The organism is Pseudoalteromonas sp. NH0006-46 (assembly GCF_057547735.1).
On the sequence record NZ_BAAJML010000010.1, the window covers coordinates 1 to 115343 of the forward strand.

Below are 115343 nucleotides of genomic sequence, written 5' to 3' on the forward strand. Positions count from 1 at the left end.
ATTAAACCGCCTAAATTCATATGGGTGACTGGTGCATATTCACACCAATCGACGTCATTACTGGATGCATAGTCATATTTAAAGTGAGTTTAAATGATAAGAACACTTGGTTTTTGAATAAAAAGATCAAGAAAACACAGCTGCCTGCTTGACCGGAACTTTCTAATGGGTGACCCTAATCACTTACTTGCGTATAGCCCTGGTCAACGACAAGCTGGGCCGTTTCTAATTTGATTGCCGCAGAATACGTTGCGCGTTTTAATTTCGTCATTTTTTTCACCCAAATTTGTATGCTTATTAGCATAACATTTCTTTCTTAATGGGTGGCCAAAATCACTGTACCACTACAGGGCTAGCTAAACCGCACGATAATGATTAGTACATCCTGCGGCTAGCTTTTTCATCAGTTTACTCACTGAGTAATACACTTCTTGTTATGGTCTTTATAATAAGAAATCACCTTACTCTTAATCTCGTCTTTCTTTCCATTAGGGATGGGGGCGGCCGCACCTTCTGGTGAAGAGGTCCACTCAGACAGTGATTCAAGTTTTAGTATCCTGCCTGAGGAGAATAAGCCGGGCATAAAATCAACCCAGACAAGTAAAGTGTAATCTCCTTCAGTATATTCCAAGGTCTCCCTATCCTTCCAAGACAGAGTGCTTCCATCATCAAATTTTTTGGTTGATTTCATGTTCACCCTACCTTATTTGATTTGCTTTACGGGAATATTTCTAAATTCCAGAATAGGTTTTTCAATTTTACTCCAGATGTTCCCTTGTTTGGCGCCAACCTTTATTGCTGTACCTTTGGCGTTAGCGGCAAATGTTGCTGAAGCTGCCTTCCACATAAAGTAAGGTACGGGTTCGCCAATCTTATTCATAAGTGCTCCTATGGGAGTTTTCTCTAGGCTAGTACCCAGCTTTCCAGCCCTTTCTAGGTTACCAGCCCCCGACCAGAATACGGTCTTAGCTCCTCCATTTAATCCGGCAGCCCAGCCATAACCTAGGCCATTCACCGCACCGAAACCCATACCTCCGTAATATGATGCGGAGTCTTGGTCGACGGCTCCGTTTGTCCCCATCTGGGTTCGTATCAAGCTGGTCAAGCCGAAACTTAATGTATCACCCCATCCGGCGGCAAAATCTACAACCCCTTGAGGTAGCGGGTCTCCAAAGCTCCAAGAATCATCGGTGCTTCCGCTTTGTGGCAAGCTAAATCCAGCGGTTAGGTAATTGGATAAATCGAGATTCTGAGTGGCTTCATCAAACCCTGCATCACCAGTTCCAACTACATTGGTACTATTAGCCCCTTTATTGTTACTAGCTGGTGCCCCTATTTCTTTTGCAGGAGTTTGAGAAGCAACCTCAGTTTTTTGAATTGTATCACCACCATTGTTACTACCAATTTCACTTCCAGCTTGAACACATACGGAACATTCATCACCATACCCAAATGGGCCACAAAGAGCTTCCCCACTAACATCACATTGTGGTGAATACCCAGTAGGATCGGTTCCCGCTAATGGATTGTTTAATATATAAGAATATGGATTAATACCTTGACTATTTCCTGCTCCATGAATAAACGGATCAACCGACATAAAACGCCCAAGGTTATAATCGTACACCCGCCCGTTCATATGGATTAGCTCCACACTATCTAAATGCTCATGGTCAGTAAAGCCTCGATTCGTTTTTGCATCCGCCAAATCACTAAGTTTTGAATTGCCAAATGATTTTAAGCCACCACTGGCTAAACGTGGTTTGCCAAATGGGTCGTAGTTTCGCTCTACTTCTACTTGCCCGTTGTGGTCGGTAAATACCCGCGCACTGCCTAAGCGATCGCGGTGGGTATAGCGGATTGTAGCACCTTCATTTGTTGTTTGGCTTATAACGGCGATGTCGTCTATATAAGCCCGCCAGGTGGTTTTTGTGCCAGTAACTTCTTCTTCATATAATTTATCACTGTAAAAAGTAGTCACGCTGCCATTTACTTGTTTAAAGCGCATATGCTGCGGTCCATAGGTAAAATTGAGAGTTTTACCGTCTTTTACTATTTGTGTGGGTTTATCCATCGCGTTATAGCTGGCGCTTGTGAGCCCGTCACCTTGTGCCATGTTGCCTCGGGCGTCATAAGCAAAGGTTTTCCAGCTGCCGCTGCGATGAATTCGTTTAACTGCATTGGGCCCGCCTGTTGCGCCGTTTTCATAATCATACTGCGTTGCATAGTCTGATTTTGATAACAAATTACCCACCGCATCATAGCTATAGTTAATGGTGGTGATACCATTAACGGCATTACTCTCTAAACGGTGTAGTGCGTCATAATCATATGTTTCACTAAAGCTATGCTGATTGCCAATATTACCTGTCGTGATATCAACTGCTTTTAAATTACCAAAACCATCGTACGCGGAGTAATCGATGTTCATAATGTTGCTATTATTTTTAGCTATTGTTTTTAGGAGCATTTGCCCACTTTTGTTACTGTAAGCAGTATTTTCAGTGAGTCCATTACCTAGCGTATTTTGAGAGCCATTACCAAATATGTCGAATTCAGTTATATTTTTATACACATAACCACTAGCCGCATTTTTTACCTGCGTTTGATAGCCTACGTCATTGTAACTGTATTCAAGTGTGAGGTTGTTGGGGTAACGCAGCCCTTTTACACGGCCATAATTACTGTCGTAGAAGGTGGTTGTGGTATAGCTTTTACCACTGCCTGCAATGGTTTGACCGCTTGGGCGACCGCGACTGTCGTAAGTGTAGGTTTTGGTTACGCCATTGCCTACGGCTTGGTTTAATTGCCCAAAGCCATACGTTGCACCGTCATAGGTATACGTTAACGTATTTTCACCTGTGGCGGTGCGCCGCGTTACACGGCCTAATACGTCGGTGACATAAGTCAATGTTTTACTACCTACGCGTATTTCTCGCTGTAACTCTCCAAAGCCGTTGTACTCAAAATTAGTAACGCCTTGGTTAGGGTCATTCACCTGCGTCTTTTGGCCCAAGGCATTATAGGTTGCCACTATGTTGTTGCTGTTTGCATCTTGAATAACAATAGGTAAGCCTTGATTATTATAGCTGTAACGAGTAACACCATTATCAGCATCCACCGTTTGCATAAGCTGTTTAAGGCTATTGTAGGTACGCGACATATCCAAGGTGATGCCATAACAACTATCATAGACCTCAATATCTGTCTTAAGTCCACTGTAGCTGTAATTAGTAGTCATGTTACCGCAATGTTGATTGGTTACTTTTTCGATTACGCGGCCAAGTGCATCGTGTTCGGTGTATGACGTACCATAAACCGCACCTCCTTCTTTATAAGGCATAGATTCAAACGTTTTATAGCCAAGGCTGTTATAATTAACGTCACTAAACACCCAGTCACCATCGAAATTCTGCACAGCTGTACGTAATGTTCGTCCCTGCGCATCTTGATAGATTTTTTGCATAGGCTGCCCTGCTGAGACATTTACCACTTGCATTATTGCATTCGCTGGTGCTTGTTCGTCAGGTGTTTGCATTGCACTGTAACGGGCCGGACTGCCATCAGTCTGAATACTGTAAGGGCGGTTATAATCATCGTAACCAAAGTTTGTCACTTGATAGCTATTGCTACTAAGCTGCTGACGAGTTTGGGTTATCTGCCCTGTTGCAGGGTTTACTTCGGTGTAGCTAATATGCCCTTTAGCATTAGTTTGTTTATATGGAAAATAACCGTCAGTAGCTTCAACAGTTCCGTCTTTACTGTAGGTGGTTGAAGTTGTACGTGTTTGGTCAATCCAACTACCACTACTATTACGCACTTTTGTGGTTTGACTAACAGATAATGGAAGGCCGTAGGCATTATAGATAGTATCTATTTCACTCCCATAACCAGATGATGAGCCACCAAGTGTTGCTGTAGTTGTTATTGTTTGTGGCTGTCTACTACCATGGTAATTACTGTATTCACTTCTAATGCGCGTTTCTTGATCTAAGTCTGCATCCGTTATTGGGTCGTTTGTACTGCGCCCAGCTACACGAGCTTTAGTTTGTATTTTAGTATTAAGTTTATTTAACCACCAGTTACTTTCGTTACCCTCATACTCGCGTGTTTCACTTGTGGTATACGTACCCCAAGCGTCTTCAACTTGCGTAGATGATGCAGTTACATTGCCATATTGATCTAACCTAGTAATATTTTTCTCGATGCGTGTTAGATCTTGTTTAGTAACTAAATCTCGAGTAATTTGTGTAGTTTCAATTGGGTATAAATTATAAACGTCAGTTACACTGTGAGTTGAGTTCTCTTGCCACTCAGTATTTGAATAACTTACCGCATAGGTTTCATTATCACTAATACCTAGGTGCCCGCTTCCCCTTGTTGTATAATCATCTTCGGTAAATGTAGCTTGTCGCTTTAGCTTGCCTTGATACGGAAAAATTTGCTCAAAATCAGTTTGAGTGACTAAAGCACGATCTACATCTTTTTCTATAATTGATTTAAAACCCATAAAACCACGGCCTTGCCTGCTATAGACCGCTTCCCTATAAAAGTACTCTTTATGCTGCGCAATATCGGTGCCATCAAGATCTATAAAAGATGAAACAATAGGCATACTCGAAGTAAAATATATATACCCTTGAGCAATATCGCCGCTCAAATAACGCTCTGCTCTATTATCCGGAGTATCATAAAGCGATAAGTTATCTTCATGCATCGGCGTAGATAAATTTGCATACTCCCATGTTGACTCTCGCTTTAATCCGTCAGTAACCTTATGCAAAATTTCTGGTAGCTCATTGTTATCAGTTAGCTTATTTGTCTTAATAAAAAAACCATTAACGCCAGTTGAGCGAAGGTTACCTGACATACCTCCTTGCTCAAAGGAATAACCATTTATAGTGAAGTTGCCATTGGCAAAAGTAATATTTTTAAATGTTGAAAAAGAAAAATCTAAATAACCATCATTGTTATAGTCTGTAATTTCTAAAGGTCGGAACACCTCATTGCCATAAATAGAAGCACGCCCTATTGGGGCTTTAACTATATTTGCAAAGCTACGCCTAATTTCTGTACTGTTACTATTATTTTCAAAATCGATCATCGTCCAGTTAAAACGACGTAAATCAAGGTTGCTTAAGTCTATTTCTAATTTTTCGGCTGAGCTTTCTGTATTGCGATGCTCGTGCATTTGTATGTCATCGTTACAACTTTCTATATAATAATCACGCTGTACAATCCTTCCTAAAATATTGACGCAGTAATCATCTTCACTATTAGTTGCAACAAGTAATTCATCCTTTCCATCTGAGTCTAAATCTCCTACCTGAAGCCCGCCAAATTTCGCTTGAACACGATATTGCAACGAGTTATTTGTATATAAGAGGCTATTGATTTGCCATTCATGTATACCTATACCAGTTCCCAAGCTGCTAAGAGGCAAAAAACTATAATTACCATTATTGAGTTGCACTTGCCATTCATAGGTATTTCCAGCTTTTGCAGCTCTCACAAAATCTTTAAGCCCATCACCATTTAGGTCAGCAAATACAAACTGGTTGTAAAAGTTGTTAATAGGTAGACCTAACTCTTCAGAGAAGTATTCATTTAATTGAGCTTGCCCATTGATTATTTCTGTAAATGCAATTGAAATTTCTTTAATGCTATCATCGGCTTGATATGTAAGCATTAAATCAAGTAATCCATCACCATTCATATCATCCCAACTAGCTTGTTGAAATAAACTTTGACCTGTATTAAAACTTCTTTTGTTTAATTTATATAATTCACTAAAGCTATAAAAGTTAATTTGCCCTTCACCACGGCTCTTGTAATACCCAACATAGCTTTCATCATTATTAAAATAATTTGTTAAAACAATATCCTGCCAACCATCCCCATCGATATCGAAAATCCGTGCATTTGTTGATTGTATATTTTCATAACCGTGATTTAGTTGAAAGTTTGTAGTTACCTTTGTGGCGTTAAAATGATCATCATACTGTATATAAACTAAATAACTATTTTCAGAAGTTGTAAAATCAGCTATGCCATCATTATTAATGTCACCCTCTACAGCAGTGAAAATTAAGTGGCTTATATTATCCTCTAAGGTTTTTAAATAGGTGTAACTGTCATTTAGTAACGTATATACATCAACATCAATAGATGTACTTCCATTTCTAACAATCTTTAGCAACTCAGCTATACCATCACCATTTAAGTCTTTATAAATAACACGATTTTTTTGACTTAATTCACCTTTTGATGAAGAGTTCAGACCTCCAACATTAGAAAATACACTATCTGCAAGTGAGTCGATATTTACGCCCGCCCAATTCAGGGTCGGGTCAGACATGCTAAAGTGAGTTTTAGGAGTACAATGATATGAACCACTATAATCACATAACTCAATTGTTTTTAAATGGGAACGAGCTGTACTTTGGCTCTCGCCGTAACTTAACCCATACCTTTTCACTAAAGTATTTCCCATATATGTTTTAATACTATTGAGCAAAACTGTTGTGTAGCTTACCCCGCCATTTAAGTAGTTTAACGAAGTATCAGTTCTATCAGTAGAATAATTAAATTCAACTATCCTGTCGCCTTTATCCGTTCTGCTTTTACCAGAATAAAGAATTTTTTTCAGCATTAACTGACCTAGACCAAATTCGTCATACTCATAATGTATATAGTTTTTTTCCATAACATCATGTTGATACTCGAGTAACCAGGAATAAGCCGCCACTTTACTTCCATGTATTAGCCTCGAATTAGTCGTTTTACCAAAATAAGCAACTCGACCGTTTTTATATTCAACTCTGAACCACGTAGATGAGCCATTTAGTGAACCACTTTGTGTTACACGCACAAAGCTATCTATTTCAGTACGATATTCAGTCCCTGAGCTTCCATAGCTACCTGATGTATTAATTAAACGCTGACCATCCAAGCACAGCCTGTCATTACTATTATATTGTGGGTTTTGTATGAAGCCATCTTGTGCATATGTGGCTGCACACCTTGTAATGCTTGAGCTCGCAGATAGCGACCACCCCATTCCGGCAATACCATTACCACTGCGGGATGAATAATTAAGTGATACTTCAGGCTGCATGCCAGCTCTGCCCGGCGGTAATTGGATTGGAATATGATACGTTGAGGCGCCACCACTTACACCAGCTTGTCCCTCCAAGGTACCTATTAATTGGCTACTAGGAGCAACGGTGTCAATAAAGTTACTTGCATCATTTGGGGTCTGTGTAGTAAGTGTCGAGTGTGGGGTTAACAAAACAGTAAAGTCTTTGAATGTTATGTCACTGTCACTCCAATTTGATTTAACTGCTTTTGCACACACTCTTTTGCTCTGAGTTAAAGAAAAAACAGGAGCAGAAGACTGCCAGCCTGAATTAGTACAACTAGCATTAAGTGATATTAATTTATATTTTATAGTTGCGTTTTGATTGGAGGTTATCGTTATATTGTCGCCAGCTGTCACTTTATTTAAGTCAGGTTTAATAGATGGTTTATTTAATTTAAGTAAATAGTCTTTACTTACAGTGTCGCTACTTTTCCAACCAGCCTTTACTGTATATGCACACACTTTTTGGCTTGCTCTAAGAGTAATTGGTGACGAATAAGAATTTACAGAACCATTTGTACAACTACTCCCTCTAGAAACTAATTTATATTTAATAGATGCATTTTGTTGAGAATAAATTGAGACTTTGGCGCCATCAACTAATGGGGTTGTTACATTAATGATTGGAGGCTCTAATTGCAAAGTGTAACTTTTAGATTGTGCGTCACTATCTTTCCACCCGCTTTTATGAGCTTTAGCACATACATTAGCTGACGAAGAAAGCTTAAATGCATTTTTGTAAACCGTCCAACCATCACCATTTGAGCATGATGAACCTAAACCAATAGTTTTATAAAATATTGTTGCAGAAGGCTCAGAAGTAATTGAAACATAAGTGTTGTACCGAATAGTACTTGTCGACGGAGCAATAATTGGCTTAGGTAGTTTTTTTACTTCAGGAACTATTATGGGAGGGCTAACTAAATAATCACTGTACTTATTTTCGCCATTAATTTTTTTTACAGCTCGAACCCTAAATACGTGTTTGCTATATCCCGCTAATGAAAAGTAATAACTCTTGTAGCTTAACCCTTCTGCTACTACCCTAAAAGAACTATCATCCTCAGATACTTCGACCGAAAAAGTGGTTTCTGAATCGCAAAAACCGCTGCACGGAAGTGCTACTGCTGATGAACTACCACTACCATATAACAACCCTCCACCATCATCATAGCCTCCCCAACTCCAAGAAATTCTGATTGAACTCTCATCTTTTGTAAATGCGAAAGCTGTTGGAGCTTTTGGATTAATTGTTATTGGTTCTACTGGATAAAACATCCCCATAGAGCTTGCAGGAAAGCAAAAAACGCTTAGCAATATAGTAAAAAAAACAAGGGGTACAAGATTATTGTTGGGATAAAACGAGATTTTCACACTTTGTTCCTTAAAGTTTAACAGCCGACGCATATTAACAAAAAACAAACAAACATCAACATTTTAAACCTTAAAAGTTAACAGTTTACTGTAGTAGGCTATTTAAAAATAATTAGGAGTTAGGTGTATGGGATATAGACTTGTGTTTACAAGCTTAGTCAATGACTTACTTTTACTTAACACTTGCCACCAGCGGTGGCACTGCCATCCGCTTTAAAGTACTTTAGGCTTCACGGTTATATCAGCGTTACAGATATTTAAGTGTTACAAATAGCAAACTCTGCACAGGTTACTGTGCAGAGTTTTGTATTTTTATAGGCAGATAAATTTGTGCACTTAAGCCCCCTTCAGGTCGGTTTTCAAGTTTTACTTTGCCGTCGTGCATATCAACAATGCGCTTAATAATAGCAAGGCCTAGGCCACTGCCCTCACTGCCTCGCGCAGCATCACCTTGTTTAAACGGTTCAAATACCGACTCTAATTCACTTTCAGGGATACCTGGGCCATTATCGTTTACAGCAATGACCACGTATTTCTTATTGGAGTTATAATAACTAAGTACCTCTATATCGCCGTCAGAATAGCGAATAGCATTTTCAATCATGTTAGTTACAACACGCTTTATAGCCACGCTGCTGAGCGGAATACTCTCTATACTTGGGTTACTTTTAAAGGTAATAGAACGCTGATGCTTTAACTCACAATTAACGACTTCACCCACTAACGCGTTTATATCTTCACAACTGAGTTCTTCGCGTTTGTGGTGACGTAAATATTCAATAAATTGATCGATAATACCGTTCATATCTTCAATATCGTAAATAATCCCTTCGCGAAGATACTCGTCTTGGTCGCTCATCATCTCGGTTGCTAAACGAATGCGGGTAAGTGGTGTGCGTAAATCGTGAGATACACCCGCCATAAGTAAGCGGCGGTCGTTTTCAAGGGCAGCGATACCGCGCGACATTTGGTTAAACGCACGCGTTACTTCGATTACTTCGGTAGAGCCTTCTTCTTCTAGCTTGGTGCTAAAATCGCCTTTACCTACTTTTACTGCCGCTTGTTGCAGTGCTTTAAGCGGGCGGTTTAGGTGGCGTGCAAATAACCAACCACCTAGTACACTCAAAAAGCCAATACTTGATAAGTAAAACGTTAAAAATTCGAGGTTGTTTTCTTGATACCCTGAAAGCGGAATTTTAACCCAATAGCCAGGCGCTTGCGGGGCCTCTATCCAATAAACGAGTGGCCCAGTTTGCGTAATACGCACCCGCGCCGAGCCATTTAACTGCGCAGACATACTACGTGAAAGCATCGGGTACTCACGGGTTTGACCAAGCCCTTGGCGCATGGCTTCGCGCTGTGTCATAACATCAATACCGGTTATTTCAAAAAACTTTTCTGATAAGTCGTCGTTTATTTCTATACCGTCTTCCCAGTCAATAAAAACGGTTTTAACTTGCTTAGCAAGCATTAAGTTAACTTGCTCTATGGTGGGTTTTACAACATATAAACTAACTGTTACGTAAGATACAACTTGGTTTATAAGTAATAACGCCGCCACCAAAAATACAGTTTGCCCAAACGCACTACGTGGAAAAAATCCCATAAAAACTACTTTTCACCGTCAGGAACAAACACGTACCCTAATCCCCACACGGTTTGAATATAACGCGGATTAGCCGCATCTATTTCAATCATGCGGCGAAGGCGCGACACTTGCACATCAATACTGCGCTCTAGGGCACTGTAATCTCGGCCACGCGCTAAGTTCATGAGTTTATCGCGGCTAAGCGGCTCTCTTGGGTGTGATACAAGCGCTTTAAGTACGGCAAACTCGCCACTGGTTAGCGATATTGTTTTATCGCCTTCGCTCATTTCACGAGTGGCTAAATTAAGCGTAAATTTACCAAAGGCAATTAGGTTTTCTTCTGCGGCGGGCGCACCTGGCACTTCTTTAGCGCGGCGGCGTAATATGGCTTTAATGCGCGCAAGTAACTCACGAGGATTAAATGGCTTTGGAATGTAATCATCTGCGCCAAGCTCTAAACCAATGATACGGTCGACTTCGTCGCCCTTTGCGGTGAGCATAACAATAGGGATTTCGTTTTCTTTTTGGCGTAACCTACGGCAAATAGATAAGCCATCCTCTCCGGGAAGCATTAAGTCGAGCACCATTAAGTGAAAGTTTTCTCGCTCTAAAAGCCTATCCATTTGCTCTGAGTTTGCAGCGGTTCTTACAATAAAACCTTGCTCTACTAAATAACGCTCCAATAAGCTACGTAAGCGCATATCGTCGTCTACAACCAATACTTTTGTCGTTTCGTGTCCCATTACCTGTTTCTTATTTTTATATCCAATTAAGTATTAATATAAATGAAAAACCAAATAATCAAAAACTAATTACGGCCTTAGATTGTTACTGAACATTTCAAACAACAATAATGGCTGCTTTAAACACTTTAAGCTCGACAAATTTTTCTAAGTTTATTACCGTGCCCATCATTGAAGCTAATAATTAAAAGTCGATGAAAACAAATTTAATTACCCGTGAAGGCTATTTGCAACTACAACAAGAACACGACCACCTGTGGAATGTAAAACGCCCTGAAGTAACAAAAATAGTCAGCTGGGCAGCAAGCTTAGGCGATCGCTCTGAAAACGCCGACTATCAATATAATAAGCGACTGCTGCGCCAAATAGACCGACGCGTTCGTTATTTACGAAAGCGTATTCCCGATTTAAATATTATTGATTACTCACCCGTGCAAGACGGAAAAGTATTTTTTGGTGCGTGGGTCGAAATAGAAAATGAGCAAGGCGACATAAAAAAGTTCAGAATTGTCGGCCCAGACGAAATTTACGACCGAAAAGACTATATTTCTATCGACTCACCCATGGCCCGGGCACTGATTAAAAAACAAGTTGATGACGATTTTGTAGTAATGACCCCGCAGGGAAAAAAAGAATGGTACATAAACTCAATTGAGTATCAAAAAAAGGCTAAGTAGCATTTGATTCAGATCATATTAACTTTTGATTGTTTAAATTATGGCATTAGGCTATATATAAATAGCTCGCACATAATTTCAATGTGAGATTAGCAAAGGTTGTAATGGTTATGTCAAACGTAGTACAGCGCATATTTAGTAATGCCGTATTGTTTGCACTTTTTATGAGTGTGAGTTTGACTTTGCATGCCAGCAACCAACACACCACCCTAGAACACCCAACCGTTTTAAATAGTTTAATTGCCCTAGATATTCCCGATCAGGCAACCCCTGACTTTGACGAAGATTCATTTGTTGATGTCACTTCCCTTAAGGCAGCTCAACCACTCCCTAAAGGCGCTCACTCTTTTTACAAGAGTTCATCTTTTAGTAGACCGTTTAGCACTGCGTACCAACGTGGGCCCCCTGTTATTTAATTTAATTTATTACTTTCAATTTAATTAAATTTTTAACTAATAGGTGGATATTATGTCTAACTTTAAAGAATTACGTACCCAAAATGTTTCTCATGGGGTTATTGCAAAACCATTTGCTGACAATCAACCGTTAATCGATTTAGCCTCACCCGCTTTAAAAATGGTGAATAACTTTACGCAAAAAACACCTGTTCGAGCACATCACGAAACAACAATCGCTGATGCGCTTAAACAAACGAGCAGCCAGCAGTCTGACTTTGTATTGGTGATAGATGATGGCCACAAGCTAATAGGTATTGTTTCAAGTGCTGATTTACAAAGCGCTAAAATTACGATTATTGCTCAACGTTTAAATACACCACGAAATGAAGTAAGCCTTCGCCATATAATGACACCAATAAACCAGCTAATGGGTGTCAGCATGCAAAGCTTAAGTTATGCCTGTGTGGGCGATGCTTTGCAAACAATGGAGCATCAAGGGTCGATGTTTTTATTAGTCACAACAGCTAATAACGAAATATGTGGATTAATTTCAGCTCGCCAAATAGCTAAAACATTGCATATTCCGCTGCATATTAGCCCAATTGCCAACTCGTTTAGCGACGTACTAGAAAGCGTAGACCACCCTCATTAGAGGCTGTTTTATCGCTTAACTGTCTCAACCAAAGCAACCGTCTTAAAGCAAGTTAAATAGCTTGCTTTAAGAGCTTTTTATTACAACTTCATGTGATATTATTCAAGCAATTAGCCGACCCAGATATTTATTTCTGGTCTTATTTTTTGTTTAAAAAGGTTTTTGCATGAGCGATATCTCTGCACGTTTAGCCAGTGAGCTAAATGCACAACAACAACAAGTTGTTGCTGCAACAAAATTACTTGATGAAGGCGCAACAGTTCCCTTTATTGCACGCTACAGAAAAGAAGTCACCGGCGGTTTAGATGACACTCAATTACGCTTGCTAGAGCAGCGCTTATCTTACCTTCGAGAACTTGAAGAACGTCGTAGCTTTATTTTATCGACCATTGAATCTCAAAAAAAGCTCACCGCAGAGCTTAAAGCCGACATCACTAGCGCGCAAAGTAAAACAGAACTCGAAGATTTATATCTTCCCTATAAAGCAAAGCGCCGCACCAAAGGCCAAATAGCCATAGAAGCAGGCATAGAGCCCCTAGCCGATGCGTTATTTACCGACGCGAGTTTAAACCCTGAGCAACACGCTGAGCAGTACATTAATGCCGAAAATGGTTTTAATGACATAAAAGCCGTGCTTGATGGTGCTAAGTTTATTTTAATGGAGCGTTTTGCTGAAGATGCAAAATTACTCGCTAAATTAAGAAATCACATAAGCCAAAACGGTGCAATCCAAAGCACGGTAATTAAAGGTCAAGAACAAGCGGGCACTAAATATCGCGATTACTTTGATCATCAAGAGTTACTTACCAAAGTTCCTTCTCATCGTGCATTAGCCATGCTGCGAGCTCGCAACGAAGGCATACTTCAATTAAATGTGAACCCAGAGCCAAGCTCAGAAAACCCCGCTCAACTTTGTGCAAACATGATTGCACAGCACTACCGCTTAAATATTACCGACCAAACAGCAAGTGCTTGGCTTTTAAGCGTGGTGCAATGGGCGTGGAAAATTAAGCTAGGTTTACACTTAGAAAACGAGTTTTTTGCAGCCATGCGCGAAAAAGCAGAAGCAGGCGCTATTGATGTATTTGCTAAAAACTTAAAAGACTTACTAATGGCCGCACCTGCAGGTCCACGCACAACACTTGGACTTGATCCCGGTTTACGTACCGGTTGCAAAATTGCTGTTGTAGACAGCACAGGTAAACTGCTAACTACGCAAACTATTTTTCCTCATGCCCCGCAAAACCATTGGGATAAATCGCTGCGTACATTAGAGCAACTTTGCCGCCAACACAAAGTAGAACTGATTGCCATTGGTAACGGTACAGCGTCGCGCGAGTCAGATAAATTGGTTGCTGAGCTAATGAAAGCAAATACCGAGTTAAAACTAAATAAAATTATGGTGAGCGAAGCGGGTGCGTCGGTTTACTCGGCATCTGAATTTGCAGCTAACGAATTTCCTGACTTAGATGTGTCTTTACGTGGCGCGGTATCGATTGCACGTCGCTTACAAGACCCGCTTGCTGAGCTTGTTAAAATAGAGCCTAAATCAATTGGTGTAGGACAATATCAACACGATGTGTCACAAAGCCAACTGGGGCAAACACTCACCGCGGTTGTGGAAGACTGTGTAAACTCGGTAGGTGTTGATTTAAATATGGCGTCGGTTCCTTTACTTACACGCGTATCAGGATTAAACAAAACCTTAGCGCAAAACATTGTAAATTACCGCGATTCTAATGGGTCATTTTCAAAACGCAGCGAGCTGAAAAAGGTTGAACGTTTAGGGCCGAAAGCATTTGAACAAGCTGCTGGTTTTTTACGAATAAACAATGGCAACGACCCGCTTGATAACTCATCAGTTCACCCTGAAGCCTACCCTGTTGTTAAGCAAATTTGCGAAAAGAACAACGCAGAAGTAACCACGTTAATAGGTAACAGCGAATTTTTAAACAAGCTTGTTGCTAACGACTACACCAACGAAAAATTTGGTTTACCTACGGTTACCGATATTATTGCTGAACTTGATAAGCCGGGCCGCGATCCACGTCCAGAGTTTAAAACTGCTGAGTTTAAAGCGGGTGTAGAGAAAATAAGTGACCTAAAACCAGGCATGATTTTAGAAGGTGTTGTATCGAACGTTGCTAACTTTGGTGCATTTGTTGATGTGGGTGTTCACCAAGATGGTTTAGTACATATTTCGGCGATTACTAATAAGTTTATATCTGATCCTCGCGAAGTAGTTAAAGCGGGCGACATTGTAAAAGTTAAAGTAGTAGAGGTTGATGCCTCGCGTAAACGTATTAGCTTTACCATGCGTTTAAATGACGAAATAGACACCAGCAACAAACCAGCCCCGGCTGCACAAAAACAACAGCCGCGCACTAGCAACGCGCAACCAAAAGCAGCTAAGCCTAAACGCGATAGCGGTAATGCGGTTATGGGTAACGCGTTTGCCGATGCATTTGCGAATGCCAAAGTAAAAAAATAGCAGGCCATATAGCTTGTTTAGCTTTTAAGTAAAAACTGGAAAGCGCTACACGTTATAAAATAAAAAAACCGCGAAAGCGGTTTTTTTATTCAATTCAAATCAGTAAGCATTAAAAGTAATTTATTGAGGAGAGTATAATAGTCGGTGTTAAGGCTATTCGCTAAGAGATTGCTGAAAAACCACTTTGTGTGGATGGCGAAGTTGCCATTTGATAAAAATTAGCAATTCGTCCTGCGCGTGCTTCTACGTCTGCATCTCGTGTTTGCTGTTCACTTTCTGCCGTTTTAGTTTCTTGCGTTTCACTGCTTGTGAATGACGCTTTGCTGTTGTTTTCAGCGCTGTCGTCTTCATCATTTTGAGGCGCTGCAAGTTCAGCCTGAGCTGCTACCAGCTTTTGAGTTGCGTCTGCCGCTATTGATCGATCAGCACCCGAAGGCTCGGCAGGAGCTAGGGCTGCAGCTCTAACCGTTTGCATTTTTTCTATGGTTGCTTGGGGATCTCCTGGAATTTCAGCAACGTCAATTTGTACCTCGCCGCCCACTGCATAGTTAGTGCCGTCGGGGCCACGCTGGTATTCGTAACTTGGCGAACCTGCGTATTTACCACCTACAGAAGCATGCGCTTGTTCATGAATACGCACTTCAGTATCGCGCGCTTTTAGCTCTTTTATTTGCTGCTGCTCTTGCTCTAAAACTTGCTGTTCTTGTTCAGACTCTTGTTGCTGCGCTTTTTGCTCTTCAGAGCTCTCTGGGTTTTCGGCGTTTTCATCATCGCGTGCTTGAACGACTTTTTCGTCAGCTAACTTACCCGACGCGCTATATGTTGCACCTTCATTATTGCCCGGTAATTTAGCTTTTTCAGCATCGCTTTGCGCTTTGGTTTCGGTATTACTTGCGCTATTTGCAGACGGAGCAGGGATCACTTCCCGTAGTTGGTTGTCACGCCGAGCGGTTTCCGTATAAACATTGGCTGTGTTTATATTAATTGATGGAAATGGCGTGACAATATTCATTACATTACACTTTAATGTCGACTAACGTACCCAGTACGTCATCAGCTGTTTGAATTGTTTGCGCATTGGCTTTAGCGTTAAATTCTTCAACTTTTAGGTTAACAAGTGATTCGTCAATACGCGCAGGCTGAGCAACCGGTGCTGTTACAGCTTCATCCGGCGTTGCTGCGACTAACTGTCGCTGTTGTGCAAGTTGCGCATCGTCTTGCTGTTCTATACTGGCACGGTTAATTTCTGCGCTGGCCTTTTCAATACCTTGGCTTGCACGGTTAAACCCTTCAACACCATTATTAAATACAGATCCGATTGACATGGTAAACCTCCACCACTTAAATATTGTTTAATTATCGCTCAGTTTATGCGCAAAATAAAGCTTTACTAGGCACAATGACCGTTGCATTTTTAAAGCATTGATTTAACGATAGATAAAAACTCACCTTTGTGAGAAATAAACGGAGCATGAGATGCTTTATCTATTACTTGGTATTCAAACTCAGCATTTAGTACTGACATTGTAGCTATTGCTTTATACGGCACTAATGCATCTAAGCGACCAAATATACCCATAATTTTTACCGGACACGTTGCAAATAAATCGCGTAAATCGTCATTTTGTAAAATATCTAAACCGGCGGCTAACGCCTCATTATTGGGTGCTGAATATTGGTTTAGCAATTGTTTAAGCTGTTTTATGTCGTCTCTGGCCGACTCACTTCCCATAGCCTGGATAGCCAAAAAGCGTTCAATGGTTTTTTCTCTATGATTAACCAATTGGTCTTTAAACTGAGTTAGTACTTTTTCACTAATTCCTGGCCATTCGTCCTGCTCTGCAAAATAAGGCGTAGATGCCACTAAAATAACCTTAGACACTTTTTCAGGCCAATGCTTTGCAATGTATAAAGCAAACAAACCACCTAAAGACCACCCCATTAAAATAGAATCAGGTTTTAAATGTTGGCTTAATTGCATAGCGGCATCATGCAAATTATACGGGGTTGGTAATGTGGTTGCGCTATTGCCAAACCCTGGTAAATCAAGGCTACGCACTACGCCTGTATATACGTTTTCAAGCTCTGGCAGTATAAGCTGCCAAACGCCTTTATTCATTCCCCAACCATGTAAAAGTACTAACTCTTTTTGCATATTTGCATAATCTTAACCAAACTTAGGCTCATAATAACGTTTAAAAAGATGATTGCAATGCAGGGCACTATCTCATGAAAGGTCTGTTTAATTGGCTATTTCCATCCTACTGCGTACAATGCAAAAGCCCTGTATGCGCTGATCTGGGTTTATGTGGTTATTGCTTAGAAGATTTAGCATTAATAGATGTAACCAAACACCCAAATTTACTTCATCGCCCTGATATTGTTGATATGTTTCCTAACTGCGAATTTGAAAGGTTATTTGCTTGCGCTTTTTACCGCCCTCCATTTGAACAGTGGTTAACTCAACTTAAATTTAGTAACCAAATACATTACAAAAAAACACTTCAACAAATTGTACAAAAGCAGCTCGATGCGTTTTTTACATGTAGTACGCAATCCCCTGATTTATTTATAATTTTACCTTTGCACAAAAGCCGCTTTTTAAAGCGAGGTTTTAATCAAGTAAGCCAAGTATGGCACCCTTGTTTACGCTCTCGCGTTGTTTTAAGTAATGCGCTTATTCGCAATAAAAAAACCCATGCACAATCGCAACTCACTAAAGCAAAGCGTATTAAAAATCTGACTAATGCATTTATATGTACTGAAGACATGAGTGGCAAAACAGTTGCTATTGTTGATGATATTATGACAACCGGCGCAACATTAAATGCCGCAACTCAGGCTTTAAAAAAGGCAGGCGCCAAACAGGTGTGGGCATTTACAACCTGTTTAACGCCAATTTAGTTAATTTATTTTACTGCCCACTCGCGCGGAATGTATGGCCAAAAAACAGTGCATTACTGAGTAATCGGCTTGTACCATACCAGTAACCTCTAAATACAGGGTTGTCGGTCATAGCAATAACACTGCCGCGTCCGTACGAATGTGCTATTAAACCAGCGCCTTCAGCTACTTGCTCTACATTTACAGAGTCTGTAAAGCCTGCTAATAACGGGCGTTTTGTATAAGTAAGTACATTAACAAATGGGGCTTCTGACGCTTCCAGTAACCATGTACTGTTTTTAAATACCGGTAAGGTGTCGCGCGTCAGTGAGAAGGTCATTGGGTGCGTTAAATCCACGCTAGTATTAAAAATAGCCCCAGCAATACGCTGACGCCCCGCTAGATGATCTTTATCGCCATAGCTGAGGCCTTCAGTTTTGAAAGCGCCGGCTAAATCCTGTCGCGATAAATAATTTGCTTTAAGTAATTGCTGGTCGACTAAAAATTTAGCACCGCCTTTATGACCCCAAATAACCCCGCCTTTTCTTACCCAGCTTTTAATCGCTACTTTTTCTGCATCGGTTAAGCTAGTGTAATTACCGTGGGCCAACACAATGTGACTATAATCACTGAGCTCAAGCGAGCTTAAACGCGTCATTTCAACAATCGTAGGGGCAATACCTACAAACCTATCTAGGTAATACCACACTTCACCTACTTCGTACTGGCTAGTGCCTTGGCCGCCAACCAGTAAAACCTTAGGTGCTTTAACAACTGCCATAGAGCGTGAACCCAAATCAGCACCTTTACTCGTTAAACCTGTTGTAATAGGTTTTATGGCAATGCCAAATTCACTTTGTGCAGTGTTTAACAAAGCAATCCAGTTTTGCTGTGTTTGCAAACCAGCCGGAATAATAATACTACCTGGTTCAAAATTTATGTCGCCCGCGCTCGATTTAGCCGTTAAGGCACTCAGTGCTACTCGTGCTTTTATACCTTGCTTTAATAATGTATTTAACATTTTAGGCGCTAAGTAGTCGTCCCATGCAAAACCAAACGCGTACGCAGACTCTAAACTTGCTAAGGGTGCTTTAGGTTCGCTACTCCAAGGCGTGTCTGCAACGCCTAGCCCCCAGTTACTTTTTACTTTTGCAAAAGGTAGATTAAATGCGTGCGCTAATGTCCAGCCAGATACATCGTAAAATGTATTATCTGCAAAGTTTTTCTGCTCGCTAAATATCGCTTTAACTAAACGATATTGAGACTGCGCTAAAGGCACATAATAGCTGTTGGTAGTAAAGTTTATGCCACCTGCTTTTAACGGTTTAGTAAGCTCAAATGCCTCTATTTTATGTTGTTTTAATAGCGCTAAAAAGTCGGTAATGCGGGTGCTGTCTTTTGCACCTTCAACCACGTAACCTGCAAAGTTTTCGTCACCTGCAAGCTCTGTTGCTTGATTATAAAATTTAGCTTGATAGTCAAGCAACGCTTGGCGATTTTCAACCGCCGCTTTAAAGGTAGATAAGCTCGTTAATAGCTGGTTTTTTATCGTAAATGGAAACGTTAAAGGGCCATTAATGGTCTCTTGTATATGGCCACGAGAGCTTGCTTGCTCAAACAAAATACCAATCCCCCCGTTTACATCTGGGTAAGTTGAACCTTTTCCATAGTAAAAATCGTCAAAGCTTTCTTCTGTAAAATACAGTGCATTATTTTCATCCAATGTTTTGGCATGATAATTAGCAATTGCTTTGGTTAATGTTACGTTTTCAACTGGCGTAATTGGGTGCTTTCTGCTTGGAATGCCCGGCTGAAAAAAGTAGCTGCTATTTGGGCCCATTTCATGAAAATCGGTAAGTACGTTTGGTTTCCACTGATGAAATTTAGCAATACGCGCACGCGATTCAGGGTGCTGTAGTAATAGCCAATCTCGGTTTAAGTCAAACCAATAATGATTAGTGCGGCTGCTTGGCCAGTTTTCGGTATGCTCGCGAGTTTTTGGATCTGACGACAAATTCATGCCGCGGTTGCTGTTTGCCCAATTTGCAAAACGTGCAAGTCCGTCGGGGTTTAGTGATGGGTCGAGTAAAATAACCGTGTTATTTAATAAATTGTTTATTTCATCACCTTGTGCTGCAGCTAGGTAATAAGCCGTTAAGAGCGATGCATTACTACCCGATGACTCGTTACCATGCACGCTGTAACCCATCCACACAACTGCAGGTTCATCTTTTGCTTTTTTGCTGTTATTACCTAAGCGAGCCAAGTGCGCTTGGCGTATTTGCTCTATTTGAGTTAACTTATTTGGCGCTGTAACCGTTAGCATTACCAGTGGTCGTTGCTCATGTGTGCGGCCAATTATCTCAAAGTTTATTCTATCGCTCTTTTGAGCAAGTACTTCCATGTAGCGTACGAGCTGGTCGTGCCTTACATGCCACTCACCAACTTGATAACCTAATACCTCTTCTGGTGTAGGGATAGTTGGATCGAATACAACATCGTCTTCAAAATAGTACGAAAGCGGTTTTGCTACACTTGAAAAGCTCAGCATTACCACCATTATTGTTATTAATAAACGCATATAGATCACTCTAAAAATGTTTGTTAATTGCACGCTAGCATTGCTTAAAATAGATGCCAACTTTTTACGCTCAACACTAGCCGCAACACGATGAGCGGAGTATGATATGCAGTATCCGAGTAATTTAGTCAGGTATAAAGCCGTTTTTTATGATTTCTATTTCCGAAACAGCACAAGCACATTTTGCTAAACTATTAGCAGATCAATCACAACAGACCAATATTCGCGTTTTTGTTGTAAACCCTGGTACATCACAAGCCGAGTGTGGTGTTTCTTATTGCCCAGAAGACGCCGTTGAAGACAGCGATATTCGCTTAAACTTTAATGGGTTTGATGCCGTTGTTGATGCTGAAAGTGCTCCTTTTTTAGAAGAAGCTGAAATTGATTTTGTTACCGACAAAATGGGAACTCAGCTAACACTTAAAGCACCTAATGCAAAAGCACGTAAAATTGGTGATGATGCATCATTAAACGAACGTGTTCAGCACATGCTTGAAACAGAAGTTAACCCGCAACTAGCTAATCACGGCGGCCAAGTAAGCCTAGTAGAAATTACAGCTGCTGGCGTTGCAGTGCTTCAGTTTGGTGGCGGTTGTAATGGGTGTTCTATGATTGATGTAACGTTAAAAGAAGGCATCGAGAAAGAAATGATTGCTAAGTTTGACGAGATCACAGGTGTTGCAGATATTACTGATCACGAAGCTGGCGACCATTCTTACTATTAAGCCTAGTAAATGCTAAAGCCTCTCATATACCGCTTAGGGAGCAACCCTAAGCTAAGTTTAAAGCGGTTTTTTCGCGGCATAGCACTGTTTGTGCTAGCCGTGATTTTTATTTTTGCGGGTTACTATAGCCATTATAGTTTGCAAATTATTGGTGTTTTAATTTTAATACCTGCGCTATTTTTTGCTTTTTGGGGCTACAGTGGCATTTTTGCCAATCGCTTTTCGCAAGTAATTAAAGACATAGGGCCAAAATATCACGATCCAGATCTATGGAAATAAACCTTAATCTAGCAGTTGATTATTAGCCTTAAGTTTTTGATATTTAATTATTAATGTAACTCCACGCATTAGCATAAAACAGCTCATCGCAAGCCATAGCCCATTATTTTGCCAATCAATAAATACCCAAAACACACCAAAAAAACCAACAGCTGCCGAAAGCAACATACTATTTCGCATATCCTTAGCACGGGTTAAACCAACAAATACACCATCAAATAAAAAACAGCTCATAGCTAATAATGGCAAAGCAATTACCCACGGTAAATATTGCGTGGCCTCATTAATAACCTCAGGTACATTGGTCAGTAGCGTAATTATATGTGCACCAAACACAGCAAAAAACAAGCTATAAACCACGCCAAACAACATTCCCCAAAATACACTTATTTTTACCCACAGTTGTATTTTACTTACACTCTGCTGACCTTTAGCTTGGCCTACTTTAGCCTCACTTGCGTAAGCTATGCCATCTAACGCAAAACTAACTAACATCAAAAAATTTAGTAACACGGCATTCGCTGCAAGGGTTGTTTCGCCTATACGCGCACCATAAAAAGTCATAAAGCTAAAACACAACTGAAGTATTAAAGACCGAATAAAAATGTCGCGATTTAAACTCAATAACCCTGCCATTTTTTTGAAGCTAAACCAGTGCGGAGTACTTAAAGCTACACCTTGTTTTTTTGCCAGTTTAGTCACTAAAAACAGCGCAAATACGAGCGCAGTATAATCAGCGATTAACGATGCCCATGCAGCGCCTGCAACAGCCCAATCTAAAAAAACAACAAAATAAATATCGAGCACAATGTTTACACTATTTGTCACCAACAATAGGTAAAAAGGTCCTCGTCCATAATGGACGCCTAGCATCCAACCTAATAAAACTAAATTACATAATGCCGCTGGCGCGCTAAAAATTCGAATACTAAAATAAGTGTAGGCTTCGCTTAGCACCGCATTATTCGCGTCTGATAAAAACGCTATGGCGTGCTTTATTAAAGGAGACATAGCAATAAGAAATAATGCCACAATGCTGGCAAGTAATAGGCTTCGCTTGAGTAAAGCCGCTAGCTGGGTTAAGTCATTTTGGCCATAGGCTTGTGCAACCATGCCGGTCGTGCTCATTCTTAAGAAACCCGCGAGCCAAAATAAAATGGATATAACGGCTGAGCCTAGCGCAATACCAGCCAAATAATGTGCGCTGCCTAAATGGCCAATAACCGCGGTATCAACTATTCCTAACAGTGGCACGGTGATATTTGATAATATCATTGGTCCTGCTAACAACAGCAAGCTTTTATGGTGTGCTTTATTATGTATAAGAAATTGTTTCATTTGGTATTATTTACTCTTATTGGGTTATCTTTACGTGCTCATGCTGGTGTTATTTTACAGTACCACCATGTAAGTGAAACCCTTCCGGCGGTTACCAGTGTGAGCGAAGAAACGTTTACAGAGCATCTAAACTATTTAAAAAATAATGATTTTAATGTTATTGCCTTAAATGAACTACTTGATGCTTTAAAGCAAGGCCATACCTTACCTGATAAAACCGTCGCCATCACGTTTGATGATGGTTACAATAATAATTATGATCAAGCTGCTCCAATATTAGAAAAGTTTGGCTACCCTTATACAATTTTTGTTAACCCTAAACTAATAGACGAAGGTAAACGCTATGTGATGGGGTGGGATAAACTGAAAGAGCTGAGCAAAAAAGGCGCACTTATAAGTAACCACACCGCACAGCATGACTATTTACATGTAAAACTTGACGGTGAAACTAATGCGCAATGGAAAGAGCGTATAACTCAAGATATTGTTAATTCACAACAACGTATAAAAGATGAAATAGGCCACGACTTTAAGTATTTAGCCTACCCCTACGGAGAGTTTGATAACGAGTTACAAGCTTTAGTGACAGAGCTTGGCTATATAGGCATTGGCCAGCATTCAGGTGCACTAAGCAAACACGCTAACTTTAGTCGCTTACCCCGCTTTCCTGCATCTGGCGTTTACAGTGACATAAAAACACTGGCAACCAAATTAAATTCTCAGGCATTTAATATCACTCAATTAAGCTACGGTAATAGCGTAACAAAGCAAAACCCGCCTGCGTTAACTATTTCGTTTAAAGTGGAGGATTTTAAAAAAGCTCAACTGGCTTGTTATGTTTCAGGTATTGGTAAAGCTAATTTAGACTGGTTAACTGATACAACAGTAGAAGTAACCTCTCCTAAAACACTTAACAAAGGCCGTTCACGCTTTAATTGTACAGCGCCTTCAATTAAAAAACCGAATAGCTATTATTGGTTTTCTCAGCCTTGGGTTATTCAATAAATTTAAGCCTATACTTACTTAGTTATAACTGCATGGCTTAACAACTTCTCAGCCATTTTATCAAGTGCAGCCACTTCATTGGCTGCATTTATATCAATTGCAGCTTTTGGCATCCCCCACACAACTGACGAGTATTCATCTTGTGCTAATGTGTATGCGCCGTTTTGCTTAAGTGCTAATAGCCCTTTAGCCCCATCAGCGCCCATACCTGTAAGTATTGTTGCAACCACATTTTTTGCCCCACAATGTACGAGCGAATCAAATAATACGTCGACTGCCGGCTTATGCCGATTTACAGGCTCGCTATCATCGAGTTGGCAATAAAGAGCAGCCCCACGTTTTTGTATACTTAAATGAAGCCCACCAGGGGCAATATAAGCCCAACCAGAACTAAGCTTGTCACCATGCTGCGCCTCTTTCACGTTAATTAAACATGTTCTATCCATACGCTCGGCAAACGAGGCACTAAACACGGGGGGAATATGCTGAGTAATAACAATAGGCGGGCAATTAACGGGCATTTTTATTAGTACTTCTTTTATTGCCTCGGTGCCGCCGGTAGATGCCCCTATAGCAATCACTTTATTTAATAAAAACTTAGTATCCGTAAGTATGGGCTTAGTATCGGGTGGCGCTTTTTTAAAGCTTCGTATCCGTGCACCTGCCGCAATTCTCACCTTTTGCTGAACGAGTGACGCGTAGTGATTCATTTGCGCTCTTACATTACTAGTCGGTTTAGCAATAAAATCAACAGCACCTAGCTCTAATGCCTCTAATGTTATAGGCGATCCTTTTTGCGTGAGCGTAGAAATCATAACAACAGGCATAGGCCTTAGGCGCATTAGGTTTTTTAAAAAGCTAATCCCATCCATTTTTGGCATTTCTACGTCTAAGGTAAGTACATCGGGATTAAGTTTTTTTATCATTTCGCGTGCTTGGTATGGATCTTCTGCACAACCAACAACATTAATATCGCTGGCTTGTTGCAGTATCTCTGTAAGCAACCCTCTAATTAAAGGGGAGTCATCGATTATTAATACATTTATCATAGCGACTCCTAAAACAACTCTATATTCGATACCACTTCTTGCTTTTTAAGGTTTTGCAAGTAACGTACTTCGCGCTTTTCAATGGTGTCGTTATGTAATTTTTTAAGTTTTTTCATATACACTTTACCCGTTTGTGGATGAAAAAATATTTTTCTAGGCCACGGGCCGCCCATATCATGGGCCACTAAATTTAAGGCTTCTTCTTTAACATAGGCGGTAGCAAAACTGATATTACCCAGTCCAATATCTGTCATTGCACTAATTATTTTTCCGCCACCAAATAGCTTAATTTTTAAATTATGACGAGACGCCCCGTTTTTTAATACTTCGTTTATCAGGTACTCCATAGCCCAATTACCATAGCGGCAATTTAAACCATGCGCGCTTTTAAGCTCTACACCTTTTTGTATCGGCAACATAAAATGATTCATTCCACCAATACCTAATACTTCATCGTAAACACAGGCAGCAATACATGAGCCAAGTACAGTTGAAATCAATTCATTATTTTTAGATACATAAAATTCTCCTGGAAGCACTTTGGCAACTACATGATTTCTTCCTGAATCCCAGTAACGCTTAATGTGTTCAAAACTGGGCAAAACACTTCTAAATTCAGCCTGCATGTGCTCTCAGTTGATACATAGTTTTTCCTAAATTTTTATAATTTGAGTGCTCTTTACCCATACTTTCAGAGTGACCTAAAAATAAGTAGCCGTGCTCGCTTAGTATATTTGCATAGCGTTTAAATAAATGATCTTTAGTTTCTTTATCAAAATAAATAACCACGTTACGGCACAAAATAAGATCAAAGGGCCCTTTCATTGGCCAGTCCTGCAATAGATTTAAACGCTTAAAAGAAATACATTCGCGTAACTTGTCTTTCACTTTATAATGTTCGCCGTCTTTGCTTTTTAAAAACCAACGCTTTAAATGAAAGTCGTCTAAGCCATTTACGTTTGCAGCGGTATACACACCTTTTTGCGCTTTTTCTAACACGTTAGAATCTAAATCGGTGGCTAAAATTTTTACATCCCAATTACTTGGAAAAGCATTATTTAGCGTCATCGCTAAACTGTAAGGCTCTTCTCCTGTTGAGCAGCCTGCAGACCATATTCTCACGCGCTTAGTGTCTTTATTTGATTTTAGTAAACTAGGTACAAGCTCAGATTTAATAAATTCAAAATGATGAAATTCACGAAAAAAAGACGTCAAATTAGTGGTAATTGCATTTATAAACGCATCAAATTCTTTGTCTTTATGCGTGTCTAGGTAGGCTAAGTAGGCTTTAAAGTCGTTTAATTTCAGCGCTCTTATTCGCCTTGCTAAACGTGAGTACACCATTTCACGTTTATGATCGCCCAAAACAATACCGCAAGCGTTGTACACTAAATTAGCAATGTCTTTAAAATCGCGATCGGTACACAAAAACTCTTTCATTAGCAGCTCTCATACATAGCAGTAAGTGCGGCCTTATTGAGCGTTTTCTTAATAAGGCCTTTAATCATAAAAATTAAAATTCTTCCCACTCGTCTGCCGAGTCAATAAAGTTATCGCCTCTTGGCTTGCTTTGTACTGCGTTATTTTGTGGTTTGTGAGCTAAACTTGGGGTATTCATCGTAGGCGACATAATAGCCATGTCTTGCTGGCCTAGTGAAAAGAAATTAAGAAGCCTACGCATTTCATTTGCTTGCTCAGCCATAGATTCACCTGCTGCCGATGCTTCTTCTACTAAGGCTGCATTTTGCTGAGTCATTTCATCCATTTGAGAAATAGCTTTATTTACTTGTTCTATTCCTGCACTTTGCTCTTCAGACGCCTCTGTAATATCTGAAATCATTTGCGTCACTTTTTGTACAGACACCACAATTTCTTTCAGCGTTGCACCTGACTCATTCACAAGCTGAGAGCCATCTGCCACTTTACCTACGCTATCTCTTATCAGCTCTTTAATTTCTTTTGCTGCACCTGCAGAGCGCTGAGCTAAATTACGAACCTCACCCGCAACCACCGCAAAACCACGCCCTTGCTCACCGGCTCTTGCTGCTTCAACCGCCGCATTAAGTGCAAGCAAGTTAGTTTGAAATGCAATTTCGTCAATCACACCAATAATATCGGCAATTTTCTTACTCGATTCATTAATCGCTGACATACTCGTCACAGCGCGATTAACCACTTCACCACCCTGAATCGCTTTATCGCATGTTTCTTCTGCGAGCGTATTTGCCACTTTGGCATTGTCTGCATTTTGACGGACCGTACTCGTCATTTCTTCCATGCTTGATGCCGTTTCTTCCAATGATGATGCCTGCTCTTCCGTGCGCTGACTTAAATCTGCGTTCCCCTGAGAAATTTCTTCTGCGCCACTGGCCACTAAGGTTGCTGATGAACTTATACGATTAATAACCTCCGTTAACTTATCTGCAGTGGTGTTTGCATCGCGTTTTAATTTATCAAACGAGCCTTTGTATTCTTTTTCAATTCGCTTAGATAGGTCGCCAGTTGCCAAGGCATCTAGCATATTGCCAGTATCTGCGACCGCATCGTCTACAATTTTAACTAAACTGTTTAACCCTTGTGCCAAGCGTAAAAAGAACCCTTCTTTACCCTCTTCCATTACACGCGTATCGAGGTCCCCCTCTCCTGCAGCACTTACTAATTGTGCTATTTCTCTTTCTATTGCAACTTCTGCGGTTCTGTCCTCCCACTCTACAACGGTGCCAATTCTCTCTTGCTCTGGGGTTATTATTGGGTTTGCAACCAAACCAAATGTGCGTCCACCAACCTTTATTTGCGTGCTGTAAGTATCTTTTAACGTTGCTAATAGGCTTTGTTGGTGCGCTGGGTTTTTATGAAATACGTCAATATTTTGATTAAGCAGATTTTTGCTATCAAAATTAGGTAAGTCTTTTCGAAGGTCATTTTCAGCAATGCTCATCATGCTTCTAACGGCTTTATTCATGTACACAATGACATTTGATGAATCTGCAATCATGGTATTGGTTGCAACAGTATCAAGCGCTTGGCGCACACGAAGGTTCTCTTGCGCGATTGCACGCTCAGCGTCAGCTTTAGCAACCTTCTCAGTAATATCGTCCCACTCAACAATCGTACCGAGTTTTTTGCCTTCTTGGCTGTACCATGGCGTCGCTATTAATGTAAAAATCAGCCCCGCTAAACGCAGCTTTGCTTTGTAAGGTTTATCTAAATTTTTTAGTAATTCTCGTTGATGCGACGGCTTTTTATGAAAATCATCAACACAAGTCCCCACTAAATTATCAACAGAAAAGTGTGGTAATACCGTTTGTAGGTCTTTTTCACGCGCTTTTAGCATGTCTTGCACGCGTTCGTTTACAAAAACAATATTAAGGTCTTGATCTGCAATCATTACATTTGCTTGGCATACTTTTAAGGCGCTAGCTAGGTCTGCAGCTTTGCGTGAAGATTTTTCTAACTCTTTTTGAGCTGTTATATCAGACGCATATTTAATTACTTTAAAGGGCTTACCATTCATGTCGTAAATTGGGTTATAAGAAGCCTGAATCCAAATTTCTTGACCCTGCTTTCCTATTCTTAAATACTCACCCGAGTCAAATTCACCGCGCCCTAATTTAGCCCAAAAAGTTTTATATTCATCACTTGCTGCGTATTCAGGTGTAACAAATATTCGATGGTGCTGGCCCATGATGTCGTTAAGCTGATACCCCAAGGTGTTTAAAAAATTATCGTTTGCATCAATAATAGTGCCGTCTAAATTAAACTCTATAACTGCTTGAGACTTACTAATTGCATTTATTTGTCCTCTTGCCTCTGCTGAAACGAGCTTTTGTGCTGTTATATCCGTCGCAAATTTCACAACCTTAATGACTTGGCCCTGAGAGTTCACAATTGGATTATAGGTGGCCTGAATCCACACTTCTTTACCACTTTTAGTAATGCGTCTAAACTCTTGAGATATAAATTCGCCGTTATTCAATCGCAGCCAAAAATGTTTGTAGTCACTTTCTTGAGCTTCAGTATCATCCACAAATAAAGAGTGGTGCTGGCCTTGAATTTCTTCTAGTTGATATTCCATTACGCGAAGAAAGTTAGCATTAGCGGTAATAATTTTTCCGCTTGGCTCAAACTCAATCACAGCTAATGACTTATTTAATGCACTTATAATTAAATCATTATTTGATTCAGACTGTTTTGGATTACTAAACCATCCCATGCTCATCACCACCTTTAAGTTATTTTTACTTTATTTAGCAAATACTGACTCTAAATATTCATTGTTTTTTGTAAGTCGATTAACGCCACCATTTTCTCGCCCACGTTAACTAACCCTGCCACATAATCGTCGTTATTTGTTTCTGAAATACTTGGAACCGCTTTAGCATCTTGCTCTGCAATACTGTAAACCTCAGAAACCGCATCAACGGTAATACCAATAATTTTACTGTCTTGTTCAAACTCTATTTTTACTACAATCACCACTGTAAGCGGTCCGTACTCTATACTGGGCAAGCCAAACCGCAGCCTTAAATCAATAATCGGCACTATGGTGCCACGCAAATTAATAACCCCTTTTACAAACTCGGGAGCGTTGGGTAAAACGGTTAACTCTTCCCAGCTACGAATTTCTTGTACAGTTAAAATATCTACACCGTATTCTTCGTCAGCCATAATAAATGTTAAAAACTGTTTCACGCCCTTTTGCTGCTGCAGATTAAGCTCAGAAATCATAGCGCCTCCAAAGCAGCTTGCGACTCAATACTTAACTCTTGACTGCCCGGTTTTTTTAAACCTGAAAGTTTTATTAACCCGCTTATATCAACTATCAATGAAACCCGCCCATCACCCAAAATAGTCGCGCCGGATATGCCATCTACTTTTTGATAATTTGCCTCTAAACTTTTAATTACCACCTGTTGTTGCGATAAGAGGTCATCTACCAATAAACCCACTTTTTGGTTGTCGGTTTCTACAACAACAAGTAAAGTTTTATCGAGAGATTCAATGGCATTATCATGATTAAAAATATCGTAGAGCCTTAAAATTGGAATATATTCATCACGTAACCTAAGTACATCAAGGTTTTTTCCTACACGGCTTACCTTGGCAATATCAATTTGCAGCGATTCAACAATAGAAATGAGCGGAATAATATAAGTATGCTGGGCAACTTTAACTAACTGACCATCTAAAATAGCCAGTGTAAGTGGTAACCTAATTGTAAATGTTGAGCCTACCCCTGGTGCAGATGTGACTTCTACAGAACCATTTAAAGACTGGATATTACGCTTAACGACATCCATACCAACACCCCGGCCAGATAAGTCACTCACCTCATCCATAGTGGAAAAGCCTGGCATAAATATCAGCTCGTTAATTTCTTCATCGCTCAGGTGGTTGTCGGCAGAAATTAGCTCATTTGCAATGGCTTTTTCTTGGATTTTTTTGGTGTTTAACCCTTGTCCATCATCCATTATTTCAATAACAATATTTCCACCTTGATGGAATGCATTTAAGGTCACCGTTCCTACAGGATCTTTTCCGGCTTGCAGTCTTTTCTCAACAGTTTCTAAGCCATGATCTAATGAGTTTCTAACTAAATGAACCATAGGATCGGAAATTTTTTCCATTACTGTTTTGTCTAATTCGGTTTGCTCGCCTATCAGCTTCAATTCAACCTGTTTATTTAGCTTTTGCGCAATGTCCCTTACCAAACGTGGGAAACGGCTAAATACAAAATTAATTGGCAACATGCGGATACGCATTACGTTTTCTTGCAAATCGCGGGTGTTGTGCGCAAGTTGCGCTAAGCCTTCTTGCAATGCAGTAATAGTAGCCGGCGTAATGTCTTGCTCGCTAAGCTGATTAAGCATAGCTTGGGTAATAACAAGCTCACCGACCATGTTTATTAATGAGTCAACTTTATCAATCCCGACGCGAATGGAAGTGGATTCGGGCGTTGTTGATTTTTTATTGGCACTCGCAGAGGCGGGCTTTATGGGCTTAGCCTGTTTCGTCGGCTCTGTTATTGGCTCTGGGGTCAAAGGCTCTAGGGTAGGTGCTGCGTCATTACCAACAGCGTTGCTATCGATTATGTTGGTTGCTGGTGTATCCTCGGTAAATAAGCCACCGCATAATTCAATAGTAATATCAGCGTCATCTTCAACCCATTCGAACACTTCTTTAATCGCGCTTTTCCCATGACTGGTGTTTAAGAAAAAACGCCAATGTAAAAAGCACTCATCACTACTTAAATCAGTTATTTCAGGGACTTCATCGTAAAAAACCGTGGTATCTAGCTCGCCTAGTTGCTCAAGCTCACTAATCATAATGAGTGGCTCATTGCCTGTTTTAAATAAGTGATGATGCGGCTTAAAGTCTATTTGGTAAGTATCGCTATCGGGTTTGTTATCAGAGGGTTGAGTGATGGACTCTTGTGTTCCCCCCTTTATTCCTAGCACCTCTTCAAATTGTGCTCGTAATGTATCGGCTTCAGTTAAGTCGGGCGCTTGCTCTGCTTGCAACCCAGCGAGTAACGATCGAAGGCAATCAACCGCTTTAAGTAATAAATTAACGTGCTCGGTTGTCAGGGTGCGCTCACCTTGACGAATTTGATCCAGTAAAGTTTCAAGTACGTGAGTAAAGTCAGACACTGATGAAAAACCAAACGTCCCACTCCCCCCTTTTATTGAATGAGCGGCTCTAAAAATAGTATTAATAGTTTCTAAGTCTTCCTCACCAGGCACTAAGTTTAAAAGCTCAGCTTCCATGGTATCTAGGCCTTCAAAACTCTCTTCAAAGAAAACTTCAAAAAATTGACTTAAATCTATGCTCACTTTGCGCTCCTTGACTAACGAATAACCTTTTTAATCACCGCTAGTAACTGCTCTGGATTAAATGGCTTTACTATCCAACCTGTTGCACCAGCCGCTTTACCTTCTACCTTTTTTTCTAAACCCGACTCGGTGGTTAGCATAAGTAGTGGCGTAAATTTATAGTCAGGTAATGTACGTAGCTCCCGTATTAATGTAATGCCATCCATAATGGGCATGTTTACATCTGAAATAACCGCATCAAAACCTTGCTGCTTAGCAATAGCCAATGCTTCACTGCCGTCTTTGGCCTCTGTCACATCAAAGCCTGCGGTTTTTAAAGTAAAGCTCACCATCTGACGCATAGACGCTGAATCATCAACTGCTAAGATTTTTTTCATATAAACCTCTAACTATTTATTTCGATTGTTAAATAATGGCTCAAGCCAAGCTGATTAATGGTATGTGCTAATGCTGCACTGCTACCTACCCATATAATTTTATGCTGTATAGTAAGTAAGTGTTTTTGAAGCGCACATAACAGCTGAATAGATGCAGTATCTGCAGACACGACATCGCTAATATCAAGACTGATGTCGTCGTTGCTATTGAGTTCTTGTAGTAAGTCTTGGTGGAGCGTTTCAACTCGGGTAATCACAAGTTCGCTTGGAAGTTTTAACATTTAAAATTGTGTAATCCCTTTCATTTCAATTCATAACAAAAGCTTAGCTCTAGTTGTTAAAATTGCCATAAAAGGGTCAAAAAAAATTTTAATAAATTTATAAACAGGAATGAAAAAACAAGAAAGGGAGCCTAAAGCCCCCTTAAAATACGTGAAAAATTAAAAAGTCAGTTTTTAGTAGTAGTTTGCAATAACTTTAAACTCTTGCGTTAATTGAGTTGAATTAATAAGCGGTACACTACCTTGCTTAAACTCAGGTTTAAAAATAGCTCTTAGCGCTCCAGTATCATCAACCAACGCAACTGATGCACTATGATCAACCGCATAATCAGCTTTTGTTGTATCACTAATTGCGTAAATTAGCCCAAGTTCTCTCACCACTGGAAAAAGATCTTTATGTTCACCAGAAACAGCCAAAAAATTCGGGTTAAAGTAATCTATATATTGTTTTCGCTTTTCTGCTGTATCTCTATTTGGATCGACCGACACAAACCATATTTGCAACGGGTAATCAGCTTCCAGCTCTTTATAAACAGCGTTTAACTTAGCTAACGTTAACGGGCAAATATCGGGACAACTTGTGTACCCTAAAAATACTAAATTCCATTGTCCCTTAAATTGCGCTTTTGTCACCGGTTCGTCGAGCTGATTTTTTAACGTAAAATCCGAAAGTGATTTAGCGTTTTCATAAACAAGTGCATTTAAATTTTGAGGATCGTTTTCACTTGAGCATGCTGATAAAAATAAACTTAAAATAACAATTACTAAAAGCCAGAGTCGCTTCATAAAGGGAGCCATTTATCTATAAATAAGATCACGAAGAGTACCATTAAATGCACTATCGAAAAACGAAATAAATCCATAGCCTTGTCGTTATTAGCTGCAAATTTTAACTTAATGGCTTTATACATAAACACACTATTAAGCACACAAGCACCGACTAAGTAAATACCTCCTGACATACCAATTAAGTATGGCATCACACACACTAAAGCGAGTAAAACTGAGTATGCAACCACACATGTTTTACAAAAGTCGATACCATGTGTTACCGGCAACATTGGAATTTTTGCACGCTCGTAATCACTTTTTCGAGCAATAGCTAAAGCCCAAAAATGGGGTGGGGTCCAGGTAAATATAATCATAACCAGCAACCATGGCGCTGCTGCCATTTGATTTGTTTCAGATACCCAACCAAGCAATGGCGGCATCGCTCCAGCAAGTCCGCCTATTACAATATTTTGAGGTGTCGCGCGTTTTAAAAATGACGTATAAATAAATGCATAACCCACTAATGCAAATAACGTTAATATTGCTGTAAGCGTATTAGCCCACACCATAAGCATGATAAAACCAGCAACGCCAATACTTGCCGCAAACGTTAATGCATGTGTTTTACTTAAACGCCCTTTAGCAACAGGGCGATGACGCGTTCTTGCCATTTTAGAATCTATTTCGCTATCCACTACATGATTAATAACGGCGGCCGCAGCAGATAACAGGCCTATTCCTAATAAGCTAATAACTTGAACGCCTATTCCACGCCCAACATCAGGGGATAATGCCAATCCAACCCAGGCTGTTAAAACCAACATAGCCACTACTTTAAATTTACTAATGGCTAAGTAATCTTGTAATAAGTCGTAAGCACGCACACTAAGTGATTGAGTATGAACAGGCTGTATTGTTTTTTTGTTTATTGTTAGTGCCATTATATTTCTCCTTTATGTGCGTGATTTTAGGTAATAACACAACCTAACCATACTTAATAACAGTATGGCAGCCATTAAGTTATGCGCCAGTGCAACCCCCAACGGAAAGTGCCAATGTACCAAAATAAGTCCTAAGCTAATTTGGCAAAATAAAGTAACCAATACTGCTATTACGCAGCTTTTAATTTTTTGAGAATAAGCGTGGCTGTAAATTTTCCACATAACAAGCGCCAAGACTATGCAAGTTACTAATGCCCAAATGCGGTGTAATAAATGGATAGACATTCTTGCTTGCTGTGACAGCACACCAAACTCGTAGTTGCTGTGCTCAAGCGGTAATTGAAAAACACTACTCAACGAAAAAGGCTGAGCGTAATCACATAAAGGTAGACCATTACAGTGTGGTGCTGCGTAATTAGCTGCAAGCCAGCCGCCAAGCGCTATTTGTAAAATCAGCACAAAAAGCGCAATCAAACTCAATCCGAAATGCTGCTTAGCGCCCTCATCTCCGCCCATAATAGGTTTTGCTGTTAACCTTAAATACAGCAAAGTAATCAGCGATAAAATACTAAAGCCACCTAGCAAATGCCCCATTACAATAAGTGGCTGCAGATTCATAGTGACAGTCCACATCCCTAATGCAGCCTGAAACACAACAAGCAATAACAATAAAGATGTTAGCTTTAATGGGGTAGTTGGAAATTGACGCTTTAAAAAAGCAACAATAAACAACGCTAGAATCATCAGCCCTAAGGTGCCAGCAAAATACCTATGAATCATTTCTTTCCAGGCTTTCGCTTTTTCAAACACCATGTCAGGGTAACTTTGTGTCGCTAAAGCAATATCAGCTTCGTGTTTAGGAACCGTTAAAAAACCGTAACACCCCGGCCAGTCTGGACAACCCAGTCCGGCATCACTCAAACGAGTGTAAGCACCCAGAGCAACAACCACTAAAGCAAAAAGTCCGGTTAATAAAACCCAATTTTTATAATTTTTATACATCTTTTACCTCACACTAACCGTGTTAGCTTGAACGAGAATAGTTAAGTAGTTTTTTTAAATCCTTTAATAACCCCTTTTGAACTAAGCGGTTTTCTTGAGGCTTTACTTTATAAGGGTACTCAAGCACCACAAGCCCCATATGATCAATTAAATACAAACTAGCTGGCGTTAAATTTGGTTGCTGAGCCATTTTTTTCCATGGTAAATCTGCTTGTGAAGGGCTTCCCATAACAGCCATATCAACCTTGCCTTGGTTTTTTCCTAGCGCTATATAAAGATTATTAAGCGCCTCAAGCTGCTCGCTACATGACGCGCTGCACTCACTCGAATAATTAAGCGCTATAGTCCATTGTTTAGGGTTATCGTTTTGCCAATTTTTTAGCTTTATTTCTTCATTTAGAAATTCACCATGATTTGTAACCGCACCGGGTAACCAATCAAATTTGAGCGCGCTATAAGCTAAAAGCAAAGGAATAGCACAACAGGTTACAAACAATAAAAGGGGTTTATTTTTCATTTTTTTTCCTTTTTTTACTCGCAAAAATGGCAACAACAACACATGAAAACGCGATTAAAAACCACTGTAAGGCATAGGCATTATGTTTTTGTGGGCTCATTACAACCGCTTTGTAATGCGGTATCGCCATTTCATCACCTTCACCTTGGCGGTAAGCCATAAAATTAACTAGTGGGATGTTTGTTTGCGATTTTATAAAACTTAAGTCGATTGATTGAATGCGTTTGGGCAGATCACCACTCGCGGTCTTATCTTCTAGAGTAAAACTACTGAGGTTGTTCTCTTTAATTTGTGCTTTGACCGTAAACTCACCTTGGGGCAAAACCACTTTGGGTAAAAAATCGCGTGATACTGGGGCTCTGACCCAGCCTAAATTAACCAATACTGCACGCGTATCATTATTTGGTTTTAACAGAGCTAGTAAGTCGTAACCCACTTGCCCGTTATATACTTGATTATCTAACAACCAGTAATGTTCGCTTAAAAGTGTCCCTTTAAGCTCAACTAATACGCCGGTTTTATTCCATTGTTTTGGTAACTCAAGCAACTGCGACCAATTCATAACACCATGAGTTTGTATTTGAGCAATGGCAGTAAGCTGTTGCTGTTTTTTTTCACCTCGTTCTAATTGCCAAAAGCCTAGGCGCACACATACCAGCACAACAACCACAACCATACAAATTGTGATTATTGAACTAAGCTTTTGTTTGTGCCTTAAAACTACTTGCATAAAGGGTCAACTCAGTGATTATTAAAATTATTATTGTACTGTTGTTAATGTTTATACTTTTTAACTTATTTAGAGCGTTATTTATTATGGTGTCAGGGAAAACAAACGGACGACCTATGTCTCATTTTTTAGGTCGCCGAGTGTTGTTTTCGGTTATTGTATTAGTGGTTGCAATTGCAGCAGTTAAGCTCGGTTTTATAAAGGCAAACAGTTCGCCCATAAACGTTACAGCACATATACAAATACAAATAAACACAGCCATACAACGTCAACAAAATGCCAATACCAAGCAGCAGCTTGAAATGCAAAGTGCTTTTCTTTTGTAAAATGCCCTTTCAATATTCGTATTAAAATAACAAATAAAAGTACGGCTCCAAGCGTGACATGCATGCCATGAAAGCCAGTAAGCAAAAAGAATGTATTCCCGTAAACACCGGCATCTAATGTTAAGTTTAGGTCGTTATATGCATGAACATATTCTTCTACTTGCAATGCTAAAAAGCACACACCTAATAGCACCGTAAGCCCTAAAAACACTTTGAGGGGTTTGCGTTTATTGTTTTCCATTGCTACATGAGCAAAATGCAACGTAACTGATGACGCGATTAAAATTAACGTATTAATTAGTGGTAGCCCTTGCCAACCCATGGCTTGCGTTGTGTCTCCCGAAGGTGTAACAACTAAAGGCCACATAGCTTCAAAAGTAGGCCACAAAACCTCATTGGTCATAGCATTGTTACCCGCGCCACCTAACCAAGGCACCGAAATCATACGCGCGTAAAATAACGCACCAAAAAAGGCCATAAAAAACATAACCTCAGAAAAAATAAACCAACTCATGCCTTGTCGAAAAGAGCGATCCATTTGCGCAGAGTACAACCCCTGATCTGACTCATGTATAACGTTTTTAAACCAGCTAAATAACATATACAGAAGAACGGCTATACCGGCATAAAGCAAATAAACACCGCTACCCCCTTCCTTTCCAACCTCCATAACAGTTAAGCCTGCGCCTACGGCGATAAAAAATAATGCAACCGCCCCTACAATAGGCCACGGACTTTGCTCTGGTACGTAATAATGCTCATATTCTTGATTCATTTTACTTGCTCCTAGTTTCACACTAGTATTAAACGCTAGTTATTACTGGCTACTAGCTGTTCACTAATATCAAATACGGTATAAGATAAAGTTAGCTCTTCAACATCACTTGGAAGCGCTGTATCAACATAAAAAAGCAATTTAAATTCGAGCTCTTCTCCCGCTTTTAGGGGTTGTTGATCAAAGCAAAAACAGGCCATTTTGTGTAAATATTTTGCTGCTTTCCCAGGTGAAACAGACGGCACAGCCTGCATAACTTTATCGAGTTCGCTACTATTTTTTGCGCTAAAAACGACTTCTCGCATTTCTCCGGGTTTTACAACCACACTGTACTCTTTTGATTTCACTTCAAAAGGTGCACCACTTTGCGCATGGGTAGTAAAACTCACGCTGACGTCCCTTGTTTGCTGAACCATAGTACTTTGTTGTGCTTGCTCTAACGATGGCTTCCCATTAAGCCCTGTTAAATCACAAAACACGTCGTATAACGGCACTAAGGCAAACGCAAACGCAAACATACCTATGCTGATAAGTATTAGGCGCTTAAGAAGTGGTGCATGTGTCATTACTTAATTTCCGGTGGTGTTGAAAATGTGTGGTATGGCGCTGGCGAATCAACTTCCCACTCCAGCCCTTCTGCACCATCCCAAACTTTAGCAGGGACTTTTTCGCCACCTCTGGCACATTTAAAAACAACCACCACAAACAACAGTTGAGATAAACCAAATGCAAAGCCACCAATACTTATAATTGCGTTGAAGTCTGCAAATTGCAGTGCATAGTCCGGGATACGACGAGGCATACCAGCTAATCCCACAAAATGCATTGGGAAAAACAGCACATTTACACTGACTAACGACAACCAAAAGTGCCATTTAGCCAACGTGATATTAAACATATTGCCGGTCCATTTGGGCAGCCAGTAATAAGCACCGGCCATGATTGAAAATACCGCACCGGTCACTAATACATAGTGAAAATGAGCCACTACAAAATAAGTATCGTGGTATTGAAAGTCGGCAGGGGTAATAGCAAGCATCAACCCTGAAAAACCACCTAATGTAAACAACACTATAAAGGCAATACTGAACATCATAGGGACTTCAAAGCTAATCGAACCGCGCCACATGGTGGCTACCCAATTAAATACTTTAACGCCAGTGGGTACCGATATCAGCATTGTTGAATACATAAAAAATAGCTCTGCAGCTACCGGCATACCGGTGGTGAACATGTGGTGCGCCCACACAATAAAGCTCAGCAATGCTATAGATGACGTGGCATAAACCATTGATGCATAACCAAATAGCTTTTTACGCGAAAAAGTAGGCACTATGGTTGAAATAATACCGAAGGCAGGCAAAATCATGATGTAAACTTCGGGGTGACCAAAAAACCAAAATATATGCTGAAACATCACCGGATCGCCACCGCCGGCAGCATCAAAAAAGCTAGTCGCAAAATATTTATCGGTTAAAACCATGGTCACCGCGCCTGCCAAAACAGGCATAACAGCAATGAGCAAAAATGCCGTTATTAGCCATGTCCATACAAACAGAGGGAGTTTCATCCACGTCATACCAGGAGCGCGTAAGTTAACTATAGTAACCACCACGTTAATAGCCCCCATAATCGAGCTAACGCCCATTATGTGCACAGCAAATACAAATAAGGCAGTATTGTCATTACTGTATGTGGTTGAAAGCGGAGCATAAAAAGTCCAGCCAAAAGCAGGGCCCCCTCCAGGCATAAATAAAGATGCAAGCAAAATTAAAAATGCGAAAGGTAAAATCCAAAAACTCCAGTTGTTCATTCTAGGTAATGCCATATCTGGCGCACCTATCATTAACGGTATCATCCAATTGGCTAATCCCGTAAAAGCCGGCATAACGGCACCAAACACCATTATTAAACCGTGAACTGTGGTCATTTGATTAAAAAAGTGAGGGTCGACTAACTGTAATCCCGGCTGAAATAACTCGGCCCTGATCACCATAGCCATTGCGCCACCAATTAAAAACATGGTCAGCGAAAATATTAAATATAAGCTACCAATATCTTTATGATTAGTTGTATAAAGCCAGCGTTTAAAGCCTTTAGCTGGGTGATGAGCATGGTGCGCTTCGTTGGCATTAGGTTGTTCTGCTATGCTACTCATTAGTTAGCCTCCGCGTCGGCATCAAGTGCTGCTTGAATCTCACTAGGCTGAATAACATCACCGGTATCGTTACCCCATGCATTGCGCTTGTAAGTAATAACCGCAGCCAATTGTTTTATAGATAACTGCTTGGCAAATGATTGCATTGCCGTACCTGGGCTACCATAAATAAGTATGTCTATATGACCTTTTATATCTCCAAGTACAATTGGGCTGCCTTTAAGCGCTGGAAATACGCCCGGCAACCCCATACCTGTAGGCTGATGACACGCGGCACAACTTGCCATGTATACCTGAGCACCCAGCTCCATTAACTCTTCTTTTGGTAATGTTTGATCAAGTAAAGCTGCATCAGCTAAAGCAGCTTTTTGTTTAGCTTGTTTAGCGTCGGCAAGCCATACTTTAAAATCAGCTTCAGATTTAGCCTCAACTACAACAGGCATAAATCCATGATCTTTACCACACAGCTCAGCACACTGGCCTCGGTAAATCCCTTCTTCGTTTATGTTGGTCCATGTTTCGTTAATAAAGCCCGGATTTGCGTCTTTTTTAACGGCAAAGTCTGGTACCCACCAAGAGTGAATAACATCATCTGAGGTCATTAAAAAACGAATTTTTTTATTAATTGGCAGTACGAGGGGTTTATCTACCTCAAGCAAATAATTCGGGTTTTTATCTGCTAAATTGGTAATTTCATCTTGAGAGGTTGCAAGCATTGAGTAAAACTCTACGTCTTCTCCCATGTATTCATAATGCCATTTCCACTGCGAGCCTGTCACTTTAATTGTTAAGTCGGCTTTACTGGCATCTTCCATCGCTATTAACGTTTTTGTAGCTGGCACTGCCATCGCAATTAATATAACAAATGGTATTGCAGTCCAAAGAATTTCTACTTTAGTACTTTCATGGAATTGAGCGGGAACCGCCCCTTTAGATTTTCGATGATGAATGAGTGCCCAAAGCATGATGGCAAACACTATTATTCCAATTACACAACATATAAAAAATATGGTCATGTGTAATTCGTAAACATTTTCACTTATATCTGTAACGCCCTTGCGCATATTATATTGGCTGTTGGCCAACGCTAACTGCGGAAAAACACACAATATAAGCCACAAGGTACAACTAAGTTTACCCATGTGACGACTCCTTTGATGCTGTTGCTAGTGCAAAGCGAAGAGGCATACGGCTTAAACGCCAATTCGTTATTTTTATTTTTGTATTAATGCCATTTGATTTATAAAAAAAATTGGCATTCACTGCGCTAGCAACAAATTTATTGTGTGTGCTCAAAACTTAAAAGCGATGAGTATTGCCAGCGTCAGTTCATTAACAATTAGTTAATATTTAACCAGCATGCAAGTTTTTTGTATTAAAAACAAACAATAAATATGTAAAAAGTAGAGAGTTGATTTAGTTTAGCGTAGAAAAAAGTAGCTAAAATCGAGAGTTAGTAAGGGCTGAGAATGAAATAAGGAGTATGAATAAAAAAAACAAATTTAAAAAAATAAAAATGCGCACCAAAATAGTGCGCAATTTATAAAATAAGGTAAAGCTACATCCAGTCTGCGTTACGAATAACACCCACTGCCAAGCCTTCAATGTTGAATGACTCAGTTTCAAGGTCGACCTTAATTGGTGCAAACTCGTCATTTTCGGCATGAAGTAATACCTGACGACCTGCCTTTTCAATACGTTTTACTGTTACATCGTCATCAACACGAGCAACCACAACTTGACCATTTTCAGCCACTTGTGTTTTATGTACAGCAAGTAAGTCGCCATCCATAATGCCTATATCTTTCATACTCATACCATTTACGCGCAGTAAAAAGTCAGCAGCTGGTTTAAACATTAATGGATCAATTTTACAGTGGCTCTCAACATGCTCTTGCGCCAAAATGGGTGAGCCTGCCGCAACTCGGCCAATAAGCGGTAAACCTAATTGCTCCGGTTCCTCTTCTTCAACAAGTTGAATCCCTCGGCTTGCGCCTGGCTTCATTTTAATCACCCCTTTTTTGGCAAGGGCTTTTAAATGTTCTTCAGCGGCATTTGCACTTTTAAACCCTAACGTTTGTGCTATTTCAGCACGTGTAGGCGGCATACCAGTGTCTTTAATAAACACTTTAATTAATTCGAGTATTTGAGCTTGGCGTTTAGTTAATGGGCGCATACAACTGGTTTTCCATACAGTACATTTAACTGTGAGTATATACAGTTAAATAAAAATCGCAAATTTAAATTACCCGTTCAAATAGCCAAATTACTTCCTTACGTGTACATTTTAGGTGCTTTCTAAAATAGCCTATAAAAATAGTAACTTGCTTCATTAAATTTAAAGGAATCTATATGAGTATTTGGCATCAACCGATTACATTAGCACTGTGTAAACAATTAGACGAAGGGATTAGTGGCCAAGGTACCCTAATGAAAACCATGGGAATAGAAATAACAGAGATAGGCGATGACTACTTAGTCGCAACTATGCCTGCAATCCCTGCACATCATAATCCTATTGGCATGGTTCATGGCGGCGCTAACGTTGTACTGGCAGAAACGGTAGCCAGCTATGCTGCTAATTTTGTTGTCGATTTCACAAAATTTTACTGTGTTGGGCAAGAAATAAGTGCAAGCCATTTAAAGGCTTCTCGTAATGGTACATTAACGGCAACAGCACGCGCATTTCATATTGGAAAACGTAGCTCAGTATGGGAAATAAAAATCACAAATAGCCGTAACGAACTGTGCTGCGTATCAAAAATGACCGCAGCAGTTGTTGAACGAAAAGCGTAGGTTACTTCTCGAGAGGGTAAATTGTTATTTCCATACCCGCGCCAATAGCAGATATACGAAGTAGTGTATCTGCATGCAAAGCTTGATTAAAACACTTTGGCGATGTGCCTGACTCAAATCCTATATCAAACGTTCTGCGTGAACAGCTTAACCATTGCTTTAATGCATTGCGTGAACACGATTCAATAAGCTCACAAATATGGTTTATTGCTTTGTCTGGTGATTTAACATCGCCAGCTACCTCAATACGCGCTAATTGACGGTATTCGTCTTTGTCATAATGTAAAATCGTTGCGACTTTTTTTAGGTCGGCCACCAGCACACTAATATCTTGTTTTGACTCAAGCTCTAGATCTACATTTAAAAATTGAATTTCCGACATTGTTTCGTATTTATCCTCTAATAGTTACCTTGCAAACTTTAACGCAGTTTTATCGTTATACCAAATCAACACCCTATAAATAGACACTTTATCAGTTAATATTCTTATTTTAGAGTGTTATTGCTACTTACTATTCGCGCTAGTGTGCTGCAACTCAGTTTTAATGCACTAGTGCGACATTTTGTCGCACCCACCTTGCCTACCATTCGCGTAAAATGTTTATTAAAAATAATAAGATAAACACCTATGAAAAAAATATTTAAGCCAGCACGTAAACTTCATAAATGGTTAGGCTACCTATTAGGAATACAAATACTAGCTTGGTTGCTTGGCGGTTTAGTGATGAGCGCTATTCCGCTTGAAAAAGTACATGGTAAACACCTAGCAACACGCACTCTAGCCAACCCTTTTAAAAGCCATAGTTACGTCGCATCAATTGATGATATAGCAACCAAAGTAACCAATCCGACTAAAATAACCTTCACACATTTCTTATTCACCCCACTTATAACTGTAACCAGTAAAGACAACCAACAAAGCTTTAATGGCATTACTGGGCAACCATTTAAAGCGCCGAATAAACAGCAAATAATTGCTAATGCGCACGCACATTTACTTATTGATGCTCAACCCGAAAGTACCGCATTATTAGCTGTAGGACCACGAGAAAGCGGTTATAAAAAAAATGTATGGCAAGTACAATTTAACGATACATTTAGCACCACCCTCTATTTGTCATCAGATACAGGCCAAGTGATTACTGTGCGCAGTACACTGTGGCGAATTTTCGACTTTTTTTGGATGCTTCATATTATGGATTATGATGAGCGTGAAAACTTTAATAATCCTTTATTAATTAGCTTTGCAGCAACCAGTGTACTTTTTTGTTTAAGTGGTTTTTTGCTGCTATTGCAAAATATAAGGATTAAACGCAGTTTTAAATAAGTGTATGTTTGCCTGTTAAGCCAGTAAACTAGGCGCTCCTGTAGTTCACGTATGTGATGGATATGACCCGATTGATTTTGGCCTTACTGGCTTGCTGTGTCTGTTTTTCGGTATCAAGTAAAGACTTTACTCGTTTCTCTACTGCTAAAAAGCACTTAATAAAAACACTACCGAACAATGCAAAAAGCCTGTATTGCGGTTGTGATATTAACAAACAAGGTAAAAAACTAGTGCCAGATCCAACGGGTTGTGGCTATGTACCTCGTAATACGTTCACGCGCTCTGGCAAAATAAATCAGCGCGCTTTACGTATTGAATGGGAGCACATAGTGCCGGCATGGGAGTTTGGCCATCAACTACAATGTTGGCAAAACGGCGGGCGAAAAAATTGCCGTAAGGTCAGTGCTAAATTTAGGAAGATGGAAGCCGACATAAACAATTTAGCCCCCGCCATTGGCGAAATAAACGCTGACCGTTCTAATTACCGCTTTGGTATGCTGGGTGAGCCCGCGACTCAATACGGCCAATGTCATGTAAAAGTAAACTTTAAGCAACGTGTTGTTGAGCCACCATTTTATGCCCGTAAACAAATTGCCGACGCCTATGCTTACATGCAAAAAACGTATGGTTTAAAAATTTCAAAACAACAACAAAAACTCTTTAATGCCTGGCAAAAACAAGACCTAGCACTAAAAAACATGACCAATAAACTGTAATAGCGCCTATCCACTAATAAAGAAATTCAAGCTCCTGCTTTGCAAATAAAAATGACACACTTATTTACATAAAGAAAAAGCTAAACGTTGAATAAATAATCAGGTGTTGTAGTATTTTAAATAACTTATTTACAGGAAGTACTTAGCATGTTTAAAAACAACACACTATCGCTTGCAATTATCAGCGTGCTCTCAGTTTTTGCTTTAACAGGTTGTGGTGGAGGCGGAGGTAGCAACAATACACCATCTCCTGTCACGCCACCAACAAGTAGTACACCGACATGGACTGCTGGTGTATTTGAACCTTCAGACGAACTTAAAAACTTTTGTGAAACACCGCGCACAGGTAACGATCCGTTTAATAATAACCAACCATACCCAGACCAAGCTGGTTCAGCCTTATACGAAAAACTATGGCTTCGTTCATGGAGCGACGAAACATACCTTTGGTATGATGAAATTACCGATAACAACCCTGAATCGTTCGATACCGTGGCTGACTATTTTGCTCAACTAAAAACTGAAGAACTAACCGATTCGGGTGCTAAAAAAGATAACTTTCATTTTTCAGAACCCTCTGAAGATTACTTCCAAGAAGCACAGTCGGGCGTCACTTCTGGCTATGGTATTAACTGGGCATTTATTGGTGATTCAGCCGATAGAATTTTACGTGTTGCTTACCTTGAAGATAACTCTCCAGCAAGCCAAATTGGCTTTCAACGAGGCGATACTGTACTTGAAGTTGATGGTGTGAGTATTAATACCAATACCCAAGCAGGCATAGACACTTTAAACGAAGGCTTATTTAGCCCAACCAACGGTGACTCACATACAATTATTGTACGCAGTAACGACGGCACGGAAAAAACGTTTAATGTCACTGCAGGTAACATCGAGCAGACTCCAGTTCAAAATGTACAAACGATTGTAACAAGCAATAACACGCGCGTTGGGTATATGCAGTTTAATAGTCACATAGGTATTGCCCAAGAAGGACTCATTGATGCAGTAAATAAATTTAGAACCGATAACGTGGACGAACTCGTTATTGATTTTAGATACAACGGCGGTGGTTTATTAGCACTGTCTTCGCAGCTTGCATATATGGTGGCGGGGAGCGCAAATGTACAAAACCGTTTTTACTATCAAACGCAACAAAATGATAAACAGCCTGTTGATTCTCCATTCCCGTTTATTGACGAAGAAATAGACTACTCAACGTTTTTCAGTACTGGCGATAAATTACCTGATTTAAACTTATCTAAAGTGTATGTATTAAGTACATCAGGTACCTGTTCAGCCTCTGAAGCGTTTGTAAATGGCTTAAAAGGGATAGATGCAGAGGTGATACTTATTGGCGATACAACCTGTGGTAAACCATACGGATTTACGCCTACACACAACTGTGGAACAACCTACTACACCATTCAATTTAGTGGCGTTAACAGCAAAGGCTTTGGTGAATATGCCGCTGGCTTTACCCCTACACCAACGCCACAATTTAATGCCGATGTACAAGGGTGTGTTGTTAACGACGACTTTGATAATCAACTTGGTGATAGTAACGAAGCTTTACTATCTACGGCACTTTTTCATATAGATAATAACGGTGCATGCCCAATCACAACAACGGTCGCTAATAGTAAAATAGATGTACCAAGCTTTGCCACAGCCAGCGAAAAACTGCAGCCTTTAAACGCACCAAATGAGCTCACTCGCGGTAACATGGACCTAACATGGCCTACGTTGTCTAAGGAGCAATAATGGTAAAGTTATTGGCAATACTCACGGTATTAATTAGCCTAGGGGGGTGTAATAGTATGAGTAATGTCGTTGCAAAACCTGCGCTATTAACAGAGGTTAACCCGGGCGTTATTACTGTGCTACAACAGGCCATTATAAAAGCCAAAGGTGGCACGCTAGTTACACTTGCCGACACTGTGTTTACCAAACGTAGCGAGCTTTTACTAAGCCATGGAAATAGTAAAGACCCAAATGGCATGCCCATAATGGGCGCGCATAATATAAAGTCTGAAAAATTTGTTTTACAAATAATCGGCGAGCAGTGCGTGCTTTATTATCCTAAAAAAGATATGGCCATTGAGCTTAAAAACGTAAGCTGTAAAGCGCAATAAAATACTATTAAAAAGGCACACAGCATTAATACTGTGTGCCTTTATCATTTTTCACTTGGTTTATAAGTCTTGATGCGGACCAAACACTTCGTAATGAATATGCTCATTTTTAACGCCTAGTGCCAGTAACTGGCTTTTCACAAACGCCATAAACCCAGCGGGGCCGCATAAGTAAAAATTGCCATTTGTAAGAGGTAACTGTGTTTTTATGGCCGTTAAATCCATTAGCCCAGTAAAATCAGCCCCATCACTACTTTGATTAAACCACGTCATAGTTTGCAAACAGTTATAAACCGTACTTAATTCATTTAAATAGTGTGCAAACGAGTGCTGCTGAGTATTTTCGCACGCATGTAAATACAGAATGTCGTGATTAGGGTTATCGCTTAATAACGTTTCGAGCATAGCAAGCATTGGCGTTTGCCCAACACCTGCTGAAATAAGTACCGTCGGTTGAGTACTATTGCGTAAAAAGAAATCTCCTGCAGGCGGGTATAGTTCAACTATGTCACCTTGAGCTAGTGAGTGTAAATAATTAGACACCATGCCAGGCTTTGGCTGTAGCTCTTTTTTAACACTAATACGGTAGTTTTTACCGTTACTTTTTTGCGAAATAGAATACTGGCGAATTTCTTCATATTCAGCGCCCTCTGGCTTAACTTTAATACCTAAATATTGGCCAGGTTTATGGGTAATTATAGCTTCGCCATCAACCGGCGTAAGTGTAAAGCTTGTTACTAACTCAGATTCAACTTGCTTGTTGGTTATTTCAAATTGGCGAGTACCCACCCAACCACCCAGTGTGTTTTTACTGTGTTCATACAAAGCCGCTTCTTCGGTAATACAAATATCAGCAAGCAATGCGTAAGCTTCACGCCATGCGTATTCTACATCTGGCGTAAATTGATCAGGAATAAGCTCTTTTAAGGTGCCAATTAAATGAGCACCAACAATGGGGTAGTGCTCTGGTAAAATATTTAAACTGGTGTGCTTATGGTTAATGCGCGCTAATGCCTCTTTTAACACTGCTAAGTTATCAATATTTTGGGCGTATGCCGCTAAGGCGTTAAACAAAGCAAATTGCTGGCGGCCGGTGTCTTGATTCGCCATATTAAAAATATTTTTAAGCTCTGGGTTATGGCTAAACAAACGCTTATAAAAATGATCGGTAACAACCGTGCCGGCTTGCGCTAATAACGGAACGGTGCTTTTAACAATCTCGATGGTTTTATCAGATAACATAATATATTCCTGTAGGTAAACTAACCACGACGCCCATCAACACGACGCCGCGTTAATATAGGTGTGCAGTAAATTAAAAATAACAAAAAAGCCACTAACCACAGCAAAGCACTTACCTGCCAAGCAAAGTGTGGCCCAATAATTAAGGGGAGTATTGAGCGAGTAATAGCTGCCACCAGCACAAGAGCAAAAGCAACAGATATATAATTAGGGGTGCTAAGCGTACGCCCTGTATGACCAAGCGATACACGGGTCATCATGGCTAAAATCATCATCCCTATTGTGCCAATAGTGATAAGATGGAGCGCATCTTTGAAGGGTATTACGCTTGTGTAAAAGCTAAATGCAATCATCATCAAGCCAACACCTAAAGCAAGATAAGAAAAATGCAGAGACCATAATAAAGGCACTTTTAGCACTTTTGCGTTCCACCAAAACCCTGATCGAATTAAGTGAAGCGCAGCAACTATTGCAACAATTAATGCAGGGCTAATTGAGCTTAAAAATAACTTACTGATAAAAAATAAAGTAATTGCCAATATTGATAAATACAGCAGTGCTTTATCAATTTTAGGAGTGCGTGTTTGCTCGCTAAGCAATAAACCTTTAGCAGTAAAAAAGGGAAGCACCCTTCCTGCAACAATGCCTACCAGTAAGCTAATAACGAGTACAGCGGTGTCAACCACAGCCAAAGCAAGCTGCATGTTGTTATTTAAAACAAGTAATAAATAAAGTGTATTGAGGGAGCACAACACACTTAAAATAGCTAAAAATTGATAGTTATTTTTACTGCGTGCTTTTAACAGCATATTAGCCAGCGCAGCAATTGCACCTATCCACCATACTAGCTGCAGCACAATAACAGCCAATAAATTAATATTGGCAAAATCTGGCAGCACAATAAAAAAAGCTAAACGAGCAATTACCCATATTAAAGTAAGTAGCATAAGTGCTTTGCCACTTATACTTCCAATGCCCGTCCATGTTTGTGCCGCCGTAAGTAAAAAACCTACAGCAACCACTCCTGCAAAGCCAAACAGCATTTCATGCGCGTGCCAAAATGTAGCTGGTATGGTTAAGTGCCAACTAGCATGGCCTGATAAAATAAGTAACCAATACCCTATCGAGAAAAATGCCAGCAAACCGCCGGCTAAAAAGTAAGGTCTAAATGCAAGCAGCCATAACGGCCATTTAGTTACGTGATGGATAGCTATGTGCGCTGGCATTGGCTCGGTTAAATTTAGTGGGCGCATTAGCGTACTTCCTGCCCTAAACCATGTTGAGCAACACAACGCAGCACATAACTAACTTTTAAAATAGCTGCCACTACAATAGTGCTAATATGTGCTGATATTTGTACCTGCATCGAAAAGTACTCTGCATAGGAGTAGCTAATTAAAATACTTACAACTATACAAATAAAGCTCAACCCTAATACGGCATTAGCAGTAAATAAAAGCGATTCAAAAAATGAGCCTAACTCAACATTGTTGCTTACATTATTTATTGTAAGTGTGTCCATAACTACCTCAGTAACCATTAACGTTACTTAGCTATTACACATACTGTGCCAATAAAATAAAGCATTACTATTCAGCAGGTTAAATATAACCACTTTACAAAATGAGTCTTTATGACCTACCCTATTTTAAATCATAAAAACACGTATAGGTCATTTTGACATGAACCAGCAATTCAACCTCACCCAAGTAGCTTTAGAGCTTGCCCAAAGCCCCCTGCACGAGCACAGCTTTGACCAATTACTGGCAACGGTTGAGCGTGTAATACCTAGCGATGCCAGTGCATTACTTGTGGTGCAGGGCGAGCAACTTAAACCCTTAGCCATTAAAGGCCTGATGCCCGACAGCCTTGGCAGGCGTTTTAAAATAGCAGAGCACCCTCGCCTTAAGGCTATTTGTAGTGCTAGCCACGCATTACAATTTGCACACGACTGCCCACTGCCCGACCCATACGACGGCCTACTGCTGGCTAAAACAGGCGATATTCCTGTGCATGCCTGTTTAGGCTTACCCCTTTACGATAAAAATGCACTACTTGGCGTACTCACGTTTGATAGCCTTAATGCAAATGCCTTTAGCAGTATCAGCACAGATACGCTAAGCACCTTACAAACGCTGTGTAGTGCACATTTTAAAACGGCTCTAGAGCTTGCCCATTACAAACAACATGCGCAGCATTCAAGTGCACTTGTGCAAGAGTTAACACGTGATGCACTTACTCGCGATGGCGGTGAAATAATTGGCCAAAGCCCAGTAATAAAAACGCTTAAAAATGAAATAAAACTAGTTGCTGCCTCTAACTTTAGTGTATTGGTTTTAGGAGAGACAGGCGTAGGAAAAGAGTTAGTAGCGCGTAATATTCACTTAAATTCTGCACGTAAAGATCAGCCTCTCATTCACTTAAATTGTGCCTCACTTCCCGAAAATCTTGCAGAGAGTGAATTTTTTGGCCATGCCAAAGGCGCTTTTACTGGTGCACAAAATGCCCGCCAAGGTAAGTTTCAGCTAGCTGATGGCGGCACATTATTTTTAGACGAAATTGGCGAGCTGCCATTGGCTATGCAAAGTAAATTGCTGCGCGTACTGCAAAGTGGTGAAATTCAAACCGTTGGTGAAGACATACCAAAATACGTAGATGTTCGAGTAGTCGCTGCCACTAATCGTGATTTAAAACATGAGGTAGCACAAGGTCGCTTTAGAGCCGATTTATATCACCGGCTAAGTGTTTACCCTATTACCGTGCCGCCACTTAATAAACGTGAGCACGACATAACCCTACTTGCTGGTTATTTTATTGAGCAAACAGCCCGTAAATTAGGTATTAAACAATTAAAGCTAAGCACTGAAGCGCAAGCATTGCTTAACCAATACAGTTGGCCTGGTAATGTACGCGAGCTTGAACATGTTATTAGCCGCAGCGCATTAAAGGCTAAGCAAAGCCAATGGCAAAACCCTATAGTTACGATTACAAGCGAGCACTGCGATTTAACCCCACAGCTAAGTAATACAGCGCAAGTTAACACGCAAAACACCATTCACACTGCCTGTAATCAGCCATTAAAGCAGGCCGTTGAATCTTTACAATTTACAGTTATAACCGAGCAACTAAAGCAGCATAATTATAACTGGGCAGCAACTGCAAGAGTGCTGGAACTCGACAGAGCAAACCTTGTACGCCTTGCTAAGCGTTTAGGTATTGAGGTTAAAAAAACTATTTAAGAGTTTGAGGCTTATTAAAATGCGCTTTTAATAATCCTGCAAAAGCTTGTACTTTCGCGGTGCGATGCACTAAATGATGGGTCACTAACCACACATCGGTGGGCCAATTTAATTCACTGTGTAGCACAGGGACCAAATCGCTATATTGCGCTGCTACATCATGTTGTAAACCACCAATCCCTAAGCCTTTAATAATAGCGCGTGTAGCCTCGGCGGTTTCTGATACACGTAATTTGATTTGCGATGCAGGAATGTTTTCGTCTGCCCAAGCAAAATAAGGCACCCGCGCGTTATATCCCGCAACTCCTGATACAAAATTATGCTGCGATAAATCACTTAACGATTTGGGCATACCATGCTTGGCAATGTAGCGTTTGTTAGCATACAGGCCCGATGAAAGCTTTGCTAGATGCTGAGCAATGTAGTCACCTTCATCAGGTTTAGGCCCTGCACGAAGCGCAATATGTGCTTGCCCGTGATCGAGGCGCAAGCGTTTTTGCTCCAAAATAACTTCAAGCTGTACTTGTGGGTGTAATGCCTGAAATTGTTCACATACATCGCCCATAACATCCATAAACCCACTAACCGTAGTAAGTAATAAACTTCCGCGTAAAGTACTATCGGCAGCGGCAATATCGTTATGTAGCTTTTCGAGCGAGGTATCTATAGTTTGCGCTGTAGCAAATAATTTAGCGCCTATTTCAGTTACCTTGTAACCACGAGCATGGCGATGAAACAAGCGGGTATCTAGGTTTTTTTCAAGGCTGTTAATTCGTCTTAACACTGTGCTGTGGTGTACATTTAGTGCCTCTGCCGCAGCGGTAAGCGTGCCAAGCCGAGCCACTTCAAAGGCTACTTTTACGTCTTGCCAGTCGTCAAATTTTATTGCCATGCGCCCTGCCTTAAACTTATGTGCGTATACGCACATAAGTGTTGCGTTTATTTGGGTTTTCTACAAGTAAAAGTTTGCTACATTAGGTATGTAACTTAAAACATAAAAAGGCCAAATCCATGTCAGCACCAAAAATTATCGCTCTTGCGGGCAGCTTACGAAAAGAAAGCTTTAATCAAAAACTTATTAATGAAGCAGCACGTTTTGCTTTGCAAACCGGTGCTGAAGTAGAAGTTATTCAGTTAAACGAATTAGATATTCCACTATTTAACGAGGACATTGAAGCGCAAGGCACACCAGTCAACGCCCAGCTTTTAAAAGACAAACTCCGCTCTGCAGATGGTATTTTATTGGCAAGCCCAGAGTATAACGGCTCGATCACTGCGCCATTAAAAAACGCCATCGATTGGGCATCGCGTACAGAGCAAGGTGCAGTACCGGCATTTCGTAATAAAGTAGTGGCATTATTTGCTACTTCACCGGGTGGATTGGGCGGTTTACGCGGTTTAAACCACGTACGTGATATTTTAAGCGGCATTGGTTCGTTAGTGCTTGCCGATCAACTTGCTGTACCCTCTGCGTTTTCTGTTTTTGGCGATAATGGCCAAATTAGCGACCCAGAAGTAGCCGATAAAGTATCTTCACTTGCTCATCAATTAGTCAGTGTTGCAAGCAAATTAAAGTAACCTTACACGCTTTACTTTTGCTTTGTCGCCGCTATTTTTGCGGCGATAAAATCAACATGCGTTACATATAATAGACCCGCTATTTTACGTATTACGTACTCTTCTTGTGGGTCTATTTCACCGTCTGCATAAGCTAAACACCATAGCAATTCTATTATTTCGATGCGCTCGGCTGCACTGCAATGTTCATTAATCTGCTTTGAAAACTGAAAGTAATCAATTGCACCATCTAAACTGCTTGCAGCATTGGTGGTGAGCTCTTCAACCTCAGAATCTGTTAAATTAAAATATTTTTTTAAGGTTACAGTCAGGGTGTGTTGTTCATTATGGTCGAGCTTAGTATCGGCACGCATGACTTCAATTAGCAACGCTGCTACCGCTGTTTTTAAATCGTGCGGCTCTATACTCGGCGCTTGATCATCGAATGCTGCAAAAAGCTGTTTTATTTGTTTGAACATCACATTATCTCTTTTTGGGTGTTAGACTTAACGTACATAAACCGAACTTATATGAGTATTTAATGGGTATTAAGTTCGCAAATTAAAGGATACATTTTATGAAAGGGTTATTTTCACCACGCTTTATTATTAGTAGCGCACTGGTGGGCCTTTCGAGTATAGGCACTGCGCAAGCCGACACCATCGAAAAAGAAAAATCATACGACTTTGATAATAAAGTGCATTACTACCAAACAAAAATTGACGACAGCAATTACAAACTAGAAATACAATCAGACGACTATAAGCATTTTGCCAATCAAAGTATGTTTTTACTTCGCCATGCAGAGAGGTTGTGCCGTGGTAATACCTTTATGTTAAAAGTGCTTGAAGGCGTGCAAGAATACGAACGTTTTCCTACTAAGCCACGTGCCTATCAACCACCTTTAACGGTTTTATTGCAATGCGAAGAGCCCGAACAATAAGTTTACTCTTCGTACCCCCATGGTGCAGCGGGTGGCGTAATAGGTTTGGTTAAATCAAAATCCACTTTAAATTCGCGCCCTTGACGAATTAAACGGTAAGTAAATACCTCAGGGTAAATATACATTTGCCATGTATTACCTGCCGACTGTGCAATACCTTGTGCTACAAATAATTCTTTAGAGTATTGATCAGCAGGAAACGACTGCATTTGTGCATAACCCGCATCAAGTGTATGACCGCCATACATGGTTGAAGCATCGTCAGTACCATCTTCATGGCGATGGTCGTGTTTTAAGCTCAAACCACTGCCTGTTTTTGTAATGATCCAGGTACGTGACGCATCATCACCCACATGAAATGGTACTTGCAGCTCGCTATCAGTACATTTGCGTACATGCATGATTAGTTTTTTATTATCAAATGAGCTTGGGCCCTTTGCGTTATCTATGCTTACTTTGCCCTCAAACGCTTTACCACAGTGCGCTGCAATATTATTAAAAAACGCATCATGCGTTGGTATAGATACCAAAGGCGCAGGGCGCGCAATAGCGACTGATGAAGCAAGTAATAACGCTGCTGCTGTTAATAATTTCATAAAGTACTCTTATAATAATTTTTTAATACCATAGCGGTTTAAGTTAATTTTGGGAAATAACTGCGACAAGTGGCTTCTCTGCTCTGTTTTTCATTAATGTTAAAAGTGAATGATGGAAGTCTTGAAAAATGACCTCACCCCATATTCGCGAATAAACACCAAAATTTGTATTATCTTGCACGGTCGTTTTTAAAGTTAAAATGGTATTGCCGCTTTTATCTTCACTTAACTCATACCCACCGTAAAGAGGTGAAAAGTATTCACCGCCTAGTTTTACATGTTTATCGAGTGCGTCATCGGGGATAGCATCAGGGTCTATGTCAAATCTATAAAGCATCTGTTTATTTGGCTGCCAATCCGTAATAACTTCTTTAAATATAACTCCTTTTTGCCATTTACTGGTTCTAATTGCACCAACACCCGCAGCATTCATATTTGCCTCTAAGGGCTTAGGTACACCTATTAATTGGGTAAGCGAAAATGGCAATTCTTGTGGCTCTATGGTGCTTACATTTGCAAGCTGCTGCCACACACGGTTTATAGGCGCTTCAATAATTATAGAGTTGGTGACTTCGTACGTTTTTGATAAGTGTAAATAATTTACCTCAATAGGTGAGAGCAATACAGGAAGCAAAGCTATTGAAAGTAAAGAATGGTTAGCGTTTTTAGTTTTGCGATTTTTAATAAAACCTGCCAGTAAACCGCCAATACTTGCAAAGAGCATAAAGGCTGGCAAAGCCATTGCCACACAAATACTGCCTTCAAGTAACGTAATAACACTGACAAGTAAAAAAACAAAAATTGGCTGCCAAGCAATTATCACCATTTGCCTTTTAGTTAATGTTTTTGCGCTTTTAAATTCAAAATGAATACGAATATAGCCAATTGTAACGGGCACTAAAAACATAAATGATATAGAGACTAGGCTACTTAAATTATAAGTATCAAATAGCTCTACAAACAGCCGCATAAATATGCCGTAAAGCGTACCAAGTAAAATACCAATTGACTTAGGGGAGTTGAATTGCATCTCTATTCTTTATTGTTGTTATTAACAATCAGAAAGTAACAGAAGTATTATTCCACCACAAATAAAACAAAATTAACGGCTCCTGCAAGCAAATAGCCTGAAATAAAACAAATTTAACAACCACTAAGACTAAAGGATAATAACCTGTCGTTAACACGATACTATTCGGCAAATAGCTCTGCGCATCATTAATGATGCAATCAAGAATATGATTTATAAAAACTTTTAATCACCTTCTGTAATTTTATGATTTTTAGTGTAAAGCTGTTTTTTTAATTAACTGTATTAAAAATAATCATACACGACCTTTTGCCTATACATTCCTGAGTAAAAGCTGTTCTACCCTGCCCCTTCACTATTCATTTGCTTTAGGGCGTTTTGAAAAATAAGCAACGAGTAACAGGAGGGACTATGTCAGTAACCCCAAAGGGTAACGAGCTAGAAAAAACAAGCGCAACACACGTAGATGATACCAACAGCTATCAAAACAATCATAAACCCAGTTCAGAGTTTAATACCCGCGACGAATACCTAGAACACGAGCTACAAATTATGCAGCCCAAGCGTTGGCGGCCTAACTTACCTTTTAGAGACTACCGCTTTGAATTTGAAGACACGATTCCAGCTATGGCGGGCACCATTGGTAAAGTCGTTATGGTGGGGGCTATTGCCGCTACTTTTGCAGCGCCACTAGGTTTAAGCGATGCGTTTGTGTTAGAAAACGTACGCTATGAATTACTCATTGTTTCTATTTTTATTATTTTGTTTTCGGGCTTTATTTTACCCACGGCTAACTTAGCCGGTACTCACGGCCCACTTATTCCTCTTATTCCTATTGTGGTTGCCGCTGGCGGCCACCCTATGGCGTTTGGCTTACTCATTGGTGCCTTTGGCTTTATTTTAGCGATCACCAAAGGAGGGAGTTTGCTGGCACGCTTAACCAGTAAAGGGGTGTGCGGGGGCTTACTCATATACTTGGGCTTTATTGGTACTATTTCGCAGGTTAAAAAGTTGTTTGCATGGGCTGAGGCCATTGATATGGCGCACATTGCATTTATTGTTATTTTAGCCACCATTTTATTGTATGCGTTACTTGAGCATTTTAAAAAGCGCTGGCTAGCGGTGCCGCTTAGCTGCCTTATTGGCGGTGTGGTTGCGTTTGCACTCGGTGCCCCATTTGAATTTAATACGGCACCGGGCTTACCAAATATGAACCCAGCTTATTGGTGGGGCGAAAACACAGGCTGGATGCTTGGCCTACCGACACTTGAAAGCTTTGTGGTTGTGCTGCCATTTGCGGTATTGGCTGTAGCTATGTGGTCACCGGATTTTTTAGGGCATCAAGTTTTTCAAAAAATTAGTTACCCGCAACGTACTGAAAAAGTACAAATGAACATAGACGACACCATGCTAAGTGCATCGGTTAGGCAGACCTTTGGGTCACTTGCCGGAGGTGCTAACTTCACCTCATCTTGGGGGACTTACATTGTACCTGCTGCTATTGCTAAACGCCCTATTCCGGCGGGCGCCATTTTAACAGCCGTATTTTGTATTATTGCGGGTTTATGGGGTTACCCAATGGATTTAGCCATTTGGCAACCCGTGCTTTGCGTTGCGCTTATTGTTGGTGTGTTTATTCCGCTGCTTGAGGCGGGTATGGAAATGACACGCGAAGGTAAAACAACGCAATCGGCCGCAATAGTAGTATTTGCGTCAAGCTTGGTTAACCCTGCTTTTGGTTGGTCACTGACTATGCTGCTAGATAACTTAGGCTTAATTGGCTGTAAAGAGCGCAGTGCTAATTTAACTAAAATGAGCCGCTGGGTTGTACCACTCATTATGTTTGTGGTTTTAACTACCGTTATGGCTATTGTTGGTATGTTGCCGGGCATTCCTGCGCTAATGGCTGATTTTAGACATTAATTTAGGGTATAAAAAAGCGCGGCTTATATACTCAGCCGCGCTTTGTTTTCATATGTAATTAATTGCTTTTCGTTACTGCCAAGGGCGCTCAGCAGCAAGTTGTTTTTCAAACGTATCAATTTGTGGATTTAGCGTTTCGGTCACACCAATAAAGTCTAAGCCACTTAATAAACGCTCTTTTACGTCTTTACGAATATCAAAACTAATTGGCGCAAATTTATCGCTTGTTAGTGTTTGGTTTTCAAGATCGATTTTAATGTTTATATCGTCGTGTTGCTCACTAAGTACAAACAATTGCTCAAGCGTATCCGCCGGTAGTGCAATGGCTAGCATTTGGTTGTTACCGCAGTTATTAAAGAAAATATCAGCAAAACTTTCCGCTAAAATCACTTCAAAACCATATTGCTTAAGCGCCCATGGTGCATGCTCACGCGATGAGCCACACCCAAAGTTGTCGCGCGTTAATAATATTTGTGCGCCTTGGTAGCATGGTCGATTTAAAATAAAATCAGGGTTTGGTTCGCCGTTTTCTAGGTAACGCCAATCGTAAAACAGTGCTGCATCAAAACCATCACGGCTGGTTGATGTTAAAAACTGCTTTGGGATAATTTGGTCTGTATCTACATTGTTTTTATCAAGTGGGGCCATTAAGCCACTAAAAAATACGCTCATTAGGCTTCTCCTCTTATATCAACAAAGTGACCATGTATTGCAGCTGCTGCTGCCATTGCAGGGCTTACTAAATGCGTGCGCCCGCCACGACCTTGGCGGCCTTCAAAATTACGGTTAGACGTAGATGCACAGCGTTTGCCCGCTTCTAAACGGTCATCGTTCATCGCTAAACACATTGAACAGCCTGGCTCGCGCCATTCAAAGCCTGCGGCTTTAAAAATATCGGCTAAGCCTTCGTCTTCAGCTTGCTTTTTAACAAGGCCTGAGCCCGGTACAATTAACGCTTCAATACCAGCTACAACTTGCTTACCTTCAACAATTTTTGCCGCTGCACGTAAATCTTCAATACGGCTATTAGTACACGAACCAATAAAAACTGTATCTACTTTTGCGCTTGATAATTTATCGCCCGCTTTTAAGTCCATGTATTTAAGTGCGCTGCGTATAGCATCGGCTTTAATTAAATCAGGTTCTTGCTCTGGATCGGGTATGCACTCATCAACGCCAATTACTTGTTCTGGGCTTGTGCCCCAGGTAATTTGCGGCTGAATGTCGTTAGCTTCAAGCTCAACACTTAAGTCAAACTCAGCGCCTTCATCTGTTTTTAAGGTTTCCCAGTATGCAACTGCGGCGTCAAAGTCAGCGCCTTTTGGTGCAAACGGACGACCTTTTAAATAATCATAGGTAATTTTATCTGGCGCTATTAAACCCGCTTTTGCACCCATTTCAATACTCATGTTACATAGCGTCATACGGGCTTCCATTGAAAGTGCTTCAATGCCTTCACCACAAAATTCAGCAACATAACCTGTGCCACCAGCAGTACCTAATTTACCAATAACCGCCATTATTAAATCTTTAGAGGTTACCGTTGGGCGAAGCACGCCGTTAATTTGAATTTTTAACGACTTTGCCTTTTTTTGCTGTAGCGTTTGCGTTGCTAATACGTGCTCAACCTCAGATGTACCAATACCGTGTGCTAATGCGCCAAACGCACCATGCGTAGAGGTATGGCTATCACCACATACAATGGTAGTGCCAGGCAAGGTAATACCTTGCTCAGGCCCCATTACATGCACAATACCTTGGTTAATTGAGTTTAAATCGTAAAGTACAATGCCAAACTCTTTACAGTTTGCATCTAGCGCCATTAACTGGTTTTTAGATACTTCGCTTGCGGCATCAAGTGATCGGCTTTTAGTCGATACGTTATGATCCATCGTTGCAAAGGTTTTTTCAGGGCAACGCACCTTACGGTTTTTTTCACGTAAGCCTGCAAAAGCCTGTGGTGATGTCACCTCGTGCACTAAATGGCGGTCAATATAAAGTAAATCAGTTTGCTCATTTATGCTGGCAACGGTATGTGCTTGCCAAATTTTGTCGTATAACGTTTGGGCCACTTGCTAATTCCCTACTCTGTTAAGTCGTAGCATAACGGTGCTGCGCCTTTAATAATTAAATACGTGAAACGATGGCTGCTGCGACATCGCTTGTGCTGTATCCACCTTGTGGGTAGATATCTGGCGTGCCAACGCCTGCTTCAACGGCTTCGGCTACGGCTTTTTCAATGGTGCGCGCTGCTTCGTCTTGCCCTAATGAGTAACGTAGCATAAGTGCGGCACTTAAAATTTGCGCAATCGGGTTTGCAACACCTTTGCCTGCAATATCTGGCGCTGAGCCACCTGCTGGTTCATACAAACCAAAGCCCGATTGATTTAAGCTAGCCGAAGGTAATAAGCCCATTGAGCCTGTGATCATCGCACACTCATCTGACAAAATATCACCAAATAAGTTATCGCACAGTAGTACATCAAACTGGCTAGGCTGTTTAACTAACTGCATAGCTGCGTTATCTACGTATATGTAATCTAGGCTTACTTCTGGGTAGTCTTTGCTTACTTCGGTAACGACTTCACGCCATAATACGCTTGATGCAAGTACGTTGGCTTTATCTACTGAGGTTACATGGTTACTGCGTAATTTTGCTGCTTCAAAAGCAAAACGAGCTATACGTTCAATTTCTTTACGCGAGTAGTTTTGCGTATCAAAGGCAAACTCTTCTTCGCCTTCGCCACCTCGCCCTTTTTCACCAAAGTAAATACCGCCGGTAAGCTCGCGCACACATAAAATATCAAAACCTTTTTCGCTAATGTCGGCACGTAATGGCGAGGCTGCGCTAAGCGCCGGTAAAAGCTGCGCTGGGCGTAAATTACAAAACAAACCAAAGTGCTTACGAAGCGGTAAAAGCGATGCACGCTCAGGTTGCTCATTTGGTGGTAGGTTTTCCCACTTAGGGCCACCTACTGAGCCAAATAAAATGGCATCGGCGTTTTCACACGCGCTTAGTGTTTTTGGTGGTAATGCTTCACCAAATTCATCAATGGCTGCACCACCAATAGCATGATGCTCGCGGTTTAGAGTAAAACCAAACTTATTGCTCACAGCATCAAGTACTTGCTCTGCTGCTGCCATTACTTCTGGGCCAATACCGTCGCCAGCTAATACTGCAACGCTGTAGTTTGTTTTACTCATCCTGCTTTCCTTTGTTGTTTTAAATCAGACACTTTTTGTGCACGATAAATTAAGTTGTAAACACGGATCATGGCGCGTACCGACGCTTCTACCACATCCGCAGCAATACCCGCACCGTGATAAGGGCGGCCATCGTATTTAGCAATAATGTTTACTTGACCAAGCGAGCTTGCGCCTTGGCCAGTGGCTTCTAAGTTGTATTCAATCATTTCAACGCTCATACCGGTTAAGCGCTCAATTGCCGCAAACGACGCCTCTACCGGGCCATTACCTGTAGCAGCTTCTTGTTTAACTTCGCCATCAATCACCATACCAATAGTTGAGCTTGCTACCGACTGTGAGTTAGACGCTGAGTTTACAAACTCTAACTGGTATTTTTCGTCTTTGTCGTTAATTTGATTTAAGTAAATCATGGCTTCAAGGTCGTAATCGTATACCGTGCCTTTTTGATCCGCTAACGCTAAAAAGCTTTCGTATAAGCTGTCCATATCGTAATCAGCTTTTTGGTACCCTAACTCTTCTAAGCGGTGCTCAATAACATGACGGCCCGAACGCGAGGTCATATTTAATTGGTTATTTGGCACACCTACGCTTTCTGGCGACATAATTTCGTACGTATTTTGTGCTTTTAATACGCCATCTTGGTGAATGCCCGAGCTATGTGCAAAGGCGTTTTCGCCCACAATCGCTTTATTTGGCTGTACCGGCATATTACAAATTTTTGCCACTTGGCGAGATGCGCGATAAATTTCTTCACTTTTAATATCGGTGTGAACTTTTAAGTGGTCTTTGCGCATTTTCATGATCATCGCCACTTCTTCAAGCGAACAGTTACCCGCACGCTCACCAATTCCATTTATTGTACATTCAATTTGGCGAGCACCTGCTTGTACAGCGGCTACCGAGTTAGCTACAGCTAAACCTAAATCGTTATGACAATGCACGCTTAAACGCGCTTTATCAATATTTGGCACGTTATTCATTAAGTGGCGGATCATTGCAGCGTATTCGTCTGGCGTTACAAAGCCAACCGTATCTGGCAAGTTAATAGTAGAGGCACCCGCATTAATTGCCTGCTCAACAATTTTACATAAATCCCAATGCGGCGTACGCCCTGCATCTTCACACGAAAACTCAACATCATCAGTGTAGTTACGCGCTAATTTAATTGATTTAACCGCCATTGCCGTTGCATCATCTAGGCTCATGCGTAATTTGTGTTCAAGGTGCAAAGGGCTTGTGGCAATAAAAGTATGAATACGACTTTGCTGTGCTGTGCGAAGCGCCTCACCACAGGCTTCAATGTCTTTAGCAACCGAGCGTGCTAAACCACAAATAATTGGGCCTTTCACTTCGGTTGCAATACGTTGCACCGAGCGAAAATCAGCAGGGCTCGAAACCGGAAAACCTACTTCCATCACATCAACATTCAAGCGGCTAATAGTATGCGCTAACTGAATTTTATCGTCTTCTGTAAGGCTTGCTTTAAGTGCCTGCTCGCCATCACGTAAGGTGGTATCAAAAATCCATACTTTATCTTTGTCTTGCATAACTGCCCCTCATTCCTGTGTTACCCAAATTTCAATTTATCCCAGCCGCGAGATAAAAAAAACCCCGCAATTGCGGGGTTTTTAATGTTCAACTCAATGCAAACACACTAATCCCCGCTTACTTGCCATAGCAGTAAGAGGTTAAGTTTTAGTGTAATTAAACGAATATTTTGCATCTTGTTTCTTGTGTGTGTGTTCAGTGAGGCCTATTTTTAACATTACCTAGAGATGGAAGCAAGCATAAAAATTCCACAAAAGACCTTTAAAACACAGCAATAAAGAAAATAAAAACTAAAAAAACTCAAATTAAAAGATTAAAAATACCAAGCAAGCTTCTTATTATCATAATCAAATCAGCTTTAAAGTGATCCCCGATTAGATAAGTTTTATTATTTTTATCTGGGCTTATGAAGTATCCCGTTTTTAATAATTAAAAAAGCCCATCTTAATGAGCTTTATTTACTTTTAGTCAAAAAATTAATTGTATTAGTGAGCCACGAAGCAATTTATAACAATATCGAGCTACCAGCTTTGTAAATACAATTAGCAACTTATTTTAATCACCCTTAAATGCACTTAGAGGCCTAACTTTAGTCTTTTTGGCATCTTCAACAAACCACTGCTTCACCTCTTCTTCCGTTAACCCTTTTTGCGACAGTCGCTGATATGTATTTTTTTGTGATGGAGTTGCCTGCTCACCATTTAACTTAGCGGCGAGCTCTTTTAAATCAGCCTCGGGTAGCGTTTTACTCCAAGGTAAATCTTCCCTTGTTGGATTAGGTAACGGTAATTTTAACTGCAAACCATGATTACTTGTTTTATCAGTCATCGAACCGATATCATTAAAGTTAAAGCCCGAATTTCCGGCAGAGTTAAAATTAGCAACACTTAACTCCATAGTGTATTGCCTGTCTTCTTTGTCAGTAAATATATCACTAAATTGGCTTGTAAATATGTCTCCAAAAGGCCTTAAGCCTTTTACTTCAACTCGCTTTGGCGATTCATAATTTAAGCTAAAATTAGCGGCAAAAACAAAAACCTGCTCTTCACCAGCAAATGCTTTAGCGTCTTGCCAATTAAGAAGTGCCCTACCTTGCATTCCTTTTTCGTTATTTGAGCCAGCTTTGTTGAGTAAATCTACAATCTCTCGGTACTCCCTGAATTTAGCACCGGTTGAATCATTAAATTGATAGTTATCATCTTCCCATCTATTTAATACTTGGTTATAGCCTTTACTTGCATTACGGGTCGCTTTGCCTAAATAATAAAGTTTTGACTTGTAAGTGGGCCCCTCATCATTAAGGCCTATTGTTTGCTGAAGTTTTAATTCGCATGGCACACTGCGCCAATTTAAACCAATTAGTTTTTTTGTGTAGTTTTCTGACTCTAACTCAGTGCAGGTCGCAATCACCATTAGGTCAACCTGGGTACTCCAATCAAATTCATCAAAAATGATGTCATCACCATGCTGACGCACTTTAAAGCCTAAATTTTGTGCTGCACTAAATTCACTATTAAATAAACGTATAGCTGACCCTTGCCTTTCCATCTTGCTTGTCATTAAGTAAGGTTTGCCTTCACCACCAAAGCGCACCAAAATTCGAATGCTTTTATTTCCTGCAAACAATTCAGGGCGAACAAAACTAGAACTTTTACTCGTTAAAAAATCTTTTATTAGTAATGACTCTTCATTACCACCATCGCGATCTGTGTTTAAATCCACATGATAATCAGTAGCTACATATTTATTTTTTATACCTAAACCATTGAGTAGATTTAAGTAACCTGAATCAAACATCATTTCATCGCTATTGTTTTTACACTCCCCCATGAGTGGCAATACAACTTTACTGCTACTACCTACTTGTGCACCAATGTAATAACGCATGTCTACAAAGTTATTACATTGGTAATACTCATAAGCGGTGTCGTGCATAAATGGGTAAAAGGCTTCTTCGTGCACCATAGGCTTAGTACCTAAATACGTTTTTGGCCCTAACTGAAAAAACGGTGTAAATACACAACCAAACTTTCCTGCAAAGTGCTTTTCATTCACTAATAGCTCAGACTCTACAAGCGGCCTTACAAGCTCTTTATAAGCAAGTTCGTTATTTACGCCATCACAGCGCGTTACTTTAAACGTAATAGGTGCAATACCGGTCATCGTGTCGTTAAACACAACCAACACACGAATGGGTGTAAAGGGGGATAGTCGCTTCGTTTTATTCGATACAATAGGCAACCATTTTTTTGAGGCTTGGTCTTGATAATATATAGCACTATGGTGATAACTTGCTTCACCATATTCAGAAAATACCGGTTCAAATGTATTTGCAAAGCTTTCGAGGTATTTACTGCCTTCTTTTTCTTGCGTCGCAAATGTGTGAATGGGGAAGTAATTTTGAAATTCAGCCGTAATATAATTATGCTCACGCGCGAGTGTTGGCACCGTCATCATGTAAAAACCATACGGGTTAGATTGCGATTGCAAATAAAGCGTGTTTTCAGGATCTGTTACTACAGCTTTACGTGCCGCTTTATCTAGCAAGCTGTAGTTGTCACTAAAGCCGTAAAGTGCTTTTTTATCACCATCGGTACTTTGCTTTTGACTGGTAATGCTATCAATTAAAAACACCCAAAATGTATCCATCCTAATTGATGCACCAGGTAAATTAGGCAGTGCCCAGCTATCACCTAATAAAAAGTTTTCTATGTATTGTTTTACTTTATAGCGCTCTAAGTTTGAATAGTACTGGCTTTTATCACCTTCACGCTGAGCCCTAAGTAGTAACCCCATAAGGCCCGATATGGCCTCTGATCGCAACCTAAATTGAGCTGCCCATTGTGTGCTTTGTTGCGTTTTTCCGTCTTTATTGTATTCACTTAATAGCTCATGCATCATACCTTGGTTAGCTGCACACTCTTGGCCTAGGCGTTTATCTCGCTGAATTTCTGCATAATATTGTTTACAGGCGTTATCGAGAAGTACTTCATCCATTAAATTTGCAGCTGAGGTAGCGATAGTATCAAGCGATTTAATTACAGCTACTGCCGCAGCAATGGGAGCTGTTGCCGGAATAAATGCCATAACACCCAAAGCAATATTAATCATTTGCCATGCCATAGCGTCGCCGGTTTCATCTACTTTTATATCGTTAGCTACCGTTAAATTACGAAAGCGCTCTAAACTATCCATACCTTCACGCGAGGGGCAAACATTTATTTGGCTAATGGCATAGGCAGCAATATGTACACGGCGGTTTTGTGCTCGGCTGGCTTCATCTTTATTATTCATAAGTGGTTGAGCATAACCCAGCCCTAGCACTTCAATACGCGCCTCATCAATGCCTGCTTGGGTCACTAAAATGTGCTTAACAGCCTCTGCTCGTCGCTCAGATAACGCCATATTATAATCGTAATTACCTATGTCGCAGGTGTGGCCTGCTACGGTTACTTTAAGACTCTCATTTTGCTTAAGCGCTTTTATAACGGCCTCGCTTTGCTGCAAAATAGTATTGCGGTAATCATCGCTTACTTGTTCGCTATTTAGCGAAAACGTTCCTTCAATTACGACATCTTTTACAATTTCTTTAGCACTTAAATGCTCAAAGTAATCGTTAGCAACTGTTTTATAGTGCTGTTTAGCTTGCGCTAAATTAGGGATATTTGTACCAATTTGCTGCAACGTAGTTTGCCCAAGTGCTGCAATATTTGTGGTTAAGTCAGCTATATTGAGCGCATTACCTGCTGCATCCATTGCTACCTTAGGAATGCCAAGCTTTTTACCTAAACTTTTATTGTATCTCTCCATTGCCTCTGGTGTTTCAGGGGGTAAACGCCAAAGGTTTGTTGAGATAGCCTGCCGCCAGCCATCGGTTGTAAAGGCTGCGCGCGATTCACGCAGTTTTTGCCAAGCATCTATGCCATCTTGCATAGCAAACACAGCATCTAGCGTTGCTTGAATGGTTGTATCTTCTGTTTTATTTAAATGAGTATGTATTGCTTTAGCAATTTTACTCCCTAAAGCAAACTTACCATTAGTGGTAAAATTACCATTACTGGCAGTGGCGGTTATATCGGTGTTTATTAACCCTGCAGCGAGTTGTGCACGGCCTTTAGCCACCGCCCAGCCATGGCAAAAACTCTCAAAGCCGCTGGCTATTTTAATTGGTTCATCGCTCACTTTGGCGCGGCCAATTTCTTTACCGTTTTCATCTTTAACACTAATATTTTTAGGGTCATACGTGGCATGCTCGGTTTTTAAATCTTTGGCATAACTAATCAAGTGACTATAAAAGCGAGGAAATTGCTTTATTATTGCCTCTTCAACCGAGAGCGGGTCGCAGTTAATTACATCAAATTCACCGGCTTCATTTTTTATATCAAAGTGGATCATTTCGGCAAGTTCGTAGTAGTAATATGTGCCATCAAATTGAATAGATTTAGTACACCAGCGCTTAAATTGCCCTTTAAGTAGCTCTTCTTCAAGTCTTACTTTAATTCGATATAAACCTTTAGTTAACTTCTTATCAGTACCTGATATGACAGCTAAGTTGGTTTCAGGGTCGAAAGTTGCAAATATGTCCTCACCCACAGGTGGAGACAAAACAATCTCCTCATCAGAAGTAAGTAGTGGAATGTCTGGACTAATACTCAATATTATTGCCCGTGTTTTAGCCAACACATACGCTTGAATAGTTTGTACGTTTTTTTGAGTTATTTCTTTTGCGTACCACTTATTGTAAGTATCGTCTTCGCTATTTTCTGTAGGCTGTTTTAAATTGGTAACTGGGACTGTTTGTAACTCTAATAACAGCGTATTTGAGCTACTGTAATTTTTTAAGTTATCAACAAACTCTTTAGCCCATCCACTTGGGTTATTATTGGCAATGAGGCCAATGGACTCCATTGGCGGAATAATAATAGGCCGTTGATTATTATTAGCCGTGTAGGCATGAAACGGCTGACGTACTTCTAATGAGTCACTATTTATTGTCGATAAAATACCAGCACTATTTGTTTTTAATACAATAGGCTTTTTTGCATCATATGTGGCTAACTTAGGCTGATCAGCCACCACGATTCGATTTGATACCGGGGTTAACTTACCCACCGGTTTGTTGTTTTCAACATAACCAGTTAGTAAATAAACCAATGGGCTTGCAGATCCTTTGCTCATTTCATGCATTTTATTTTCCTAGTACTGCTAAGTTAGTAATTGCTACAGGGACTAAAGTTCTCATGCCCCAGATTCCTTTTTCTTTAACTAACTCTTCAGTTTGCACACCTGTTAGTATGTTTTTTGTTCTGATGACACGCTCAGAAAGATAAAACCCATTTTCATCACGTTCTTGCGAGTGCTTTATTGTATACTCTAATTGATAATCTTCCTCTGGAGAGAAAATTATCCCGCCGCCAGTTCCTTCTTCCGAATTTTCTATTTCAGGATTAGCAATATTCACCCAGTGAAAGTGCGCTTTTGGTCTAGCGTGGGTCATAAACGCTAAATACTTGCCGTCTGGTGAAATACGGTGGTTTTTCATTTCCCACGCTTTCGGAAAACCAAAATTAACTTTACGGACTACTTCACCATCAAACTTATGTATCCAAAAGCCATCGTGCTTTATAGCTAAAAACTCTTTATCACCAGGCAGTAAAAAAGCAGCGCCGCTGTGGTGAATTTGAGGCCGTGGGGTTAGCTCCCCTGTTGGTACATGGTAATTAAAGTTTTTGCCATCTGAGTAAAAAATGACGTTTTCACTGTCTGAGGTCCAGTTAAACCACGGGTAACCACCACCACCTGACATGGTAATGAGTTTTTTATCTTTAGTATCGTATAACTGGCGCGTGGCTCGGTCATTCATATAACCAGAAATTGCAATATAACGGTTATCTGGTGAGCGTGCTGGTGGATGTAATCCTGCAGGCTCCAGTTGGGTAAATATTTCTTCTGGAATAATACGGCGCCTGTCTGAACCATCTAACCGTGATGACCACAGTGTGCGCACCTCACTGTATTTATATTTATTCCAGAACATTAACCGCGGGGTTGAAAATGTATCTGCATCGCCGTACATCTCTTCGCGTATTTCTAGTGGCCACTCGGGGTGGTTTTTGTGCTCTTTAGCCCATGGGTATTTAGCAACATCAACTTCTACTTGTGGTGAACTTTTCGATGAGGGCTCTGAGCAACCGCTTAGCAATAAGCTGGCGCAAAGAGAGAGCACGAAAAGCACGCTGTGATTTTTTAAAAACGTCATTAAAACTATCCTTTTACTACATGCACTTATTTACGAGGTAATATAAATAAGTGCATTCATTAAAACTTGTGTTATTGAGTCAAAGTACTCGTACTTACTCTTCTACTATTTCTGCCATTAGAACGGTTTCTGGTGTTTGCTTGTAAAGCTCACTGAATGGGACATTGTCGAAAATATAATAAGCTGGCTGGCCATCATTTGGGTCTTGCATTAAATCAAAGTTGCCACTTTGAGGAATATTAGTAAATTTTATTTTTACCCATGTAGAATCGAGCCTTACACTGGCTATAGATTGTACTTGTTGCCAACTATGTTGTTTATTTATAAGTATAAGCTGCTCTTTATCGTACTTTGGCGTATTTGGATCAACCTGATACATAAATATAAAAGCAGGCTTAACCATAGTTAACGGGTTTATGTTATTTACTACCATTGGCATACTATGCGGGGCACTCATACTAACTCCCAAATACTTGTTGTAGTTTTGCTTTGGTTTTAGGGCCTGGTATGCCGTCTATGTCGAGGTCGTGCTCGTACTGAAATTCCTTTACACCAATGCGGGTTTTTTTACCCATAACACCATCAACTTTGCCGCAATTAAACCCCAACATATTGCACCTACCTTGCACACCCGAGAGGGTTTCTATTGGGTCTAAGTTGCCTATTTGCACGTTAAAGCTTTTAGTTGGTGTGGTCTCGCCTTCATGTAGGTATAAATCGACTGTACCGGTAAGTACGTCGTTATTATTAAGCTCTACCTCAATAAGCCCATCACTTTGCAGTACGGTATCTATTGTTTGACTACCAATGTTGAGTACTACGCGTTTACCGGCTACGTCATCGCCGTCGTCGTACGATACTTGCAATCGAAAATACTCTTTTTCGTTTTGTACAACAAAGCTGTTAATACTGTTGGTGCGCAGCGGTATAAACTTTTCTTTTTTTGGCGGAATCGTAATTTTATCGCCCGGGTAAATTAAATTAGGATCGGGGCGTAGAGCTTTAAACTCTGCGTTGCTTGGGTGGTTGTAAAGCGCTTTAGATGTTTGGTAACCGTATTGCTTTGCTATGCGCAATAGCGTTTCACCTTGGGCTACGGTGTGTTGTTGGGTCATTGTGTATCCTTAAACTTTGCCTACAGACCAATCTTCGCTGTCGAGTTCAAAAAAGCTGACTTTAGCGTTTTCAAAGTCGGGGCCTGATACGTTGGCATAACCGTTTTGGTCAAGCTGCCCGGTAATAATGTGGCCGTTGCGTAGGCGTATTTTGTAGCCCATGTTGGCTTGTGGCTCACCAGCTTCGTCGAGTAGTTCTATTTCGTAGGCTAAAGTGGGTTGTTCAACAGTAAATGTGGTGGTGTCGGTTGCTCCACTGGCCGTTACCGTAACATTGTAAACACCCGGTTTTACTTCAGCGTAGTGCTGCCAAAACGAGACTTCGTCGGGGCGTTTTTTTTCTAGTTGTAGCGTTATTTGCCCACTTGTTGGCCCTTGCCACTGAATAACGACACTGCGGCTGTTACTGCATGAGCCTTCTATATTGAGTTTCCAACCATTGGGGACTGTTAAACTTGTGCCCGCTTTAGCAGGTTTGCGTTCGCTATAACCTAAGTTGTAATCGTAAATTAAGTTGGCATTTTTATAGCCGGTATATTGCTGTGCGAGTTGCTCTACGGTTTCGGCGGCGCTAAGTACGTGGGTTGTAAAATTTTGCCTAACCGTGTGCGATGCTTTTAATAGCATTGTGCTGTTTAGCTCTGGCTTATAAATACGTACAGCGGGGGTATACTGCTGCGCAGGGCGAGGTTTTTTTGTTGTTTTAGCCTTATAGCTTTGCTGGTTTATATACTGTGGTGTATTTTGTGCCGCTGCTTGGCTATTTATAAATGCAGGTGTATTAGGGGCTATAACCCCGTTACTAGTAAAGTTGTTGCTTTGTAGCGCTGCTTGCGATGATACTATTGAGCCATTATTAATTGCGCCCGAGTATTTTGTGGGTGCTTGCGTTTGTTTTGGATAAATGGCAACACGCGTACTGGCGAGCTTGTAAGCCGAATACGATACTTTTTGCCACTCTTTATTTTTTACCCAGTATTGGCTGCGGGTATCGTCGCGCAAGCAAGCAGCTTGGTACTTGTCTACCACACCAAATAAATTACTTTGTAATTTGCTCTGTAGTACTTTTGGCAGTTGGCAAAATTGAGCACGGCTTAAATGAGAGAATGTAACCACGGGCTGAGAGTTTTCAAGCTCGTCATGTGGTTGTTCAAACAATGGGGGGTAATTTAAGTTCACCGGATCCTTGGTGAGCATTTGCATCCTCGCTTTCTCTTTATAAGAGAGTTATTTATTTTTTACTGTCTAGGTAACGCGCTGCTGTTACAACGCGTAATATAATGAAATTAGAACAATAAATCTACAATGTTTTATGTAAATAATTTAAATTAATCAGCTTTTTCTCTTACATAATGGGTTGCACCACGCGTTATGTAACGCAGCTGCCAAATAACACGCTCAACTAGTTCGTCAAGTTGTTGGCCTTCTATATCTAGCGCCTCTGCGCCGGCATTAAATACCAGTGTTACCATGGCTTCTGATTGAATGTAGGCGTGCATGGCGTCGCACTTGGTTTCGCTTTCTAAGTAGTGGGCAAGCTCTAGAATAAAGTGTTTGATTTCGCGTGCGACTGCGGCTCTAAATGCCTTAGATGTACCAGAGCGCTCTCGCAGTAATAACCTAAATTGGTTGCTTGAGCTGTCTATAAATTCCATAAACGTAACAACCGAGGTATTAATGACACTGCCACCGTCGTTTGCTATGCGTCTGCGGGCTTGGCGCATCAGCTGGCGCAGCGTTAAACCGGCTTCGTCTACCATGGTTAAACCTAGCTCGTTCATGTCTTTAAAATGGCGATAAAACGAGGTGGGTGCAATGCCGGCTTCGCGGGCTACTTCGCGTAAACTTAAATTCGAAAAGCTGTGATCTGCACTTAGCTGATTAAATGCCGCCTGAATTAAGGCTTGTCGTGTTTTTTGTTTCTGTTGCGCTCTAACACCCGACATCAACAACTCCCTGAATAATTTTATATTAATATTTAGTGATAATAGCTCAATTCCCCAGTCTAATACTTGACGGCGAGAGTTTGAAATACTATTTTAGCTTACAGTTGTACGCTGAGATTGAGAATGATGAATAAACCACCGATTATCTGGACAAACGTCCTATTTTTTAGCCTTACCTTTTTAGCGGCTATCACACTTGTTCCTTGGTATGGCATTAGCTACGGATTTACCAGCGCACATTGGATTGCTTTTGTAGCCTGCATGTTTTTTGCGGGTCTATCTATCACAGCCGGTTACCACCGTTTATGGGCACATAAAACGTATAATGCTCATCCTGCTGTTGAATTTATATTTGCCCTTGGCGGTGCATTTGCGCTGCAAAATAGTGCGTTGCACTGGAGTAGCGATCACCGTATACACCATGGCCAAGTTGACGACCCAGTAAAAGACCCTTACGCCGCAACTAATGGCTTTTGGTACAGCCACATTGGCTGGATGTTACGTGACTACCAAGGCGATAGCTACGGTGATTACAGTAATTGTCGTGATTTACAGCGTAATAAAATCGTTATGTGGCAACACAAGCACTACCTAAAACTGGTTATTGCCATGAATGTTGGCCTACCATTGGTACTTGGTTTATTGGTGGGCGAGGTGTGGGGTATGCTGATTTTAGCGGGTTTACTGCGTTTAGTATTAAGCCAACACTTTACCTTTTTTATTAACTCGGTGGCCCATATTTGGGGTTCGCGCCCATACACTGAAAAAAATACTGCGCGCGATAATGGCTTTTTAGCGTTATTTACTTATGGCGAGGGTTACCATAACTTTCATCATATTTTTGCAAGTGATTATCGTAATGGGATTAAGTGGTTTCATTATGACCCCACCAAATGGATGATCCGCTCTTTAGCTGCCATTGGTTTAGCCAGTAAATTAAAGCGCACACCGGTTGAACGTATAGAAAAAGCTAAAGCCGATACGCTTATGAGTAAAACGCAAACACGCGTTGCAAAATTGCCTTTAGCGCAAGATAGGCTTACATTATTACAACAAGAGTACGATTTATTGCTGAAAAAACTGCAGACATATTGTTCACTTCAAAAACAAGTTTTAGAAGTTAAAAAAAATAATATGGCAAAGCAGTGTGAACGTTCAGCTTTAATGGCACAATATCACGAGCTGGAAGCCGCCTGGGAAAATCAAAAGCAGGCATGGCTAGCACTTAATGCGAGGTTATTAAAAGCCTCTTTTAATTAATTTAGGAGTGGCTGTGGCCAAACAACCAGAACAGAAAAAAGCACCCGTAAGTTTCCAATATGACGCAATAATTATTGGTACGGGCCCTGGCGGTGAAGGCACCGCCATGAATCTTTCGAAAAATAACAAAAAAGTAGCGGTTATAGAGCGCCAAGAAACAGTCGGCGGCGGTTGTGTACATTGGGGAACAATCCCTTCTAAGGCATTACGTCATTCGGTTAGCCGCTACATTGAATACAAAGCCAACCCGTTGTTTAATATTGGTGAGCGCCCTAGTCGTTTAACGTTTCCTGATATTTTACGTCACGCAAGTTCGGTTATTTCTAAGCAGTCTAATTTACGTAGTAGTTTTTACGATCGTAATCGCATTCATATGTTTCAAGGTGATGCGAGCTTTGTTGATAAACACACTGTTGAAGTAAAACGCCTTGATGGTTCAACTGAGCGTATTACAGCAAAAACCATTGTTATTGCCACGGGCTCTCGCCCTTACCGCCCACCTGAAGTTGATTTTAGTCATTCTCGTATTTATGAGAGCGATACTATTTTAGGCCTTGAGCATGACCCTCAGCGCGTACTTATATACGGCGCAGGGGTTATTGGCTGTGAGTATGCTTCTATTTTTAAAGGTTTAGGCGCTAAAGTTGATTTAGTGAATACTCGCGACCGTTTACTTGCCTTTATGGATGCTGAAATATCTGATGCACTTAGCTACCACTTTTGGAATAGCGGCATTGTTATTCGTCATAACGAAGAGTTTGATCGTGTAGAAACGCGCGACGATTGCGTTGTTATGCATTTAAAATCGGGCAAGCGTGTAAAGGCTGACTGTATTTTATTTGCCAATGGCCGCACAGGTAACACTGACACACTTAACCTTGAAGCCATTGGCTTAAAAGCCGACGGCCGTGGGCAAATAAAAGTAAACGAAACCTACCAAACTGAGGTTGAAAACGTTTATGCTGTGGGCGATGTAATTGGCTACCCAAGCCTAGCTAGTGCTGCGTTTGACCAAGGCCGTATTGCCGCTGATGCCATTGCCTGCGGTAACTGTGATGATAAGTTAATTATTGATATTCCGGCGGGTATTTATACCATTCCAGAAATGAGCTCAGTGGGTAAAACAGAGCAAGAACTAACCGCGGCTAAAGTACCTTACGAAGTAGGCCGCGCTCAGTTTAAACACCTTGCACGCGCGCAGATTGCAGGTACTGAAGTAGGCAGCTTAAAAATATTATTCCACACAGAAACCAAAGAAGTACTTGGGGTACATTGCTTTGGCGAACGTGCCTCTGAAATTGTTCACATTGGCCAAGCCATTATGGAACAAAAAAATGGTGGCAATAATATCGATTACTTTGTAAATACCACATTTAACTACCCAACCATGGCAGAAGCCTATCGGGTTGCGGCATTAAATGGCTTAAATCGCTTGTTTAAATAAGCGACTTTAAAGCGTATAAACAAAAAGCCCGCTGTTATGCGGGCTTTTTAGTATTAATGCATAAAACGCATTAATTATTTATGATACTGACCGCTTAGCTCGTGCACGGCATTAATAAATACACCGGCATTTTCTGGGTCAACGTCTGGCGTAATCCCGTGACCTAAATTAAACACATGGCCATTGCCTGTACCAAAGTCCTCTAAAATAGTGCCTACTTCTTGGCGTATACGATCTGGCGTACCGTGCAGCATTGACGGGTCCATATTACCTTGTAGCGCTACTTTATCGCCTACACGACGTTTAGCGTCACCAATATTAATGGTCCAATCTAGGCCTACTGCATCACAGCCTGTTGCTGCTATTGCCTCAATCCATTGGCCACCATTTTTAGTAAATAGCGTTACCGGCACTTTACGTCCGTCGTATTCACGAAATAAGCCATCTACAATTTTATGCATGTATTGCAATGAAAACTCGTTGTAATCGCGCGGACTTAATACACCGCCCCACGAGTCAAATACCATTAGTGATTGTGCACCGGCTTTTACTTGTGCGTTTAAGTAATCAATAACCGAATCAGCAAGCTTGTCTAATAGTAAATGCAGTGTTTGCGGCTCTGCAAACGCCATTTTTTTAATTTTACCAAATACTTTGCTGCTGCCGCCTTCAACCATGTATGTAGCGAGTGTCCATGGTGAACCCGAAAAACCAATCAGCGGTACTTCGCCTTTAAGTTCACGGCGAATAGTGCTTACCGCGTTCATTACATAGCCAAGCTCATCGGTTGGGTCGAGCTTAGGTATTTTTTTAACATCGGCAAGCGATGAAATAGGACGTTCAAATTTAGGGCCTTCACCTGTTTCGAAGTACAAACCCAAACCCATTGCATCAGGAATCGTTAAAATATCGCTGAACAAAATGGCTGCGTCTAATGGGTAACGACGCAGTGGCTGAAGTGTTACCTCACAGGCAAGCTCAGCATTACGGCACAGGCTCATAAAATCGCCCGCTTGTGCACGTGTAGCACGGTACTCTGGTAAATAACGTCCAGCTTGACGCATCATCCATACAGGCGTTACATCAACGGGTTGTTTTGCAAGTGCACGTAAATAACGGTCGTTTTTTAATTCGCTCATGGCGTAAATGATCCTAATGCTTATAGAAATTGTGCAAGATTGTATCACCATATTCATCGCCTCTCTATTTCTTAAAGACGAAAACACCTTTACATAGAAGTAGATCAACAATATTGATGGTTTTAATCCATTTTGATTATAAAACAAGCAAAAAACACTAACATTTAAAACTTTTTGTTAATATGTTTGCAACATAACAAAAACCTTGGTATTGTCTTTCCCGCGTTAACAAAAACAATAATAAATTATTAAAACAATAAAAATAAAAAGTTTTAAATAATAACAATAAAAATCATTTAATAAAAATAAGAAAGCTTGTTATAACAAGCCACTTGAAGAAATTAGACCACCTTAACCGGTGGTTTTTTCTTGCCTGCAATAAAATTTTGCCCCTCCTATCAAATAAAGCTTATTCGCAATTAGAACATCTGCATTACTTGTTGATATACACGCAAATTAAATATATCTTGATGTACATAAAAACGAATGTAACTAACAACCAACCCAGCTTAGGAGAACAGTTATGCTGACGCGTGTAGAAAAAGCTCAACAGAAATGGGGTGGTAGTCATACAGTAATCGATAACTGGCTCAATGAACGCCAAGAACTTATTGTACTGTATTGTAAGATTGCAGGGTTTGCGCCTTATGATAAAAAAGATCACGCGCTACCAGAGCCTGAACAAATTCAATCTTTTTGCCAACTGCTTATGGACTACCTGTCTGCAGGCCACTTTGAAGTGTACGATGATATTGCTAAAGCCTGTGAAAAAAAGGGGTTAGAGAGCCAAAAGCTGGCAAACTCGATTTATCCGCGTATTTCTAGCACCACCGATGTCGCACTTGATTTTAATGACAAGTACGCCGAAGTAAATAAAGATGATTTGTTAGAAGGGTTTGACAACGATCTTTCAGTTATTGGTGAATCATTAGAGCTTCGTTTTGAGCTTGAAGATGAACTAATCGATAACTTGTTTTCTAATCATTCTGATTAAATCACGTTTAAATTAAGTTACACGAATTAAAAAAGGGACCTCAAGGTCCCTTTTTACGCTTTAAGCTTAGCTTATTCTGCTGGTGCTTCTGCATTTTGAATTTCTAGTAATTCAACTTCAAAAACAAGTGTTGAATTAGCTGGAATTTTACCAAGATCACGGTCGCCGTAAGCAAGCTCTGAAGGAATAGTAAACTTGTACTTAGAACCTACAGGCATAAGTTGTAAACCTTCAGTCCAACCCGCAATTACGCGATTAAGTGGGAATGTAGTTGGTTCATTACGTGCGTATGAGCTATCAAACTCAGTGCCATCTAATAATGTCCCTTTGTAATGTACTTTAACAACGTCTGTTGCTGCTGGCTTTTCGCCTTCGCCTTCGCTTAATACTTCGTATTGTAAGCCAGACTCAGTTACCGTTACGCCTTCTTTTTTAGCGTTATCAGCTAAGTATTGAACACCTGCCGCTTTGCTTTTTTCAGACTCAACTTTCGCTTTTTCTTCTTGCTTAGTGCGTACTGAGGTATCTAAAGCCGTTAACACTTCACGAATTTTTTCTTCGTCAATTTTTGCATTACCAGCAAGTGCATCTTCGAAACCACGAATTAGTAGTGCTTGGTCAAGCTCAATGCCAATTTCAGATTTGTCTGCTAGGTCTTTATTTAAAAAGTTACCTACAGAAGCACCAATACCATATGCTTGTTGTTGCTCTACAGTGTCTAGTGTTACTTCAGCTTGCTCTTTTTTTGCTTCTTGATTACAAGCTGTAAGCGCTAAAACCGACGCTGCAATCAATGACAATCTAATCGTCTTTTTCATTTTAAATCTCCGACATACTTTGCAGTTGTCATTTATTGTAATATTACTAGTTAAAGATTAACGCCCTACATGGTAGGCTGTTTGTTTAATAACTAAAGTCTGTATTGTTAGCTAAACTAAAAATATATATTCAGTGATTAGACAAACAACCTAGGCATTTAACGCACCTAGTCTAACCTCTCAGTCACTAAGAGTTAAGAGGAAATACCTGTAAGATGTCGATATTTCGTACTTTTTTAATCGTTTTTAGCTGTTTTTTAGCCATTGCTTGTACCGATAAAAAAAATCAATCGGTAGAAAGCTTTGAACACACCGCACAAGGTGCATTTTCGTCAGCTCTCTCTCACGATGGAAAGTACAGTTTAATCTCTTCTATCAACCATGGGGTCGCGCTGTGGGATAATCAACAGCACGTTTTAAAATACCAATGGTTTCAGCAGCAATCGCAAGACAACTTAGTTTACAGCCTTGCTATTGCCTTTGATAACAGCGTGGCGGTTACCGCAGAAAAAACAACGTTCGCAGTGTGGGATATCAGCACTGGCGAAAACAAAGGCTATTACAAAATACAAAAAGCCACGATTCGAGATATTGCCATTAGCAACCAAGGTCGCAGCGTGTTGTATGGTCGCAGCGATGGCGTGGTTGTATTTTTAAACCTTGAAACCGGACGTCGCATTGAGTTTTTAGGCCATCAAGATAAAGTTAACACCGTTGATTTAGCGCCTAACGGACGCTTTGCATTAAGCGGCTCTAACGATTACGTTGCCTATTTTTGGGATACCAATACTGGGCAAGTTATTCACCGCTTTAGCCACCCAACACGTGTTACTCAAGTAACCCTTGATCCACAAGGTCGTTTTGCATTTACTGCCGATAGTATGAAGCAAGCACATGTATGGAAGCTGACTACAGGTGATCTTGTGAGTAAACTGGCGTATATTGCGCGTCAGAAAATTTTTACCGCCGTGCGCTTTAACGAGCAAGGCACATTGCTGGCAACGGGTTCGCCTAATAAGCGAGTTGATTTATGGCAAATACCCAGCGGTGAAAAAATTCAAACGTGGCAAGTTACGCCGCGAGAAGGCAGTAAACCAAAATCGGCCGTTGTGCTTGATGTGGCATTTATAGATAACGATAAGTCGTTGTTAACCGAAAGCTCCAGCGGTATCGCAGAGCGATTTATTATACGAGACACTAATGAACACAATTGAACACCGCGTAATGGAACTTGAAGCCAAAGTGGCTTTTCAAGATGAAACGATTGAAATCTTAAACGATGAGATCAAAGTACACCAGCAAATGCTAGCTAAAATGAAGCGCCAAACAGAACTGCTGGCAGAAAAAATTAAAGAAGCGCAAACCTCGCCTTCTATGATGTCAAATATGCCAGAGCCACCGCCTCCACATTACTAAAAGGTGTGTACCTAGGCAATAAAAACCGGGTTAGTCGCCCGGTTTAAACACACCAATTACTTGCTCAAATTGGCGAGTTGACGCCTGAACAGCGTTTTCTGGTTGTGACATTTTATGCCCACACTCAACACACTCTACTTTTTCAACATCATGTTCTCTGTATAGCATCATAGTATCCATGGCTTTGCAGTCAGGGCACGATGCGCCAGCAATAAATCGCTTCTTTTGTCTCACAACATTTTTCCTGTGGTTTGAACTACTACTATTTTATCGTATAACGTCACTTGTTGATACGCTTGATAAGCTCATTAAGTTCTATGGTATGATAGCGCCAACTTAACAAGGGTACAGTAAAGTAACGCATTCATGATCCAAATATCAGAAATAGAACTCCTTCGTGGCGGCACAGCCTTATTAAAAAATGCATCAGCTACGTTATTTCCAGAGCACAAAGTAGGCCTTGTGGGTGCCAATGGCTGCGGGAAATCAACCTTATTTGGTTTACTAAAATCTGAATTGCAACTTGATGCCGGTAATTGCAGTATTCCTAAAGATTGGTCTATTGCTTCGGTTAAACAAGAAACCCCAGCCCTCGAAATAAGCGCCATTGATTATGTATTGCAAGGACACCCTGAATACTACGCGCTTCGTATTGCACTGAGAGAAGCAGAACAAAATAACGATGGCGATACCCAAGCCAAAGTGCATATTCAGCTAGAAAACATGAAAGGCTACAGCATCGAATCGCAAGCTGGCGAACTTTTGCATGGATTAGGATTTGCTAATAGCCAAATAGAAAACCCCGTGAGTGCTTTTTCAGGTGGTTGGCGCATGCGTTTAAACCTTGCCCAAGCACTTATCCGTAATGCTGATTTATTGCTACTCGATGAGCCAACAAACCACCTTGATTTAGATGCCGTATATTGGCTTGAGCGCTTTTTACGTGCCTACACAGGCACATTGGTACTTATATCGCATGACCGTGAGTTTTTAGATGCAGTAGTTGATCAAATTTGGCATATAGATAAACAACTTATCAATGTGTACAAAGGTAACTATTCGCAATTTGAACGCCAAAAAGCAGAGCGTTTATTGCAACAGCAAGCCATGTTCGACAAGCAGCAAGAGCAAATTGCACACCTTGAGCAATTTATTACTCGTTTTAAAGCAAAAGCCAGTAAAGCTAAACAAGCACAAAGCCGCGTAAAAGCGCTAGAGCGCATGGAAAAGCTAGCGCCCGCTCACGCCGACTCACCGTTCAACTTTGAATTTGCAGAGCCTACAGCCCTACCAAACCCGCTAATGAGTTTAGATAAAGCTAAAGCGGGTTATGGTGAAGTGACTATTTTAAATAATATAGAGCTTAACTTAGTACCTGGTAGTCGCATTGCTTTACTGGGACGAAATGGCGCAGGTAAATCAACGCTCATTAAACTACTCTCTGGTGATTTAGAACCGCAAGCAGGTAAGGTTGTGCAGCACCATGGTTTAAATATTGGTTACTTTGCGCAGCATCAACTTGAATCGCTTGATTTAAACGCCAGCGCAATTACGCATTTACAACGTTTAAACCCAAAAGCTACTGAACAATCACTACGTGACTTTTTAGGTGGCTTTGCCTTTATTGGCGATAAAGCCCTAGAGCCCGTAGCGCCCTTTTCGGGCGGTGAAAAAGCCCGTTTAGTCCTTGCTATGCTGGTGTATCAAAAGCCTAACCTGCTACTTCTTGATGAACCTACCAACCACCTTGATTTAGAAATGCGCCACGCGCTAGTTATGGCATTGCAAGGCTTTGAAGGCGCCATGGTTACCGTATCGCATGACCGCCACATGCTTAAAAACACCGCTGATGAGTTTTATTTAGTCGATGATGGCAAAGTAACTCAATTTGGCTACGATTTAGATGCGTATTACCAGTGGTTACTGAACGCGAATAAAGAAGCTGTTAAAGCCCAGCAAAATGATGAGCCCAAAGCACACTCAGGGGTTAACCGAAAAGAGCAAAAACGCTTAGAAGCCGAATTTAGAAAAGCCATTCAACCGCTTAAAAAGCAAATTGAAAAACTTGAAAAACAACTCGACAAACACTCTGCAGAGCTTAGCGAAGTGGAGGTTGCACTTGGCGATAATGAACTCTATAACGATGACAACAAAGCCCAATTAAAAGAATTAATAGCTGAACAAGCCACGCTTACGCCCAAACTTAACGACATTGAAGAAGAGTTACTTATGGCGCTTGAAGAAATGGAAGAAAAAGAACAGGCCTTTGCCGATGAACTTGCTCAATAGCGATGACTTTTGGCAATTTGCATGCACTTTGTATGCAAAGCCTGGGCAACAACACACCTTGCTGGCACTACAAAACCAGCAAGGTAAAAACGTTAATCTGTGCTTGTTACTTTATTATTTAGATTCGTTAAATTTGAGCATTAATACAGCGCAATTAAGTCACTTACAAAAAGTGATTAGTGAGTTTGATACTGAGGTTTTAAAGCCATTGCGCAGGGCTCGGGGTTACTTAAAAGCAAATCAAGCCGAGATTGCCGATTACGCAAACATTCGACAAGAACTACTGAGCGCCGAGCTCAAGCTCGAAAAGCAGCAGCAAAAGATGTTGATCAATGCCGTTAATGGATTTGAGTTAGTAGCATGTACAGCAACAGATAATAGTGCGCTGTATTTGTAAGCAATCCCTAATTAGCTATCAGTTTTGAACTGTCAGCGACCAGCAGCCTGGTTACCTTCATTTGCTACTCATTGTTTTTCTTTATGTGTAAAAGATATTTAATTCAATGAGTCACAAAGAGGGCTAGAGGCGCTGCGCTTTAGAGTGACCAATAAAAACTAATATTAACTGTGCAACTGCTTGGCAGTTCTCATTTACTCCTCATGTTTTCTCTTTGTGCAAAAAGATCTTTAAACCAATGAATCACAAAGAGGGTTAGAGACGCTACGCTTTAGAATGACCAATAAAAACTAATATTAACCGTGCTACTGCTTGGCAATTCTCATTTACTTCTCATGTTTTTCTCTTTGTGTAAAAGATCTTTAATCCTGCAAACTCGCTAACTTCTCTTGGCAACTTTGATCCAAATCAACTTCTTAACAGCTCTTTTTATAATCAGGAAAATAGCTTGATCTGGATCATATAAGCTAACGCAAACTCAACCTATGATTAACCCATAGACATCAGGAGGCAATTATGGACGTATTCTTTAGAGATTTTTTTAGCGACCCAGTGTTATTTTTATCATTTGGTTTTTTAGGCGTCGTTATTAGTTTATGCCTATTTTTTGTGTATTTTTTCATGAAAAAAGTACACGACGCTGATCTGACAGAGCAACATTAAAAAATTAAGCACGACGCACAAAGCGTCTAATTAGTTACTAATTAGGCGCTTTTTATTCTTTTTGATACACTAACGCTTCGTTTTTGCAAAGTGTGTAGTACAAACATGATCCATACGTTTAAACCAGCATGGTGGATGACCAATCGTCACGTCCAAACCATAATGCCGCGTTTTTTCCGCCCTTTTCATAATACTCGCTACGAATTAGAGCAACTTGATACACCTGACGGTGACTTTATCGAGCTTGCATGGTCACTTCCGCATAACGAAACTGCCCCACTTGCCATTGTGTTACACGGCCTTGAAGGTAATATAAATAGTTTTTATGCCAAAGGCATGATGAAAGCGCTAAAAAAGCAAGGGTATGCCGTTGTACTCATGCACTTTAGAAACTGCTCGACCGAGGTAAACCGGCTTCCTCGCGCCTACCATAGTGGTGATACGGACGATTTAGCTTTTTTTATTAATCACCTAAAGTTACTGTTTCCAAACAGACCTTTATTTGCTGTTGGTTTTTCGCTAGGTGGTAATGTATTAGCAAAATATTTAGGTGAGCAAGCCCAGCGATGCCCACTAAATGCAGCAGCCGTTATATCAGCACCGTATGATTTATCATCATCAAGTGATGTAATACGCAAAAGCTTGGGTAAAATTTATCAAAAGTATTTGCTTGATCGTATGAAAAAATCGATGCAGCGCAAATTACCTCAAATTAAGCAGCAAATACCTATTACCACTGATGAATTGATGGAAATTGACGATTTATTAGAGTTTGATAACCATATAACAGCTCCTTTGCATGGCTTTGAGAATGCACACGATTATTATCGCCAAGCCAGTGCTATGCCCTACTTAAAACATATTGCTGTACCCACCTTAATCATTCATGCGAAAGACGACCCAATGCTGTCGATTAAAGCAGTGCCAAGCAAGCAAGATGTGAGTGAAGATGTTACCCTGCGTGTTTCTGAAAAAGGTGGGCACGTTGGATTCATTAGCGGAAACAATCCGTTAAAACCCATTTTTTGGTTAGAAAAAGCAGTACCCAGTTATTTTGGCCAACATATAATAAACAAAGCGAGCAACCAGTAGTAATGATTATTCCTTTTGAGCAACTTGATAAAGACACTCTATACAATCTAATTGAAAGCTATGTACTGCGTGAAGGCACCGATTATGGCGAACAAGAATTCAGTATTGAAAGTAAAGTGGCGCAGGTAAATCAACAATTAAAAAGCGGCGAAGCCATGGTGTTTTTTTCAGAGCTGCACGAATCGGTCACTATTATTTCAAAGGGCGAATTTAAAGCACTGCAAAGTGAAGAGCATCAACAAGCATCGTATGATTAAAGTGTAATACTTGTAACTTTTTAGCTGAGCGTACACAATGGCTTTTTACCCAAAGAGCCAAAACATGATAAAACTCAGCACTCTAGTGGTAGCCGTATCACTAGCTTTAACAAGCCAAGCCTTTGCAGAGCAACCAATTAGCGCGTCAGACAAAGCGGTTAAACTTGCCAAAGACACTATTTTAATCGACACCCACATTGATGTGCCTTACCGCATTCACGATACGTGGGCTGATGTAACCAAAGCAACTGAAGATGGCGATTTTGATTATCCTCGCGCAGTTGAGGGGGGATTAAACGCGCCATTTATGTCGATTTATATTCCTGCTCATTTAGAATTTGAAGGTAAAGGCAAAAGCTATCAGTTAGCTAACCAGTTAATTGATGGAATGGAAGCCATTGCACAACGTGCGCCTGCTAAATTTGCAATGGCAAGCTCTACAAACGACATAGAGCAACAGTTTAAAGAGGGTAAATTGTCTATTGCTATGGGAATGGAAAATGGCTCCCCTATTGAAGGTGACTTAAAAAACCTCCAGCACTTTTTTGACCGTGGCGTACGTTACATCACCCTCGCACACTCACAAAGTAATCATATTTCTGACTCGTCTTACGATATTCGCCGTAAATGGAAAGGCTTAAGCCCCTTTGGTAAAGAACTGGTCACTGCAATGAATAATATGGGTATGTTAATAGATGTATCGCATATTTCTGACGATGCGTTTTATCAGGTAATGGAATTGTCTAAAACACCGGTGATTGCATCACATTCATCGCTTCGTAAATACACCCCAGGTTTTGAGCGTAATATGAATGACGATATGCTATTAGCGCTAAAAGAAAATGGAGGCGTGATTCAAATTAACTTTGGTTCGAGCTTTGTTACAGCAAAAGCAGGTGCATGGGGCAAGCAACTAAAAAGCACAAAAGAGTCGGCTAAAAAACAAGGCACTAAATTAAGCAATGATTTTGATTCGGCTTATCGCGCTAAAAATCCATATCCGTTTGCAAGTCTTGAACAAGTACTTGATCATATTGATCACGTTGTAGAATTAATTGGCATTGATTACGTTGGCATTGGCTCTGATTACGACGGCGTTGGCGATTCGTTACCTATTGGCTTAAAAGATGTGTCTAGTTATCCAAACTTAATACAAGGCTTAATGGATAGAGGCTACAGCGACGCCGATATTAAAAAAATCTTAAGTGGTAATACACTAAGAGTATGGAAGCAAGCTGAAGCATACGCCAAAAAACACTAAGCTGTGAAAGTTGTCAGTTGTCAGTTGTCAGTTGTCAGTTGTCAGTTGTCAGTTGTCAGTTGTCAAAAAAATTAATTAAAAGCACGGCTTAAAGTCGTGCTTTTTATGTCTTAAGTATAATTTAACACCAAGCTACTAATAGCTGAAAACTAAACACTTTTCTTCAGACATTAAAAAAGGCCACCTAAGTGACCTTTTTCTAACAATTAACTTAAAAGTTAACTATTACTCATTGAACGTTACTACAAAGCACCTACGCCTAAGGTAAGAGCGCCACCTTCACATGACATAAATTACAGGCATTAAAAAACCCGAGACTAAGCTCGGGTTTTTTTGTATTAATTAACTTAAATGTTAATTATTACTCTACGATAGTTGCTACAACACCAGCACCTACAGTACGGCCACCTTCACGGATAGCAAAACGAAGACCTTCATCCATCGCGATTGGTGCGATTAGAGTTACTGTCATCTTGATGTTATCACCAGGCATTACCATTTCTACGCCTTCTGGTAACTGTACGTCACCTGTTACGTCAGTTGTACGGAAGTAGAACTGTGGACGGTAACCTTTGAAGAATGGAGTATGACGACCACCTTCATCTTTAGAAAGTACGTATACTTCTGAAGTGAATGTAGTGTGTGGCTTGATTGAACCAGGCTTAGCTAGTACTTGACCACGTTCAACGTCTTCACGCTTAGTACCACGTAATAGTGCACCAATGTTCTCACCAGCACGGCCTTCGTCAAGAAGCTTACGGAACATTTCAACACCAGTACAAGTAGACTTAGTAGTGTCCTTGATACCAACGATTTCAACTTCGTCATTCACGTTGATGATACCCGCTTCAACACGACCAGTTACAACAGTACCACGACCTTGGATTGAGAAAACGTCTTCGATAGGCATGATGAATGGCTTATCGATGTCACGCTCTGGCTCTGGAATGTAAGAATCTAGTGCTTCTGCAAGCTCTACAATCTTGTCTTCCCACTCTTTCTCGCCTTCAAGTGCTTTAAGTGCAGAACCTTGAATTAGTGGTAAGTCGTCACCTGGGAAATCGTACTCAGAAAGAAGTTCACGAACTTCCATTTCTACTAGCTCAAGTAGCTCTTCGTCATCAACCATGTCACATTTGTTCATGAATACGATGATGTAAGGTACACCAACCTGACGAGAAAGTAGAATGTGCTCACGTGTTTGTGGCATAGGGCCGTCAGTTGCAGCTACTACTAAGATAGCGCCATCCATTTGTGCAGCACCTGTGATCATGTTTTTAACATAATCGGCGTGACCAGGACAATCTACGTGTGCGTAGTGACGAGTTGGTGTGTCGTACTCAACGTGTGAAGTTGAGATAGTGATACCACGCTCGCGCTCTTCTGGAGCGTTATCGATTGATGCGAAATCTTTAGCAACACCGCCGTATACTTTTGCAAGTACGTTAGTGATTGCTGCAGTTAGTGTAGTTTTACCGTGGTCAACGTGGCCGATTGTACCAACGTTTACGTGCGGTTTTACGCGTTCAAACTTTTCTTTTGCCATGACGGAACCTATCAGTTTTGTGTATCTAGATTACATATGAAAATAATCCACCGAAGGTAGATTAAGTTAATTTTTTCAAATAGTATTTTCTGACAGATAAAGGAAGTAATCAAGAAGATTCTTAAGACTGGTGCTGATAGGCAGAGTCGAACTGCCGACCTCACCCTTACCAAGGGTGCGCTCTACCAACTGAGCTATATCAGCAACACAAGAACTGGAGCGGGCAGCGGGAATCGAACCCGCATCATCAGCTTGGAAGGCTGAGGTAATAGCCATTATACGATGCCCGCGTTAGGAATCTGTTCTTAATCTACCTCTAACCGTCAAGAATAAAGTGGTGGAGGGAGCTGGATTCGAACCAGCGAAGGCTGAGCCGTCAGATTTACAGTCTGATCCCTTTGGCCGCTCGGGAACCCCTCCACGATAATTCTCTACTAATTCACTTTCGGTAAAAGGAAAGTGGTGCCGACTAACCGAGTCGAACGGTTGACCTACTGATTACAAGTCAGTTGCTCTACCAGCTGAGCTAAGTCGGCACTGCTTTAGTACGGGGCGAGATATTAGAGTAAGGTTTATTGGGATGCAACTATAAAATTAAAAAAAATGCGATTTTATTGCTTAAATGTTCAATATTCATGCAAAAGTTACTTATTATTCTATTTTTAGCTCGTTTTGCTTAAATTTCGCCAAAAATTTAAACCTTTCATTACCAACAAAGAATCATAAATACTGCCTTCAAATTGCTGCTGTAATAACGCGCCATAACCACCAGCAAAAACAATTTGCATTGTTTGGGTGCTATTTTTTGCACCTAAATGTAATTTAGCTTGTTCAACTGCGCCTATGGTGGCCACTAACGCACCATTTTTTAAGCCGTTAGGGGTGTTTTTTCCTAACTGACTTACAAACGGAGTATTTTCGTCGTCAAATACACGCTGAGTATTTTGCGTCAGCGATGACGTCATTAAATCAAGCCCAGGTAAAATCCACCCGCCTAAGTGCTGTCCTTCACTGGTTAATACATCAATCGTTGTGGCCGTACCCGCATCAACCACTATGCACGCTTTATTTGGATGCAATGTAAACCCAGCAATGAGCGCAAGCCATCTATCAATACCTAAGTTGTTTACTTGCTCGTACGCGCAGGTAAGCCCTTGAAGTGTTTTAGTTACCGTTGCTTCATAACATGCAGTGTGATGCGTAGCAGCTTGAGCTAATATTTTATTGAGTAATTCACTTCGCCCTACACACGCGTATACAACGTCTGTTATTTGCGGCCAGGGTAAATTATTTAAATCGGCTTGTTGTGCCTGCTCGTTGTGCCAAAGCACGGCTTTTAAAGAGGTATTACCTACATCGATGAGTAATCTCATAGCGGTGCCTTTCTCAGTGATATTTCCCCGCCATAGTAGCTTTTTACATCACCATCTTGACGAATACGAATCCCCCCTTGAGGGTCAATTCCTTCGCATATCCCCCGCCAACTTCTATGGCCTGTATTTAGCTCTACGCACTCACCAGCAAAAGCATTCAGTGAGTTCCATTGCTGATGCATTGTTTGTAACCCACTTTTACGATACTGTTCTAACCGATGCTCTAAGTGATAAGTGAGTGATGCCACCAGCTCATTTTTATCTAGCTTTTGGGTATGCTGGCTTAAATCAGTCCATGCTTGATCTATATTTTGGCTGAAATTTTCTGGCATTTGTAAATTAATACCAATTCCTAATACCAGCTGACACGGTCCTTGCGGTTGCCCATCTAGTTCAACAAGTACACCTGCAAGCTTTTGTTTGTTTAGGTAGATATCGTTTGGCCACTTAAGCTCTAAATCTATGTCATAAAGCGCTTTAATTGTATCGTATACCGCTAACCCCACCGCAATCGACACCCCCATAGCTGCCTGCAGACCATCATCTAAACGCCAAAAGTAACTGTAATAAAGGTTTGCACCAAACGGTGACTGCCACACACGTCCTCGACGCCCTCGCCCAGCTTGCTGCATTTCGGCCACTATAATAGTCCCCGACTCAAGCGCTGTTTTAGCTTGTATACGCCGCATAAGCTCGGAGTTGGTTGAGTCGATTATAGGATGAACTTCTACGTTCGCTGACTGCGACTTCAACTGACTATTTAATTGATTATAATGCTGTTGTATCTGCGATTGGTTTAAAAGCCCAGCGTAGTTGTTTAGGCTATAACCTTTGCCCGTTACTTTAAAAATATCTAAACCCATCTCTTGTAGGCTATTAATATGCTTACTCACAGCCGCACGGCTAATACCTAGCTGCTCTCCCAGCGCTTGCCCTGATACAAAGCCCGGTTTATTTAATGCATTTAATATTGCGAGTTTATTGCCATCAGGTGCTTTCACTGTGTAACGCCTCCTTGTACATAGCATTCGGCAGTTGTATTTATTAAGCGCACTTCATGCTCAAGCAGTATGCTATAACGCGAATACACAATATGTTGAATGTGCTTGATTATACTAATTAGATCTTCGCCGTGGCTATCGCCATGATTTACTAATACCAATGCTTGTTGCCTATGAACTTCAATGCCCGCAACCCGATAACCTTTGAGGTTTGCGTTATCTATTAACCACCCTGCAGCGACCTTATGCTTGCTTTGTCCGAATGCGTAGTGCGGTAATTCAGGGAATTGCTTTAATAGCGTTGCTAATTGTTGATTGGTAATTATTGGGTTTTTAAAAAAGCTGCCCGCATTGGGTAACGTGTATGGATCTGGCAGTTTACTGTTACGTGTTTGGATAACGTGCTCAAATACAGTACGCGGAGTCACATTTTTCAGCTGCTGCAACGGACCATAACTCAGCACAGGCTGCCATTGCTTTGGCAATACTAGCAATACACGTGTAATAACCGCTTTATTTTTCAATGCATGTTTAAATATAGAATCACGATAGCCAAACTTACACTGCTCGTTAGTCAAACAAACAAGTTCTCTGCTGTGTATGTCAAAGTATTCGACTGACTCTATAAATTTTGAAAGTTCAACCCCGTAGGCCCCAATATTTTGCACCGGTGACGCTCCAACAGTGCCGGGTATAAGTGCTAAGTTTTCAAGCCCTGGGAAGTTTTTATCCAATAAAAATTTGACTAATTGATGCCAATTTTCACCGGCTGCAACGCTTATTAAGGTATCGGTTTTACGGGGGGTAATATTAATCCCTTTAGTTGCCATTTTAATTACCGTACCATGGTAATCGTTTAAAAAAATGGTATTACTCCCCTCCCCCAACAAACAGAAAGGTGACGAAAAGCTTTGCTTATATAGCTGCTCAATGTCAGTAATTTCAACTAAATTTTGGCATTTGGTATGTAATGCAAAGGTGTGTAAAGGGTGTAATGCGTGCGTCACAAGGCTCTCAAGATAAACCGCCAACTAATCGCAATAGTTTACCTCATCGTCGCAAAATACGCATCAGATTGTAAAAATTGCTCAACCCACCTTGCCAATCGTGTTATAAAACCTGCTCTTTTTATTTGTGTTCAAGGTAATTATGAAAATTAAACCTCTCTTTTTAAGCCTCGCTATGGCGGGCATGTGTTCGCAAGCAATGGCGAATGCTGTTGATCAAAACTCATACGCCAATCTTGACGATGTTGTTACAACTCACTTAAGCCTTGATTTAGATGTCGATTTTAAAGACAAGCAATTAGAAGGCTTTGTTGAGCATACACTTCAGTGGAATAACAGCAAAAGCAAAAAGCTAGTGCTTGATACTCGCGACCTAGACATCGATAAAGTAATGTATCAAACGCAAGCAGGCAGCTGGCACAAAGCAAAATTCACTTTAGCAAACCGTGATGATGTTAAAGGTTCAAAGCTAACTATTGAGTTTAAAAACCAAGCCAAAGTAGTGCGTATTTACTATAACAGCCGTCCAGAGGCATCAGGCTTACAATGGTTAACACCTGAACAAACAGCAAGTAAGACGCACCCGTTTATGTATAGCCAATCGCAAGCAATTCACGCTCGTAGCTGGTTACCTGTACAAGATACACCGGCAATGCGAGTAACCTATTCTGCGCGTATTACTACGCCTAAAGATATTCGTGCGGTTATGAGTGCCGATAATAAAGACGCACTTTATAAAGATGGCGATTATCACTTTGACATGCCGCAAGCTATTTCACCATACCTAATTGCTATTGGTGCAGGTAACTTAGAGTTTAAAGCGATGTCTCATCAAACAGGTATTTTTGCTGAGCCAGAAATTTTAGAAGCCTCGGTTGCTGAGTTTAACGACACGCAAGCCATGATCGACAAAACCAATGCCATGTACGGCGACTATGCATGGGGTCGTTACGACTTACTCATGCTTCCGCCAAGCTTTCCGTTTGGTGGCATGGAAAACCCGCGTTTATCGTTTATTACGCCTACTGTAGTGGCTGGTGATAAAAGTTTAGTTAATCTAATTGCGCACGAGCTTGCCCACTCTTGGTCTGGTAACTTAGTGACTAATGCAACGTGGGAAGATTTATGGTTAAACGAAGGTTTTACCTCATACGTTGAAAACCGCATTATGGAAGAAGTATTTGGTCGCGACCGTGCAGTAATGGAGCAAGCTCTTGATGCCGCAGGGTTACGTGCACAGCTTAAAACTATTGATGCGCCTGATACTCGTCTTAACTTAAAGCTTAATGGCCGCGATCCAGACGATGCCTTTAGCTCAGTGCCTTACACTAAAGGTCAGTTATTCTTAATTTACTTGGAAAACAAATTTGGTCGTGACAAGTTTGACCCTTTCGTAAAAACTTACTTTGACGAGTTTGCTTTTAAATCGTTAACGACTGCACAATTTGTTACCTATATTGAAGCCCATTTAATTAACAAGTACCCAGGTATTGTTAGTATGGATAAAGTGAACGAGTGGATTTTTGAACCTGGTTTACCAAGCGATGCGCCAAACCCAACCTCTGATGCGTTCGATAAGGTCGATACTGCAACCACAGCTTGGTTACAAGGCGCAACAACTGCAGCGCAGCTCCCAACAGCAAACTGGACAGTACATGAGTGGTTACACTTTTTAAATAACCTACCACGTGATTTAAGCATTGAAAAAATGACTGAATTAGACGGTGAGTTTAACTTAACGCAATCAACCAACGCAGAACGCGCATTTGCATGGTATATGCTTGCGGTGGGCAACGGTTACCAACCGATTTACCCTGCTCTTGATAAGCATTTATCAGGTATTGGTCGTCGTAAGCTAATTGTCCCTCTGTACAAATCACTGATTACTAACGGTAAAAAAGAGTGGGCACAAAAGGTGTACTTAAAAGCACGTCCGGGTTACCACCCACTAGCACAAGGCACTATTGACGCTTTATTTGAATAATAAACAGCGTAAAATAGGAACTAAAAAGGGCCAAATTTGGCCCTTTTTTAATGCTTATCTCAAACAGCTTATTTTGTTACTTTAGCTAAAAAAGCCTGTCGCTCAGCAATTGTTGCTTGTTGCCACCAAAAGTCGAGCATTTGCGCCGCACTTGGCATGCCTTTTCCTGTAATGGGTGCAATTGGTTTAATCGGTCTACTCGGCTTTTCTGGACTCGCAGGTGATTCTCGCATAGTCCTCACTGGCGCTTCGCTAGCAAGTTGGTTATTAGAGACAACACTCAATGGTGCAGCTAACGCACTGCCTTTAGCTTTTAAACTTACCATGGGCGATTGAGCAAATACTTTAGCCGCTACTGCATTTTCAGCACGATTAAATACCAAGGTGTAATCTGTGCCCGCCTCAATCGTAATATCAACCCAAAAAGGCTCTGACTCGACCACCTCATGCATATCGTAATCTTCATCGTATAAGTCGGTATACTTGAGCTTTAGCCGATACGAACCCGGCGCTAGCTCTAAATCTTCTACACGACTAAACAAAGAGCTTTCTATTACTCGCTCACCGACTTGTAACGGCACAAACTCTTCAGGAAAGTGAATGTTTTCTGCCATACCCGATACACTAAATAGCAATGCAGCTACACTGCTCATTAACACTGATTTACGCATATTAACTCCTTTGGTTGATTTGAGTTTGACACTGCTTTGAAAATTTGTCATTAGTGAATCTAAATTTCATACCACTTGATAAGGAACACACAATGAGCCAAGAGACACTATTTACAAAAATAATTAATCGCGAAATCCCAGCAAGCATAATTTACGAGGACGAAAATACTCTCGCGTTTGAAGATATAAACCCTCAAGCTCCTTTTCATGTGTTAATTATCCCAAAAATTGCAATTCCTACCATAAATCATATAAATGATGATAACGCACACTTAGTAGGCAACTTATATGTGGTGGCCGCGAAGCTTGCAAAAGAACATAACTTTAGCGATGACGGCTACCGTGTTGTTATGAACTGCAACGATCATGGCGGTCAAACCGTCTATCATATCCATCTTCACATGCTTGCCGGTAAGCAAATGGGGTGGCCTCCTTATCAAGATAACAAAAAAGAAATCGTTTAATTAAGCTCGGTTACTGCATGCTATGTAAAAGCATGTGTTCCTATAAATTAAAAAACAATTACTTATTTGCAACATTTTATGTTTAAATAATCATAAAATTGTACTTGTTTTTAAGTACGATAGCGGTTTTCTAATACTAAAGGTGTGGGAATCGTGATAAACTTAATCAGTCAGCTTTATAAAAGAGTATAAAAACATGAGCAGTTCTGCCTTTTTGTTATTAGATAAAGATCCAATTAATACTATTGGTATTAACGTATTAGAGCCATTGCTAAAAACGCAAGGACTAGACGTAACAACCGGTACTAATATATTGGATACACCTGAAGGGACTCGCTTACTTTTTATTGAAACGTCTAGCAATGACGCGTGGGGAAAATTAAAAGAACAACTAGTAAACCTACGTGTTAAGTGCGATATCATATTATTTAACTTAGATGAAAACCCAGAGCTTGCCAATCGAGCATTACTCAGCGGGATTCGTGGTGTATTTTATACGACCGACAATGCAGATGTGCTAATGAAAGGTATTCGACTCTTATTAGAAGATCAGCTTTGGTATCGTCGCGACATCATGTGTAATGCGTTAAATCGCATGTTGCAGTTTAATAAAGATGCACTTCACAAGCTTACAGAGGGCGATATTGAACCTGTCAAACTTACTAAGCGCGAGAAAGCAATTATTTCATTAATGAGTAACGGTTCTAAAAATAAAGAAATTGCTGAAGAACTTAGCATTAGCCCACACACAGTAAAAACTCATCTATACAGCGCATTTAGAAAGACTAAGTGTCGTAACCGTATTGAGCTATTATCTTGGGCACAGCAAAATATACCAGACGAAATTCGCTAAACGCGTAGTTCAAATTAAAAAACAGACACTTAGGTGTCTTTTTTGTATTTAGTCTAAGCACTTGTTAACTTAAAATATTTTAATTACTCTAACTTAAAATTTCTTTGCTGGAAGCCTGATGCTCGATTCCTACACTCTTTATTTTGCCAGCATAGCCGTTATTGTTGTTATGATATTTTTGAATATTTTAACATGGCGAACAAATAAGCAAATTCCGGGGACACTACTTTATATTTTTTACCCGGTATTAATGCTATGTGCAGTTATTGCATTTGCTTTTATGAGTAACACCCATAATTTAATTGTTATAAATGCAGCATGTAGCTTAATGTTTGCAGCCTCTATTGTGCACTGTTTTTCTATTAGCCAATTTTTGAATTATCGCGGGCCTGGGTTTAAGCTTCTTTGTTCAGTCACCGCATTTAGTGCAGTGGTATTTGGTTATTATAGTTTTTTTGATCCCTCTTTAGCTGGCCGTGTAATCGCATCCGATTTACAACATATTTCAGAGGCCTTGTTTTTACTGTTTATATTTATAAAGTACGCTCGTAAACCTTATCCCAACGGCAGTATTGTATACATTACAATTTTAACACTCGTGGTGTTAGCCTTTATTGCACGTTCAATTTTTATGAATGAAATTGAGCAAAAAGATCTCGTTTCAAGCAGCTGGTTTAGTACCGTACTATTTTTAAACGGAACTATTGCACCGATGTTTTATGCTGCAGGCATGGCGCTACTATGTAATGAACGCCGGGAACATCACCTCAATACGTTAGCCGCTAAAGCCCAAAAAGATTTAGAAATACGCGGACTATTTTTATCTACCATTAGCCATGAAATACGCACGCCACTTAATGGTATTTTAGGTAGCGCGCAACTGGTTATGAACCAAACAAGCGATACACACAGTAAGGCTTATTGCGAAGCAATTATTAACTCAGCAGAATCATTAAATTTACTAGTCGATAAAGTGCTTGAATATGCAAGTTTAGACCAAAGTGATGAAGCCCTTTATGAAGAAGACATTGAATTTAAAACCTGGCTAAATAATTTATGCCTGTTACTCAGCCCGTTAGCTGAACAAAAACAGCTTAAGTTTGAGCTTGTGTGTAATGTTCCCGAGCAAGCCTGTTACTACTGCGACCAACAAAAGCTACGACAAATAATTATTAACTTAGTCGGCAATGCAATAAAGTTCACCGACCGTGGTGTGGTAAAAATTCAGGTTGATTTGATTTTAGAAAAGCAGCTAGAACACACCATTAAAGTCAGTGTTAAGGATTCAGGCCCAGGTATTGAAAACGATGAAATTGCATACTTAACTGAGCCCTATGTACAAAGTAGTGCAGGTAAAGAAAAAGGTGGCACGGGTCTCGGGCTTGCAATTACAAGCCGCTTATTAGAAAAACTCGGTAGTCGCCTTGAGATTTCTAGCGAACTGGGTATTGGTAGTGTGTTTAGCTTTATAACGACCTTTACCTTAGGTGAGTTAAGCCTTGTAGAGCAACGCCATCAAACAAAAGACTACTTAACAGGGCTTGATGTTCTTTTGGTTGAAGATTTAGACCTAAACCAAAAAATAGCCATTGAGTTTATGGCAGACGACGAGCACAAAATTAAGCTCGCTAAAGACGGTAAAAGCGCCATTGAGCTAATGCAAGCATATCACTTTGACGTAGTCTTACTTGATATGAACCTACCTGATTTAACAGGACAAGAAGTTATTAAGCGCCTAAAGCGTGTTGAGCACAAAAACCAGCGAACACCTATACTTGCTTTTACTGCCAGTTTAAGTCCTGATGAAGTTAAAGAATATTTAGCGCTGGGCATTAAAGACATTGTTGGTAAGCCAATTAAACACCAAAAACTACGCCAAGCATTAAGCGACTCTCAATCAAATCAAACCACAAATATTGCAGTAGAACTTATTGATACCCTTTATGATAAAACGGCTATAGAAACACTCGCCAGCTCGTTTAGTGAGGATGAGGTATCGTCTATTTATAATGAGTTTGTACTTTCTGCTCGAAATAAGTTAATTCGCTGCCAAGGGTTAATAGACCAGGACCCCGAGCAATGCATTAAACTTTTGCATCGCCAAGCGAGCACTGCATTACAATTAGGGTTTAACCGCTATGGCATGGAGCTTAAAAAAATAGAACGCCGATTACTTGATAATAAGCCACATAACGATCTACTTAATGAAGCGCTCGAACTGTGGCAACGCAGCCTTGAAAAATACTTAAAGTTTGTCCGTGGACAACTTTCATAAAGTAAATTAAAAAGGCGTTAAAGCCCTTCTCTGCCATATAAGTCATCAAACCGTTGTATGTCGGATTCATCAAGTATGGCACCCGTTTGTACTTCAATAACAATTAATGGCACTTGTTGGTTATTCGCCAAGCTATGAACTTGCTTCGCGGCAATGTAGCACGATTGGTCTTGGGTGAGCGTTAGCAACTGCTCATCAATGCGAACATTGGCAATTCCCGATACCACCACCCAATGCTCTGCACGATGCTGATGTTGCTGTGTTGAAAGCTTAGCACCGCTATTAACGGTTATTTTTTTAACTTTAAAACCACTATCTTCAACCAAAGTGCGGTAGTTACCCCACGGACGATACACAACCTGATGGTGATTGAGTTTATCACTTTGGCCCTGTGCTAATTGTTTAAGTAATAAAGGTAAACCGTCGAGCTTATTCTTATCGGCAACCAGTGTGGCATCGTGGGTGTGAATAATGGCTAAATCACTTACCCCAAGCGTTGCGATACTATGGTCGTGTTCGCTAATAACAAAATTATTCGTACTGTTTTGTGCTATATGGTTTTGGTTTTCGTTATTACCGTGCGCATCTTGCTTAGTAAGGCTTGCAAGCGCACTAAAGCTACCTACATCACTCCATTTAAGCGCAACAGGCATAACCGCTACATTGTTGCTGCGCTCTAAAATAGCGTAATCAATAGAGTCACTTGGGCAGCTTTTAAGTGGCTCTATGTTTGGCCTTGTAAAGCCTAAGTCGTGTGAAAACTGAGAGGCAGCATGAACACTGTGTGCTATTTTTGGCGCAAAACGTTCAAGCTCATTTAAATAAGCTCGTGGCGTAAATAAAAACATGCCGCTATTCCAACTATAACCACCTTCCGCTAGGTATTTTTGTGCTGTTGCTAGGGTTGGCTTTTCTTTAAATTCAGCGACTTCAAAACAGTTTGAGCCTGAAATTTTACTGCCTTGCTTTATATACCCAAACCCTGTGTGCGCGTGTGTAGGTGTAATTGAAAAGGTAACTAGCATTCCTTGCTCAGCTAACTTAACAGCATCATTTAACTGAAGTGTTAGCTCATCAAAATTTTCAATATAATGATCGGCTGGCATCACTAACATTGGTCCATCAATCCCCTGCTGTAGTGCGTAACATGCGGCTAACGCAATGGCAGGCGCCGTATTTTTACCCTGAGGCTCTAGTAAAAGCGCTTGCGGGTTAATAATTGTACTTTGCTCGGCAGCAATAAAACGGTGTTGTTCGTTACAAACCAGTATTGGCTTTTCAAACTGATTACCTGACACTCGCGCTAAAGTGCTTTGTAATAACGAATAGTGGTTATCGAGTAGCGGTAAAAATTGTTTGGGCATGGCTTGGCGCGACAAAGGCCACAGTCTAGAGCCAATACCCCCAGCTAAAATAACAGGAGTGATTAAAGTATTCATAATGCTAATTAGCCGCCAATCAATGTAATAGCGTCTATTTTAACACTAAATATTTTTAGTGCTAAGTGAAGATAACTTAAGTTAGCGTAAACGGATCGGCATCTAAATAAGCGGGAAAAGACGTTTTAAACGCATCTAGAGGCTCTTTTTCAAGTGTAATTGTCAATAATTGTTTAATATTATCGCCCGCCTTGGCTAATGTCTCTCCTTTAAAGTTATAAACAGCCGTACCACCATTGTGAGCAACGCCATTACCATCATCGCCTACACGGTTAACCCCTACCACATAACATAAATTTTCTATCGCACGAGCTGCCAATAATGTATCCCAAGCGGGACGTCGTACCGCTGGCCAATTTGCTACATTAACCATTATGTCGTAGTCATTTTTATTGCGCTGAAACACCGGAAAACGCAGGTCATAGCAAACTTGAGGCAGTACTTTAAAGCCATTAATTTCAAAAACTTTTCGCTCATTTCCTGCTATTACATGATCTCCCTCATTGCCTAAGCGAAATAAATGACGCTTATCGTAATGGGTCACTTCACCACATGGTTTTACCCAATAAAAACGGTTGGCTTTTTTATCATTTTGCGCCACCAGCACCGACCCAGCAATCACTGCATTATGTTTTTTTGCTTGTTGTTTTAACCAAGTAAGCACTAGGCCATTCTCTGGCTCCGCGCAATCATGGTTTATAGCAAAACCAGTGGCAAACGTTTCAGGTAATAAAATAAGGTCAGGCTTCTCTGTTAGCCCACCTAGTTGCTTATCAAACATCGCTAAATTAGCGCTTTTATCGAGCCAGTGAAGAGAGCTTTGTACTAATGTGAGCGTTAAAGTTGACATAAAATATGGGCTGCCTCTTTTAGGGTTTCATCATTTTTTGCAAAACATAAGCGAATAACCTTGTCATCCGGGGGCGTTTGATAAAAAACACTTAAGGGTATTGCCGCAACACCTGCTTGCTCAACTAACCAATGGCAAAATTCAATATCGTTTAAATCAGATACATCACTGTAATCTAACAATAAAAAATAGGTTCCTTGGCTTGGTAAAATTGTAAATCGACTTCCATGTAAATGACGTATAAGTAAATTACGCTTTTGTTGATAAAAATCACTAAGTCTATCTACATGATCGCCTTGTTGTTCTAACATATCGGCCAATGCATGCTGAGCAGGTGTAAAGCTAGAAAAGGTGACATATTGATGAATCTTTCTAAACTCACCTGACAAGTCATCAGGGGCAATGCAGTAACCCATCTTCCACCCTGTGCAATGAAATGTTTTACCAAAGCTCGAAATAACAAAACTTTTAGCTAATAACTCGTGATCGCGTAGTACACTTAAATGTAGTTGCTCATCAAAGGTAATGTGCTCATATACCTCATCGCTAATAACATAAAGGTTGTAAGTACCAACTAATCTTTTAAGCTTTAGAATATCGTGATGTGTAAATATTTTAGCGCTTGGGTTGTGGGGCGTATTTATAATAATAGCGCGTGTTTTTTTTGTGATTTTTTGCTCTACCTTATGCCAATCAATCGTAAAGTCTGGCGCATTTAAAGCAATATGTACTGACCTCCCACCAGCAAGCTCAATAGCTGGCTTATAGGAGTCGTAAGCAGGATCAAATACAATGACCTCATCGTTTGGTCGTACAGCTGCTTGAATGGCAACAAAAAGGGCTTCGGTTGCACCTGATGTGATAGTTATTTGCTTATCAGCATTAAGCTCTGTAGCGTATTTATTTTGTACCAAATTTGCAATTTGCTGCTGTAATTTAGGCACACCACTTGAAGGGGAGTATTGGTTAAAACCGTTTTGAACATAATGAGTGATCTGACTTTTTAAAAAGTTTGGAGTGTCAAATTCCGGAAAGCCCTGCGAAAGATTAAGTGCAGAGAACTGATTCGCCAACTCGCTCATTTGACTAAATATACTTACGCCAACGTCGGGTAATTTACTATTGAACACGCACTTTCCTTACTTCATTTTTGAAACAGCTCATAATAAACATGCGCCTATTGCGTCTGTTTATTTTTGACTTACTTATAATTTTCGTAAATTTTGTCTAATGGCTCCGAAAGGCCACTTTCTTGCACTATGCGTACATGCTCACGTTTAAGCTCTCGTGCACTTGTTACGCCGCATGAGTGAGCAATAAGCCCCGCGCCATAGTGAATATACTTATTGTAGTTAGCCACTCGCTGCGCTTTATCAGCAACGTTTAAACCGCGCTGCAAGCGTTCGTTATGAGTAGTAATACCGGTAGGGCAAGAATCTTTGTTACATTGCATTGCTTGAATACACCCTAATGCAAACATATGTCCGCGAGCCGATACAACAAAATCGGCCCCAAGCGCTAACGCCCAAGCAACTTTAGAAGGCACAATAAGCTTACCCGAAACAATGACTTTAACGCGATCACGCAGTCCGTGTTTTTCAAGCATATTAACTACTAGCGGTAAACTTTCACGAAGTGGTAATCCCACAGAGTCCATTAAGGGTTGAGGAGCAGCACCTGTTCCACCGTCGGCACTGTCAATAGTAATAAAGTCAGGAGCTGACTCTATACCACGGTGATTTATTTCAGCAAATAAGGTTTCTAACCAGCCATACGCACCAATAACGGCCTTAAAGCCAGTTGGTTTACCTGTAGTATTTCGTACCGTCGCAATCATATCGAGAATATCGCTGGGGTTTTTAATTTCAGGGTGCCCATTTGGACTAATAGAATCTTCCCCCTCAGGGATACCGCGTATTTTTGCTATTTCAGCATTCACTTTACGCCCAGGAAGCATACCTCCCTTACCGGGTTTAGCACCTTGGCTCATTTTAAGCTCAAACATTTTAACCTGCTCGTGTGCTGCAACCTGTTTGAGCTTTTCGATACTGAGCTGCCCATTTTCATCGCGCACACCGTACTTAGCAGTACCAATTTGAAAAACTAAATCGGCGCCCCCTTCAAGGTGATAAGGGCTCAAGCCACCTTCACCCGTGTTCATCCAACAGCCTGCGAGCTTGGCTCCTTTAGAAAGAGCACGGACAGCGGGTTTAGACAGCGCACCAAAGCTCATTCCCGATACATTAAATAACGAATTGGTTGAATAAGGTGTTTGGCAATAGGGCCCAAGCGTTACTTTACTTGGCGCAAGCGCTTCTTCATCAAGCGTAGGGAAGGCGCAGTTCATAAACATGACCGTACCTGTGACCTCCAAGCTTTGTGTAGATCCAAATGCCGCAGTACGGTCTACGTTTTTTGCAGCACGGTAAACCCAACTACGTTCGGCCCGATTAAAAGGCATTTCTTCTCTATCAAGGGCAAAAAAGTATTGTCTGAAAAACTCGCCTTGGCGTTCAAAAAAATACCTAAAGCGCCCAATTACCGGGTAATTTCGTCTAATTGCATGCTTTGTTTGTGTAACATCGCGGATATAAAAAATAACGACAATTAAAACCAGCAAACCTAAAAAAACAATAAATAGACTCGCAAATACATCAATACTAAACATTATAAAATTATTCATTGTAGGGTTCGCTGCTGTAAAAATAAAAAAGTGCTATGCCCAACATGACATAACACTTTTATGCATTCAAGAATTAACCATCTGTAGGTTAACTCTTCTGTTTGGCTAGCTCTTCATTAATATACAAACGTACTTGCGCCTCTAAAACTGATAAAGGAACAGAGCCATGGCGTAATACCTGATGGTGAAACTCCCTAATATCGAAATTTTGCCCAAGTGCTTGCTCAGCTTCTTTACGTAAACGTTTAATTGTGAGCTCACCAATTTTGTACGACAGCGCTTGGCCAGGCCAAGTTATATAGCGATCGGTTTCGGTTTTCACATTGTGTAACGACAACGCCGTATTTTCGCTCATAAACTGCATAGCACGCTCTCTACTCCAGCCATACATATGCATACCAGTATCAACCACTAAGCGAGCCGCTCGCCACATTTCGTAAGTTAAACGGCCAAATCGGCTATATGGGCTTTGGTAAAAACCGGCTTCAATGCCTAAATACTCTGAGTAAAGCCCCCAGCCTTCACCAAAGGCCGATAAATACGCATCTCGTCGATAACTTGGCAGGGTTTCTAGCTCTGCATTCAATGATATTTGTAGATGATGGCCAGGTACTGCCTCGTGTAAAGTCAACGCTTCTAATACATACAGTGGACGTTTATCAAGTGCGTACGTGTTTACCCAATAATACCCTGCCTCATCATCCCTATTTGACCCAGAGTATCGACCCGTTGTGTATTTAGGTGCGATGCTCGCAGGTACAGGCGCAACACCATATGGTTTACGGGGTAGCGTATGAAACAGCTTTGGTAGTTGCGCGTCCATTTTTTTAGCTATGTATGCTGCTTCTTTTAGCAGTTGCTCTGGTGTAGTTGCATAAAATTGCGGATCGGTTCGTAAAAAGTGGATGAACTCTGCAAATGTTCCCTCAAATTCTACTTCTTTTATAATTGCTTCCATTTCGCCGCGAATGCGGGCTACTTCCTGCAACCCCAGCTCGTGTATTTCTTTAGGGGTCATCTCGGTAGTGGTGTAATATTTTGCTCTATTTTTATAAAACGACTCGCCGTTTGGCGTATTTGAAATACCTATCGTAGTGCGCGCACCGGGGCGGTATTCCTGTGTAAAAAAAGCTAAATAATTTTTATACGATTCAATTACTTTATCTTTTATTACCAATTTAGCCTGTTGTTGAAGCGATTTAAATTCACTCTCTGACAAAGCTGCGTTATTTTTTAAAAAAGGTTTGTAAAACTCAGATGTTGTAACATCATCAACCATATAGGCCAATATTGACTCTTCGTACCCTTCAAGTACCGCTTTAGGTTGCGTTAAACCTATTTCAAGACCCTTTTTCATCCAATAAATGTTTTGTTCAAAAAAGCGAGGAACCTGAGCCAAACGCGCTAAATAAGTTTGATAATCTTGCAATGTTTTGTATTGGCTACTGTTTACAATATACGATAAGCCAGAATGAAAACCGTACTCAGAAGTTAACGGCATGTAATGAGTATTAAATACATATTCGTCAACACTGTTTTGTACCTGCGCCCGAATAATGTTGAAGTTTATTTGGTTTTCAGCATTTAATTTATTTGTGTTAATTGCATCTAACTCAGCCAAAAATTGAATTTTTTTATTGTATTGTTGAGCTAAAAACTCAGGCGATAAATTAGCCAACAAATAACCATCAACGCCCTCAGTGTTAGCATAAGGACTCATAGTTTGTCGGTAATCTACAATACTGTTAGCTACCGCTGTAAATTGACTATCGACGTTATGGTTTGTGGTTTGACAGGCACTTAAAGTACATAAAAACGTCATGCTGATGAGCGTATTGCGTATTGGCTTGAGTAATAAATGATTCGTCATAATAAAGTTTAGTCAGATAATGAATTTCACAAAACTATCGCAGACTCAGTAAATAGCAAGTAAATGAGATAAGCATCGTTGCTGAGAGTACCTTTTAGGTTTAAAACTTACTTAATAAAAGAGCTCGTTAAACTCAAAACACTGCTTATGGTACGCCTCTTTTTTTAATACTAAAAACACAACTGTAAGGTGAGTGTCTAAATAAAAATCAGCCCTAAAAGTACCGTTTAAAATATTTATTAAACGATAAATCATATTAAATGAGTTAAAAACAAGTCTAATTGATGAGAAAAGCAGCTATTAAGCGACTAAAGTAAAATTTAAGTTCCCTTGGCCCTATTTTTGCTTTTTAATAGCAGTTATAACGATTACTGTAGTAAAAAAATAATAAAAAAGCTCGGACGCACAATCGACTCATGGAATGAAATTATAAATTAAGCATTGATGCGTACTTAGTTGGTATTAAATAATGATGTTCCATGATTCCATGGCTATTGCTCAAGAGAAAATGACTCAAGTGTGTTTGTTCTTAGAACGTTATGCATTGCCGCCAACGCCCCTGAACTTTCAAGTTGTATACACCTATGTTAGCCAAGCAAATCTAAAATTAAATAAAACATTAGATCGCGCTATTTCTACCGATGAAAACATTGATGGTGTATTAATAGAGCAGCTTTACTTTGAGTTTTTAAACGTCGGACACAACACGCAAGTGTCGATGATTCAAAACGTAGACGGTGTTATTACCTCATTATCTAACAATGCACAAAATACAGAAAAACAAATCAGTCGCTTTGCTGTTCAAGTGAGTGAATGTGTTCATTCGCTTGACGAAAATAATATAGAACAAAGCCGCCAAGCACTTAATAAACTTGATAAGCAAACTGCTGAGTTACTCGCCCAGCATAAAAAGTTTAAGCAAGAGTTAGCTAGAGCTAAAAAACTACATGAAAGAACACAAAAACAACTTTCTCAACTTCGAAAACAACACATTATAGACAGTCAAACCGGTTTATTTAAACGTCATTATTTGACCCAGCAAACTGAACTTTGGACAAACCAATCCAAGTCAATTTGTGCCATTGCCATTCAAATAGATAACTTAGCCCATTTTGTGGATAACTTTGGCGATGTTATTGGTGAAGTCATTTTAAATAAAGTGGCTAAACAAGTTCAAAAGTATGTGATGCAAAGTGGTTTACCAGGGCGTACTGCTAAAGATCAGTTCACTGTTTTACTAGCGGACATTGACCCTGAAACAGCAATTCTCATTGCTGAAAAAGTCCGTAAGGGCGTTGAAAAGCTGCGTTTTGTAAGTTCAAAAAGTGGTGCAAAACTGCCTGGTATTAATTTATCATTAGGTATTGCTCAGCATCAGCAAAAAGAAGACTTTAACCAACTGGCTAAAAAAGCGTCTCATGCGGCATTTAAAGCCCGCTCACTTGGTCAAAGCAGTTTCACCGCCGGCCAATAAAACACCTGATAAATCATATTCAAATTGCACCTTCGGTGCACAATAAAGTACACTAGTGCTTATTGCCACGATAGAGATTAATCATGAACGAAACCCCTGAAAAGACCACGCACTTTGGCTACAAAACCGTTGCTGAAAACGAAAAAGCATCAATGGTTGCAGACGTATTCCACTCTGTTGCGGCTAAGTACGATGTAATGAATGATTTAATGTCTTTTGGTGTACACCGTTTATGGAAACGTCAAACTATAGCCAGTTCTGGCGTTCGTAAAGGCCATCATGTACTCGATTTAGCGGGTGGTACAGGCGATTTAACGGCAAAATTTAGTCAACTAGTCGGTGAAACTGGCCAAGTGGTTCTAGGCGATATTAACTCATCTATGCTCAAAGTAGGTCGTGAAAAGCTTCATAATTTAGGCCTTGTGGGCAATATTGACTACGTACAAATGAATGCTGAAATGCTGCCATTTCCAGATAATAGCTTTGATGTGATCACCATTGCCTTCGGTTTACGTAATGTAACCGACAAAGACAAGGCGTTGCGCTCAATGTATCGCATACTAAAGCCAGGTGGTCGTTTATTAGTATTAGAATTTTCTAAGCCAAAACATGAAGCACTTAGCAAGGCATATGACTTTTACTCGTTCAATTTATTGCCAACAATGGGCAAGCTAGTTGCTAACGACAGTGAGTCTTATCAATATTTAGCAGAGTCGATTCGTATGCACCCAGACCAAGATACGCTTAAAGCAATGATGAATGAAGCTGGATTTGAACAAACAACGTATCAAAACTTAACAGGCGGAATTGTTGCCCTTCACCGTGGTTTTAAATATTAAGGCACAGAGTCATGGCGCTTGATCAAGCAACTGAAAAAACCAGTGATGATACAAATATATCAACCTTTTTGATGCTACCCAACTTTGTACTTTCGCTTGTTGAGCGCATTTTAAACCAAGCACTTAAACTCGACCCTAACGTTGCCCACAAGCTAACTACAGTAAAACAAAAGCGTTTACTTGTTGAAGTTAGAGACTGGCAACAAACCATACAACTTGTTTTTGCTGACGAAAAATTACACCTTTATACCGCAGACAACAGCGATTATAGCGATTGCATGATAAGCGCTGATATCGACACGCTTGTTGCACTTAAAAACCCGGCCATACTTACACAGTTAATTCGCCAAGATAAACTTGATTTACAAGGTGATTTGAATATAGCTCAAGCATATAGCGGTGCATTTTCGGAAATAGACATAGATTGGCCTGAGCAACTATCAGCGTATATCGGCGATGCTCCAGCTCAACAACTTTACATGCATTTAATGTCGCTAAAGCATCAAGGAAGTAAAGTAACAGCAAAACTAAGCTCTACACTTACAAGCTTATTTCAAGACGAATTAGCAGTCACTATTCACCCTTTAGAACTTGCACAATTTAAACAACAAAATAGAGAACTAAAAGGCCAAGTTGCCGCTATAGAGCAGCGTATAAACACTTTATTAAACGCTATAACACGCTAAGGACTTTTTGTGTCTTCTTCACGATTGTATTACATCACTAAAACATTACTTAGCTATGGTTTAGACGAATTAGTACCTAAAAATAAAGCGCCTTGGTTTGCAAAAATTGCCAGAGGGTGTTTATTTTGGTTACGAAATCAGCATAAAGAAAAACCTGCCGGGCTGCGCTTACGTTTAGCATTACAAGAACTGGGCCCTGTATGGATTAAATTTGGTCAAATGTTGTCAACACGTCGCGATCTACTTCCTCACGATATCGCGCAAGAGCTTGCCTTTTTACAAGACCAAGTTCAGCCCTTTGAAGGCGAACTAGCACAAAAAATTATAGAAAATGCACTTGAAATTAATGATATTAGCGAGCTATTTAGTGAATTTTCACAAACACCATTAGCATCCGCCTCTATCGCACAAGTGCATACTGCAACGCTTATTGACGACAATAATATTGAACAAGATGTAGTTATTAAAGTAATTCGCCCAAACATCCATGAACAAATAAATGCCGACTTAGCATTAATGGAAAAGCTCGCTCAAGTACTTGCCAATGTACATAACGAATCAAAACGTTTGCGCCCCGTAGAAGTAGTAAAAGAGTATAAAAAAACACTGCTTGATGAATTAGACCTAATGCGTGAAGGCGCCAATGGAATTCAATTAAAACGTAATTTTGATGATTCTGATGCGCTTTACATCCCCACTGTTTATAGCGATTACAGCCGAAGCAACGTGTTAGTCATGGAGCGCATTTACGGTATACCCGTGTCAGACACCGAGTCGTTAATAGCGCAAAATACAAACATGAAATTGCTTGCAGAACGCGGTGTAGAAGTGTTTTTTACGCAAGTATTCAGAGATAGTTTTTTTCATGCTGACATGCACCCAGGTAATATTTTCGTATCTCGCGAGCACCCCGAGAACCCTAAATATATTGGTATAGATTGCGGCATTGTTGGCACCCTAAGTAAAGAAGATAAACGCTATTTAGCAGAAAACTTTATCGCCTTTTTTAATCGCGATTATCGTCAAGTTGCACAACTGCATGTTGATTCTGGTTGGGTCCCTGAAGATACCAGTATAGAAGAATTTGAGTTTGCTATTAGAACGGTGTGTGAGCCTATTTTTAATAAGCCCCTTGCTGAAATATCATTTGGTCATGTGCTGGTAAATTTATTTAACACTGCGCGTCGCTTTAATATGCAGGTGCAACCACAGTTGGTATTACTACAAAAAACTTTACTGTATGTAGAAGGGCTGGGAAGGCAACTTTATCCTCAGCTTGATCTATGGAAAACTGCTAAACCCTTTTTAGAACAGTGGGTAAAGGAACAAGTAGGTCCATTGTCTGTGTTGAAACAAATGTATGCAAACTTACCGTTTTGGGCAGAAAAAATGCCTGAGCTTCCGGATTTGATTTATCAAAACCTAAAGCGCCCCGCACGAAAACAAGTGCCTACACAACCAATATCTCATAAACCTTTAGTGCTTAGTTTGTTGGGGAGTGCTACTTTGGTGGTGTCAGCATTGTGTTATTTACAGCATGATTTCATTGCTGCAGCTCTTACAATAACCTGTTCTATCGCATGTTTTATTGCTGCTTGGCGACACACATAAACAAAGTGCTATTTGCAGTTTAGAGCGTATAATTAGTATTTAAAATATACATTTAATCATTTTATTAATTGGAGAAAACCATGGGATTGGGCGGCATTAGTATTTGGCAATTATTGATTGTTTTGGCAATCATTGTACTTCTTTTTGGTACTAAAAAATTACGCGGCATGGGTGGTGACTTAGGCGGAGCTGTAAAAGGGTTTAAAAAAGCAATGTCGGATGAAAAACCAACTGAAACAGAGACACCTGAACAAATTCAAAAATCGCAAAATACCGCAGCCACAGACACAGAAAAAACCAAAGATAGTGATAAGGTTTAATTAACATGGGCATGTGGGAGCTAGTTGTTGTTTTTATTGTAGGCTTAGTTGTACTAGGGCCTGAGCGTTTACCCGTAGCAATAAGAACAGTTAGTCGCTGGATCAAAACGGTAAAATCTCTGGCTAACTCTGTTAAAGCTGAGGTCAGTGAAGAGCTGCGCGTACACGAACTCCACGAAAATCTAAAAAAAGCTGAACAGCAGAACCTGCAAGATTTAAGCCCTGAGTTGCAGAGCTCTTTAAGTGAGCTAAAGCAAGCTGCAGAATCGGTAACCCACAGCTATAAAAAACAGCCAAAAGAATCAAAACCTGAACAAATTATTGATGAAAAAAAGTGAATTTAATTTACCTTTATGTGGTCCACTTATTAAATGGTATGAAGAATAATGGCTGAAGAAGTAAAATCGGGATTTGTAGCTCATTTAATAGAGCTACGAGACAGACTTATAAAGTCACTGTTGAGTATATTAGTTATTTTTATTGCAATTGTGTATTTTGCAAATGATATCTATACGTTTGTTGCGCAGCCGTTAGTGTCTCATTTACCAAGCACTGCAACCATGATTGCAACCGATGTAACTGCTCCCTTTTTCGCCCCATTTAAACTGACATTATTTGTCGCTTTATTTGCCTCTATACCCTGGATACTGCATCAAATTTGGGGGTTTATAGCCCCGGGGCTATACCAACACGAAAAGAAAATGCTGATGCCAATTCTTGCTTCAAGCATTTTACTATTTTATGGCGGTATCGCATTTTGCTATTTTGTAGTGCTACCCATTATTTTAGGCTTTTTTACCAATACAGGTCCTGAAATGATGACTCTCGCGCCAGATATAAGTAGTTACTTAGGGTTTGTATTAAAACTATTTTTTGCGTTTGGTGTGGCATTTGAAATTCCGGTTGCGATTATGCTTTTATGCTGGAGTGGAGCAACCACAACTGCGAGTTTAAAAGAAAAGCGCCCCTACATTGTGGTGGGTGTTTTTGTAGTAGCGATGTTTTTAACACCGCCCGACGTTTTATCACAAACACTTTTAGCCTTCCCTATGCTACTTTTGTTTGAATTAGGTTTAATTTTAGCGAAATTTTACACCGCTAAACCACGAGAAGAAGTTGAGGAATAAAATGAAAAAACAAATACTCTCACTACTGGTTATATTGAGCGCACCTGCATTTTCTGCGCAGTCAGACATTAATACACAAGCACTAAAAGCATGTAGCTTTATCGAAAATGATTTTAACCGTCTATTATGTTACGACAATACAATGGCAGGAAAATCACTTACAAAACCAACAGTGACTCAAAAGCTTACTGCCCCAAGCGCTTCAACAAGTACTCCTGCTGTAGCGGTGGTTGATGCGCCAAAAGATGACTTTGGCCTAGAACATAAACAAGATAAAAAAAATAAAGAAAGTGAAATTAAAGCAACGATAACATCAGTTGAAAAAGCCCTTTATGGTGAACTCATTATTACATTAAATAATAACCAAAAATGGCGTCAAATTGGTTCTGATAGCATACGCTTAAAAGCGTCTGATGCTGTAACCATTACCCGCGGGGTATTTAATTCATTTTTACTTAGTAAAGATGGTCAAAACCGTTCTATTCGCGTTAAACGAACCAAGTAATGTCTTACAGACTGGTTGATGCTGGCGTTAACTTAACAAACCACCAGTTTGATGATGAGCATCTGGATGTCATCACCCGCGCCAAAAGCGCGGGTGTTGAAAAAATGCTGCTTATTGGTTGCGACATTTCATCGAGTGAACAATCTTTAGCGTTAGCTAAAACCTATCAACTTTTTTCGACCGCTGGTATTCATCCACATGATGCCAAAACAGCAACTGATTCGCTAGAGAGTCAATTAACATTACTTGCCAATCAACCTCAGGTTATTGCGATTGGTGAATGCGGGCTTGATTATAATCGTGATTTTTCGCCTCGGGATATTCAACGTAGCGTATTTAGGCGCCAACTTGCGCTAGCCGAACAGTTAAATTTACCGGTTTATTTGCATGAACGTGATGCGAGTCATGACATGATCAATATTCTTAGCGAGTTTAATGTACGCGGCATACTCCACTGCTTTACAGGGGATGAAAACGCATTAAAGCGCTATTTAGCATTAGGCTTATACATTGGTATCACTGGGTGGGTTTGTGATGAAAGGCGCGGACAAGCACTGCAATCTTTAATCCCAAGTATTCCCTTAAATCGCCTACTTATTGAAACTGACGCGCCTTTTTTAATTCCACGAACAGTTAAACCTAAACCGAAGTCTCGCAAAAACGAGCCTTCATTGCTGCCCTATATTTGCCAAACAATTGCTGAACTTTACCAACTTGAGCCTCATGTTATTGCTAAGCAAACAACCGATAACTTTTATACTGTTTTTGGTTTAGAAGCTCGTTAATGAACAGTTTAAAGGCTGCTATTTACCTGTTTATACTGTTTTGTACTTTTTCAGGTGTTGCTTCTACGGTAACAATAAACTCGGACTTTTCGTCCTACTCTGTTAAAAATATCACGTATTCTTTTGAGCCTTCATCAGTAGAGGCGGCTTTAAAACTTGAGCCTAAAAAATGGCATTCGGTTAATCAAAAACTTTTAAACTTTGGCCTAGAAAGTCGCCCTGTTTGGATCTCATTTGAAATAAATAACACGTTAAATAGTCGCTTTAGTCCATTAGTTTTAATAGACAATCCATTTTTAAATGAAGTTCAGCTTTTTCACTTAAATAATGCACAGATATTGTCAGAAATTAGGCTGGGTGATTCATTCTCACTTAATGAACGTCCCATAAAAAGTGAGTTTTTGTTAGCTAAACTGACGCTTCCAGCAAGCTCCACAACCCGGGTTATTCTTAAGGTAAACAATCCATCAGGTTTACGTATTCCGATTAGTTTATGGCAACAAGATATTTATTTAACTAAAAAAGAAGGCTTCAACTTAGTTTATGGATTAATGGTCGGCTTTTTGGCAGCACTAGCATTAAGCTGTTTATTTTTATATGGATTTTCTCGTAAGCGATATTTTGCACTAGCGGGAGCGATTACTTTTACCTTAGGCCTTTTTTTGGCGTATTTAGGCGGGTTTGGCTTTCGTTATTTACACCCGAGTATTCCTGCAATTCAACAAGTAATAATGCCAATATTACTTATTTTAATCGCGCTTTTGTTTTTCCCTTTACAGCTACAAATGTGCAAGCTACACACTTGCAAAATAGCACGCGTGCAAAAGTTAATAACAAAATTGCTCGCGGCATCTCTATTATTTATTTGGCTACTTCCTGACTGGTTAATCACTGCATATTGCCTAATAATAACTCCTATTGTTTTGAGTTTGTATATTTTAACAACCTACTTATCTACTCGCGCCCACCCTTCAAAATCTAAAAATGCCTTATTACTAGCTTTGGGCTTTTTTAATGCAGTAGCGGTTTATTTTGTTATAACCGTAATGGGGTGGTACACCTTCGAAACAATGGGTTTGATCATTATATCTGTATTCTTTTTTGGTTGTACCTTTTGCTTATGTTACGCGGTTATGAAGCAATTTATAACTGAACGAGATGAGCAGATAATCGAACAACAAACCTTAATAGCAGAAAATACAGCGCAAGATACACTTTTAAAAGAGCGGCTCGCATTGCAAGAAGAAGCGCAGTACGAGCTTGAATCGCAAGTAGACGAACGTACATTTGAGCTACAAGTAACACTTAGAGAGCTTGAAGAAAAAAACAGAGAACTTGAACAACTTAATACAGAAGATGCGTTAACAGGCGCTAAAAACCGTCGATTTTTTGATAAGAAGTTAGTAATGGAGCTTCGTCGTTCACGCAGAGAGCAAACACCGCTAAGTATTATTATGATTGATATTGATCACTTTAAAGCAATCAACGATACCTACGGACACTTAAGTGGCGATAGCGTGATTAAAGCGACTGCTGGCATTATTAAACGCTTTTTAAAACGCCCACTGGATGAAGTCGCTCGCTATGGCGGCGAGGAGTTTGTAATTTTACTACCAAACACCGCAAACCAAGGCGCCTTTGATATAGCAGAGCACATACGATTAGATATTTATCAAAACCCAGTCATTGTTGCGGGCGCTGAAATTAAATTTACCATTAGTGCTGGTGTTTGTACCTTTATTGCTGATGATATAAACACTCCTGAATTATTTACTGAACGCGCAGATAAAGCACTTTATAGCGCGAAACAACATGGCCGTAATCAAGTTGTCAATTTTGAAAACCTACAATAGGAGCATAGCAATATGGCCCAATCTGGACTAGATCTTTTCCCCTACACACGTATGCGCAGAATGCGTCGCGATGATTTTTCTCGTCGTCTAATGGCCGAAAATCAACTTACTGTTAACGACCTCATTTTTCCTGTTTTTGTGCTGGAAGGTAAAAACCGCCGTGAATCCATTGAATCAATGCCCGGTATTGAGCGCTTATCTATTGATCAGCTTTTATTAGAAGCGCAAGAACTTACCGATTTGGGCGTTCCGGCTATTGCTATTTTTCCGGTGACACCTGCAGATAAAAAATCACTCCACGCCGAAGAAGCCTATAACGACGATGGTTTAGTACAGCGGACTGTTCGCGCTTTAAAAGAAGCCTTCCCAGAGCTGGGGGTTATTACTGATGGTGCATTAGACCCTTTCACTACACATGGACAAGACGGTATTATTGACGATACAGGCTATGTAATAAACGATGTAACTACTGAAATATTAGTTAAACAAGCCCTGTCACATGCAAACGCTGGGGCCGATGTTATTGCCCCCTCAGACATGATGGATGGCCGAATAGCGGCTATTCGTGAAGCGCTCGAAGCAGACGGGTTTATACACACTCGCATTTTAGCGTACTCGGCTAAATATGCATCTAGCTATTACGGCCCTTTCAGAGACGCAATTGGCTCAGCAGGTCACTTAAAAGGCGCCGATAAGAAAAACTACCAAATGGATCCTGCTAACTCTGATGAGGCAATTAGAGAAGTCGCACTTGATTTACAAGAAGGTGCCGACATGGTGATGGTTAAACCCGGCATGCCCTACCTGGATATAGTACGCCGCGTAAAAGATGAATTTGGTGTACCTACTTTCGCATATCAGGTCAGCGGGGAGTACGCAATGCACAAAGCCGCCATTGATAACGGTTGGCTAAGTGAAGAGGCCACAATTATGGAGTCTTTACTTGCTTTTAAGCGCGCAGGAGCTGACGGCATATTAACCTACTTTGCTAAACAAGCCGCACAATACCTCACTAAAAAGTAAGTAATTGATAAAAAGGCGGTAAAACCGCCTTTTTGTTTACATTCATTTACATTAAGTTACATGGTTGTATTACTTTTTGTCATTTAGATTCTCTAAACTGGAGTCCCATTTTGGGATTTAAATACACGGGAATAATAAAAAAATGTTTAAAACAAAAATAACGCCACTGGCGCTTGTACTAGCAGGTCTTAGTGCACCAGCGTCCGCTGATCTAATCATTTCTGAATATATCGAAGGTAGCAGCAATAATAAAGCCATTGAACTTTATAATAGTGCTGATACTGAGGTTTCTCTTGAAGGCTATACTTTAGGACTTTATTCAAATGGTAGTAGTTCAGTTGGTAACTCGATTGATTTAACAGGTACATTGGCTGCTAATACTACCTATATAATTGCAAATCCGGGGGCAACAGCCGACATACTTGATATTGCAGATACAACCAGCACTGTGACTTACTACAACGGTGATGATGCCCTTGTTTTAACTAAAGACGGCGTGATTGTAGATAGCTTTGGCCAAGTAGGTGTTGATCCTGGGTCATTTTGGTCCGATGCTACAGCACAAACACAAAACAAAACGTTGCGCCGCAAGCTAAGCATAACCTCAGGTCGCACCGATTCAACTGCTGAATTTTTACCAAGTGAAGAGTGGGAACAGTTTGATATTGATACTTTTGACGGTCTCGGTTCTCACGCAGGTAATGGTGGCGGAACAGATCCTGAACCAGATCCAATTGAGCCAATCGTATGTGCTGCTGATAAAACGCTAATTAGCGCTATTCAAGGCGAAGGTAACGAAAGCCCACTAGTAGATACATTAGTAGAATTAGAAGGTATCGTTACTGCCGACTTCCAAGGCGATGATGAACTTAAAGGCTTCTTTGTAACTTCACTTGCCGCTGATGAGGATACAAACCCACTAACTTCTGAGGGTGTATTTGTTTACTTTGCAGATACCGATGTAAACGTTGGCGATCACGTACGTGTTCAGGGTACAGTTGATGAGTACTTCGATTCAACGCAAATTTCTGATGTTGTTCAAGTTGCTGTATGTGCAACGGGTCAATCAGTAAGCGCTACTAAAATTTCTTTACCTTTAGCAAGCCAAGATGATTTAGAGGCCTTTGAAGGTATGCTGGTTACTTTAGACCAAGAGTTAGTTGTGACAAATAACTTTGGTTTAGGCCGTTACGGTGAAGTTGAGCTGGCAACAGAACGTTTATACCAAGGCACACAAGTTGCTATGCCTGGCGATGCAGCTAACGCTGTTGAAGTAGAAAACTTAACTAAAAAAATCTTAGTTGATGACGGTTCTACAACTCAAAACTCAGATCCTACTGCTTACCCTACTCCTGGTTTATCAGCAGAAAATACATTACGTACGGGCGATAGTGTAAACAGCGTAACAGGTGCATTAGCGTACAGCTTTAGCACATACCGTATTCACCCAACAGTTGCACCGCAGTTTATCGCAACTAACCCACGTGAGGACGCACCTGAATTAAACCCTGATGCTGACCTACGTGTTGCAAGCTTTAACGTTCTAAATTACTTCAATGGTGACGGCCAAGGCGCTGGCTTCCCAACTAGCCGTGGTGCTGACTCTCTTGAAGAGTTGGTTCGCCAAGAAGCTAAGCTAGTAAGTGCAATTAGCGCAATGCAAGCTGACGTTGTTGGTTTAATGGAAATTGAAAACGATGGCTTTGGTGAGTTTAGTGCTATTGCAAGTTTAGTAAACGCACTAAATGATGCTGACAGTGCAAACGAATATGCTTTTGTAGACTTTAATGTTAACCAAGTCGGTACTGACGCAATTACAACAGCACTTATTTACCGCGCAAATAAAGTTGAAGAAGTAGGTACTGCTGCTATTACAACTGCAGCACCATTTGATTTCAGCAACCGCACACCTATCGCACAAAGCTTTAAATCGTTAGAGTCGCAAGAAGTATTTACTGTAGCAGTCGCCCATTTAAAATCAAAAGGCGGTTGTGGTAGTGCAAGTGGTGCTAATGAAGATCAAAACGATGGACAAGCATGTTGGAATGAAATCCGTACAGAAGGTGCAAGCGCATTTGCTGATTGGCTAGATAGCAAACCAACAGGTGTAGACGACGAAGATATTATCTTAGTGGGTGATATGAACGCCTACGCCATGGAAGATCCAATTCGCAAATTTGACGAAAAAGGTTACAAAAATGTTGTGGCTGAGCTTGATGGTAACACACTAGCTTACTCTTACAGCTTCTCTGGCCGTGCAGGTAGTCTTGACCACGCTGTAGCTACAGAGTCTTTACTTAGTAAAGTAGTGGCAGCTAAAGATTGGCACATCAATGCCGATGAGCCTATCGTACTTGATTACAATGTAGAGTTTAAGAGCGAAGGTCACCAGTCAACGCTTTACTCAGAAAGTGCATACCGCGCGTCGGATCATGATCCTGTGATTGTTGATATCAAATCTGAAATTGTACTTTCACCAGAAGAGCAAACCCCTGTGGTTGCTCCAGATCAAGTTTTCTCTATTGATGAAAACAGTGCTGTAGGTACCGTAATTGGTATGCTTGATTACGCAGATCCGAATCCTGAAGATTCACCTGTTGTTAAATTCATCATATCTGAGAACGATAGTGTATCAATCAATGATCAAGGTCAGCTAATTGTTGCTGGTGAAATTGATTATGAATTTGAAAACCGAATCACATTTACTGTACAAGTAGAAGATAGTGTTGGTAACGTATCAAAAGCTGAAAAAGTTGCTGTAAAAGTAAACAACTTACGTTCAGATGATGATAACGATGCAGGCTCTTTACTTTGGTTATCTCTTCTTTTAGCACCACTTTCTATAGTGCGTCGCTTTAAA

103 protein-coding genes and 4 tRNA genes (1 of these 107 running past the window's edge) are annotated in these 115343 nt (G+C 40.5%); 45 read left to right on the forward strand and 62 right to left on the reverse strand.

The genetic code is table 11. The features are described from left to right. Nucleotides 1–412: 412 nt before the first annotated feature. The 4 genes from AC27I2_RS16375 to ompR all read right to left on the reverse strand — a co-directional run bounded on the left by AC27I2_RS16375 (nucleotide 413) and on the right by ompR (nucleotide 10846). A complete protein-coding gene (locus tag AC27I2_RS16375; protein WP_487204889.1) occupies nucleotides 413–691 on the reverse strand; it encodes a hypothetical protein in 279 nt (92 codons plus the stop codon). A 12-nt stretch (nucleotides 692–703) separates the two neighbouring features. Further along, complete coding sequence (locus AC27I2_RS16380) at nucleotides 704–8515, reverse strand: SpvB/TcaC N-terminal domain-containing protein (RefSeq protein WP_487204890.1); 7812 nt, start codon at nucleotides 8513–8515, stop codon at nucleotides 704–706. A 289-nt stretch (nucleotides 8516–8804) separates the two neighbouring features. Continuing rightward, on the reverse strand, nucleotides 8805–10121 hold the full coding sequence (envZ, locus tag AC27I2_RS16385; RefSeq protein ID WP_006793807.1) for a two-component system sensor histidine kinase EnvZ: 1317 nt from the start codon (nucleotides 10119–10121) through the stop codon (nucleotides 8805–8807). 5 nt (nucleotides 10122–10126) lie between these two features. Next, the gene (gene ompR, locus AC27I2_RS16390; protein ID WP_006793806.1) at nucleotides 10127–10846 is read right to left on the reverse strand and encodes an osmolarity response regulator transcription factor OmpR; all 720 of its coding nucleotides are present in this window, start codon (nucleotides 10844–10846) and stop codon (nucleotides 10127–10129) included. A 194-nt stretch (nucleotides 10847–11040) separates the two neighbouring features. Here ompR and greB point away from each other — a divergent pair, with 194 nt between their 5' ends. The 4 genes from greB to AC27I2_RS16410 all read left to right on the forward strand — a co-directional run bounded on the left by greB (nucleotide 11041) and on the right by AC27I2_RS16410 (nucleotide 15064). Continuing rightward, entirely contained in the window at nucleotides 11041–11523 is a 483-nt protein-coding gene (gene greB, locus AC27I2_RS16395) for a transcription elongation factor GreB (RefSeq protein ID WP_138527375.1), read from the forward strand. A gap of 110 nt (nucleotides 11524–11633) precedes the next feature. Next, nucleotides 11634–11939, forward strand: coding sequence for a hypothetical protein (locus AC27I2_RS16400; protein ID WP_487204891.1), 306 nt, complete (start codon nucleotides 11634–11636; stop codon nucleotides 11937–11939). 52 nt (nucleotides 11940–11991) lie between these two features. After that, nucleotides 11992–12573 carry a CBS domain-containing protein gene (locus AC27I2_RS16405; RefSeq protein ID WP_487204892.1) on the forward strand — a complete coding sequence of 194 codons (582 nt, stop codon included), beginning with the start codon at nucleotides 11992–11994 and terminating at the stop codon, nucleotides 12571–12573. A gap of 166 nt (nucleotides 12574–12739) precedes the next feature. Next, nucleotides 12740–15064 (forward strand): Tex family protein, encoded by a 2325-nt coding sequence (locus tag AC27I2_RS16410; RefSeq protein ID WP_487204893.1) that lies wholly within the window; start codon nucleotides 12740–12742, stop codon nucleotides 15062–15064. A 160-nt stretch (nucleotides 15065–15224) separates the two neighbouring features. Here the strand turns inward: AC27I2_RS16410 and AC27I2_RS16415 are convergent, their stop codons facing one another. From AC27I2_RS16415 to bioH, 3 genes are all read right to left on the reverse strand, one after another. Beyond that, nucleotides 15225–16076, reverse strand: coding sequence for a putative metalloprotease CJM1_0395 family protein (locus tag AC27I2_RS16415; RefSeq protein WP_487204894.1), 852 nt, complete (start codon nucleotides 16074–16076; stop codon nucleotides 15225–15227). Nucleotides 16077–16080: 4 nt separating this feature from the next. After that, nucleotides 16081–16389 (reverse strand): hypothetical protein, encoded by a 309-nt coding sequence (locus AC27I2_RS16420; protein ID WP_006793799.1) that lies wholly within the window; start codon nucleotides 16387–16389, stop codon nucleotides 16081–16083. 89 nt (nucleotides 16390–16478) lie between these two features. After that, a complete protein-coding gene (gene bioH, locus AC27I2_RS16425) occupies nucleotides 16479–17219 on the reverse strand; it encodes a pimeloyl-ACP methyl ester esterase BioH (RefSeq protein WP_487204895.1) in 741 nt (246 codons plus the stop codon). A 74-nt stretch (nucleotides 17220–17293) separates the two neighbouring features. Here bioH and AC27I2_RS16430 point away from each other — a divergent pair, with 74 nt between their 5' ends. Then, nucleotides 17294–17968, forward strand: coding sequence for a ComF family protein (locus tag AC27I2_RS16430; RefSeq protein WP_058403609.1), 675 nt, complete (start codon nucleotides 17294–17296; stop codon nucleotides 17966–17968). Nucleotides 17969–17978: 10 nt separating this feature from the next. Here AC27I2_RS16430 and AC27I2_RS16435 read toward each other — a convergent pair whose 3' ends face one another. After that, nucleotides 17979–20528 (reverse strand): M14 family metallopeptidase, encoded by a 2550-nt coding sequence (locus AC27I2_RS16435; RefSeq protein WP_487204896.1) that lies wholly within the window; start codon nucleotides 20526–20528, stop codon nucleotides 17979–17981. A gap of 149 nt (nucleotides 20529–20677) precedes the next feature. Between AC27I2_RS16435 and nfuA the strand changes: the two genes are divergently transcribed. Both nfuA and AC27I2_RS16445 read left to right on the forward strand, forming a co-directional pair. Beyond that, the gene (gene nfuA / locus AC27I2_RS16440; protein ID WP_058403610.1) at nucleotides 20678–21253 is read left to right on the forward strand and encodes a Fe-S biogenesis protein NfuA; all 576 of its coding nucleotides are present in this window, start codon (nucleotides 20678–20680) and stop codon (nucleotides 21251–21253) included. A 9-nt stretch (nucleotides 21254–21262) separates the two neighbouring features. After that, nucleotides 21263–21532 (forward strand): hypothetical protein, encoded by a 270-nt coding sequence (locus tag AC27I2_RS16445; protein WP_058403611.1) that lies wholly within the window; start codon nucleotides 21263–21265, stop codon nucleotides 21530–21532. A gap of 3 nt (nucleotides 21533–21535) precedes the next feature. On the opposite strand, the gene AC27I2_RS16450 is transcribed toward AC27I2_RS16445, so the two are convergent. Beyond that, nucleotides 21536–22807, reverse strand: coding sequence for an MATE family efflux transporter (locus AC27I2_RS16450; RefSeq protein WP_138527382.1), 1272 nt, complete (start codon nucleotides 22805–22807; stop codon nucleotides 21536–21538). Between the two features lie 42 nt (nucleotides 22808–22849). On the opposite strand from AC27I2_RS16450, the gene AC27I2_RS16455 reads away from it, so the two are divergent. Beyond that, nucleotides 22850–23875 (forward strand): polysaccharide deacetylase family protein, encoded by a 1026-nt coding sequence (locus AC27I2_RS16455; protein WP_487204897.1) that lies wholly within the window; start codon nucleotides 22850–22852, stop codon nucleotides 23873–23875. Nucleotides 23876–23889: 14 nt separating this feature from the next. Here the strand turns inward: AC27I2_RS16455 and AC27I2_RS16460 are convergent, their stop codons facing one another. The 13 genes from AC27I2_RS16460 to AC27I2_RS16520 form a co-directional block, all read right to left on the reverse strand. Next, the gene (locus AC27I2_RS16460; protein WP_487204898.1) at nucleotides 23890–24924 is read right to left on the reverse strand and encodes a protein-glutamate methylesterase/protein-glutamine glutaminase; all 1035 of its coding nucleotides are present in this window, start codon (nucleotides 24922–24924) and stop codon (nucleotides 23890–23892) included. An 8-nt stretch (nucleotides 24925–24932) separates the two neighbouring features. Continuing rightward, a complete protein-coding gene (gene cheD / locus AC27I2_RS16465) occupies nucleotides 24933–25550 on the reverse strand; it encodes a chemoreceptor glutamine deamidase CheD (RefSeq protein ID WP_006793790.1) in 618 nt (205 codons plus the stop codon). Beyond that, nucleotides 25540–26364 (reverse strand): CheR family methyltransferase, encoded by an 825-nt coding sequence (locus AC27I2_RS16470; protein ID WP_058403615.1) that lies wholly within the window; start codon nucleotides 26362–26364, stop codon nucleotides 25540–25542. Before AC27I2_RS16470 ends, cheD begins: the two co-directional genes overlap by 11 nt. Before the next feature lie 73 nt (nucleotides 26365–26437). Beyond that, nucleotides 26438–29137, reverse strand: a complete 2700-nt coding sequence (locus AC27I2_RS16475) for a methyl-accepting chemotaxis protein (protein WP_487204899.1) — start codon at nucleotides 29135–29137, stop codon at nucleotides 26438–26440. Nucleotides 29138–29187: 50 nt separating this feature from the next. Next, nucleotides 29188–29652 (reverse strand): chemotaxis protein CheW, encoded by a 465-nt coding sequence (locus AC27I2_RS16480; protein WP_487204900.1) that lies wholly within the window; start codon nucleotides 29650–29652, stop codon nucleotides 29188–29190. After that, complete coding sequence (locus tag AC27I2_RS16485; protein WP_487204901.1) at nucleotides 29649–31757, reverse strand: chemotaxis protein CheA; 2109 nt, start codon at nucleotides 31755–31757, stop codon at nucleotides 29649–29651. The genes AC27I2_RS16480 and AC27I2_RS16485 overlap by 4 nt, the downstream gene beginning before the upstream one ends. 14 nt (nucleotides 31758–31771) lie before the next feature. After that, nucleotides 31772–32134 carry a response regulator gene (locus AC27I2_RS16490; RefSeq protein WP_006793785.1) on the reverse strand — a complete coding sequence of 121 codons (363 nt, stop codon included), beginning with the start codon at nucleotides 32132–32134 and terminating at the stop codon, nucleotides 31772–31774. A gap of 8 nt (nucleotides 32135–32142) precedes the next feature. Continuing rightward, nucleotides 32143–32415: an STAS domain-containing protein gene (locus AC27I2_RS16495; protein WP_058403661.1), complete on the reverse strand. Its 273-nt coding sequence runs from the start codon at nucleotides 32413–32415 to the stop codon at nucleotides 32143–32145. Between the two features lie 174 nt (nucleotides 32416–32589). Further along, nucleotides 32590–33201: an SCO family protein gene (locus tag AC27I2_RS16500; protein ID WP_487204902.1), complete on the reverse strand. Its 612-nt coding sequence runs from the start codon at nucleotides 33199–33201 to the stop codon at nucleotides 32590–32592. Beyond that, entirely contained in the window at nucleotides 33198–34127 is a 930-nt protein-coding gene (gene cyoE / locus AC27I2_RS16505; RefSeq protein WP_487204903.1) for a heme o synthase, read from the reverse strand. Before cyoE ends, AC27I2_RS16500 begins: the two co-directional genes overlap by 4 nt. Nucleotides 34128–34139: 12 nt before the next feature. Then, nucleotides 34140–35129 carry a COX15/CtaA family protein gene (locus AC27I2_RS16510; RefSeq protein WP_487204904.1) on the reverse strand — a complete coding sequence of 330 codons (990 nt, stop codon included), beginning with the start codon at nucleotides 35127–35129 and terminating at the stop codon, nucleotides 34140–34142. 22 nt (nucleotides 35130–35151) lie between these two features. Continuing rightward, a complete protein-coding gene (locus tag AC27I2_RS16515) occupies nucleotides 35152–35646 on the reverse strand; it encodes a transmembrane cytochrome oxidase associated protein (RefSeq protein WP_487204905.1) in 495 nt (164 codons plus the stop codon). Next, a complete protein-coding gene (locus AC27I2_RS16520) occupies nucleotides 35636–36376 on the reverse strand; it encodes an SURF1 family protein (protein ID WP_487204906.1) in 741 nt (246 codons plus the stop codon). Before AC27I2_RS16520 ends, AC27I2_RS16515 begins: the two co-directional genes overlap by 11 nt. A 14-nt stretch (nucleotides 36377–36390) precedes the next feature. Here AC27I2_RS16520 and AC27I2_RS16525 point away from each other — a divergent pair, with 14 nt between their 5' ends. Next, the gene (locus AC27I2_RS16525) at nucleotides 36391–36702 is read left to right on the forward strand and encodes a DUF2909 domain-containing protein (protein WP_487204907.1); all 312 of its coding nucleotides are present in this window, start codon (nucleotides 36391–36393) and stop codon (nucleotides 36700–36702) included. On the opposite strand, the gene AC27I2_RS16530 is transcribed toward AC27I2_RS16525, so the two are convergent. From AC27I2_RS16530 to lexA, 5 genes are all read right to left on the reverse strand, one after another. Further along, nucleotides 36602–37477 (reverse strand): cytochrome c oxidase subunit 3, encoded by an 876-nt coding sequence (locus AC27I2_RS16530; RefSeq protein WP_138527387.1) that lies wholly within the window; start codon nucleotides 37475–37477, stop codon nucleotides 36602–36604. The genes AC27I2_RS16525 and AC27I2_RS16530 overlap by 101 nt on opposite strands. 35 nt (nucleotides 37478–37512) lie before the next feature. After that, on the reverse strand, nucleotides 37513–38043 hold the full coding sequence (locus tag AC27I2_RS16535) for a cytochrome c oxidase assembly protein (RefSeq protein WP_058403625.1): 531 nt from the start codon (nucleotides 38041–38043) through the stop codon (nucleotides 37513–37515). Next, nucleotides 38043–39635: a cytochrome c oxidase subunit I gene (gene ctaD / locus AC27I2_RS16540; RefSeq protein ID WP_487204908.1), complete on the reverse strand. Its 1593-nt coding sequence runs from the start codon at nucleotides 39633–39635 to the stop codon at nucleotides 38043–38045. The genes AC27I2_RS16535 and ctaD overlap by 1 nt, the downstream gene beginning before the upstream one ends. Continuing rightward, nucleotides 39635–40777, reverse strand: a complete 1143-nt coding sequence (gene coxB / locus AC27I2_RS16545; RefSeq protein ID WP_058403627.1) for a cytochrome c oxidase subunit II — start codon at nucleotides 40775–40777, stop codon at nucleotides 39635–39637. The genes ctaD and coxB overlap by 1 nt, the downstream gene beginning before the upstream one ends. Before the next feature lie 416 nt (nucleotides 40778–41193). Beyond that, nucleotides 41194–41811, reverse strand: coding sequence for a transcriptional repressor LexA (gene lexA / locus AC27I2_RS16550; protein WP_006793773.1), 618 nt, complete (start codon nucleotides 41809–41811; stop codon nucleotides 41194–41196). Nucleotides 41812–41987: 176 nt separating this feature from the next. Between lexA and AC27I2_RS16555 the strand changes: the two genes are divergently transcribed. After that, nucleotides 41988–42431: a PaaI family thioesterase gene (locus AC27I2_RS16555; RefSeq protein ID WP_058403628.1), complete on the forward strand. Its 444-nt coding sequence runs from the start codon at nucleotides 41988–41990 to the stop codon at nucleotides 42429–42431. Between the two features lies 1 nt (nucleotide 42432). Here AC27I2_RS16555 and AC27I2_RS16560 read toward each other — a convergent pair whose 3' ends face one another. Then, complete coding sequence (locus AC27I2_RS16560) at nucleotides 42433–42813, reverse strand: hypothetical protein (protein ID WP_006793771.1); 381 nt, start codon at nucleotides 42811–42813, stop codon at nucleotides 42433–42435. 246 nt (nucleotides 42814–43059) lie between these two features. On the opposite strand from AC27I2_RS16560, the gene AC27I2_RS16565 reads away from it, so the two are divergent. The 4 genes from AC27I2_RS16565 to AC27I2_RS16580 all read left to right on the forward strand — a co-directional run bounded on the left by AC27I2_RS16565 (nucleotide 43060) and on the right by AC27I2_RS16580 (nucleotide 46609). Further along, entirely contained in the window at nucleotides 43060–43758 is a 699-nt protein-coding gene (locus AC27I2_RS16565) for a hypothetical protein (RefSeq protein ID WP_058403629.1), read from the forward strand. Nucleotides 43759–43820: 62 nt separating this feature from the next. Next, a complete protein-coding gene (locus AC27I2_RS16570) occupies nucleotides 43821–44474 on the forward strand; it encodes an endonuclease (protein WP_487204909.1) in 654 nt (217 codons plus the stop codon). A gap of 147 nt (nucleotides 44475–44621) precedes the next feature. Then, nucleotides 44622–46238: a S41 family peptidase gene (locus tag AC27I2_RS16575; RefSeq protein ID WP_219422955.1), complete on the forward strand. Its 1617-nt coding sequence runs from the start codon at nucleotides 44622–44624 to the stop codon at nucleotides 46236–46238. Beyond that, entirely contained in the window at nucleotides 46238–46609 is a 372-nt protein-coding gene (locus AC27I2_RS16580) for a hypothetical protein (RefSeq protein ID WP_487204910.1), read from the forward strand. The genes AC27I2_RS16575 and AC27I2_RS16580 overlap by 1 nt, the downstream gene beginning before the upstream one ends. 60 nt (nucleotides 46610–46669) lie before the next feature. Here the strand turns inward: AC27I2_RS16580 and hmpA are convergent, their stop codons facing one another. The 3 genes from hmpA to AC27I2_RS16595 are packed head-to-tail and all read right to left on the reverse strand — an operon-like array spanning nucleotide 46670 to nucleotide 49373. Continuing rightward, the gene (hmpA, locus tag AC27I2_RS16585) at nucleotides 46670–47851 is read right to left on the reverse strand and encodes an NO-inducible flavohemoprotein (RefSeq protein ID WP_487204911.1); all 1182 of its coding nucleotides are present in this window, start codon (nucleotides 47849–47851) and stop codon (nucleotides 46670–46672) included. Between the two features lie 20 nt (nucleotides 47852–47871). Then, a complete protein-coding gene (locus tag AC27I2_RS16590) occupies nucleotides 47872–49104 on the reverse strand; it encodes an NnrS family protein (RefSeq protein ID WP_487204912.1) in 1233 nt (410 codons plus the stop codon). After that, the gene (locus tag AC27I2_RS16595) at nucleotides 49104–49373 is read right to left on the reverse strand and encodes a hypothetical protein (protein ID WP_058403663.1); all 270 of its coding nucleotides are present in this window, start codon (nucleotides 49371–49373) and stop codon (nucleotides 49104–49106) included. The genes AC27I2_RS16590 and AC27I2_RS16595 overlap by 1 nt, the downstream gene beginning before the upstream one ends. A 160-nt stretch (nucleotides 49374–49533) precedes the next feature. On the opposite strand from AC27I2_RS16595, the gene norR reads away from it, so the two are divergent. Continuing rightward, nucleotides 49534–51090, forward strand: a complete 1557-nt coding sequence (norR, locus tag AC27I2_RS16600; protein ID WP_487204913.1) for a nitric oxide reductase transcriptional regulator NorR — start codon at nucleotides 49534–49536, stop codon at nucleotides 51088–51090. Here the strand turns inward: norR and AC27I2_RS16605 are convergent. Beyond that, nucleotides 51083–51982, reverse strand: coding sequence for a LysR family transcriptional regulator (locus tag AC27I2_RS16605; protein WP_487204914.1), 900 nt, complete (start codon nucleotides 51980–51982; stop codon nucleotides 51083–51085). The two genes, norR and AC27I2_RS16605, sit on opposite strands and share 8 nt — an antisense overlap. 119 nt (nucleotides 51983–52101) lie before the next feature. On the opposite strand from AC27I2_RS16605, the gene AC27I2_RS16610 reads away from it, so the two are divergent. After that, complete coding sequence (locus AC27I2_RS16610; RefSeq protein ID WP_487204915.1) at nucleotides 52102–52668, forward strand: NADPH-dependent FMN reductase; 567 nt, start codon at nucleotides 52102–52104, stop codon at nucleotides 52666–52668. 11 nt (nucleotides 52669–52679) lie between these two features. On the opposite strand, the gene AC27I2_RS16615 is transcribed toward AC27I2_RS16610, so the two are convergent. Beyond that, the gene (locus AC27I2_RS16615; RefSeq protein ID WP_487204916.1) at nucleotides 52680–53126 is read right to left on the reverse strand and encodes a tellurite resistance TerB family protein; all 447 of its coding nucleotides are present in this window, start codon (nucleotides 53124–53126) and stop codon (nucleotides 52680–52682) included. 98 nt (nucleotides 53127–53224) lie between these two features. Between AC27I2_RS16615 and AC27I2_RS16620 the strand changes: the two genes are divergently transcribed. Next, nucleotides 53225–53590, forward strand: a complete 366-nt coding sequence (locus tag AC27I2_RS16620) for a hypothetical protein (protein WP_487204917.1) — start codon at nucleotides 53225–53227, stop codon at nucleotides 53588–53590. 2 nt (nucleotides 53591–53592) lie between these two features. Here the strand turns inward: AC27I2_RS16620 and AC27I2_RS16625 are convergent, their stop codons facing one another. After that, nucleotides 53593–54186 carry a hypothetical protein gene (locus AC27I2_RS16625; RefSeq protein ID WP_487204918.1) on the reverse strand — a complete coding sequence of 198 codons (594 nt, stop codon included), beginning with the start codon at nucleotides 54184–54186 and terminating at the stop codon, nucleotides 53593–53595. Between the two features lie 43 nt (nucleotides 54187–54229). Next, the gene (locus AC27I2_RS16630) at nucleotides 54230–55216 is read right to left on the reverse strand and encodes an SRPBCC family protein (protein WP_487204919.1); all 987 of its coding nucleotides are present in this window, start codon (nucleotides 55214–55216) and stop codon (nucleotides 54230–54232) included. Nucleotides 55217–55627: 411 nt separating this feature from the next. Between AC27I2_RS16630 and AC27I2_RS16635 the strand changes: the two genes are divergently transcribed. After that, complete coding sequence (locus AC27I2_RS16635) at nucleotides 55628–57139, forward strand: DUF3360 family protein (protein WP_487204920.1); 1512 nt, start codon at nucleotides 55628–55630, stop codon at nucleotides 57137–57139. Between the two features lie 72 nt (nucleotides 57140–57211). Here the strand turns inward: AC27I2_RS16635 and leuD are convergent, their stop codons facing one another. The 10 genes from leuD to fabR all read right to left on the reverse strand — a co-directional run bounded on the left by leuD (nucleotide 57212) and on the right by fabR (nucleotide 71214). Beyond that, nucleotides 57212–57811, reverse strand: coding sequence for a 3-isopropylmalate dehydratase small subunit (gene leuD, locus AC27I2_RS16640; RefSeq protein WP_138527401.1), 600 nt, complete (start codon nucleotides 57809–57811; stop codon nucleotides 57212–57214). Further along, a complete protein-coding gene (leuC, locus tag AC27I2_RS16645) occupies nucleotides 57811–59211 on the reverse strand; it encodes a 3-isopropylmalate dehydratase large subunit (RefSeq protein ID WP_487204921.1) in 1401 nt (466 codons plus the stop codon). Before leuC ends, leuD begins: the two co-directional genes overlap by 1 nt. A 55-nt stretch (nucleotides 59212–59266) precedes the next feature. Next, nucleotides 59267–60343 (reverse strand): 3-isopropylmalate dehydrogenase, encoded by a 1077-nt coding sequence (gene leuB, locus AC27I2_RS16650; protein ID WP_006793757.1) that lies wholly within the window; start codon nucleotides 60341–60343, stop codon nucleotides 59267–59269. After that, nucleotides 60340–61893 (reverse strand): 2-isopropylmalate synthase, encoded by a 1554-nt coding sequence (leuA, locus tag AC27I2_RS16655; RefSeq protein WP_010557777.1) that lies wholly within the window; start codon nucleotides 61891–61893, stop codon nucleotides 60340–60342. Before leuA ends, leuB begins: the two co-directional genes overlap by 4 nt. 556 nt (nucleotides 61894–62449) lie before the next feature. Next, nucleotides 62450–67081, reverse strand: coding sequence for an OmpA family protein (locus AC27I2_RS16660; RefSeq protein ID WP_487204922.1), 4632 nt, complete (start codon nucleotides 67079–67081; stop codon nucleotides 62450–62452). 1 nt (nucleotide 67082) lies between these two features. Next, on the reverse strand, nucleotides 67083–68153 hold the full coding sequence (locus AC27I2_RS16665) for a TolB-like translocation protein (protein ID WP_487204923.1): 1071 nt from the start codon (nucleotides 68151–68153) through the stop codon (nucleotides 67083–67085). A gap of 94 nt (nucleotides 68154–68247) precedes the next feature. After that, the gene (locus AC27I2_RS16670) at nucleotides 68248–68610 is read right to left on the reverse strand and encodes a hypothetical protein (RefSeq protein ID WP_487204924.1); all 363 of its coding nucleotides are present in this window, start codon (nucleotides 68608–68610) and stop codon (nucleotides 68248–68250) included. Nucleotide 68611: 1 nt separating this feature from the next. Then, the gene (locus AC27I2_RS16675; protein ID WP_487204925.1) at nucleotides 68612–69268 is read right to left on the reverse strand and encodes a PGRP and LysM peptidoglycan-binding domain-containing protein; all 657 of its coding nucleotides are present in this window, start codon (nucleotides 69266–69268) and stop codon (nucleotides 68612–68614) included. Nucleotides 69269–69277: 9 nt separating this feature from the next. Continuing rightward, entirely contained in the window at nucleotides 69278–70465 is a 1188-nt protein-coding gene (locus AC27I2_RS16680; RefSeq protein ID WP_487204926.1) for a hypothetical protein, read from the reverse strand. 131 nt (nucleotides 70466–70596) lie between these two features. Continuing rightward, nucleotides 70597–71214 carry an HTH-type transcriptional repressor FabR gene (gene fabR, locus AC27I2_RS16685; protein ID WP_006793750.1) on the reverse strand — a complete coding sequence of 206 codons (618 nt, stop codon included), beginning with the start codon at nucleotides 71212–71214 and terminating at the stop codon, nucleotides 70597–70599. A 126-nt stretch (nucleotides 71215–71340) separates the two neighbouring features. On the opposite strand from fabR, the gene AC27I2_RS16690 reads away from it, so the two are divergent. Together AC27I2_RS16690 and sthA are read left to right on the forward strand one after the other, a co-directional pair. Next, entirely contained in the window at nucleotides 71341–72474 is a 1134-nt protein-coding gene (locus AC27I2_RS16690) for an acyl-CoA desaturase (protein WP_487204957.1), read from the forward strand. A gap of 13 nt (nucleotides 72475–72487) precedes the next feature. Next, nucleotides 72488–73918, forward strand: a complete 1431-nt coding sequence (gene sthA, locus AC27I2_RS16695; RefSeq protein WP_010557785.1) for a Si-specific NAD(P)(+) transhydrogenase — start codon at nucleotides 72488–72490, stop codon at nucleotides 73916–73918. 74 nt (nucleotides 73919–73992) lie between these two features. On the opposite strand, the gene hemE is transcribed toward sthA, so the two are convergent. Beyond that, a complete protein-coding gene (hemE, locus tag AC27I2_RS16700; RefSeq protein WP_487204927.1) occupies nucleotides 73993–75057 on the reverse strand; it encodes a uroporphyrinogen decarboxylase in 1065 nt (354 codons plus the stop codon). A gap of 523 nt (nucleotides 75058–75580) precedes the next feature. On the opposite strand from hemE, the gene rsd reads away from it, so the two are divergent. After that, nucleotides 75581–76051 carry a sigma D regulator gene (rsd, locus tag AC27I2_RS16705; RefSeq protein WP_487204928.1) on the forward strand — a complete coding sequence of 157 codons (471 nt, stop codon included), beginning with the start codon at nucleotides 75581–75583 and terminating at the stop codon, nucleotides 76049–76051. A 71-nt stretch (nucleotides 76052–76122) separates the two neighbouring features. On the opposite strand, the gene fkpA is transcribed toward rsd, so the two are convergent. Then, on the reverse strand, nucleotides 76123–76869 hold the full coding sequence (gene fkpA / locus AC27I2_RS16710; RefSeq protein WP_008126756.1) for an FKBP-type peptidyl-prolyl cis-trans isomerase: 747 nt from the start codon (nucleotides 76867–76869) through the stop codon (nucleotides 76123–76125). Nucleotides 76870–77084: 215 nt separating this feature from the next. On the opposite strand from fkpA, the gene AC27I2_RS16715 reads away from it, so the two are divergent. Together AC27I2_RS16715 and AC27I2_RS16720 are read left to right on the forward strand one after the other, a co-directional pair. After that, nucleotides 77085–78083, forward strand: a complete 999-nt coding sequence (locus AC27I2_RS16715; RefSeq protein ID WP_487204929.1) for a WD40 repeat domain-containing protein — start codon at nucleotides 77085–77087, stop codon at nucleotides 78081–78083. Continuing rightward, nucleotides 78070–78285, forward strand: coding sequence for a SlyX family protein (locus AC27I2_RS16720; protein ID WP_006793743.1), 216 nt, complete (start codon nucleotides 78070–78072; stop codon nucleotides 78283–78285). Before AC27I2_RS16715 ends, AC27I2_RS16720 begins: the two co-directional genes overlap by 14 nt. A 30-nt stretch (nucleotides 78286–78315) precedes the next feature. On the opposite strand, the gene AC27I2_RS16725 is transcribed toward AC27I2_RS16720, so the two are convergent. Next, on the reverse strand, nucleotides 78316–78519 hold the full coding sequence (locus AC27I2_RS16725) for a YheV family putative zinc ribbon protein (protein WP_010557786.1): 204 nt from the start codon (nucleotides 78517–78519) through the stop codon (nucleotides 78316–78318). Nucleotides 78520–78651: 132 nt separating this feature from the next. On the opposite strand from AC27I2_RS16725, the gene AC27I2_RS16730 reads away from it, so the two are divergent. The 6 genes from AC27I2_RS16730 (at nucleotide 78652) to AC27I2_RS16755 (ending at nucleotide 84244) form a co-directional block, all read left to right on the forward strand. Beyond that, nucleotides 78652–80574 carry an ATP-binding cassette domain-containing protein gene (locus AC27I2_RS16730; RefSeq protein WP_487204930.1) on the forward strand — a complete coding sequence of 641 codons (1923 nt, stop codon included), beginning with the start codon at nucleotides 78652–78654 and terminating at the stop codon, nucleotides 80572–80574. Continuing rightward, nucleotides 80558–80971, forward strand: coding sequence for a TIGR02444 family protein (locus AC27I2_RS16735; protein ID WP_058551351.1), 414 nt, complete (start codon nucleotides 80558–80560; stop codon nucleotides 80969–80971). The genes AC27I2_RS16730 and AC27I2_RS16735 overlap by 17 nt, the downstream gene beginning before the upstream one ends. 516 nt (nucleotides 80972–81487) lie before the next feature. Next, entirely contained in the window at nucleotides 81488–81634 is a 147-nt protein-coding gene (locus AC27I2_RS16740; protein WP_171036659.1) for a hypothetical protein, read from the forward strand. A 105-nt stretch (nucleotides 81635–81739) separates the two neighbouring features. Further along, the gene (locus AC27I2_RS16745) at nucleotides 81740–82726 is read left to right on the forward strand and encodes a hydrolase (RefSeq protein ID WP_487204931.1); all 987 of its coding nucleotides are present in this window, start codon (nucleotides 81740–81742) and stop codon (nucleotides 82724–82726) included. Between the two features lie 2 nt (nucleotides 82727–82728). Further along, nucleotides 82729–82983 carry a YheU family protein gene (locus AC27I2_RS16750; RefSeq protein ID WP_058551349.1) on the forward strand — a complete coding sequence of 85 codons (255 nt, stop codon included), beginning with the start codon at nucleotides 82729–82731 and terminating at the stop codon, nucleotides 82981–82983. 64 nt (nucleotides 82984–83047) lie between these two features. After that, the gene (locus AC27I2_RS16755) at nucleotides 83048–84244 is read left to right on the forward strand and encodes a dipeptidase (protein ID WP_487204932.1); all 1197 of its coding nucleotides are present in this window, start codon (nucleotides 83048–83050) and stop codon (nucleotides 84242–84244) included. Nucleotides 84245–84605: 361 nt separating this feature from the next. Here the strand turns inward: AC27I2_RS16755 and tuf are convergent, their stop codons facing one another. The 8 genes from tuf to murB all read right to left on the reverse strand — a co-directional run bounded on the left by tuf (nucleotide 84606) and on the right by murB (nucleotide 89171). Beyond that, nucleotides 84606–85790 (reverse strand): elongation factor Tu, encoded by a 1185-nt coding sequence (gene tuf, locus AC27I2_RS16760; RefSeq protein WP_487204933.1) that lies wholly within the window; start codon nucleotides 85788–85790, stop codon nucleotides 84606–84608. A gap of 128 nt (nucleotides 85791–85918) precedes the next feature. Continuing rightward, nucleotides 85919–85994: transfer RNA gene (locus AC27I2_RS16765), tRNA-Thr, on the reverse strand. Nucleotides 85995–86005: 11 nt separating this feature from the next. After that, nucleotides 86006–86080, reverse strand: a tRNA-Gly gene (locus tag AC27I2_RS16770). 45 nt (nucleotides 86081–86125) lie between these two features. After that, a tRNA-Tyr gene (locus AC27I2_RS16775) sits at nucleotides 86126–86210 on the reverse strand. A 40-nt stretch (nucleotides 86211–86250) separates the two neighbouring features. Next, nucleotides 86251–86326 (reverse strand) — tRNA-Thr (locus AC27I2_RS16780). Between the two features lie 126 nt (nucleotides 86327–86452). Further along, the gene (locus AC27I2_RS16785; RefSeq protein WP_058404683.1) at nucleotides 86453–87163 is read right to left on the reverse strand and encodes a type III pantothenate kinase; all 711 of its coding nucleotides are present in this window, start codon (nucleotides 87161–87163) and stop codon (nucleotides 86453–86455) included. Continuing rightward, complete coding sequence (gene birA, locus AC27I2_RS16790) at nucleotides 87160–88164, reverse strand: bifunctional biotin--[acetyl-CoA-carboxylase] ligase/biotin operon repressor BirA (RefSeq protein ID WP_487204934.1); 1005 nt, start codon at nucleotides 88162–88164, stop codon at nucleotides 87160–87162. Before birA ends, AC27I2_RS16785 begins: the two co-directional genes overlap by 4 nt. Further along, entirely contained in the window at nucleotides 88161–89171 is a 1011-nt protein-coding gene (gene murB / locus AC27I2_RS16795) for a UDP-N-acetylmuramate dehydrogenase (protein WP_487204935.1), read from the reverse strand. The genes birA and murB overlap by 4 nt, the downstream gene beginning before the upstream one ends. Before the next feature lie 142 nt (nucleotides 89172–89313). On the opposite strand from murB, the gene AC27I2_RS16800 reads away from it, so the two are divergent. Then, a complete protein-coding gene (locus AC27I2_RS16800; RefSeq protein WP_058404685.1) occupies nucleotides 89314–91155 on the forward strand; it encodes a M1 family metallopeptidase in 1842 nt (613 codons plus the stop codon). A 68-nt stretch (nucleotides 91156–91223) separates the two neighbouring features. Here AC27I2_RS16800 and AC27I2_RS16805 read toward each other — a convergent pair whose 3' ends face one another. After that, nucleotides 91224–91826, reverse strand: a complete 603-nt coding sequence (locus AC27I2_RS16805; RefSeq protein WP_487204936.1) for a DUF2057 domain-containing protein — start codon at nucleotides 91824–91826, stop codon at nucleotides 91224–91226. A gap of 92 nt (nucleotides 91827–91918) precedes the next feature. Between AC27I2_RS16805 and AC27I2_RS16810 the strand changes: the two genes are divergently transcribed. From AC27I2_RS16810 to AC27I2_RS16820, 3 genes are all read left to right on the forward strand, one after another. Further along, nucleotides 91919–92290: a histidine triad nucleotide-binding protein gene (locus AC27I2_RS16810; protein WP_058404687.1), complete on the forward strand. Its 372-nt coding sequence runs from the start codon at nucleotides 91919–91921 to the stop codon at nucleotides 92288–92290. A gap of 196 nt (nucleotides 92291–92486) precedes the next feature. Next, nucleotides 92487–93143 (forward strand): helix-turn-helix transcriptional regulator, encoded by a 657-nt coding sequence (locus tag AC27I2_RS16815; RefSeq protein WP_008132268.1) that lies wholly within the window; start codon nucleotides 92487–92489, stop codon nucleotides 93141–93143. Between the two features lie 118 nt (nucleotides 93144–93261). Continuing rightward, on the forward strand, nucleotides 93262–95418 hold the full coding sequence (locus tag AC27I2_RS16820; RefSeq protein WP_487204937.1) for an ATP-binding protein: 2157 nt from the start codon (nucleotides 93262–93264) through the stop codon (nucleotides 95416–95418). Nucleotides 95419–95435: 17 nt separating this feature from the next. On the opposite strand, the gene AC27I2_RS16825 is transcribed toward AC27I2_RS16820, so the two are convergent. The 5 genes from AC27I2_RS16825 to AC27I2_RS16845 all read right to left on the reverse strand — a co-directional run bounded on the left by AC27I2_RS16825 (nucleotide 95436) and on the right by AC27I2_RS16845 (nucleotide 102260). Beyond that, complete coding sequence (locus AC27I2_RS16825) at nucleotides 95436–96857, reverse strand: mannose-1-phosphate guanylyltransferase/mannose-6-phosphate isomerase (protein WP_138531013.1); 1422 nt, start codon at nucleotides 96855–96857, stop codon at nucleotides 95436–95438. A gap of 76 nt (nucleotides 96858–96933) precedes the next feature. Further along, a complete protein-coding gene (locus AC27I2_RS16830) occupies nucleotides 96934–97707 on the reverse strand; it encodes an amidohydrolase (protein ID WP_058404690.1) in 774 nt (257 codons plus the stop codon). Then, a complete protein-coding gene (locus tag AC27I2_RS16835; RefSeq protein ID WP_487204938.1) occupies nucleotides 97695–98837 on the reverse strand; it encodes a methionine aminotransferase in 1143 nt (380 codons plus the stop codon). Before AC27I2_RS16835 ends, AC27I2_RS16830 begins: the two co-directional genes overlap by 13 nt. Before the next feature lie 71 nt (nucleotides 98838–98908). Further along, on the reverse strand, nucleotides 98909–100390 hold the full coding sequence (locus AC27I2_RS16840) for an FMN-binding glutamate synthase family protein (RefSeq protein ID WP_487204939.1): 1482 nt from the start codon (nucleotides 100388–100390) through the stop codon (nucleotides 98909–98911). A gap of 88 nt (nucleotides 100391–100478) precedes the next feature. After that, nucleotides 100479–102260 carry a DUF885 domain-containing protein gene (locus AC27I2_RS16845; RefSeq protein ID WP_487204940.1) on the reverse strand — a complete coding sequence of 594 codons (1782 nt, stop codon included), beginning with the start codon at nucleotides 102258–102260 and terminating at the stop codon, nucleotides 100479–100481. Nucleotides 102261–102747: 487 nt separating this feature from the next. On the opposite strand from AC27I2_RS16845, the gene AC27I2_RS16850 reads away from it, so the two are divergent. The 12 genes from AC27I2_RS16850 to AC27I2_RS16905 form a co-directional block, all read left to right on the forward strand. Then, the gene (locus tag AC27I2_RS16850) at nucleotides 102748–103734 is read left to right on the forward strand and encodes a GGDEF domain-containing protein (protein ID WP_487204958.1); all 987 of its coding nucleotides are present in this window, start codon (nucleotides 102748–102750) and stop codon (nucleotides 103732–103734) included. Nucleotides 103735–103817: 83 nt separating this feature from the next. Further along, nucleotides 103818–104573, forward strand: coding sequence for a bifunctional demethylmenaquinone methyltransferase/2-methoxy-6-polyprenyl-1,4-benzoquinol methylase UbiE (ubiE, locus tag AC27I2_RS16855; protein ID WP_058404694.1), 756 nt, complete (start codon nucleotides 103818–103820; stop codon nucleotides 104571–104573). An 11-nt stretch (nucleotides 104574–104584) separates the two neighbouring features. After that, complete coding sequence (locus AC27I2_RS16860) at nucleotides 104585–105259, forward strand: ubiquinone biosynthesis accessory factor UbiJ (protein WP_058404695.1); 675 nt, start codon at nucleotides 104585–104587, stop codon at nucleotides 105257–105259. Nucleotides 105260–105268: 9 nt separating this feature from the next. Next, nucleotides 105269–106870 carry a ubiquinone biosynthesis regulatory protein kinase UbiB gene (gene ubiB, locus AC27I2_RS16865; RefSeq protein WP_058404696.1) on the forward strand — a complete coding sequence of 534 codons (1602 nt, stop codon included), beginning with the start codon at nucleotides 105269–105271 and terminating at the stop codon, nucleotides 106868–106870. An 80-nt stretch (nucleotides 106871–106950) separates the two neighbouring features. Then, nucleotides 106951–107190 carry a Sec-independent protein translocase subunit TatA gene (gene tatA / locus AC27I2_RS16870; protein WP_058552747.1) on the forward strand — a complete coding sequence of 80 codons (240 nt, stop codon included), beginning with the start codon at nucleotides 106951–106953 and terminating at the stop codon, nucleotides 107188–107190. Between the two features lie 5 nt (nucleotides 107191–107195). Further along, on the forward strand, nucleotides 107196–107528 hold the full coding sequence (gene tatB / locus AC27I2_RS16875) for a Sec-independent protein translocase protein TatB (RefSeq protein WP_058404698.1): 333 nt from the start codon (nucleotides 107196–107198) through the stop codon (nucleotides 107526–107528). 48 nt (nucleotides 107529–107576) lie between these two features. Then, on the forward strand, nucleotides 107577–108317 hold the full coding sequence (gene tatC / locus AC27I2_RS16880) for a twin-arginine translocase subunit TatC (protein WP_058552749.1): 741 nt from the start codon (nucleotides 107577–107579) through the stop codon (nucleotides 108315–108317). Nucleotide 108318: 1 nt separating this feature from the next. Beyond that, nucleotides 108319–108822 (forward strand): hypothetical protein, encoded by a 504-nt coding sequence (locus AC27I2_RS16885; protein ID WP_487204941.1) that lies wholly within the window; start codon nucleotides 108319–108321, stop codon nucleotides 108820–108822. Beyond that, nucleotides 108822–109607 (forward strand): TatD family hydrolase, encoded by a 786-nt coding sequence (locus tag AC27I2_RS16890; protein ID WP_487204942.1) that lies wholly within the window; start codon nucleotides 108822–108824, stop codon nucleotides 109605–109607. The genes AC27I2_RS16885 and AC27I2_RS16890 overlap by 1 nt, the downstream gene beginning before the upstream one ends. Beyond that, nucleotides 109607–111460, forward strand: coding sequence for a sensor domain-containing diguanylate cyclase (locus tag AC27I2_RS16895; protein WP_487204943.1), 1854 nt, complete (start codon nucleotides 109607–109609; stop codon nucleotides 111458–111460). The genes AC27I2_RS16890 and AC27I2_RS16895 overlap by 1 nt, the downstream gene beginning before the upstream one ends. A gap of 12 nt (nucleotides 111461–111472) precedes the next feature. Then, entirely contained in the window at nucleotides 111473–112483 is a 1011-nt protein-coding gene (hemB, locus tag AC27I2_RS16900; protein WP_487204944.1) for a porphobilinogen synthase, read from the forward strand. Between the two features lie 142 nt (nucleotides 112484–112625). After that, nucleotides 112626–115343, forward strand: partial view of an ExeM/NucH family extracellular endonuclease gene (locus AC27I2_RS16905; protein ID WP_487204945.1) — the 5' portion only. The gene runs 9 nt beyond the window's last position; only the first 2718 of its 2727 coding nucleotides appear in the window; its start codon is at nucleotides 112626–112628; its stop codon lies off the right edge, out of view.

Excerpts from the sequence above, each read along its gene's own strand:
- AC27I2_RS16375 (WP_487204889.1), bottom strand. The coding sequence starts at position 691 with ATGAAATCAACCAAAAAATTTGATGATGGAAGCACTCTGTCTTGGAAG.
- envZ (WP_006793807.1), bottom strand. The coding sequence starts at position 10,121 with ATGGGATTTTTTCCACGTAGTGCGTTTGGGCAAACTGTATTTTTGGTG.
- ompR (WP_006793806.1), bottom strand. The coding sequence starts at position 10,846 with ATGGGACACGAAACGACAAAAGTATTGGTTGTAGACGACGATATGCGC.
- greB (WP_138527375.1), top strand. The coding sequence starts at position 11,041 with ATGAAAACAAATTTAATTACCCGTGAAGGCTATTTGCAACTACAACAA.
- AC27I2_RS16400 (WP_487204891.1), top strand. The coding sequence starts at position 11,634 with ATGTCAAACGTAGTACAGCGCATATTTAGTAATGCCGTATTGTTTGCA.
- AC27I2_RS16405 (WP_487204892.1), top strand. The coding sequence starts at position 11,992 with ATGTCTAACTTTAAAGAATTACGTACCCAAAATGTTTCTCATGGGGTT.
- AC27I2_RS16410 (WP_487204893.1), top strand. The coding sequence starts at position 12,740 with ATGAGCGATATCTCTGCACGTTTAGCCAGTGAGCTAAATGCACAACAA.
- AC27I2_RS16415 (WP_487204894.1), bottom strand. The coding sequence starts at position 16,076 with ATGAATATTGTCACGCCATTTCCATCAATTAATATAAACACAGCCAAT.
- AC27I2_RS16420 (WP_006793799.1), bottom strand. The coding sequence starts at position 16,389 with ATGTCAATCGGATCTGTATTTAATAATGGTGTTGAAGGGTTTAACCGT.
- bioH (WP_487204895.1), bottom strand. The coding sequence starts at position 17,219 with ATGCAAAAAGAGTTAGTACTTTTACATGGTTGGGGAATGAATAAAGGC.
- AC27I2_RS16430 (WP_058403609.1), top strand. The coding sequence starts at position 17,294 with ATGAAAGGTCTGTTTAATTGGCTATTTCCATCCTACTGCGTACAATGC.
- AC27I2_RS16435 (WP_487204896.1), bottom strand. The coding sequence starts at position 20,528 with ATGCGTTTATTAATAACAATAATGGTGGTAATGCTGAGCTTTTCAAGT.
- nfuA (WP_058403610.1), top strand. The coding sequence starts at position 20,678 with ATGATTTCTATTTCCGAAACAGCACAAGCACATTTTGCTAAACTATTA.
- AC27I2_RS16445 (WP_058403611.1), top strand. The coding sequence starts at position 21,263 with ATGCTAAAGCCTCTCATATACCGCTTAGGGAGCAACCCTAAGCTAAGT.
- AC27I2_RS16450 (WP_138527382.1), bottom strand. The coding sequence starts at position 22,807 with ATGATATTATCAAATATCACCGTGCCACTGTTAGGAATAGTTGATACC.
- AC27I2_RS16455 (WP_487204897.1), top strand. The coding sequence starts at position 22,850 with ATGTATAAGAAATTGTTTCATTTGGTATTATTTACTCTTATTGGGTTA.
- AC27I2_RS16460 (WP_487204898.1), bottom strand. The coding sequence starts at position 24,924 with ATGATAAATGTATTAATAATCGATGACTCCCCTTTAATTAGAGGGTTG.
- cheD (WP_006793790.1), bottom strand. The coding sequence starts at position 25,550 with ATGCAGGCTGAATTTAGAAGTGTTTTGCCCAGTTTTGAACACATTAAG.
- AC27I2_RS16470 (WP_058403615.1), bottom strand. The coding sequence starts at position 26,364 with ATGAAAGAGTTTTTGTGTACCGATCGCGATTTTAAAGACATTGCTAAT.
- AC27I2_RS16475 (WP_487204899.1), bottom strand. The coding sequence starts at position 29,137 with ATGGGATGGTTTAGTAATCCAAAACAGTCTGAATCAAATAATGATTTA.
- AC27I2_RS16480 (WP_487204900.1), bottom strand. The coding sequence starts at position 29,652 with ATGATTTCTGAGCTTAATCTGCAGCAGCAAAAGGGCGTGAAACAGTTT.
- AC27I2_RS16490 (WP_006793785.1), bottom strand. The coding sequence starts at position 32,134 with ATGAAAAAAATCTTAGCAGTTGATGATTCAGCGTCTATGCGTCAGATG.
- AC27I2_RS16495 (WP_058403661.1), bottom strand. The coding sequence starts at position 32,415 with ATGTTAAAACTTCCAAGCGAACTTGTGATTACCCGAGTTGAAACGCTC.
- AC27I2_RS16500 (WP_487204902.1), bottom strand. The coding sequence starts at position 33,201 with ATGAAGCGACTCTGGCTTTTAGTAATTGTTATTTTAAGTTTATTTTTA.
- cyoE (WP_487204903.1), bottom strand. The coding sequence starts at position 34,127 with ATGGCACTAACAATAAACAAAAAAACAATACAGCCTGTTCATACTCAA.
- AC27I2_RS16510 (WP_487204904.1), bottom strand. The coding sequence starts at position 35,129 with ATGTATAAAAATTATAAAAATTGGGTTTTATTAACCGGACTTTTTGCT.
- AC27I2_RS16515 (WP_487204905.1), bottom strand. The coding sequence starts at position 35,646 with ATGAAAAATAAACCCCTTTTATTGTTTGTAACCTGTTGTGCTATTCCT.
- AC27I2_RS16520 (WP_487204906.1), bottom strand. The coding sequence starts at position 36,376 with ATGCAAGTAGTTTTAAGGCACAAACAAAAGCTTAGTTCAATAATCACA.
- AC27I2_RS16530 (WP_138527387.1), bottom strand. The coding sequence starts at position 37,477 with ATGAATCAAGAATATGAGCATTATTACGTACCAGAGCAAAGTCCGTGG.
- AC27I2_RS16535 (WP_058403625.1), bottom strand. The coding sequence starts at position 38,043 with ATGACACATGCACCACTTCTTAAGCGCCTAATACTTATCAGCATAGGT.
- ctaD (WP_487204908.1), bottom strand. The coding sequence starts at position 39,635 with ATGAGTAGCATAGCAGAACAACCTAATGCCAACGAAGCGCACCATGCT.
- coxB (WP_058403627.1), bottom strand. The coding sequence starts at position 40,777 with ATGGGTAAACTTAGTTGTACCTTGTGGCTTATATTGTGTGTTTTTCCG.
- lexA (WP_006793773.1), bottom strand. The coding sequence starts at position 41,811 with ATGCGCCCATTAACTAAACGCCAAGCTCAAATACTCGAATTAATTAAA.
- AC27I2_RS16555 (WP_058403628.1), top strand. The coding sequence starts at position 41,988 with ATGAGTATTTGGCATCAACCGATTACATTAGCACTGTGTAAACAATTA.
- AC27I2_RS16560 (WP_006793771.1), bottom strand. The coding sequence starts at position 42,813 with ATGTCGGAAATTCAATTTTTAAATGTAGATCTAGAGCTTGAGTCAAAA.
- AC27I2_RS16565 (WP_058403629.1), top strand. The coding sequence starts at position 43,060 with ATGAAAAAAATATTTAAGCCAGCACGTAAACTTCATAAATGGTTAGGC.
- AC27I2_RS16570 (WP_487204909.1), top strand. The coding sequence starts at position 43,821 with ATGACCCGATTGATTTTGGCCTTACTGGCTTGCTGTGTCTGTTTTTCG.
- AC27I2_RS16575 (WP_219422955.1), top strand. The coding sequence starts at position 44,622 with ATGTTTAAAAACAACACACTATCGCTTGCAATTATCAGCGTGCTCTCA.
- AC27I2_RS16580 (WP_487204910.1), top strand. The coding sequence starts at position 46,238 with ATGGTAAAGTTATTGGCAATACTCACGGTATTAATTAGCCTAGGGGGG.
- hmpA (WP_487204911.1), bottom strand. The coding sequence starts at position 47,851 with ATGTTATCTGATAAAACCATCGAGATTGTTAAAAGCACCGTTCCGTTA.
- AC27I2_RS16590 (WP_487204912.1), bottom strand. The coding sequence starts at position 49,104 with ATGCGCCCACTAAATTTAACCGAGCCAATGCCAGCGCACATAGCTATC.
- AC27I2_RS16595 (WP_058403663.1), bottom strand. The coding sequence starts at position 49,373 with ATGGACACACTTACAATAAATAATGTAAGCAACAATGTTGAGTTAGGC.
- norR (WP_487204913.1), top strand. The coding sequence starts at position 49,534 with ATGAACCAGCAATTCAACCTCACCCAAGTAGCTTTAGAGCTTGCCCAA.
- AC27I2_RS16605 (WP_487204914.1), bottom strand. The coding sequence starts at position 51,982 with ATGGCAATAAAATTTGACGACTGGCAAGACGTAAAAGTAGCCTTTGAA.
- AC27I2_RS16610 (WP_487204915.1), top strand. The coding sequence starts at position 52,102 with ATGTCAGCACCAAAAATTATCGCTCTTGCGGGCAGCTTACGAAAAGAA.
- AC27I2_RS16615 (WP_487204916.1), bottom strand. The coding sequence starts at position 53,126 with ATGTTCAAACAAATAAAACAGCTTTTTGCAGCATTCGATGATCAAGCG.
- AC27I2_RS16620 (WP_487204917.1), top strand. The coding sequence starts at position 53,225 with ATGAAAGGGTTATTTTCACCACGCTTTATTATTAGTAGCGCACTGGTG.
- AC27I2_RS16625 (WP_487204918.1), bottom strand. The coding sequence starts at position 54,186 with ATGAAATTATTAACAGCAGCAGCGTTATTACTTGCTTCATCAGTCGCT.
- AC27I2_RS16630 (WP_487204919.1), bottom strand. The coding sequence starts at position 55,216 with ATGCAATTCAACTCCCCTAAGTCAATTGGTATTTTACTTGGTACGCTT.
- AC27I2_RS16635 (WP_487204920.1), top strand. The coding sequence starts at position 55,628 with ATGTCAGTAACCCCAAAGGGTAACGAGCTAGAAAAAACAAGCGCAACA.
- leuD (WP_138527401.1), bottom strand. The coding sequence starts at position 57,811 with ATGAGCGTATTTTTTAGTGGCTTAATGGCCCCACTTGATAAAAACAAT.
- leuB (WP_006793757.1), bottom strand. The coding sequence starts at position 60,343 with ATGAGTAAAACAAACTACAGCGTTGCAGTATTAGCTGGCGACGGTATT.
- leuA (WP_010557777.1), bottom strand. The coding sequence starts at position 61,893 with ATGCAAGACAAAGATAAAGTATGGATTTTTGATACCACCTTACGTGAT.
- AC27I2_RS16660 (WP_487204922.1), bottom strand. The coding sequence starts at position 67,081 with ATGCATGAAATGAGCAAAGGATCTGCAAGCCCATTGGTTTATTTACTA.
- AC27I2_RS16665 (WP_487204923.1), bottom strand. The coding sequence starts at position 68,153 with ATGACGTTTTTAAAAAATCACAGCGTGCTTTTCGTGCTCTCTCTTTGC.
- AC27I2_RS16670 (WP_487204924.1), bottom strand. The coding sequence starts at position 68,610 with ATGAGTGCCCCGCATAGTATGCCAATGGTAGTAAATAACATAAACCCG.
- AC27I2_RS16675 (WP_487204925.1), bottom strand. The coding sequence starts at position 69,268 with ATGACCCAACAACACACCGTAGCCCAAGGTGAAACGCTATTGCGCATA.
- AC27I2_RS16680 (WP_487204926.1), bottom strand. The coding sequence starts at position 70,465 with ATGCTCACCAAGGATCCGGTGAACTTAAATTACCCCCCATTGTTTGAA.
- fabR (WP_006793750.1), bottom strand. The coding sequence starts at position 71,214 with ATGTCGGGTGTTAGAGCGCAACAGAAACAAAAAACACGACAAGCCTTA.
- AC27I2_RS16690 (WP_487204957.1), top strand. The coding sequence starts at position 71,341 with ATGAATAAACCACCGATTATCTGGACAAACGTCCTATTTTTTAGCCTT.
- hemE (WP_487204927.1), bottom strand. The coding sequence starts at position 75,057 with ATGAGCGAATTAAAAAACGACCGTTATTTACGTGCACTTGCAAAACAA.
- rsd (WP_487204928.1), top strand. The coding sequence starts at position 75,581 with ATGCTGACGCGTGTAGAAAAAGCTCAACAGAAATGGGGTGGTAGTCAT.
- fkpA (WP_008126756.1), bottom strand. The coding sequence starts at position 76,869 with ATGAAAAAGACGATTAGATTGTCATTGATTGCAGCGTCGGTTTTAGCG.
- AC27I2_RS16715 (WP_487204929.1), top strand. The coding sequence starts at position 77,085 with ATGTCGATATTTCGTACTTTTTTAATCGTTTTTAGCTGTTTTTTAGCC.
- AC27I2_RS16720 (WP_006793743.1), top strand. The coding sequence starts at position 78,070 with ATGAACACAATTGAACACCGCGTAATGGAACTTGAAGCCAAAGTGGCT.
- AC27I2_RS16730 (WP_487204930.1), top strand. The coding sequence starts at position 78,652 with ATGATCCAAATATCAGAAATAGAACTCCTTCGTGGCGGCACAGCCTTA.
- AC27I2_RS16735 (WP_058551351.1), top strand. The coding sequence starts at position 80,558 with ATGAACTTGCTCAATAGCGATGACTTTTGGCAATTTGCATGCACTTTG.
- AC27I2_RS16740 (WP_171036659.1), top strand. The coding sequence starts at position 81,488 with ATGGACGTATTCTTTAGAGATTTTTTTAGCGACCCAGTGTTATTTTTA.
- AC27I2_RS16745 (WP_487204931.1), top strand. The coding sequence starts at position 81,740 with ATGATCCATACGTTTAAACCAGCATGGTGGATGACCAATCGTCACGTC.
- AC27I2_RS16750 (WP_058551349.1), top strand. The coding sequence starts at position 82,729 with ATGATTATTCCTTTTGAGCAACTTGATAAAGACACTCTATACAATCTA.
- AC27I2_RS16755 (WP_487204932.1), top strand. The coding sequence starts at position 83,048 with ATGATAAAACTCAGCACTCTAGTGGTAGCCGTATCACTAGCTTTAACA.
- tuf (WP_487204933.1), bottom strand. The coding sequence starts at position 85,790 with ATGGCAAAAGAAAAGTTTGAACGCGTAAAACCGCACGTAAACGTTGGT.
- AC27I2_RS16785 (WP_058404683.1), bottom strand. The coding sequence starts at position 87,163 with ATGAGATTACTCATCGATGTAGGTAATACCTCTTTAAAAGCCGTGCTT.
- AC27I2_RS16800 (WP_058404685.1), top strand. The coding sequence starts at position 89,314 with ATGAAAATTAAACCTCTCTTTTTAAGCCTCGCTATGGCGGGCATGTGT.
- AC27I2_RS16805 (WP_487204936.1), bottom strand. The coding sequence starts at position 91,826 with ATGCGTAAATCAGTGTTAATGAGCAGTGTAGCTGCATTGCTATTTAGT.
- AC27I2_RS16810 (WP_058404687.1), top strand. The coding sequence starts at position 91,919 with ATGAGCCAAGAGACACTATTTACAAAAATAATTAATCGCGAAATCCCA.
- AC27I2_RS16815 (WP_008132268.1), top strand. The coding sequence starts at position 92,487 with ATGAGCAGTTCTGCCTTTTTGTTATTAGATAAAGATCCAATTAATACT.
- AC27I2_RS16820 (WP_487204937.1), top strand. The coding sequence starts at position 93,262 with ATGCTCGATTCCTACACTCTTTATTTTGCCAGCATAGCCGTTATTGTT.
- AC27I2_RS16825 (WP_138531013.1), bottom strand. The coding sequence starts at position 96,857 with ATGAATACTTTAATCACTCCTGTTATTTTAGCTGGGGGTATTGGCTCT.
- AC27I2_RS16830 (WP_058404690.1), bottom strand. The coding sequence starts at position 97,707 with ATGTCAACTTTAACGCTCACATTAGTACAAAGCTCTCTTCACTGGCTC.
- AC27I2_RS16840 (WP_487204939.1), bottom strand. The coding sequence starts at position 100,390 with ATGAATAATTTTATAATGTTTAGTATTGATGTATTTGCGAGTCTATTT.
- AC27I2_RS16845 (WP_487204940.1), bottom strand. The coding sequence starts at position 102,260 with ATGACGAATCATTTATTACTCAAGCCAATACGCAATACGCTCATCAGC.
- AC27I2_RS16850 (WP_487204958.1), top strand. The coding sequence starts at position 102,748 with ATGGCTATTGCTCAAGAGAAAATGACTCAAGTGTGTTTGTTCTTAGAA.
- ubiE (WP_058404694.1), top strand. The coding sequence starts at position 103,818 with ATGAACGAAACCCCTGAAAAGACCACGCACTTTGGCTACAAAACCGTT.
- AC27I2_RS16860 (WP_058404695.1), top strand. The coding sequence starts at position 104,585 with ATGGCGCTTGATCAAGCAACTGAAAAAACCAGTGATGATACAAATATA.
- tatA (WP_058552747.1), top strand. The coding sequence starts at position 106,951 with ATGGGATTGGGCGGCATTAGTATTTGGCAATTATTGATTGTTTTGGCA.
- tatB (WP_058404698.1), top strand. The coding sequence starts at position 107,196 with ATGGGCATGTGGGAGCTAGTTGTTGTTTTTATTGTAGGCTTAGTTGTA.
- tatC (WP_058552749.1), top strand. The coding sequence starts at position 107,577 with ATGGCTGAAGAAGTAAAATCGGGATTTGTAGCTCATTTAATAGAGCTA.
- AC27I2_RS16885 (WP_487204941.1), top strand. The coding sequence starts at position 108,319 with ATGAAAAAACAAATACTCTCACTACTGGTTATATTGAGCGCACCTGCA.
- AC27I2_RS16890 (WP_487204942.1), top strand. The coding sequence starts at position 108,822 with ATGTCTTACAGACTGGTTGATGCTGGCGTTAACTTAACAAACCACCAG.
- AC27I2_RS16895 (WP_487204943.1), top strand. The coding sequence starts at position 109,607 with ATGAACAGTTTAAAGGCTGCTATTTACCTGTTTATACTGTTTTGTACT.
- hemB (WP_487204944.1), top strand. The coding sequence starts at position 111,473 with ATGGCCCAATCTGGACTAGATCTTTTCCCCTACACACGTATGCGCAGA.